This window comes from Romboutsia lituseburensis DSM 797 (assembly GCF_900103615.1).
Classification (GTDB): domain Bacteria; phylum Bacillota; class Clostridia; order Peptostreptococcales; family Peptostreptococcaceae; genus Romboutsia_F; species Romboutsia_F lituseburensis.
Genome location: NZ_FNGW01000002.1, coordinates 1 through 115,343, shown reverse-complemented (window position 1 = coordinate 115,343; position 115,343 = coordinate 1). Strand labels below are relative to the sequence as shown.

The 115,343-nt window shown below is 26.4% G+C and carries 105 protein-coding genes, 1 pseudogene and 2 riboswitches (1 of these 108 running past the window's edge); of the genes and pseudogenes, 90 read left to right on the top strand and 16 right to left on the bottom strand.

The window, feature by feature from the left end; translation table 11 throughout:
* The 14 genes from BLP75_RS03730 to BLP75_RS03665 all read left to right on the top strand — a co-directional run.
* A protein-coding gene (locus tag BLP75_RS03730; RefSeq protein ID WP_170139147.1) for a sulfurtransferase crosses the window boundary here: on the top strand, positions 1-730 show its 3' portion. 116 nt of this gene lie to the left of the window's left edge; only the last 730 of its 846 coding nucleotides appear in the window; its start codon lies off the left edge, out of view; it ends in the stop codon at positions 728-730.
* 141 nt (positions 731-871) lie between these two features.
* Positions 872-2,248 carry an aldehyde dehydrogenase gene (locus tag BLP75_RS03725; RefSeq protein WP_092723041.1) on the top strand — a complete coding sequence of 459 codons (1,377 nt, stop codon included), beginning with the start codon at positions 872-874 and terminating at the stop codon, positions 2,246-2,248.
* Between the two features lie 234 nt (positions 2,249-2,482).
* The gene (locus BLP75_RS03720) at positions 2,483-3,130 is read left to right on the top strand and encodes an FMN-dependent NADH-azoreductase (RefSeq protein WP_092723039.1); all 648 of its coding nucleotides are present in this window, start codon (positions 2,483-2,485) and stop codon (positions 3,128-3,130) included.
* A 505-nt stretch (positions 3,131-3,635) separates the two neighbouring features.
* A complete protein-coding gene (locus BLP75_RS03715) occupies positions 3,636-4,988 on the top strand; it encodes an APC family permease (protein WP_092723037.1) in 1,353 nt (450 codons plus the stop codon).
* A gap of 219 nt (positions 4,989-5,207) precedes the next feature.
* Complete coding sequence (locus BLP75_RS03710) at positions 5,208-5,972, top strand: polysaccharide deacetylase family protein (RefSeq protein ID WP_092723035.1); 765 nt, start codon at positions 5,208-5,210, stop codon at positions 5,970-5,972.
* Positions 5,973-6,187: 215 nt separating this feature from the next.
* Entirely contained in the window at positions 6,188-6,499 is a 312-nt protein-coding gene (locus BLP75_RS03705; RefSeq protein WP_092723033.1) for a YhdT family protein, read from the top strand.
* Positions 6,499-8,001: a sodium/pantothenate symporter gene (gene panF / locus BLP75_RS03700; protein ID WP_092723031.1), complete on the top strand. Its 1,503-nt coding sequence runs from the start codon at positions 6,499-6,501 to the stop codon at positions 7,999-8,001. The genes BLP75_RS03705 and panF overlap by 1 nt, the downstream gene beginning before the upstream one ends.
* A 134-nt stretch (positions 8,002-8,135) precedes the next feature.
* Positions 8,136-8,870 (top strand): M48 family metallopeptidase, encoded by a 735-nt coding sequence (locus tag BLP75_RS03695; RefSeq protein ID WP_242872376.1) that lies wholly within the window; start codon positions 8,136-8,138, stop codon positions 8,868-8,870.
* 65 nt (positions 8,871-8,935) lie between these two features.
* Complete coding sequence (locus BLP75_RS03690) at positions 8,936-9,433, top strand: hypothetical protein (RefSeq protein ID WP_092723029.1); 498 nt, start codon at positions 8,936-8,938, stop codon at positions 9,431-9,433.
* Positions 9,434-9,560: 127 nt separating this feature from the next.
* Positions 9,561-10,514 carry an alpha/beta hydrolase gene (locus BLP75_RS03685; protein WP_092723027.1) on the top strand — a complete coding sequence of 318 codons (954 nt, stop codon included), beginning with the start codon at positions 9,561-9,563 and terminating at the stop codon, positions 10,512-10,514.
* A gap of 167 nt (positions 10,515-10,681) precedes the next feature.
* On the top strand, positions 10,682-11,446 hold the full coding sequence (locus BLP75_RS03680) for an ABC transporter ATP-binding protein (protein WP_092723025.1): 765 nt from the start codon (positions 10,682-10,684) through the stop codon (positions 11,444-11,446).
* Positions 11,433-13,355 carry an ABC transporter permease gene (locus BLP75_RS03675; protein ID WP_170139146.1) on the top strand — a complete coding sequence of 641 codons (1,923 nt, stop codon included), beginning with the start codon at positions 11,433-11,435 and terminating at the stop codon, positions 13,353-13,355. The genes BLP75_RS03680 and BLP75_RS03675 overlap by 14 nt, the downstream gene beginning before the upstream one ends.
* Positions 13,356-13,365: 10 nt before the next feature.
* Positions 13,366-13,866, top strand: a complete 501-nt coding sequence (locus tag BLP75_RS03670; protein WP_092723021.1) for a transglycosylase SLT domain-containing protein — start codon at positions 13,366-13,368, stop codon at positions 13,864-13,866.
* A 562-nt stretch (positions 13,867-14,428) separates the two neighbouring features.
* Positions 14,429-15,841: a cation:dicarboxylate symporter family transporter gene (locus BLP75_RS03665; protein ID WP_242872375.1), complete on the top strand. Its 1,413-nt coding sequence runs from the start codon at positions 14,429-14,431 to the stop codon at positions 15,839-15,841.
* Between the two features lie 49 nt (positions 15,842-15,890).
* Here BLP75_RS03665 and BLP75_RS03660 read toward each other — a convergent pair whose 3' ends face one another.
* Together BLP75_RS03660 and BLP75_RS03655 are read right to left on the bottom strand one after the other, a co-directional pair.
* Positions 15,891-16,595, bottom strand: coding sequence for a glycosyltransferase family 2 protein (locus BLP75_RS03660; protein ID WP_092723019.1), 705 nt, complete (start codon positions 16,593-16,595; stop codon positions 15,891-15,893).
* An 81-nt stretch (positions 16,596-16,676) separates the two neighbouring features.
* Positions 16,677-18,971, bottom strand: a complete 2,295-nt coding sequence (locus BLP75_RS03655; RefSeq protein WP_092723017.1) for a leucine-rich repeat domain-containing protein — start codon at positions 18,969-18,971, stop codon at positions 16,677-16,679.
* Positions 18,972-19,146: 175 nt separating this feature from the next.
* Between BLP75_RS03655 and BLP75_RS03650 the strand changes: the two genes are divergently transcribed.
* From BLP75_RS03650 to BLP75_RS03635, 4 genes are all read left to right on the top strand, one after another.
* Positions 19,147-20,409, top strand: a complete 1,263-nt coding sequence (locus tag BLP75_RS03650) for a nucleotide sugar dehydrogenase (protein WP_092723015.1) — start codon at positions 19,147-19,149, stop codon at positions 20,407-20,409.
* Positions 20,410-20,423: 14 nt separating this feature from the next.
* Positions 20,424-22,505 (top strand): CgeB family protein, encoded by a 2,082-nt coding sequence (locus BLP75_RS03645; protein ID WP_092723013.1) that lies wholly within the window; start codon positions 20,424-20,426, stop codon positions 22,503-22,505.
* Positions 22,506-22,551: 46 nt separating this feature from the next.
* Positions 22,552-24,297: a heparinase II/III domain-containing protein gene (locus BLP75_RS03640; RefSeq protein WP_092723011.1), complete on the top strand. Its 1,746-nt coding sequence runs from the start codon at positions 22,552-22,554 to the stop codon at positions 24,295-24,297.
* A 118-nt stretch (positions 24,298-24,415) separates the two neighbouring features.
* Positions 24,416-26,128: a heparinase II/III domain-containing protein gene (locus tag BLP75_RS03635; RefSeq protein ID WP_092723009.1), complete on the top strand. Its 1,713-nt coding sequence runs from the start codon at positions 24,416-24,418 to the stop codon at positions 26,126-26,128.
* 104 nt (positions 26,129-26,232) lie between these two features.
* Here BLP75_RS03635 and BLP75_RS03630 read toward each other — a convergent pair whose 3' ends face one another.
* Complete coding sequence (locus tag BLP75_RS03630) at positions 26,233-26,943, bottom strand: glycosyltransferase (protein WP_092723007.1); 711 nt, start codon at positions 26,941-26,943, stop codon at positions 26,233-26,235.
* Between the two features lie 157 nt (positions 26,944-27,100).
* Between BLP75_RS03630 and BLP75_RS03625 the strand changes: the two genes are divergently transcribed.
* Complete coding sequence (locus tag BLP75_RS03625; protein WP_092723005.1) at positions 27,101-28,786, top strand: heparinase II/III domain-containing protein; 1,686 nt, start codon at positions 27,101-27,103, stop codon at positions 28,784-28,786.
* Between the two features lie 75 nt (positions 28,787-28,861).
* Here BLP75_RS03625 and BLP75_RS03620 read toward each other — a convergent pair whose 3' ends face one another.
* The gene (locus tag BLP75_RS03620) at positions 28,862-29,560 is read right to left on the bottom strand and encodes a hypothetical protein (RefSeq protein WP_092723003.1); all 699 of its coding nucleotides are present in this window, start codon (positions 29,558-29,560) and stop codon (positions 28,862-28,864) included.
* A gap of 234 nt (positions 29,561-29,794) precedes the next feature.
* Between BLP75_RS03620 and BLP75_RS03615 the strand changes: the two genes are divergently transcribed.
* The 6 genes from BLP75_RS03615 to BLP75_RS03590 all read left to right on the top strand — a co-directional run bounded on the left by BLP75_RS03615 (position 29,795) and on the right by BLP75_RS03590 (position 35,848).
* A complete protein-coding gene (locus BLP75_RS03615; RefSeq protein ID WP_092723001.1) occupies positions 29,795-30,520 on the top strand; it encodes a galactosyltransferase-related protein in 726 nt (241 codons plus the stop codon).
* Between the two features lie 53 nt (positions 30,521-30,573).
* Positions 30,574-31,203, top strand: a complete 630-nt coding sequence (locus BLP75_RS03610) for a glycosyltransferase family 32 protein (protein WP_170139145.1) — start codon at positions 30,574-30,576, stop codon at positions 31,201-31,203.
* A gap of 344 nt (positions 31,204-31,547) precedes the next feature.
* Positions 31,548-32,336, top strand: coding sequence for a 3D domain-containing protein (locus BLP75_RS03605; RefSeq protein ID WP_092722997.1), 789 nt, complete (start codon positions 31,548-31,550; stop codon positions 32,334-32,336).
* Between the two features lie 231 nt (positions 32,337-32,567).
* Complete coding sequence (locus BLP75_RS03600; RefSeq protein ID WP_092722995.1) at positions 32,568-34,265, top strand: phospho-sugar mutase; 1,698 nt, start codon at positions 32,568-32,570, stop codon at positions 34,263-34,265.
* Positions 34,266-34,446: 181 nt separating this feature from the next.
* Entirely contained in the window at positions 34,447-35,286 is an 840-nt protein-coding gene (locus BLP75_RS03595; RefSeq protein ID WP_092722993.1) for a YihY/virulence factor BrkB family protein, read from the top strand.
* Between the two features lie 145 nt (positions 35,287-35,431).
* Positions 35,432-35,848: a hypothetical protein gene (locus BLP75_RS03590; protein ID WP_092722991.1), complete on the top strand. Its 417-nt coding sequence runs from the start codon at positions 35,432-35,434 to the stop codon at positions 35,846-35,848.
* A 48-nt stretch (positions 35,849-35,896) separates the two neighbouring features.
* On the opposite strand, the gene BLP75_RS03585 is transcribed toward BLP75_RS03590, so the two are convergent.
* Positions 35,897-36,820 carry a DUF5692 family protein gene (locus BLP75_RS03585; RefSeq protein WP_092722990.1) on the bottom strand — a complete coding sequence of 308 codons (924 nt, stop codon included), beginning with the start codon at positions 36,818-36,820 and terminating at the stop codon, positions 35,897-35,899.
* A 179-nt stretch (positions 36,821-36,999) separates the two neighbouring features.
* Positions 37,000-37,602 carry a TetR/AcrR family transcriptional regulator gene (locus BLP75_RS03580; RefSeq protein ID WP_092722988.1) on the bottom strand — a complete coding sequence of 201 codons (603 nt, stop codon included), beginning with the start codon at positions 37,600-37,602 and terminating at the stop codon, positions 37,000-37,002.
* Positions 37,603-37,914: 312 nt separating this feature from the next.
* Between BLP75_RS03580 and hypB the strand changes: the two genes are divergently transcribed.
* The 24 genes and pseudogenes from hypB to BLP75_RS03465 all read left to right on the top strand — a co-directional run bounded on the left by hypB (position 37,915) and on the right by BLP75_RS03465 (position 66,315).
* Positions 37,915-38,583, top strand: a complete 669-nt coding sequence (gene hypB / locus BLP75_RS03575) for a hydrogenase nickel incorporation protein HypB (protein ID WP_092722987.1) — start codon at positions 37,915-37,917, stop codon at positions 38,581-38,583.
* A gap of 37 nt (positions 38,584-38,620) precedes the next feature.
* Entirely contained in the window at positions 38,621-41,305 is a 2,685-nt protein-coding gene (locus BLP75_RS03570) for an FAD-dependent oxidoreductase (protein ID WP_092722985.1), read from the top strand.
* A 19-nt stretch (positions 41,306-41,324) separates the two neighbouring features.
* Positions 41,325-42,260, top strand: coding sequence for a DUF5692 family protein (locus BLP75_RS03565; protein WP_092722983.1), 936 nt, complete (start codon positions 41,325-41,327; stop codon positions 42,258-42,260).
* A gap of 26 nt (positions 42,261-42,286) precedes the next feature.
* Positions 42,287-42,628, top strand: coding sequence for a hydrogenase maturation nickel metallochaperone HypA/HybF (locus BLP75_RS03560; protein ID WP_092722981.1), 342 nt, complete (start codon positions 42,287-42,289; stop codon positions 42,626-42,628).
* Positions 42,629-42,996: 368 nt separating this feature from the next.
* On the top strand, positions 42,997-43,866 hold the full coding sequence (locus BLP75_RS03555) for a methionyl aminopeptidase (RefSeq protein ID WP_092722979.1): 870 nt from the start codon (positions 42,997-42,999) through the stop codon (positions 43,864-43,866).
* A gap of 128 nt (positions 43,867-43,994) precedes the next feature.
* Positions 43,995-45,329: a DUF4830 domain-containing protein gene (locus BLP75_RS03550; RefSeq protein ID WP_092722977.1), complete on the top strand. Its 1,335-nt coding sequence runs from the start codon at positions 43,995-43,997 to the stop codon at positions 45,327-45,329.
* 171 nt (positions 45,330-45,500) lie between these two features.
* Positions 45,501-45,758, top strand: coding sequence for a hypothetical protein (locus BLP75_RS03545; protein WP_092722975.1), 258 nt, complete (start codon positions 45,501-45,503; stop codon positions 45,756-45,758).
* A gap of 459 nt (positions 45,759-46,217) precedes the next feature.
* Positions 46,218-47,810, top strand: coding sequence for a glucosyltransferase domain-containing protein (locus BLP75_RS03540; protein ID WP_092722973.1), 1,593 nt, complete (start codon positions 46,218-46,220; stop codon positions 47,808-47,810).
* Positions 47,810-48,220: a GtrA family protein gene (locus BLP75_RS03535; protein ID WP_092722971.1), complete on the top strand. Its 411-nt coding sequence runs from the start codon at positions 47,810-47,812 to the stop codon at positions 48,218-48,220. The genes BLP75_RS03540 and BLP75_RS03535 overlap by 1 nt, the downstream gene beginning before the upstream one ends.
* An 11-nt stretch (positions 48,221-48,231) precedes the next feature.
* On the top strand, positions 48,232-49,158 hold the full coding sequence (locus BLP75_RS03530) for a glycosyltransferase family 2 protein (RefSeq protein WP_092722969.1): 927 nt from the start codon (positions 48,232-48,234) through the stop codon (positions 49,156-49,158).
* Positions 49,159-49,207: 49 nt separating this feature from the next.
* On the top strand, positions 49,208-50,095 hold the full coding sequence (locus tag BLP75_RS03525) for a DUF368 domain-containing protein (RefSeq protein ID WP_092722967.1): 888 nt from the start codon (positions 49,208-49,210) through the stop codon (positions 50,093-50,095).
* Positions 50,096-50,310: 215 nt separating this feature from the next.
* Positions 50,311-51,024, top strand: coding sequence for a LytR/AlgR family response regulator transcription factor (locus tag BLP75_RS03520; protein WP_092722965.1), 714 nt, complete (start codon positions 50,311-50,313; stop codon positions 51,022-51,024).
* The gene (locus tag BLP75_RS03515) at positions 51,024-52,382 is read left to right on the top strand and encodes a sensor histidine kinase (protein ID WP_092722963.1); all 1,359 of its coding nucleotides are present in this window, start codon (positions 51,024-51,026) and stop codon (positions 52,380-52,382) included. The genes BLP75_RS03520 and BLP75_RS03515 overlap by 1 nt, the downstream gene beginning before the upstream one ends.
* A gap of 128 nt (positions 52,383-52,510) precedes the next feature.
* Positions 52,511-55,075 carry an ABC transporter permease gene (locus tag BLP75_RS03510; RefSeq protein WP_170139143.1) on the top strand — a complete coding sequence of 855 codons (2,565 nt, stop codon included), beginning with the start codon at positions 52,511-52,513 and terminating at the stop codon, positions 55,073-55,075.
* Positions 55,076-55,112: 37 nt separating this feature from the next.
* Positions 55,113-55,784 carry an ABC transporter ATP-binding protein gene (locus BLP75_RS03505; protein WP_092722959.1) on the top strand — a complete coding sequence of 224 codons (672 nt, stop codon included), beginning with the start codon at positions 55,113-55,115 and terminating at the stop codon, positions 55,782-55,784.
* A gap of 73 nt (positions 55,785-55,857) precedes the next feature.
* Positions 55,858-58,431 carry an ABC transporter permease gene (locus tag BLP75_RS03500; protein WP_170827929.1) on the top strand — a complete coding sequence of 858 codons (2,574 nt, stop codon included), beginning with the start codon at positions 55,858-55,860 and terminating at the stop codon, positions 58,429-58,431.
* 5 nt (positions 58,432-58,436) lie between these two features.
* Positions 58,437-59,108, top strand: coding sequence for an ABC transporter ATP-binding protein (locus BLP75_RS03495; protein ID WP_092722955.1), 672 nt, complete (start codon positions 58,437-58,439; stop codon positions 59,106-59,108).
* A complete protein-coding gene (locus BLP75_RS18070; protein ID WP_170139142.1) occupies positions 59,101-59,241 on the top strand; it encodes a hypothetical protein in 141 nt (46 codons plus the stop codon). Before BLP75_RS03495 ends, BLP75_RS18070 begins: the two co-directional genes overlap by 8 nt.
* 124 nt (positions 59,242-59,365) lie before the next feature.
* Positions 59,366-59,842 (top strand): annotated as a pseudogene (locus BLP75_RS18585) (ABC transporter ATP-binding protein); the annotation flags it as partial.
* Between the two features lie 193 nt (positions 59,843-60,035).
* Positions 60,036-60,950: a DUF2935 domain-containing protein gene (locus tag BLP75_RS03485; RefSeq protein ID WP_092722953.1), complete on the top strand. Its 915-nt coding sequence runs from the start codon at positions 60,036-60,038 to the stop codon at positions 60,948-60,950.
* 283 nt (positions 60,951-61,233) lie between these two features.
* Positions 61,234-62,520, top strand: a complete 1,287-nt coding sequence (locus tag BLP75_RS03480; RefSeq protein ID WP_092722951.1) for a hemolysin family protein — start codon at positions 61,234-61,236, stop codon at positions 62,518-62,520.
* A 201-nt stretch (positions 62,521-62,721) separates the two neighbouring features.
* Positions 62,722-63,231, top strand: a complete 510-nt coding sequence (locus BLP75_RS03475) for a DUF3189 family protein (RefSeq protein ID WP_092722950.1) — start codon at positions 62,722-62,724, stop codon at positions 63,229-63,231.
* Between the two features lie 190 nt (positions 63,232-63,421).
* Positions 63,422-65,149 carry a methyl-accepting chemotaxis protein gene (locus BLP75_RS03470; protein ID WP_092722949.1) on the top strand — a complete coding sequence of 576 codons (1,728 nt, stop codon included), beginning with the start codon at positions 63,422-63,424 and terminating at the stop codon, positions 65,147-65,149.
* A 47-nt stretch (positions 65,150-65,196) separates the two neighbouring features.
* Complete coding sequence (locus BLP75_RS03465; protein ID WP_092722947.1) at positions 65,197-66,315, top strand: acyltransferase family protein; 1,119 nt, start codon at positions 65,197-65,199, stop codon at positions 66,313-66,315.
* A gap of 205 nt (positions 66,316-66,520) precedes the next feature.
* On the opposite strand, the gene BLP75_RS03460 is transcribed toward BLP75_RS03465, so the two are convergent.
* Positions 66,521-66,970: a staygreen family protein gene (locus BLP75_RS03460; RefSeq protein ID WP_092722945.1), complete on the bottom strand. Its 450-nt coding sequence runs from the start codon at positions 66,968-66,970 to the stop codon at positions 66,521-66,523.
* 570 nt (positions 66,971-67,540) lie between these two features.
* Between BLP75_RS03460 and BLP75_RS03455 the strand changes: the two genes are divergently transcribed.
* The 10 genes from BLP75_RS03455 (at position 67,541) to BLP75_RS03410 (ending at position 78,267) form a co-directional block, all read left to right on the top strand.
* Entirely contained in the window at positions 67,541-68,437 is an 897-nt protein-coding gene (locus BLP75_RS03455) for an SH3 domain-containing protein (RefSeq protein ID WP_092722943.1), read from the top strand.
* Between the two features lie 377 nt (positions 68,438-68,814).
* Positions 68,815-71,313, top strand: a complete 2,499-nt coding sequence (locus tag BLP75_RS03450; protein ID WP_092722941.1) for a heavy metal translocating P-type ATPase — start codon at positions 68,815-68,817, stop codon at positions 71,311-71,313.
* A gap of 281 nt (positions 71,314-71,594) precedes the next feature.
* The gene (locus BLP75_RS03445) at positions 71,595-71,963 is read left to right on the top strand and encodes a phage holin family protein (protein ID WP_092722939.1); all 369 of its coding nucleotides are present in this window, start codon (positions 71,595-71,597) and stop codon (positions 71,961-71,963) included.
* A 193-nt stretch (positions 71,964-72,156) separates the two neighbouring features.
* Positions 72,157-72,639, top strand: a complete 483-nt coding sequence (locus tag BLP75_RS03440; RefSeq protein ID WP_092722937.1) for a hypothetical protein — start codon at positions 72,157-72,159, stop codon at positions 72,637-72,639.
* Between the two features lie 150 nt (positions 72,640-72,789).
* The gene (locus BLP75_RS03435; RefSeq protein ID WP_092722935.1) at positions 72,790-73,707 is read left to right on the top strand and encodes a helix-turn-helix transcriptional regulator; all 918 of its coding nucleotides are present in this window, start codon (positions 72,790-72,792) and stop codon (positions 73,705-73,707) included.
* A 105-nt stretch (positions 73,708-73,812) separates the two neighbouring features.
* A complete protein-coding gene (locus tag BLP75_RS03430) occupies positions 73,813-74,274 on the top strand; it encodes a GyrI-like domain-containing protein (RefSeq protein ID WP_092722933.1) in 462 nt (153 codons plus the stop codon).
* Between the two features lie 169 nt (positions 74,275-74,443).
* Positions 74,444-74,773: a hypothetical protein gene (locus BLP75_RS03425; protein WP_242872374.1), complete on the top strand. Its 330-nt coding sequence runs from the start codon at positions 74,444-74,446 to the stop codon at positions 74,771-74,773.
* 259 nt (positions 74,774-75,032) lie between these two features.
* The gene (locus BLP75_RS03420; RefSeq protein WP_092722931.1) at positions 75,033-76,229 is read left to right on the top strand and encodes a S41 family peptidase; all 1,197 of its coding nucleotides are present in this window, start codon (positions 75,033-75,035) and stop codon (positions 76,227-76,229) included.
* A 167-nt stretch (positions 76,230-76,396) separates the two neighbouring features.
* A complete protein-coding gene (locus BLP75_RS03415) occupies positions 76,397-77,701 on the top strand; it encodes a D-alanyl-D-alanine carboxypeptidase family protein (protein ID WP_092722930.1) in 1,305 nt (434 codons plus the stop codon).
* A 179-nt stretch (positions 77,702-77,880) separates the two neighbouring features.
* Positions 77,881-78,267 carry a YmaF family protein gene (locus tag BLP75_RS03410; protein ID WP_092722929.1) on the top strand — a complete coding sequence of 129 codons (387 nt, stop codon included), beginning with the start codon at positions 77,881-77,883 and terminating at the stop codon, positions 78,265-78,267.
* Between the two features lie 56 nt (positions 78,268-78,323).
* Here the strand turns inward: BLP75_RS03410 and BLP75_RS03405 are convergent, their stop codons facing one another.
* Positions 78,324-78,974: a glycosyltransferase gene (locus BLP75_RS03405; RefSeq protein WP_092722927.1), complete on the bottom strand. Its 651-nt coding sequence runs from the start codon at positions 78,972-78,974 to the stop codon at positions 78,324-78,326.
* 270 nt (positions 78,975-79,244) lie between these two features.
* On the opposite strand from BLP75_RS03405, the gene BLP75_RS03400 reads away from it, so the two are divergent.
* The 4 genes from BLP75_RS03400 to BLP75_RS03385 all read left to right on the top strand — a co-directional run bounded on the left by BLP75_RS03400 (position 79,245) and on the right by BLP75_RS03385 (position 83,152).
* Positions 79,245-80,180, top strand: coding sequence for an alpha/beta hydrolase (locus BLP75_RS03400; RefSeq protein WP_092722925.1), 936 nt, complete (start codon positions 79,245-79,247; stop codon positions 80,178-80,180).
* Between the two features lie 74 nt (positions 80,181-80,254).
* On the top strand, positions 80,255-80,623 hold the full coding sequence (locus tag BLP75_RS03395) for a BlaI/MecI/CopY family transcriptional regulator (protein ID WP_092722923.1): 369 nt from the start codon (positions 80,255-80,257) through the stop codon (positions 80,621-80,623).
* Complete coding sequence (locus BLP75_RS03390; RefSeq protein WP_092722921.1) at positions 80,616-82,163, top strand: M56 family metallopeptidase; 1,548 nt, start codon at positions 80,616-80,618, stop codon at positions 82,161-82,163. The genes BLP75_RS03395 and BLP75_RS03390 overlap by 8 nt, the downstream gene beginning before the upstream one ends.
* Before the next feature lie 8 nt (positions 82,164-82,171).
* A complete protein-coding gene (locus tag BLP75_RS03385; protein WP_092722919.1) occupies positions 82,172-83,152 on the top strand; it encodes a glycerophosphodiester phosphodiesterase family protein in 981 nt (326 codons plus the stop codon).
* A 30-nt stretch (positions 83,153-83,182) separates the two neighbouring features.
* On the opposite strand, the gene BLP75_RS03380 is transcribed toward BLP75_RS03385, so the two are convergent.
* On the bottom strand, positions 83,183-84,025 hold the full coding sequence (locus BLP75_RS03380; protein ID WP_139149823.1) for an FUSC family protein: 843 nt from the start codon (positions 84,023-84,025) through the stop codon (positions 83,183-83,185).
* Positions 84,026-84,408: 383 nt separating this feature from the next.
* On the opposite strand from BLP75_RS03380, the gene BLP75_RS03375 reads away from it, so the two are divergent.
* Together BLP75_RS03375 and BLP75_RS03370 are read left to right on the top strand one after the other, a co-directional pair.
* Entirely contained in the window at positions 84,409-85,065 is a 657-nt protein-coding gene (locus BLP75_RS03375; RefSeq protein ID WP_330385772.1) for a pentapeptide repeat-containing protein, read from the top strand.
* Between the two features lie 147 nt (positions 85,066-85,212).
* Positions 85,213-85,929 (top strand): hypothetical protein, encoded by a 717-nt coding sequence (locus BLP75_RS03370; RefSeq protein WP_092722915.1) that lies wholly within the window; start codon positions 85,213-85,215, stop codon positions 85,927-85,929.
* A 59-nt stretch (positions 85,930-85,988) separates the two neighbouring features.
* On the opposite strand, the gene BLP75_RS03365 is transcribed toward BLP75_RS03370, so the two are convergent.
* Positions 85,989-86,777, bottom strand: a complete 789-nt coding sequence (locus BLP75_RS03365) for an EFR1 family ferrodoxin (protein ID WP_092722913.1) — start codon at positions 86,775-86,777, stop codon at positions 85,989-85,991.
* Positions 86,778-86,988: 211 nt separating this feature from the next.
* Here BLP75_RS03365 and BLP75_RS03360 point away from each other — a divergent pair, with 211 nt between their 5' ends.
* The 5 genes from BLP75_RS03360 (at position 86,989) to BLP75_RS03340 (ending at position 90,544) form a co-directional block, all read left to right on the top strand.
* Complete coding sequence (locus BLP75_RS03360) at positions 86,989-87,414, top strand: N-acetyltransferase (RefSeq protein WP_092722911.1); 426 nt, start codon at positions 86,989-86,991, stop codon at positions 87,412-87,414.
* Positions 87,415-87,453: 39 nt separating this feature from the next.
* Positions 87,454-88,308 (top strand): AAA family ATPase, encoded by an 855-nt coding sequence (locus BLP75_RS03355; RefSeq protein WP_092722909.1) that lies wholly within the window; start codon positions 87,454-87,456, stop codon positions 88,306-88,308.
* 184 nt (positions 88,309-88,492) lie between these two features.
* Positions 88,493-89,629 carry an MFS transporter gene (locus tag BLP75_RS03350; RefSeq protein WP_092722907.1) on the top strand — a complete coding sequence of 379 codons (1,137 nt, stop codon included), beginning with the start codon at positions 88,493-88,495 and terminating at the stop codon, positions 89,627-89,629.
* A gap of 183 nt (positions 89,630-89,812) precedes the next feature.
* The gene (locus BLP75_RS03345) at positions 89,813-90,268 is read left to right on the top strand and encodes a YdeI/OmpD-associated family protein (protein WP_092722905.1); all 456 of its coding nucleotides are present in this window, start codon (positions 89,813-89,815) and stop codon (positions 90,266-90,268) included.
* A gap of 54 nt (positions 90,269-90,322) precedes the next feature.
* Positions 90,323-90,544, top strand: coding sequence for a hypothetical protein (locus tag BLP75_RS03340; RefSeq protein WP_092722903.1), 222 nt, complete (start codon positions 90,323-90,325; stop codon positions 90,542-90,544).
* A 48-nt stretch (positions 90,545-90,592) separates the two neighbouring features.
* Here the strand turns inward: BLP75_RS03340 and BLP75_RS03335 are convergent, their stop codons facing one another.
* Entirely contained in the window at positions 90,593-90,787 is a 195-nt protein-coding gene (locus tag BLP75_RS03335; RefSeq protein ID WP_092722901.1) for a hypothetical protein, read from the bottom strand.
* Positions 90,788-91,055: 268 nt separating this feature from the next.
* Positions 91,056-91,157: riboswitch (guanidine-I (ykkC/yxkD leader) on the top strand.
* Positions 91,158-91,220: 63 nt separating this feature from the next.
* Between BLP75_RS03335 and sugE the strand changes: the two genes are divergently transcribed.
* Positions 91,221-91,541 carry a quaternary ammonium compound efflux SMR transporter SugE gene (sugE, locus tag BLP75_RS03330; RefSeq protein ID WP_092722899.1) on the top strand — a complete coding sequence of 107 codons (321 nt, stop codon included), beginning with the start codon at positions 91,221-91,223 and terminating at the stop codon, positions 91,539-91,541.
* 218 nt (positions 91,542-91,759) lie between these two features.
* A complete protein-coding gene (locus tag BLP75_RS03325) occupies positions 91,760-92,737 on the top strand; it encodes a BMP family lipoprotein (RefSeq protein ID WP_092722897.1) in 978 nt (325 codons plus the stop codon).
* A 35-nt stretch (positions 92,738-92,772) separates the two neighbouring features.
* Here the strand turns inward: BLP75_RS03325 and BLP75_RS03320 are convergent, their stop codons facing one another.
* Complete coding sequence (locus BLP75_RS03320; protein ID WP_092722895.1) at positions 92,773-93,732, bottom strand: alpha/beta hydrolase; 960 nt, start codon at positions 93,730-93,732, stop codon at positions 92,773-92,775.
* Between the two features lie 226 nt (positions 93,733-93,958).
* Here BLP75_RS03320 and BLP75_RS03315 point away from each other — a divergent pair, with 226 nt between their 5' ends.
* The gene (locus BLP75_RS03315; RefSeq protein WP_092722893.1) at positions 93,959-95,254 is read left to right on the top strand and encodes a DUF389 domain-containing protein; all 1,296 of its coding nucleotides are present in this window, start codon (positions 93,959-93,961) and stop codon (positions 95,252-95,254) included.
* A gap of 73 nt (positions 95,255-95,327) precedes the next feature.
* Here BLP75_RS03315 and yaaA read toward each other — a convergent pair whose 3' ends face one another.
* Complete coding sequence (gene yaaA, locus BLP75_RS03310; protein ID WP_092722891.1) at positions 95,328-96,095, bottom strand: peroxide stress protein YaaA; 768 nt, start codon at positions 96,093-96,095, stop codon at positions 95,328-95,330.
* A 220-nt stretch (positions 96,096-96,315) separates the two neighbouring features.
* Here yaaA and BLP75_RS03305 point away from each other — a divergent pair, with 220 nt between their 5' ends.
* On the top strand, positions 96,316-96,957 hold the full coding sequence (locus tag BLP75_RS03305) for a lactate utilization protein (protein ID WP_092722889.1): 642 nt from the start codon (positions 96,316-96,318) through the stop codon (positions 96,955-96,957).
* Between the two features lie 125 nt (positions 96,958-97,082).
* The gene (locus BLP75_RS03300) at positions 97,083-97,973 is read left to right on the top strand and encodes a YegS/Rv2252/BmrU family lipid kinase (protein ID WP_092722888.1); all 891 of its coding nucleotides are present in this window, start codon (positions 97,083-97,085) and stop codon (positions 97,971-97,973) included.
* 46 nt (positions 97,974-98,019) lie between these two features.
* On the opposite strand, the gene BLP75_RS03295 is transcribed toward BLP75_RS03300, so the two are convergent.
* A complete protein-coding gene (locus BLP75_RS03295) occupies positions 98,020-99,684 on the bottom strand; it encodes a glutamine--tRNA ligase/YqeY domain fusion protein (protein ID WP_092722886.1) in 1,665 nt (554 codons plus the stop codon).
* A 426-nt stretch (positions 99,685-100,110) separates the two neighbouring features.
* Between BLP75_RS03295 and BLP75_RS03290 the strand changes: the two genes are divergently transcribed.
* From BLP75_RS03290 to BLP75_RS03255, 8 genes are all read left to right on the top strand, one after another.
* Positions 100,111-100,758 (top strand): hypothetical protein, encoded by a 648-nt coding sequence (locus BLP75_RS03290; RefSeq protein ID WP_092722884.1) that lies wholly within the window; start codon positions 100,111-100,113, stop codon positions 100,756-100,758.
* Between the two features lie 42 nt (positions 100,759-100,800).
* Positions 100,801-101,367, top strand: a complete 567-nt coding sequence (locus BLP75_RS03285; protein WP_092722882.1) for a TVP38/TMEM64 family protein — start codon at positions 100,801-100,803, stop codon at positions 101,365-101,367.
* 78 nt (positions 101,368-101,445) lie between these two features.
* Positions 101,446-102,009 (top strand): hypothetical protein, encoded by a 564-nt coding sequence (locus tag BLP75_RS03280; RefSeq protein ID WP_092722880.1) that lies wholly within the window; start codon positions 101,446-101,448, stop codon positions 102,007-102,009.
* A gap of 126 nt (positions 102,010-102,135) precedes the next feature.
* The gene (locus BLP75_RS03275; protein WP_092722878.1) at positions 102,136-103,839 is read left to right on the top strand and encodes a hypothetical protein; all 1,704 of its coding nucleotides are present in this window, start codon (positions 102,136-102,138) and stop codon (positions 103,837-103,839) included.
* 180 nt (positions 103,840-104,019) lie between these two features.
* Positions 104,020-104,628 (top strand): hypothetical protein, encoded by a 609-nt coding sequence (locus BLP75_RS03270; protein WP_092722876.1) that lies wholly within the window; start codon positions 104,020-104,022, stop codon positions 104,626-104,628.
* 84 nt (positions 104,629-104,712) lie between these two features.
* Positions 104,713-105,951, top strand: coding sequence for a cation:proton antiporter (locus tag BLP75_RS03265; protein ID WP_092722874.1), 1,239 nt, complete (start codon positions 104,713-104,715; stop codon positions 105,949-105,951).
* A 56-nt stretch (positions 105,952-106,007) separates the two neighbouring features.
* Positions 106,008-106,177, top strand: a riboswitch (Lysine riboswitch).
* A gap of 115 nt (positions 106,178-106,292) precedes the next feature.
* Positions 106,293-107,585, top strand: a complete 1,293-nt coding sequence (gene lysA, locus BLP75_RS03260) for a diaminopimelate decarboxylase (RefSeq protein ID WP_092722872.1) — start codon at positions 106,293-106,295, stop codon at positions 107,583-107,585.
* 185 nt (positions 107,586-107,770) lie between these two features.
* Positions 107,771-108,391, top strand: coding sequence for a tetratricopeptide repeat protein (locus tag BLP75_RS03255; protein ID WP_092722870.1), 621 nt, complete (start codon positions 107,771-107,773; stop codon positions 108,389-108,391).
* 83 nt (positions 108,392-108,474) lie between these two features.
* Here BLP75_RS03255 and BLP75_RS03250 read toward each other — a convergent pair whose 3' ends face one another.
* Positions 108,475-109,569, bottom strand: coding sequence for an AI-2E family transporter (locus BLP75_RS03250; protein ID WP_092722868.1), 1,095 nt, complete (start codon positions 109,567-109,569; stop codon positions 108,475-108,477).
* Between the two features lie 367 nt (positions 109,570-109,936).
* Here BLP75_RS03250 and BLP75_RS03245 point away from each other — a divergent pair, with 367 nt between their 5' ends.
* The 7 genes from BLP75_RS03245 (at position 109,937) to BLP75_RS03215 (ending at position 115,001) form a co-directional block, all read left to right on the top strand.
* A complete protein-coding gene (locus BLP75_RS03245) occupies positions 109,937-110,653 on the top strand; it encodes a pseudouridine synthase (protein WP_092722866.1) in 717 nt (238 codons plus the stop codon).
* A 9-nt stretch (positions 110,654-110,662) separates the two neighbouring features.
* Positions 110,663-111,244 carry a tRNA 5-(aminomethyl)-2-thiouridylate-methyltransferase MnmM gene (mnmM, locus tag BLP75_RS03240; RefSeq protein ID WP_092722864.1) on the top strand — a complete coding sequence of 194 codons (582 nt, stop codon included), beginning with the start codon at positions 110,663-110,665 and terminating at the stop codon, positions 111,242-111,244.
* Between the two features lie 122 nt (positions 111,245-111,366).
* Entirely contained in the window at positions 111,367-111,558 is a 192-nt protein-coding gene (locus tag BLP75_RS03235; RefSeq protein WP_092722862.1) for a 4Fe-4S binding protein, read from the top strand.
* A gap of 21 nt (positions 111,559-111,579) precedes the next feature.
* Positions 111,580-112,722 (top strand): 2-oxoacid:acceptor oxidoreductase subunit alpha, encoded by a 1,143-nt coding sequence (locus tag BLP75_RS03230; protein WP_092722860.1) that lies wholly within the window; start codon positions 111,580-111,582, stop codon positions 112,720-112,722.
* Positions 112,715-113,530 carry a 2-oxoacid:ferredoxin oxidoreductase subunit beta gene (locus tag BLP75_RS03225; RefSeq protein WP_092722858.1) on the top strand — a complete coding sequence of 272 codons (816 nt, stop codon included), beginning with the start codon at positions 112,715-112,717 and terminating at the stop codon, positions 113,528-113,530. Before BLP75_RS03230 ends, BLP75_RS03225 begins: the two co-directional genes overlap by 8 nt.
* A gap of 41 nt (positions 113,531-113,571) precedes the next feature.
* Positions 113,572-114,117, top strand: a complete 546-nt coding sequence (locus BLP75_RS03220) for a 2-oxoacid:acceptor oxidoreductase family protein (RefSeq protein ID WP_092722856.1) — start codon at positions 113,572-113,574, stop codon at positions 114,115-114,117.
* An 11-nt stretch (positions 114,118-114,128) separates the two neighbouring features.
* Positions 114,129-115,001, top strand: a complete 873-nt coding sequence (locus BLP75_RS03215) for a MurR/RpiR family transcriptional regulator (protein ID WP_092722854.1) — start codon at positions 114,129-114,131, stop codon at positions 114,999-115,001.
* A 118-nt stretch (positions 115,002-115,119) separates the two neighbouring features.
* Here the strand turns inward: BLP75_RS03215 and BLP75_RS03210 are convergent.
* Positions 115,120-115,343: tyrosine-type recombinase/integrase (locus BLP75_RS03210; RefSeq protein ID WP_170827928.1), on the bottom strand; the 224-nt coding region annotated here is incomplete at its 5' end.

Genomic DNA, 115,343 nt, shown 5'->3' with positions numbered 1-115,343 from the left:
ACAAGGTCATATAAAGGGATCAGTAAGATTAGATATTGAAACTCAATTGTCAAACGAAGTAAAGAAGCATGGTGGAAGACATCCATTACCATCAATAGAAAGCTTAAAAGAAACTTTTGAAAATATAGGTATAAGCAATAATTCTATTATAGTTTGTTATGATGAAGGTGATTTAGCTGGACCATCTAGACTTTGGTGGACATTAAAGTACTTAGGTCATGACAATGTATATGTACTTAGGGATGGAATTGAAGCATTTAAAAAAATAGGTGGAGAAATAAACACTGTAGCAACTAAAAACGATAAAGGTTTATTTAATATTAAAATAAATGAAGAAATGAAAGTTGATATGAATTATATAAGAGAAAGACTTTACAACAAAGATATAGCTATTGTTGATTCAAGGGAAAATATAAGGTACATAGGAGAGTTTGAACCTGTTGATAAAAAAGCAGGGCATGTACCTAGTGCACTAAATTATTTTTGGATGGATATATTTAATAAAGTAGATGAAAAAATAGAACTAAAATCAGTAAAAGAATTAAAAGAACATTTCAAAGAACTGTATAATTATAAAGAAGTAATAGTGTATTGTGGTTCTGGAATAACTGCTTCTGTAAATAGCTTAGCACTTGATGAAGCTGATATAAATCACAAAGTATACGCAGGAAGCTTTAGTGATTGGATAAGTTACGATGATAATGAAGTTGAGACTAATTTGAAAAATTAATACTAATGTAAATTAATAAAATAGACCAAGTATTTAAATAATAGTATTAGGTCTATTTTATTTTTATGAAATAGTATTGTATAAAAATTATAGATGAAATAAAAAAATATTACATATATAATTTAAGAATGAGGTGATTTTATGAATACTTATGAAAAAATATTACAAAAGCAAAAATCCTATTTAGATAGTGTTGGAAATATAGACATAGATACACGTATCAAAAATTTAAAAAAATTAAAAGATATTATAAAAAAATATGAAAAAAAAATAATTGATGCTTTAGAAATAGATTTAGGAAAACATGAATTTGAATCATATTCAAATGAAGTGGGATTTGTATATAGTAGTATTGAACATGCATTAAAAAATATAAAAAAATGGTCTAAAGTACAAAAAGTTAAAAATGATATTGCGCAAATTCCAGGTAAATCAAGAATTTATAGTGCACCTTATGGAGCTGTGTTAATAATAGGTCCATATAACTATCCATTTCAACTTTTAATAGAGCCTTTAGTTGGCGCAATTGCAGGCGGAAATACTGTAGTTTTAAAGCCATCTGAGTATACTGTGAATACAGAAAAAATAATAGAAGAGATGATAAAAGAAGCTTTTAGAGATGAATATATAACAGTGATTACAGGTGATTATAAGGTAAATAGCAGCTTATTAGATTTAAAATTTGACTATATCTTTTTTACAGGAAGTGTTAATGTAGGTAAAATAGTAATGGAAAAGGCAAGTAAAAATTTAATACCAATAACATTAGAACTTGGTGGAAAATCACCTGTAATCGTAGATAATACAGCTTCTTTAGATATAAGTGCTAATAGAATTATGTGGGGGAAACTTTTAAATGCGGGTCAAACATGTGTAGCACCAGACTATGTTTTAGCACATGAAGATATATATGATGATTTGTGTATAGCTTTAGAAAAATCAATTAAATCATTTTATGGAAATGAAATTTCAAAAAATAATGAATTTGGAAGAATAGTAAATGACAGACACATGAATAGATTAGCTGAAATTTTAGAACATGATAAAGATAAAATAATCTTTGGAGGAGAAATTGATAAAGAAAATAAATTTATATCACCAACTATATTAAAAAATATAACACTAAAAGATAAAGTCATGGAAGATGAAATTTTTGGACCTATACTGCCCGTTATAAAATATAAAACTGTTGAAGATATAAAAATATATATAAATGCTCATCCTAAGCCATTAGCACTATATGTTTTCTCAGAAGATAACAGATTTTCAGAAGATATTATAAATAGATTTGCATTTGGAGGCGGTTGCATAAATGACACAATAAGTCATGTAGCATCAAACTATTTGCCTTTTGGAGGCGTTGGAACTTCTGGTATAGGAAAATATCATGGTAAAAGTAGTTTTGAAACATTCACTTATAAAAAATCAATAGTTAAAAAATCAACTAAAATAGATATAAAAATAGTGCTACCTCCATATAAGAAAAAATTAAATATGGTAAAAAAAATTATGAAATAATAAAAAAGACAGGTTATGCACCTGTCTTTTTTATTTAATTGAAAAACGAGAAGATTTATAAATCTTTTATTTTTAGGATTCTATTAAGTATATACCCCATCAATTAAATACTAAACATATTGATTGAATTATTTAAAAAAAATTAATTTACTTAATTCATTGAAACTATACATAGAGAATAAATTAAATTTTAGTACAAATAATAATATAACTAATAATTTAAGGAGGATATGTATGAAGAAGTTATTGTATATTAGTGTAAATTCAAAACCAGAAGAACTATCAGCAAGTAAAACAGTAGCAAAAGAACTTATAAATAGATTTTTAGAAAAAAATAAGGATTTTGAAGTAGAAGAAATAGATCTATACAAAGAACATATTCCAAGATTAGAATACCAATACTTTGAAAAAAGAAACTGTATAGTTGATGAAAATGACACAAAAAAATTAGATGATAAAAATCAAAGAGAAATAAAAAAAATAAGAAGTTTATGTGATCAATTTATAAGTTCAAATGTGTATGTAATAGCTGCACCAATGTGGAGCTTATCGTTTCCAGCGCCATTAAAAGAATATATAGACTGCATAATGCAAGATCAAAAAACAATAAGCTTTGATAACGGTAAACCAGAAGGATTATTAAATGATAAACCTAGAACAGTTGTATATGTACAGTCATCAGGAGCACATATACCATGGTTATTAAAACCAGCAATTAATAAAGGTTTAAGTTATGTAGAAGATATAATGAAATTTATGGGAATTAAGAAATTCGAAGAATTTTTAGTAGATGGAACTGGATTTACAGAAAAAGAAAAAAAAGAAGCTATAAATAAAGCATATGAAAAGATTGATGATATTATAGATTCTATAAAATTTTAAATGTTATTATAAATATCCTTATAGATTAATAATAATTAAAAATTAAGGATATTTATAATATTTAGAAAAAAATAAATATGAACTACAATTTACAATTTGAGTTTAGTATTTATTAAATACTATGAAAAATAAGACAAAAATCATAAAAATATGGCAAAAAATAAAGTAAAAACTATGATTTTATAATTTTTTTATATTTAAAAAAATAATAGGAAAACATTTCTCCGAAGCAAAAAATCTAAAATTGTTTATATTTCAAATATATTTATTGTATCAAACATTTAAATATCAATATATCCAACAAATACTAAATATTTTTAATTAATAGAAAATTAAAAAAAATAACGTTTTATAAAATAAAATTTCTAAAAAAACATAATTTCAAAATTAAGTGTCGAAAAATAGTAAAAAATGTATTGAAATGACTGAAAAAAACATTATAATTATAGATGTAAGATGAACTGATAAAAAAATAAATTATATGTTTTTAAGGAGATGCACAGACATGGAAAACAAGGGACTTCAAAAAAATCTTGGTATGGCTGCTGCTTTATCAACAGTTGTTGGTATGGTTATAGGTGGGGGAGTATTCTTTAAGCCACAAGCGGTTTATTCAGCAACAGGAGGAGCACCAGGACTTGGAATTTTAGCATGGGTATTAGCTGGAATAATGACTATAACAGCTGGACTTACAGCTGCGGAGGTTTCAGCAGCGATACCTAAAACAGGCGGAATGATGACTTATATAAGTGAGATTTATGGTAAAAAATTAGGATTTTTAACAGGTTGGATGCAAACGGTATTATTCTTCCCGGCAACTATAGCAGCGTTAGCAGTTATATTTGCAGAACAAGCAACTGGATTAATGGGAAATCCAGCATTAAAACTTCCTTTAGCAGTAGGAATAATATTATTAGTAGCAGCTCTTAATACATTAGGATCTAAAACAGGTGGAGCAATACAAACTGTATCTACTGTATGTAAATTAATACCTCTTGTATTAATAATGGTATTTGGATTTATAAAAGGATCAGGACAAAATGAAATACTAACTCCATTAGTAGGAGAAGGTATAAGCATAGGTGGGGTATTAGGACAGTTATTAATAGCAGTACTATTTGCCTATGATGGATGGATAAATGTTGGAGCTTTAGCTGGAGAAATGAAAAACCCAGGTAAAGATTTACCTAAAGCAATAGTTGGTGGATTATCATTAGTTATGGCTGTTTACTTAACTATAAACTTAGCTTACCTTTGGGTAGCACCAGCTCATGAATTAGCATCAGTAGCAGCACCAGCAGCATTAGTTGCAGAAAAGATATTTGGACCAGTTGGTGGTAAAATAATAACTGTAGGTATATTAATATCAGTATTCGGTGCATTAAACGGATATATATTAACAGGACCAAGAATAGCTTATACACTAGCTTCTCAAAAAACTTTACCAGGATATAATTTCCTATCAAAGTTAAACAATGCTCAATCACCAGCTAATGCAACAATAGCTATGGCAATATTATCAGCATTATATGCTTTATCTGGACAATTTAACTTATTAACAGATTTATCAATATTTGCAATATGGATATTCTATGTATTAACATTTATAGGGGTAATAAAGTTAAGAAAAGATCAACCAAACTTACACAGACCATATAAAGTACCTTTATATCCTGTGATACCAATGATAGCTATATTAAGTGGACTATTTGTTATAGTAAATCAATTATTCCTAGCAGGAATGCAAACAACTATGATATCAGTAGGTGGCCTTGTAATAACAGCTATAGGATTACCAGTTTATAACTATATGTCAAATAAAAATGGATTAGAAACTAAATCAAATAAAGTAGCATAATAAAGAGACTCAAAGCTTTGCTTTGGGTTTTTTTTTATGTTTATATATTTTTTGGAATTTAAAAGAATGGTGATAAAACAAAATTTTTGACTAATAATATAATAGAAGCCAAAATTCAAAAGGTTTATTTGTCGCAATAAACGTCTAATCGAAAATTAAATAAAAGATGTTCCTAAAAACGACATTATATAAATATAAAGCTAATAGGAGGAACAAAACATGCATAAAAATTTAAGAAAAACACTCGCCATAATATTAAGTACAAGTGTGATTACAATAGGAACTTGTATATCAAATATAAAAGATATATACGCAAACTCAAATAGCACCATTAATATATGCTATGATAATTCTTATGATAATGTAGTAGAAAGTGAAGAGAGAAAAATAGCGTATATAACTATCGATGATGGTCCAAGTAAATACACAGATACTATAATAAATACTTTAAATAAATATAATGCTAAAGCAACATTTTTTATGATAGATAGAAATATGAAAACTTATCCAGAACAAGTTAAAAATATAATAAATAATGGAAACACAGCTGGATTTCATAGTGTAAGTCATGATATACACGAATTATATAAAAGTAATGTATCTGCAAAAGAAGAATTTGATAAAAATAAAGAAACATTTCATGAAATCACCAACTTAGAATCAAATATAATAAGGTTACCATATGGAAGTAAACCTTATACTCCAACAAAATCTTATGAGATGCTAGTTGAAGCAGGATACAAGTTATGGGATTGGGATTTAGATACACAAGATTGGAAATCTAATTCAACGCAAATAGTAGAAAACGTTAAAAGATATACTCAAAACAAAAAAGAGGTAGTTATATTAATTCATGAGAAAAAGCAAACAGTGGAGGCCTTAGATGGAATTTTAAAACATTTAACTGAACAAGGCTATGATATTATTCCGATAGAACAAAATCAACAACCTCAGAATTTCTGGATTGGAAATTTATATAATTAAGAACAAAAGTGAATCACTTAAGCTAAGTGATTCATTTTTATTTTTTAATTAAAAATTTATATTTTGCATGTTAAATTATTTTGTATACAAAATAATAGTAGACAAATTTAGACAAAAAATAATACAATAAGATTTAGATAAAATAATAAAAATAGATTACAAAATCAAAATAAAGGAAATCTTAAGTATAAGCTAGTCTGAAAGGAGCAAATTCAATGAAAGATAATAAAAAAATAACAGAAGATCCTAGATTTAAACAGTGCAATAAAGAGGCACTTATGGGATTAGGACTTGGAATTGTAAATCTTATATGGTGGTTTGGATTTGGATATGGACTTGGAAAAAAAGATATATCTGAATATACATATATATTAGGATTACCTACATGGTTTTTCATGAGCTGTATAGTAGGTGGCGTTTTATTTTCTATATTAACAGTAGTAATGATAAATAAATTTTTTAAAGATATGTCGTTAGATGGTTTAAGTGAAGAAGAAGTAGAAAAATATAGAAAGGAGTTTAAATAATGCAAAATGTTAATTTAGGAGTTTTAGTTCCTATAATAATATACTTCATAGCAATATTTGGTGTTGGTTTTTACTCTATGAAGTTTGTTAATAAAGCCAGAAAATCAAATAATAAAGAGAATGAATTTATGGATGAGTATATGACTGGAGGAAGAGGATTAGGCGGATTTGTACTTGCTATGACTTTAGTCACAACTTATTTAAGCGCAGGAAGCTTTATAGGTGGACCGGGAACGGCTTATACAGAAGGATTAGGATGGGTATTTTTAGCTATGGCACAAATGCCAACAGGATACTTTACATTAGCAGTGCTTGGAAAAAAGTTTGCTATTATATCTAGGAAAATAAATGCAGTTACTATAACAGATTTTTTGAGAGAAAGATATAAGTCTGATATTGTAGTCGTGATAACCTCAATATCTATAGTAGTATTTTTTATATCAGCAATGGCAGCTCAATGGGTAGGGGCAGCTAGACTTTTACAAGGCTCAGTAGGTCTTGATTACAATATAGCATTAACTGCTTTTGGAGTTACAGTTATAGTACATACAGTAATAGGTGGATTTAGAGCAGTAACAATATCAGATACAATACAAGGTATAATAATGACGATAGCAACAATAACTATATTTGTAGGAACAGTTATTGCAGGTGGTGGAGTTTCAAATATTGTACAAAACATGGCAAGTATTGATCCAGGTATGATAACTCCTTTTGGTGTAACAGAAGGTAATATGACTATATTATGGGTAACATCATTTTGGATATTAGTTGGGTTTGCTGTTGTAGGAATACCATCAGTATCACAAAGGGCAATGAGTTACAAAGATACTAAAAGTTTGCACCAAGGTATAAAGTATGGGACTATAGTATCTATGATACTACTTTTAGGGATGCACATGGTAGGTGCTTTTGGATCAACTTTAGTGATGGGTATAGAATCAGGTGATTTAGTTGTACCAACGCTTACTACTCAGTTGTTCCCATCTGTTATAGCGGGAATATTGTTAGCAGGGCCATTGGCTTCTATAATGTCTACAGTAGATTCTCAATTGTTAGTTGCTTCAGGTGCTATAGTAAATGATATAGTAGTTAACTATATAAAACCAAGTTTAAAATCAGATTCTAAGAAAATAGGTAAGATAAGTATTATATCAACAGCTGTTTTAGGAATAGCAATATATTTAGTGGCAATTAATCCACCTGATTTAATTGTATGGTTAAATTTATATGCTAATGCAGGTATAATTGCTACATTTTTATGGCCTATAATACTAGGTCTTTATTGGAAAAGAGCAAATTATCAAGGTGCTATAGCATCTATAATAAGTGGTATAGGTACATATGTGTTATTTAGTAAAATATGGGTTAGACCTTTTGGTACTCATACTATTGTATTACCACTATTAATATCTTTAGTAATGTTTATTATAGTATCTAAGTTAACAAAAGCACCAGATGATGATGTAATAGAAACATTTTGGGGAGTTTACTATAAGTAGAAGATATAAGAATAAAAAATAACCTTAATGTTAATTTTACATTAAGGTGTTTTTATTTTTACTAAAGAATAACTTATGATATAATTTTTTACGTGCAAGGAAAGCATGATTACACCATAAGGGAAGATAAGTAGGTGATTAAAATAAATAAACAAATAATAATGTTTAATAAGGGTAGTGAAATAAAGGTAGACGTTATATATAGAAACCGTAAAAATGTAACAATAACTGTAAAACCTAAAAATCAGGTAGCAATTATAAGTCCTCCGGGGATTAATATTAAAAACTTAGAAAAACTTTTAAAAAGTAAGTCTGACTGGATATTAAAGAAGTTAGAAAAATATAAAGACATTGATTTAAATGAAGAAATTATATTTGAAGATGGAACAAAACTTTATTATTTAGGCGATATATATTATTTGAATATTATAAAATCCACTAAATGTAATAGTAATGTATATATAAGTAAAAATAAAATTATAATAGAAAGTAATGATTTAAGTCAAAGTAATTTGAAAGACATACTTAAGAAATGGTATAAAAGTGAAAGTGAAAAAATTGTTATAGAAAAATTACAAAAACTTAAAAATAAATCAGAAATAATGAATAGCTTAGCCCCTACTTGTATAAAAGTAAAAGAGCAAAATAAGAGATGGGGATCTTGTACTTCAAAAGGAAATATATATATAAACTCTAAAATATCAATGGCAAGACCAAAATCAATAGAATATATACTAGTTCATGAGTTTAGTCATTTAGTACATATGAATCACTCTAAAGAATTTTATAGATTTGTTGGTAGAATAATGCCATCATATAAAGATGAAGAAGTATGGTTAAAGAACAATAGTTATAAATTAAAATTATAATAAATTCTATGTATAATGAATAAAATTTAAAGAATATTATTTATTATACATAAGGGGTAAAGCTTATGAGTAAAAAGGTTAGAAAGAAAAAAGTAAAAGTTCGATCTAGACAATCAACACAAGAATCAACTACAATTGCTAACAATGGAAATTCTAATAATAACTCTTTGAAAAGTTCTTCTAACTGTGATTCAAATAAAACTACAAGTAACTCTAATAATAATCTTAATATAGGTTTAGAAAATTTATCTTATGCAGATTATGTTTTGTTAGCTTCATTAGCTGCATTTTCTATAGGTGATGATTTAAATGATAATGATTTAGATTTACTGATTGTATTTTTTAGTATGATGTCTTCTGATTTAGCTTTAATAAGAACTAAAAGAGGAGTAGCACAAAGAAATCTAGCAGCTAAAAAGGCTTTAGAACAAGCAAATCAAAATGGAGCCGAAGAGGCAGCTGTAAATTCAACTATAGCAGGGGCAGAGGAAAGCTTAGTTGGAGATTTAAGTAGAACAAAAAAAGTTAGAACTAAGAAATATATAAAGAAAAAAAGAAAATAGTTTACAATCGTATAAATTATTTTCTTTTTTGTTTTCAAAAAAAAATAAATAGAAAAGTAACTATTAAAAAATAGATTGATTTGATATAATTATAGAAATTATAACATTAGTCGGGAGAGTAGATAAAATGAAATGTGAGGAATTTTATTTTAAAGGCAGTGATAACCTAGATATACATGTATATAAGTGGGAACCTAAAAATATAAATCCTATAGGATGTATACAAATAGCTCATGGTATGTCTGAAACTGCAATAAGATATGAATATTTTGCTAAAATATTAACTGAAAATGGATATATAGTTTACATAAATGATCATAGAGGGCATGGAAAAACTGCAAAAGTTATAGAAAATGTAGGGTATTTAGCTGATAAAAATGGATTTACCTATTTAGTAGATGATATTAAAATTCTTACAGACATAATAAAACAAGAAAATAAACATTTACCAATATATTTATTTGGACATAGTATGGGATCTTTTGCAAGTCAAAGATACATAATGAAATATTCTGAAAAAATAAATGGTCTTATATTATCTGGCTCTAATGGAAAGCATGGATTTATATTAGATATAGCTCAAAAGGTAATCAAATATGAAATAAAGAAAAATGGAAGAAACCATAGAAGTAAAATATTAGATAATTTAATTTTTGGAGGAAACAATAAAGGATTTAAATCTCCTAGAACTGATTTTGACTGGTTAAGTAGAGATGAAAAAGAAGTTGATAAATATATAGAAGATCCTTTCTGTGGAGTTTTATTTACATGCGGATTCTTTGAAGACTTTATAAATGGTCTAAAAGAATTAGAAGATAAGGAAAATATAAAGAAAATACCACTAGATTTGCCTATACATATAATGTCAGGAGATAAAGACCCTGTAGGTAAAAATGGGAAAGGTGTATTAAGGCTAGAACGTCAGTATAAAAATTTAGGGGTTAAAGATGTAAGTTGTAAATTATATAAAGATGGAAGACATGAAATGTTAAATGAAATAAATAAAGATGAAGTAATAAAAGATATAATAGATTGGTTAAATGAATCAAATAAATTAAAGTTAGAAGCTATCTCTAAATAAAAGAGATAGCTTTTATTTTTTATGTAGCGTCCATGCAGTGATTTAAGCGAAGGAAATTTTTTATAAATCTTACAAAGATGTAATTTTAATGACAGCTAAATCGATACTAAGAAATTATAAAAAAATATATACTAAATCCTGTAATAAATAAAAGGAGGTTAGTATATATGGCAAAGATACTAGAAGTTAGAAATTTAAAAAAATTATATGGAACACAAAAAAATACACAAACTGTGTTAAATGGAATAGACCTTGATATAAACAAAGGAGAGTTTGTAGGTGTGATGGGGCCTTCTGGGGCTGGTAAAAGTACACTTTTAAATATAGTTTCAACTATAGATACGGCAACCAGTGGAGATATAAAAATAGAAGGAAAGAATATAACAAACCTAGATAATAAACAAATATCAAAGTTTAGAAGAGAAAGCTTAGGATTTATATTCCAAGACTTTAACTTACTAGATACATTATCGGTAAAGGATAATATTGCATTGCCTTTAGCACTTGCTCGTGCAAATGAAAAAACAATAAATAATACTGTAGGATCAATTGCTAAGACACTAGGAATTGAAAATTTGCTTGAAAAGTATCCTTATGAAATTTCAGGCGGACAAAAACAAAGAACTGCTTGTGCAAGGGCTATAATTACAAATCCTTCACTAATATTAGCAGATGAACCGACTGGAGCACTTGATTCTAAATCATCTACAGATCTTTTAAATGCAATGACAAAGCTAAATGAAGAACAAGATGCAACAATAATGATGGTTACACATGATGCATTTGCAGCTAGTTATTGTAAAAGAGTTTTATTTATTAAAGATGGATTAATATTTAAAGAAATTATAAAAAATGGATCAAGAAAAGAGTTCTTTAAAGAAATTTTAGATGTATTATCATTGATAGGTGGTGGAGACAGTGATCTTATTTAATATAGCTAAAAAGAATATACAAAAAAACTTAAAGGGCTATTTTTTATATTTCTTTTCTATAGTTTTTACAGTTGCAATATATTATTCATTTAAAAATTTACAATACAATCCAAGTATTGATGCTGCTTTATCATCAAGTTCTAAGGCATCAACAGCATTTAAATCAGCATCAGTTATAATAGCGCTATTTTCAGCTTTATTTATATGGTACTCAAATAGCTTCTTTATAAAGAAGAGAAAAAAAGAAATAGGATTGTATGCATTATTAGGTATTGAAAACAAAGAGATAGGATTTCTTTTATTCTTTGAAACATTAATGATAGGTGTTGTTGCACTTGCCATAGGAATAATTACAGGAATAGTATTTTCAAAGTTTATGCTAATGATACTTATAAAACTAATTACTTTAGATTTAAATATAAGTTTTGCAGTATCGTTTAAAGGAGTTTTTGACACTTTTATATTATTTATATTAATATTTTTAGCTATTGCTTATCAAAGCAATACTATAATATACAAGTTTAAATTGATAGAACTATTTAAAGCATCAAGTATGTCTGAAAAGTCTAAAAAAGAATCTAAATTGCTAGCTGTATTATCAATAATATGTATATTTACTGGATATGTAATATATATATCTACATTGAATGGAATGGATTTAATTCTTGCAGCACTTGTTACACTATTTATGGTAGTAGTAGGAACTTTTTTATTCTTTAGTTCATTTATGTATTTTATAATTAAAAGGCAAAAAAAGAATGGATCAAAGTACTATAAAGGACTAAATATGATATCTACATCTCAATTACTTTATAGAATAAGAAGTAATGCAAAAATGTTAGCTATAATAGCTATATTAAGTGCTACAACTTTAACAGCTATAGGCACATCAATATCAGTTTATTTTATGAGTTCTCAAATAGTAGATGAAAGAAGTCCATATTCTTATACTTTAACAATTGATAATAAAGATTATATAAATGAATTTGAACAAGCATTACATGAATCAAAAAAACATGAGCTAATTGATAAATTTATATATAGCTATATAATGCTAAACTCATCTCAAAAAAATCAATTTGGATTTGAGGAAAATTATCAATTAATATCATTATCGAATTTAAATAAGATATTAAAAACAAATGGAGAAAAACAATTAAAAAATATAAATGATGATGAGTTTATCCATGTATACTCTAAACAATCAATATCTAATGAAAATAAATCTATAAGTTTAAATAATAATGGTAAAGACGTTAAATTAAAATTTAAATCATATGTAGATGAGAAGCTATATAACTCATATACTTCAGCAGATACAATTGTTGTATCAGATAATATGTTTGAAGATTTAAAAGAAAATAATGAATCACAAAATTATTACTCATACAATATAACAAACCAAAAAGATGGTGAAGAATTTAATAAAATAGTTTTAAAATTAACAGAAAAATATTATGATGCTAGTAATAATAAAAGATCAGCGTCAAGTTATGTATATTCTTATTATAAAATTTTTAAGGATGAATTCACATCTTCAGGAATAATGGTATTTATAGGTGTGTTTGTTGGACTAGTATTCTTAGTTTGTACAGGTAGTGTAATATTCTTTAAATTACTATCTGAAGCTCAAGATGAAGCCCCTAGATACACTGTATTAAAAAAAGTGGGAGTAGATGAAGATGATATAAAATCATCTGTATATAAACAAGTTGGATTTAATTTCTTCTTACCATTAATTTTAGGAAGTTTACACAGTATAGTAGCAAATTATGTTATTTGTAATATGTTTGGTCAAAATTTAGCGATAGTAATGATATGGACATTAATACCATATTCAATAATATATATAGTTTATTATTTAATTACTTCTAAGTTTTATTTTAATATAGTAACTAAGCAAAATTAGGAGGGACGTTATGAAAAAATCATTATCAATAGTAATAACATTGCTATTAGTAGTAATAGGAGGCTCACTTCTTGCTAGAGAAATTGTATATCCAGTAAAAGATATATCAGATATAAAAACTGTTTCTAAGGAATATAATGTTGACCCGTATATTTTAGCGGCAATGGGTAATTTTGAATCAAGATTTGAAGATAAAGATTATGAGAAAAATACTAATAATGGGATATTAAGATTTAGTGATGAATCTTCAATTAAATTAGCAAATGAATTAAAAATAAATAATTTTAAACCTAGTGACCTAACAAATAATAAAACTAGCTTAAAGTTAGGAGCATATTATTTATCTAAATTTAAAGATCAAGGTTTAAGCAAAATGGTACAAGAATGGAATGTACGAAACAAAGTAGAAGATAGTATTGATAGAAGAGCTTATGCCAAAGAATACTATGTTCCAAAGATTGAAAAAAATATAAAAATATTTAAAATCTTATATCCAGAATTAAATATGTAAATTAAATATGTATAAATAAAAAGTATTGGTTGAAAAATCAATACTTTTTTTATTTATAAATATTTAAAGTTCGAATTTAATTAAATATATAATTTACAAAATTAAAAAAGATAGTTAATTTTAAAAATAAATTAAATATTAATTGTATACAATATAAAACTTAATAAATAAAGTTATCAAAATTTACTAAATGATTAGTTTATTAACTAAAATAAAGTAAGAAAACGAATTTTCATCCTAAAAAACAAGTTAAAAGGTTCAATAACCTTATAAAATATAGAAAAAACTTTAAAAAGTTAAAAAAACTTTAAAATATTATTGACATTAAAATGTTAATAATATATCATAATAACTGTAAATAAAGTAAAACTTGAAAAAATAATGAAATAATTAACTGAAAAGGATGTTTTAATAAAAAATATATACTATATAGAAAATTTAAGCTAAAAATAAAAATATCTTAAATGGTTAAAAAATTATTTAACAAAGTTGTTTTTGAGAGTTTACTTGAGGGTAATTATATTAAGGATAAAATATTTTACATCATGGAGGAGAGTAAAGGATGGGAGAAAGTTCGTTTTTATCACAGTTTCTTATGATTACAGACATTAAAACAATATTGTTTATAGCTGTATTAATAGGAACATTTTTTATTGTTAAGCAATTTGAAAAGAAAAAAGTTGCATTCTCAACAAGGACAATATATGCAACAATAATAGGTCTTATATTAGGAGTTATAATACAATTTGTAGCTGGACTTCCAGAAAATCCAGCAGAGGTTACTTGGTTAAATGAAGTAAGTAAGTGGTATGGTTTATTTGGATATGGATTTATGGATCTATTGAAAATGTTAGTTGTGCCAATGGTATTTGTATCTATAATAAGAGTTATAATAAATATGAAAGAAGGAGATAATTTACAAGCTTTAACTTTCAGAACTCTTGGGATGCTACTTGGGACTACTGCATTAGCTGCTATAATAGGGATAGTAGTTGGTAATGTAATGAAATTAGGGGTTGGATTTGATGTAAGTGGGATAGAAGCTCCAGAGATGAAGGAAATAGTACCTTTAGTTGATACTATAAGAGGATTATTGCCTGCAAATCCAGTTTTATCTATGGCTGATGGTAACATAGTTGCAATAATAATATTTGCATCTTTCATAGGTATAGCTACGAATAGAATGAAGAAGAAATATATGGATGTTGTAAAGCCTTTCGTAGATTTAGTAGAAGCGTTTTATAAGATAATAGTGAGCGTTGCTATGACAGTTATAAAGTTTATGCCATATGCAGTTGTTGCTTTACTTGCAAATACGATAACAGCTAGAGGATTATCTTCAATGTTAGCAGTTGTACAATTTGTTGCTGCACTTTATATAGCTACAGCTTTACTATTTGTTGTTCACTTAATAATAATAACATTAAATGGATTAAATCCAATAACATATATAAAAAATGCTGCAGAACCTTTATTACTTGCATTCACATCTCGTTCAAGTTTAGGTACGTTACCTGTAACTATAGATAAACTTGTTAAAAACCAAGGTGTTGATGAAGGTGTAGCAAGCTTTAGTGCTAGTTTAGGTGCTAATATGGGGATGAATGGATGTGCTGGTATATATCCGGCATTAATGGCTATAACAATAGCTAACATGGCTGGTGTAGATAAAGATATAAGCTTCTATGTTATGTTACTAGTTGTTATAACTATAAGTTCATTAGGTATAGCTGGTCTTCCTGGTACTGCTACAATGGCAGTCTCAGTAGTTGTATCTGGTGTTGGTCTTGGGGCTTATTTCCCATTAGCTGGTGGAATACTTGCAATAGATCCAATACTAGATATGGGTAGAACTATGATAAATGTAAATGGTGCTACTACAACAGCTATAACTGTTGGTAATTCACTTGGAAAGTTAGATAAAGAAGCTTTCGCTAAAGAAAATGTTGTGGTTAATGAAGAAAAAACTGCTTAAATAAGATTTTAAATAAAAAATGAGCTATCTCAGTAGAGTTAGCTCATTTTTATTTGAAATCTACAATTTTAAAACAATCAGATAATGAAATATTAGAAAGTACAATCTCGCACCTATCAATTAATATATCCATATTAGATAAAAATGTATGTTTATTATTATCAGAGTGTTTAAAAACAATATGGTTATAAGAAGAGGAGGCAAATATTTTATAACCGTTCTTTATACAATCTTTGTTAAAATAATAATCTTCTCTAGATGAGATATTTTTAAACTTTACATTATTAAAAATATCTTTTTTAAAACAAATTGTAGAACCCATTATATATGGAGAAAAGTCATTTTCAATTCCATTTTTTTTTATCATTAATCTACGGAATTTTTCAAAATAATAATAAGTTTTATTTTTACCAACTATGTCACAATTAATAGATAAAAATGTATTATATACTTCATTTAAGTAATTTGGTCCGTAATAATCATCATCATCAAATTTAGCAATATGACTATATATAGATTTGGAAATTGCAAAGTTTAGGCATTGACCAAGTGAAATAGATTCATCTAGCTTAAATAATTTAATATTTGGAATCTGTTCATAAATTTTAAAAGCCTCAATTGATACTAAATTAGAATTTATAACGATGATTAGTTCTTTAGATTTGAAGTTTTGGTTAATATAATTTTGTATTAAATTTTTTATGCAATAACTACGGTTAGTAACAGTGATTATAGAAAAACCCTCTTTATACATAAACCCTCCTTATTAATATATAAAAAAATCTTCTTTAAAATTTATAAAGAAGATTTTTTTAATGTATGTTTAAAATAAATATTAACTTGGATTTAATTGTATAAATACTCTACCTGAGAATGTTTCTATTGCATTTGAAAAATCAAAATAAACTTCTGTTGGTTCTATTATACCAACCCAAGTGATACTTAGACAATCGCAACTCTCAATAGGACCACATACACCACCATTTGAAATATAATCTATACAAGGAGGCTCTCCATCTAAGTCTTTTAAGAATGTTTGTAAGTCAATAGTAAAGATTCCTTCTATTGGAGTAAGAGCTGGAGTATAATAGTAAGTTTGATCAAGTGCAAATACATTTATATTATACACTGATAAAGGTGATATATCAGAAATATTATTTTTAGAAATAATTAAAGTTTCTAGTTTTTGAGAGATTCTAATATCAATTATATATTGATTATCTAAGCTACTATTTGATAAATCTAGTATAGTTACAGGAAGATTTTCAATAGAGCCTGGGTCAATAGGATTTCCTTCAATGCTTAAAAACTCTAAGTTAGGTAAATCAAATAAAGGAGATAAATCTTGTATGCTATTTCCATTTAAATTCAAAGATACTAAGCTTGAAAGATTACTAAATTCAGCTGGTAAAGTAGTTAAATTATTTTCAGAAAGATCTAAATAAGCTAAACTTAATAAATTACCAATCTCATCAGGTATATTAGTTAAGTTATTGTTACTTAAATTTAAAGAACTTAAATTTAAAAGGTTTCCAATTTCAGTAGGGATACTAGTTAATTGATTAAAACTTAAGTCAAAATCAGTTAAGTTTAAAAGCTGATGAATATCAGGTGGTAATGTTGTCAATTGATTAAAACTTAAGTCTAGATTAGTTAAGTGTAACATACTGAAAATTGGATCTGGGAAAATCTTAATTATATTATGACTTAAGTTTAAGTGTTGTAACTTAGAAAGTGATGCGAATCCATTATCTAAATAAGTTAGACCGTTATTTACAGCACTCAATGAAGTTAAATTTTTAAACATGTCAAGATATAAAAGACCTTTACTAATAGCTAAAACTGAAGTATCTTCAGATGTACTTGAAAGACTAATAAATTTAGTGAAGTCATTGTCTATACTTATAGTAGTAAGAGTAGGAACTAGATTAATAAGTAATGAGAATGCTGAATAGTCTAAGAAATTATTATTTTTAGCTATTAATGTTGTCAATCTAATTAAATTATTTAAATGAGCAAATTTACTGTCTGAATCAATGTTAGCACCTGTACTAGATATATTTAATATTCTTAAATTAAGAAGATAATCAAATATAGCATAGTCTAAATTAGCTACACCAGTATAATCAATATTAATTACATAATCAAGTTCACCTTGAGTATATAAAGTATTATCTTCTGGTTTACCTAATATTAAATTTAAAACTCTTAAGGTATCTAAATTTATGAAACTTAAATCAATTAAAGGAGACAACTGCAATTCAATCTCAACTTCAAGTTCATATAAATAGTAAGTATCAAACTCGCAAACTGGAGATACAGTACCACCAAGTGGATCAGTAACTGTAACGTTAACTGAAAAATCAGATGGAACAAAGTTTTTTGATACATCAGAAAAGCACATTGTAAATGGAATTAAAAATAAAGAATCATTTTCAAGTGTATATATATCTAAATTTTCTATATCAGTAGGTGGTTTATTATTATTAAATAAACCAGGAGGCTTTTGATTATAGAGTGCTACAGAAAATGATACATATGGTTTAAATGTTATTTCCTCATATTCATATTGAATAGGAATTATTACACTTTGACCACCACATGTTATAGTTGTTGTATCCGAATTTTTCTTAGGATTAGTAGTAACTTCTAAACTTTGTATTATGGGTAGATTTGGATAATAGTAGAGTGTTGTACTTTTAGGTACAGGATAGTTAAATTTGTATTTTTCTACCTTGAATAATAATTTCCTTTTTCCTGTAGTATAATAGTTATTTCCATGAGTATCTAATGAAATCAAACAATCACTGCTTGAATCCTTAATAGACATACAAGGTGAACTTTTTAAGCTTTGAATACTCTCATATTTAGAATTTAAATCATAAGTATTATTAGGTGAATTTGCAGTATCATTAGGCGTTTTAATATCATCACCTACAATAGGTTTGTCAAAATCTTCACTTATGGCATCTTTAGAAATGCTTATATCATTTAAAATATTATCTGATGATACATCCTCTTTAGTAATGGGAATTGCGTCCCCACTAGTAAATCTCTTCTTAAATTTTGAAAAAAATCCGGAAGAATTAGAAATTTTAATCACCTTCTTTTTTATAGTATAGTTAATCACAATATTATTAACCTATTATAATATATGGAGATGTATTATAAATGTTACGTATGCGAGTATACAATACTAAATTTTTTTAGACAAAAGCTAAAAGAAACTTTTTTCATATCACAAAACAATTAGTTATTTAATAGTATATTTTAATAATAAATTTAATGACATAGGTGATGAAAAAATGCGTAAAAAAGTTTGTATATTGGGATTAGGATATATAGGTTTGCCAACTGCGGCATTATTTGCAAATAATGGATATGATGTAACTGGTGTTGATATAAATCAAGATGTTATAGAAAATTTAAATGAAGGAAAAATAATCATAAAAGAGCCGAATCTTGATGAATTAGTAAAAAAAGTCGTAGGTCAAAATATGCTTAAGGGATCTCTTACTCCATCAGAATCAGATATATTTATAATATGTGTTCCAACACCAATAACGAAAGATAAAAATGCGGATTTGAAATATATAGTAAAAGCAGTTAATGATATATTACCATATCTAAAAGTAGGAGATATAGTAGTGCTTGAGTCGACATCACCAGTTGGAACTACAAAAAATATTGTTAAATCTATTTTAGAAAAAACAAATCTAGATATAGGTAATGATATTTATTTAGGATATAGTCCTGAAAGAGTTTTACCTGGGCAAATAATAAAAGAATTAGTAAGTAATCATAGGGTCATAGGCGGAATAAATGAAATATCTGCAGAAAAAATAAAAAATGTATATGAAAGTTTTGTTGAAGGTGAAATATATACAACAGATACTGACACTGCAGAAATGGTAAAACTTATTGAAAACACTTTCAGAGATATAAATATAGCATTTGCAAATGAACTATCTTTAATATGTGATAAATTAGGTATGAGTGCGTGGGATGTTATAGAATATGCCAATAAACATCCAAGAGTAAATATACTAAATCCAGGTCCGGGTGTAGGAGGACATTGTTTAGCGGTGGATCCTTGGTTTATAGTAGAAAGTAGCAAAGATTTAGCTAATATAGTAAAACTAGCTAGAAATACTAATGACTATATGCCTACTTATGTGTTTAATAAAATACAAAAGCTTACAGATAAGACTAAGAAAAACATTAAAGTATGCATACTAGGTGCAACATATAAAAAAGATATAGATGATATGAGAGAAAGTCCTATTGTACATTTGATAGATATATTAAGAAAAAATAATTATGAGGTGGAGCTTTACGATCCTTATGTAAAAAATTATGAAGTTCTAAATAATAATATATATGAATGTGCTAAAAATAGTGATTTTTTAGTATTAGGTGTAGATCACACCGTATTTAAAGATCTAGATTATAAAGCCATATTAGAGGTTATGGATAATAATATATTTATAGATACAAGAAATTTTTTTAATAAAGATAACATAGAGTCAATAGGCTATAAATACTATCTAATAGGATCTAGTATATAGAAAGCGGTGATACTGTGTACGATTATGACTTATATGAAGAAATTAATTTATCACAAAAACATTGTATGAATTGTAAAAAAGATAGTGATGTGTATATTAGTCACTATGATAATTTAGATATAAACAGTCAAAATTTAGATAAAGCAGTATATATATACTGGGATGAGGTAGATGAAAAAATACAAAAAACAACTCACAAAAAATTTTATTTAGAAAAAGATTATGATTATAAAATAGCGTTTAATGGAAAAAAAGACAAAAATGTAGATATATTGTTGTATGTAATTACATACGACAAAGATAACAATAAAATATATCATGAGAATATGACTATAAATAGTATAAAAAATATAAGCAATATAAATGAAGGACAGTATATAAATATAGCACTTAGAATCCTTGGGAAAGGAACTGCAAGTGTAAATGGTATAAAAATATTTAGAAGAAAAAAAATAGAAAATTTATCTAAAGATGAACTAATAAATTCGAAATACTTTACTCCTAAAAATATAAAAAAACTAAAAATAGCCTGTATATTTGATCCATTTACTATGAATTGTTATGAAGATATGTGCGAACTTATAAAAGTAGATATAAATACTTATAAGGTTGATTTAGAATATAATAGACCTAATATGCTAATAGTTGAATCAGCGTGGAAAGGAAACGATGGTCAATGGGCAAAAAAAATTCAGCATGTAAATAAGTACAATATAAGAAACTTAGAAGAATTAATAAACTGGAGTAAAGAAAGAAAAATACCAACTATATTTTGGAATAAAGAAGATCCAGTCCACTATGAAAATTTTATAGAGGCGGCGAAATTATTTGACTATGTATTTACAACAGACGCAAACAGTGTAGATAGATATAAAACAGATTTAAATCATGAAAATGTGTATACATTACCTTTTGCAGCTCAACCTAAGATTCACAATCCTATAAAAATTAGTGAAAAAAGAGAAGATAAAGCATGCTTTGCAGGAAGCTTTTATAGACATAAATATGAAGAGAGAGGAAAAAATTTAAAAAATATATTAGATATAGCTATAAATCAAATAGGTGTTGATATATATGATAGAAATTATAACTTAGGAAATCCATTATATAGCTTTCCAGAACGATTTAACAAATATATAAAAGGATATATACCACCTGGTGAATTAGATAAAGTAAACAAGGGATACAAGGTAATGATAAATATAAATACAGTAGTAGATTCACCGACTATGTTTTCTAGAAGGGTGTTTGAATCATTAGCTTGCGGGACTCCTATTGTTAGTTCTTACTCACTTGGTATAAATAAAATATTTAATGGACTTGTAGTATCAACAGACAATACTAATGAATTAGAGAAAGAGTTTATAAACTTAAAGAATAAAAACTACTACGAAATGAAAGTAGTAAAAGGAATAAGAGAAGTATTGTCTAAGCATACTTACTATCATAGATTAAAGTATATATTAGATAAAGTAGGTATATATATAGAAAAAACTGAAACTACTGTAGGCATTGTAGGCATTGTGGAAAGTATTATAGATTTTAATAAATTACAATATCTATATTCTAATCAAGAGTATAGATATAAAAAATTATACGTAATAGTTAAAAATGAAAACTTATACAAAGTAATTAAAAAACAAGATAATGACTCAAATGTTATTTTATTAGATAAGGTTACTCAAAATGATTTTATTAAATTTGAAGAAAACTATATAAGTTTTATAAACTTAAATAATCATTATGGACCTTATTATATAACAGATTTAGTTAATGCTACTTCATATACAGATGCAGAATTTATAGGTAAGAAGTCTTTCTTTGCAGTAAGTAATAATAAGTTTAAATTAATTAATAATAATTTAAGCTTAAAAAATGAAAATTCAGAGTTTACTTATACCGATTCCCTAGATTTAGACAAATCTATAGTTAAAAACAGCGTAATATTGCAATATAATTTAGAGCAACTTCTAGAGTGTATTCATAAAAATAGTATAAATAAATTTAAATTTGGGTATAGATATTTTTCTATAGATAAATTTAATTTTGTTGAAAATATAAACAAAGATATAAATTTAAGTAGTATTGATATATAAAATAGCGGGATTTAATAAGCTATTTTTTTAATAGAGGTTGATCTTAATGTATGAAATAAATAATCCAGATATTATATATAATAAAATAGTAAATTTATTAAGAGACAAAATGAGTTTTTATATAAATGGGCTAGAAGATAACGACCCAGTACAAATGGCAAATGAAATTATATATAGTAATACTTTCTATATAAATAGTCATGAAAAAGTAACATATAAAGATAGTATAAATTGGGTAGATACTAGCAAAGGAAGAACATACCTTAGATACTTAAATTCTCAATTTTTTATATGGAAAATAATAAAGGCATATCAAGTAACAAAAGATACAACTTATTTAGAAAAAGGTTTAGATATAATATATGATTGGATAGAAAAATATAATAATCAATATGACAATAAAATAGCTTATCACAAAGAAACCACATCACTTAGAATGAATGTTTGGATTGGATTTATTTTAATTTCAGTAAATATATTAGGTAATGAAAAATTAGAGTTATTAGCTGAAGTAATGAAAGATACAGCTAAGTTACTTGCTAATAATGAGTTTTATTTAACTAATACAAATCAAGGTATGTTTCAAGATATAGCTCTTATTTTATACTCACAAGTTTTTACTACAGATGAAAATGTAGATTACTATATTAAATTAGCTTACAACAGAACAAAAAATTATTTAGATTATATTTATACAAAAGAAGGAATTCATAAAGAGCACACTCCACATTATCATTATTTAGTAACTGACATTATTCATAATATGTATGAGATATTCAAAGATGACAACTACGAACGAGTATCATATATGGATGATTTATATAAAAAATCACTTAAGTTTTCATATCAAATAGTAAAGCCAGATGGAACTATTCCACAAATAGGAGATAATCAACCATCTAAAATAATAGAAAATGAAATAATTTCAAATTTATATAAGGATGACTATTTTTTGTATGCTATAACTAGCGGAGAAAAAGGCAAAACTCCTAAAGAAGATATAGTTGTGTTTAAAGAAAGTGGATATGCAATATTAAGAGATAGTTGGCAAAAGAAAAAAGAGGCACTTTATATATTATTTTTAGCAGCACAAAATAGCAAAACTCATAAGCACAGTGATGATTTATCTTTTTTAATTTATAAAGGAGAAGATATAGTTATAGAAGCTGGATTTATAGGGTACGACTATGATGATATGTATACTCAATACGCGTACTCTGCATATGCTCATAACACTCTTGTAGTAGATGATGAATCTTCTCTTTACAGATTTGATTATAACAAAAAAGAAAAAGAAGTATATATAAGTGACTATGATACAAAATTTGACAAACCATATGTAGTTGGAGTAAATAAAAGATATGAAGATGTAGTTCATAAAAGAACTATAACCTATGAAAAAAATAATACTACTATACATATAAAGGATGAAATCATTTCTAAAAATAAACATAACTATAAATTATTATTTAATTTTGGTAAAAATATAAAATTTAATAATGAAGAAATAATTAAACTGTCAAATACTAATAAAGAAATAGGATTGGTTAGTATAGAGTCAAGTTGTGAATATAAAAAAAACATATACTGGGGAGAACTAGCTTTAGATCTTAATGAAAATCAAATTATTTATCCTATAATATCATCTCAGTTAGAAAAAGAAATTGTCAAAAATGAAAACTTTAAAGGATGGAATTTTCCAACAAGATATGAAAAAGAAAAAAATATGGTTTTGGAAATTGAAGTAAATATAGATAGTTTTATTTTAAGCACAAAAATTATTTTGTACTAAGTACTTAAAAGATCGATAAGTAGATTAAGAAATTAAAAATATTAAAAATAAATAATAAGAATTGCTGTAAAATTTAAAAATTATTTTTTACGTTAACTTATATTGGGAGTAGATTAGTATGGATTTTTACACAGATAAAAATATAGAAGGTTTGTATATTAAATTAAAACAAGTGATAAATGTTAATGTCAATAAAAATTATTTGGATGCTAGTGATGACCTAGTAAATAATAATAAATTAAGAATATCAGGTTATGAATATATAGACTTAAATGAAAAGCTAGATTGGGAAAATATTGAAGTTGGAAGAAGCTATTTAAGACGATTAAATGGGCATATTTTTTTAGGTGATTTGTTAAGCTCATATGAAGAAACTAACAATACAATTTTTATAAAAAAGGGAATAGAAATAATAAATAATTGGATGGATAACTTTGAGTTAGATTATGAGCTTAAAAATAAAAGTAAATATGCATTTCATGATGAAACAACAGCCCTTCGATTAAACAATTGGATAGGATTTTTATTAGTAGCTCATGATTTATTTCCTGCTGAACAGTTAAAAAGATTTGAAACTAATATTGAAAAAACTGCTAAATTATTATCTGATGATAATTTTCATAATAAAAACACAAATCATGGTATGTATCAAGATTTATCATTATTACTTTATTGTATAGTCTTTAACAAGGATTTAAATTCTAATATATACAAAGAAATATCAATAAAAAGATTAAAGGATTATTTTGAATTTGTATATACTGAAGATGGAGTTCATAAAGAGCATACCCCTATGTACCACTATGAAGTTAGTAAATGTGTTTATTTATATTCTAAGATATTAAAGGATATAGAATTAGAGTTTTCAAATTATTTGAATGATTTATATACAAAAACTCTACGATTTTCTTATCAAATATTAAAACCAGATGGAAGGTTTCCAGAAATTGGAGACAATGCACCTTCTAAAGTTATATCAAAATATAAAGATTTATACGATGATAAAAAATATTTATATGCAATTACTTGTGGAAAATATGGAAGTAAACCACTTGAAAATAGTGTGGTTTTTAAGGATGCAGGATATGCAATACTTAGAGATGATTGGGGTAAAAAAGAGAGTGCACTATATATATTATTTAGTGCAGCTTATAATAGCCGATACCATAAACATTGTGATGAATTGTCGGTATTAATATATAAAGGAGAAAATTTATTTGTAGAATCAGGTTGCAATGGATTTGAATATTCGGATATATTTACTCAATATGGATATTCATCATATGCACATAATTCATTAATTGTAGATAATAAATCTATGAAATTAGATATGAACTTAGCTAATAACTTGCAAAAACTAAATGATGCAAGCTTAAACTATGAAGATGTATATATAAAAGATTATAAGATAAGTGAAAATTACTCATATGTTTTAGGTGTTAATAAAAGGTATAAAGATATTATTCATAAGAGAAGTGTTGAATATGAAAAAGATAATAACTATATAAAAATCATAGATAATATAGGTTCCAAAAACAAACATAATTATAAAATACTTTGGAACTTAGCAGTTGGAATAAATATAAAGTATGAAGGTGACAAAACATATTTAGTTAAAGAAAGAACTGAAGAAAAAATAGGTGAAATAAGCTTTGAATCATCTGAAAAATTTGTTATTAATAAATACTTTGGTGAAACTGAAGATATTCCAAAGGGATGGTATTTTCCTAAACCAAAGGAAAAAGAGAAAAGATATACAATAGAATTAGAGTGTGATTGTATAACAGCTGAAATTAAAACAAAGATAATTTTATATGATAAATTAAAATAAAAAAGTATAATCTTTAATTGTGAAGATTATTTATAAATGTATAAAAAGTGTATATTATTTCCAAAATGTTTTTAGAAATATATACACTTTTATTTAATTAATAATTATTTGTTTTTATCAACTATATTAAATTCTTTTAATATAGACGACTTAATACTTTTGTCAGTTATAACTTCTTTTGTATGGCTTTTATCAAAAGCAGTTGAAGTATTATTAGCATGAGCAGTAACTACAAAGTTTCTTTTATTTATTATAGCATGATTTAAATTTATTACAGCTTTATGCCCCTGAGATAATTTATAAAATTTTTTAGCTAAATAATCTTCACTTTTATATATTAATGTATAAAAAGGTGGAGAGAAATGATACCATACACCTAATTTATCGTTAACATAGTCATATATATATCCTTCTTGATTTATTATACATTGCAAGCCTTCATAAAATGGAAAATCAATTAGTTGTTGAATAAATGTAGGATGATATATATCATCACAATCTATCCTAGCAATATATAAATAATCACAGGTTCTAGCAATTTTATTTATAACTTTATTAGGATTAGTAGTAAATATAACATTATCAGGTAACTTAGGATGATTAGATAACCCTTCTTGTATAAGGTCATGAGATAATTCATCATAGTGAACGATACCTATAAAATTTTGATTTGACTGATTCAAAAGACTTTTACAAGTGAATCTCATAAAAATATCTAATCTATAATCAATCCACTCTTTACTTAGTCTTGGAACTTCTGGATGAGTAGACATAAATGTATTAAATCTCATATTAACTATTATAGTTTTATCCATGATTAATTCCTCGCTTTATTTTATATTAAATAACACTTAAAACATTAGATTATAAGTATTATTTATAACTTAATATATTCTAAAAAATAGAAAAGTGTTAAAAATATCCTAAACCTATAATTCAATTATATATATTAAACTTTATGGAGGGCGAAATATGAGTTACGATATAGAAAATAGTGAAAAAATCTATAAAAAAATCAAACCATTATTAAGAATAAAATACAGCAAAAACTATATAGAAAATGCAAATGAAGTAATAAATAAATATGATTCATGTTCAAGTGAATGGAAAGTCATAGATGAAAATAGATCCAATAATAGATACTGGCATGGGCATGTTTTTATAGGGGATATAATAAAGTCATATAGATTTACAAAAGATAATAGTTATTTGATTAAAGGTATAGAAATAATAAATAGTTGGATAAATGAGTTTAATTATAAATATGAAAATGAAATAGCATATCATGATGAAACAATAGCACTGAGAATAAATAATTGGATTGAATTTATTTTGTGTAGTGAAAATATCTTGGATAAAAATAGTACAATATTATTAAAAAAATGTATAAAAGAAACTGTTAATTTGATTGCGAAGGGGAAATTTTATAGAGAAAATACAAATCACGCAATGTTTCAAGATATAACATTATTAATATATAGTGAGGTTTTTAAAAATAATTCAGATGTTAATAAAATCTCAAAAATAGCACATAAGCGATTATATAATTATTTTAAGAATATATATACATTAGATGGAGTTCATAAAGAACATACTCCACAGTATCATTATATTGTAACAAGAAATATGTATCAGATTTACAATGTTTTTAAAGATGATACGTTAACTTGTGATTACTTATACAATTTGTATTTAAATACATTAAAGTTTTCTTATAATATATTAAAACCAGATGGAACATTCCCACAAATTGGAGATAATGAATGTATAAAAGTAATAGATAATATATCTTTATATAAGTTATATAGTGATCCTAGATATGAGTATTCTATAAGTTGTGGTGAAAAAGGTATCAAGCCACAAGAAAATATTGTGGTATTTAAAGATGCTGGATATGCAATATTTAGGAATAGTTGGGATAAAAAGAATAAGGCACTTTATATATTATTTACAGCAGCATATCATGGATCATATCATAAACATAGCGATGATTTATCTATTTTAATATACAAAGATGGAGATGTTTTTATAGATGCAGGGTGCAGAGGATACGATTATTACAATAAATATACACAATATGGATACTCAGGATTTGCACACAATTCACTAATTGTAGATGATAGCTCTAAACTATACACTAAAGACTGTAAATACGAAAAAGTAAGGATAAAAGACTACGATATAGAGGGAGACGTACCTTATGTAATAGGTGTAAATGAAAGATATGAGGATGTAGTACATGAAAGAAAAGTTCAATACAATAAATCAAACGAATTAATAACTATAATAGATAATATAAAGTCAATAAATAAACATAATTATAAGATGTTATTTAATTTGGCTAAAAATATAGAGTTTGTAGTTAAGGATAAAATAATACTACTTGAAAAAGACGGAGCAAATATAGGGGAGTTAAGATTTAAATGTACAAGTGAATATAAAATCAACAAGTACTTTGGAAAAGATGAAAATGGTTTAAAAGAAGATGAAATTATTTATCCAGTATTAAAGAGACAAATAATCAACCATACAAAAGATAAATGTCTAAAAGGATGGCATTTTCCAAGTAAGTTAATGCAAGATAAAAATATTGTATTAGAAATTGAATGTGAGTGTGAAAGTTTCAAGCTAGAAACAGAAATTTTATTATATAACTAATTATGTAATATAAATTCAAGTAGCATCCCTTATATATTATGAATTAGTGTTAACATATAAGGGATGCTATATAATCTAGATTATTTTAAATTCTTTTAAAATAGAGGTTTTTAAATTTTCATCTAATATAACTTCTTTTGTATGGCTTTTTTCAAATTTTGTCATAGTATTTTTTTCATGAACATTTACAATGAAATTTTTATTATTAATAATTTCATGATTTAATAATATAGCACCTGTATGTCCTCTATTCAATTTATAGTATTTTTTATTTAAATAATCTTCAGATTTATAGATAAGTGTATAAAATGGAGGTGATTTATGAAACCATGTTCCCAATCTATTATTGACAGAATCATATATATATCCGTGCTGATTTAATATACATTCCAAACCTTCATAAAATGGGAAATCTATTAATTGCTGTACAAATGTAGGATGATACATATCATCACAATCAATCCTATTTAAATATAAATAATCATAATTTTTTAAAGCTTTATTTATAATTCTATTAGGAGATGGTGTAAAAACAATATTATCTGGCAATTTAGGATATCTAGATAATGCTTCCTCAATAAGGTTATGAGATAACTCATCATAACGAACAATTCCTATAAAGGATTGGTTTGTTTGATTAATAAGACTTTTGCAGGTATAATTCATAAAAATATCCATTCTATAATCAATCCATTCTTTAGTTAACCTAGGAACTTCAACATAAGTATTCATAGGGGTATTAAACCTCATATTTATAATTACAAGTTTTCTCATAGACTATCTCCTTTAAATATATTACACATACTTACAAAATAAAAGTATATATAATGTATATTATTAAAGAAATACAAAAAATGTTAAAGTTATTTAGAATTGATTTAAATATAAATTAATCACAGAAATAAATGAAATTGAATAAAATAACTAAGAAGAGTATGTCATAATTTGATGCTGTAAAGATATTAAATTATGACACTGTTTCTTGTAAATAAAAATGAGGTGACTTAATTGAAATTTGACAATATATCATTACTAGTTCCTTATAAGCCTGATGGATCTTATAGACAAAAAAATTGGGAATGGATAAAAAAAAGACATGAAATATTAATGCCTGGAGTTGAGATTTGTATAGGAGATTCAACAACACAACCATACTCAAGAGCACAATCAATTAATAGTGCAGCTAAAAAAGCTACTAGAGAAATATTTATAATAGCGGATGCAGATTTAGTATTTGATATAAAAGAATTAGAAAAAGCAATAGAGCTGTTGGATAAATATTATTTTGTATTACCATTTAGCAAGCTAGTAAAAATGACTGAAGGAAAAACTGAAAAACTATTAACTGATAACTTTGCAATAAAAACAGATGATATAGATATTGAAGGATGTAAAATAGCTGATAAAACTGGATGTATGTCTCCTGGTGCTATGACAGGTGGTATGTGTATTATAAAAAGAGAAACCTTTGAAAATATAGGAGGATATGATGAAAGGATTAAAGGATGGGGAGGAGAAGATAATATATTTTTTATAAGTATAAGATATATGTATGGACTAGAAAATATGGTTAGAACAGAATCTACAATATGGCATTTATTTCATAGATATTCAACTAACTATAAATCAGAAGAATTAAGAAATAAAAATATAGATTTAATTAAGTCTATGTATGGAAGTGAAGAATCTATATTAAACAGTATAATAGAAAATAAAAAAAATAATTTTTATTAAAGAAATATAAAATAAAGTTAAGTTTGAAAATTAAAGGGAGATGAAATATTATTGTGATACCTAAAAAAATACATTATTGTTGGTTTGGTAATAAAGATAAACCAACATTAGTTTTAGATTGCATAAATAGTTGGAATCAATATTTAAGTGACTATACAATAATTGAATGGAATGAAAGTAACTTTGATATCAATAGTAATATTTATGTAAGACAAGCATATGAAAGTAAAAAATATGCATTTGTAAGTGATTATGTTAGATTATATGCTTTATATAAAGAAGGAGGAATATACTTTGATACAGATGTAGAAGTAGTTAAAAATATGGATAAATTTTTAAATCTAGATGGATTCACAGGATTTGAAAGTACAAATTGGGCTGTTACAGCTACGATGGGAAGCGTACCACAAAGTAAAATAATTAAGCTGTTATTGGACTATTATACTAATAAACAATTTATCGTTAATAATAGATATGATTTAACAACAAATACTAAAATAATAACAAATATATTTAAGAAATACTACGATATTTCTTTAGATGGAGAAAAACAAAATTTATTAGGTACAAATTTTATTATATATCCTGTAGAATATTTTTGTCCTATAGATTATAGTAGCAAAAAAGCTACAATTACAGAAAACACACATACCATTCACCATTTCAATAAATCTTGGCATTAAAACTATCTATAAATTTCACATTATTTTAGAGAATAATAATATATTAAACTGGGTAAAAATAGCCACTGTTAAAAATATGATATTGGCTATTTTTACATTTTACTTGTATTTAAAGAGGTTTATAAATAGAAGTAAAATATGTATAGTATGGCATAATTTTATATAAATAATTAGGAAAGCTTAATTTCTAGAAATATATATAATTAAGTATTAAATATAAGAGTAAAAATAAAAGTTACAAAAAAGTTAATTAGAAGTTACAAAAAAGTTACATAAATTAGTAACAACCTTAATATATATACATATAAGCAACTTTAAGAAAACTTATAAAAAGGAGGACTATTATGAAAGAAAGGCGATCAATAATAGTTAGTGTAATAAGTATATGTATATTAATAGGGATGTTAGTTGGATATTTCACTTTACAAAAAGATAAAATATGTTTAGTAGTTAAAGGAAAAGAAACAACAGTATCAACTTTCAAGAAAACTGTGAAAGACTTGTTAGAGGAAGAAGAAATAACTTATGATAAAGATGATGAGATAACGCCTAGTTTAGATACTAAGCTAAAAGATAAAATGAATATAAAAGTAGTTGAAGTAAAGAAGCTAAAACAAACAGAATATAAAGATATACCATTTGAAGTTAAGCTAGTAGAAGATAAAGAGTTAAAAAAGGGGACAACCAAGGTTACACAAAAAGGTGAAAAAGGTGAAAAAGAATTAGTATATGAGCTTACATATAAAGATGGTAAACTTGATGAAAAAAAATTAACTAAAGAATCAGTATCAAAAGAGCCGTTAGAACAAATAGTTAAAAAGGGCACTAAAAAACAAGAAGTAGCAGTGTCAAGAGGAGGATCAAGCTCAAGACAAATGAGAGTTGTTGCAACAGCTTATGCAGGTGATGGAATAACATCAACAGGAACAGTTCCAAGATGGGGAACAATAGCAGTAGATCCTAGTGTAATACCATATGGTTCAAAAGTTTATATACCTCAATTTGGTATGACATTTAGAGCGGAAGACTGTGGAGGCGCTATCAAAGGAAATAGAATAGATATATTTATGGGAAGTGAAAGTCAAGCATATAGTTGGGGGAGGAAACCAATAGATATATATGTAAGTAGATAGAAAAGTTAAATACATATGCATATAAAAAAAGAGAATAAAACAATATTCTCTTTTTTTTGCTATGAGCATGTCGTAATATGTATACACATTTTTATTGAACGAAATGTTTAATTATGTTATCTTTACATACATAGAAAAACAATATAAAATAAAGAATAATAAAGTTTTAGTAAAAAAATCGTTTTATACTATTCGTTATTAAAAACAGTGAGGATGAAAGGGAGATAATTTATGGAGTACATGAAAAAGTATGAAGAGTGGATAAATAAGCCTTATTTCGATGAAAAAACAAAACAAGAACTTGAAGGATTAAAAGATGATAAAAAAGAGATAGAAGATAGATTTTATAAGGACTTAGAGTTTGGAACAGCTGGTCTTAGAGGAGTTATAGCTGCTGGAACAAATAGAATAAATATATACACAGTAAGAAGAGCGACTTTTGGACTTGCAAATTACATAATAAAAAACACAACAGAAGAAGAGAAAAATAGAGGGGTAGTAATAGCACATGATAATAGACATATGTCTAGAGAGTTTTGTATGGAGGCTGCAAATACGTTAGCAGCATGTGGCATAAAAGCATACATATTTGATAGCTTAAGAACTACACCAGAATTATCTTTTGCAGTTAGAAATTTACATGCAATAGCTGGTATTGTAATAACAGCAAGTCACAACCCAACAGAATATAACGGATATAAAGTATACTGGGAAGATGGCGCACAAGTGATGCCTCATATAGCAAATGCTATAACAGATGAAATAAATGAAATACATGATTATAGCACAATACCAACATTAACTGAAGAAAATAAAGAATTAGTTATAATGTTAGACCAAAAACAAGACACAGAATTTATAGAAGCTGTTAAATCGCAAGTAATAAGAAAAGAATTAATAAAAGAAGTTGGAAAAGATTTTAAAATAGTATTTACTCCACTTTGTGGAACTGGAAATGTTCCAATAAAAAGAGCGTTAAAAGAAGTGGGATTTGAAAATGTTGTTGTAGTTAAAGAAGAAGAAATGCCAGATCCAAACTTTGCGGGCATAGATTATCCAAACCCAGAAGATAAAAAAGCTTTAATTAGAGGGATAGGTCTTGCTAAAGAAGTAGGAGCAGACTTAGTTATAGCAACTGATCCAGACTGTGATAGAGTTGGAGTAGCAGTTAAAACTACAAGTGGAGAATATGCATTATTAACAGGAAATCAAATAGGTGGAATGTTAACTAATTATATAATAGAGGGACTTAAAGAAAATAATAAACTTAAAGAAAATTCTACATTAATAAAAACTATAGTTACATCTGAATTTGGTGCAGATATAGCTAAAAGTAATAATGTAGACGTATTAAATGTACTTACAGGATTTAAGTTTATCGGAGAAAAAATAAAATCATTTGAACAAAACAATGAAAAAACATATATGTTTGGATATGAAGAAAGTTATGGATACTTAGTAGGAACTCATGCAAGAGATAAAGATGGAGTTGTTGCAGCAGTTTTAATAAGTGAAATGGCAGCTTATTACTACTCTAAAGGGCTTAGCTTATATGAAGGCTTAGTAGAATTATACAAAAAATATGGATTCTTTAAAGAGGAAACTATATCTTTAACATTAAAAGGAATAGAGGGTATCGCGAAAATAAAGGATATAATAGCTTACTTTAGAGAAAATGGTATAGATAATGTAAATAAAGTAAAAGTTGTAGACACAAAAGATTATGCTAAAGGAATTGATGATCTTCCTAAAGCTGAAGTATTAAAATATTTCTTAGAAGATGGATCATGGATAGCAGTAAGACCTTCAGGTACAGAACCAAAGCTAAAGTTTTATGTAGCAGTTAAAGGTGAAACTGAAGAAATGGCAAATGAAAAAATCACAGCAATAAAAACTTATATAAATAATACAATAGATAAGTTAATGTAGTTAATATAAAGGGTGCAATAAAATTTTGCATCCTTTTTAAATTATAATAGCTTAATAAACTTAAAAAATATACACAAATAGTATAGAAAAGGTATAATTAAAACTATGTTTAAATAAATATAATAGAAGTTATAAGTCCATATAACCAATAAAATGGAATAAAGGAGAGGAGGTAAAATCTATGAAAGCAGACAGGTACAGCATCATAAATTATTTTAAAGAATCCAATTATAGTGACATAAATTCAAAAGCAGCAGAAATGTCTTTTTATTTGCTATTATCCTTTTTTCCTTTTTTAATGTTTACTATAAGTAGTATAGTATATATTCCCATACTTCATCTTAATAGATATATAGAGATTTTAAAAAATATGATGCCAGAAAGTGCATTTGACCTAGCTTATTCTATAATTAACTCTGCAATTGCAAACAAAAGCTCAAGCTTTATAATAATGAGTTTTTTTCTAACGGTATGGACGTCTTCTAGAGCTGTTAGAGCAATTATAAGAGGTGCAAATAAGTCTTATAATGTAAAAGAAACAAGATCTTATATAAAAGTATTTATAATAGCATTTTTATTTACAATAGGACTTTTATTATTAATTTTTTCATCAATGATATTTTTAGTATATGGAGAGAAAATAGGTTATTTTATATTTGGGTTTATAGGATTAGATAAAATATTTATGGATGTTTGGAATATTTGTAGATATACCATCGGGGTATCTACTATCGTTATCATATTAATAAGTTTATACAAGTACACACCAAATAAAAAAATAAGTCTAAAAGAAGCAACACCTGGAGCAATAGTTGCAACACTAGGGTGGATAATTGTGTCATTTTCTTATTCTTATTATTCTAATTATTATGCAAACTATGAAATAATATATGGGAGTATAGGGGGAATAATTGTTTTAATGACATGGCTTTATCTAAGTAGTTGGGCTATATTAATAGGGTGTGAAGTTAATGCTAGACTTTATTTCTACAAGAACAAGAAAAAAGTAGTAAATATATAATTAAGTTATGCAAAATGCACACAAGATTAAAATACGACAAAAAAATACGAAATATTACAAAATTATACACGGAAAAATTATATTTACATAATATGATATTATGAGGATAATCCTCATAATATCATATTAAGGAGATATAAATAGTATGAAAAATTGTTGTAATTATGAAAATCAAAGTAACCGAAACTGCAACTGGGAATGTAAAGAAGATAAACATTGTGGTTGGGATAATATAGATGATTGCCAAAAGTATAAAATGAGAGCTATAAAACAAAGAAAAGAAGCTGAAGAATTCAAAGAAGTAGCGAAAGGTATAGAATATAAAGCTAAATGTTTAGAAGAAGAAGCTATGGTATTAGAAAGAAAAGTTAGAGAATTATGGCAAAAGTCAGAACTATTATGGAAAGAATATGGTCAAGTGAATGATGAAATTCTCAGCTTATTAGAATTAGCAAATAAAAATCTAGAAAAATATATAGAATGTAAAAATCATGAACTAAAACCATGTCCACCAAAACCATGTCATCAAGATAATTGTTGTTGGGACTGTGATTGTGATTAGTAAATTATAGATATATTTAAAGGAGTAGAAGATTCTACTCCTTTTTTATTATTCAGCAAGTGCTTTTACATCTTCATAGCACTTTAGGTCTGTATAAAGCTCACCTTTATATGGATTGAGCTTTGTTTTTCTTACTTTGTAAATCATATAAACAAATAAAACTACATTAGCAAGAAGTGCAATTAAACTTACAATAAATAGGGCAGTTGGATTTTGTGTTGATTTAACAGCAAATTGTGATTTATCAATGAATGAAGGATATGTCATTGCAAACATACACCAAAGAGCAAGTGTTTGTGCTCTATGTTGTAACCAAGCTCCTTTCTTAAGCGTAAAGGCAGTTACAGTTGGTGCAACTAGCAATGCAATACCGCAGTACCAAGCATGATCACCTAAACAGTTATAAGTATATGCAAAATTCCAAAGATCATAGGCAATAATCCAGAACCAGCACATATCTGGCCATAACATATCTTTGCTTTTATCTTTACTAATACATATTCCTACCCAACCTGTGATTGTAATTATGTTTAAGATGCCTGCAATACCATTTAAGTAGTTCCAAGAACCACTGTACAACATTATTCCTTCAAATACTTCTTTTGTAAGGCCTAAGGAACCAATTTGAAAATCACGAGAAACGGCCTCTAAGATATTAATTGCAAGAATTAGTGGTGGAAAATATAAGACCCATTTATGACTAGTAGCATCTTTTAAATGGCGTATTAGCCAAAAACCGATACACCCTGCTAAAGCAGAATAAACCTTTGCATAGTGAAACCAGTCATTTACACTAGTATCTTTAGTTGTATTAGGCCATACAAATAATGTAAGAATTATTGGTAATATTATAAAAAGTGTAATCCCACCCCATTTATAACGACGGCCAATTTCGTTTAGTATAATTAATAAAATGAATACTAAAAATAGCATAAGCCAATTTGTAACTGGTTGTGATTCAAATAAAAACATAATTTTACCCCCAATTAAATATATAAAGTGATAAATCAGGATTATTGTAGCACCTTTAGTTAGAAAGCGAAACATGTTAGAGAGAATTTAGCATTTATTGAAAAGTATTAATATTCAGATAATTATTATTAATAGATAAATATTTTAAAATTAAAAAAGTCGCATTATAAGCGACTTTTTTAATCTGATTTTTCAGCTTTAAAATTGGAAAGGACTAAGTTTAATTCAAATTCCATTGTAGATTTAAGATTATAACTTCCCTCATTAAGACACCAGTCAAATATAGTACCTCTAGATATTCTCATAATTATCATAGTTAAATCTAGCGAAGAAATACAACTATTCAACTCACCACTTTTTAGTGAATCTTCTACAATGGATTTAACTTCTAATGATATATAACGGTCAGGCTTAGTAGAATACTTTCCTTCTATTGAAAGTAAATTTTTATATATTTCACTTACAAATACCCAACCAAGTTCCTCCATCATATTAGCACCTTCACCTAATAAAAATAATAATTTATCAAGATTTGAACAAAAACTTTTTGCTTCAAGTCTATCTATTACTAGAATATCAACTTGTTCATAAGCTGTATTAATTATTTCTGATTTTGATTTAAAGTGATGATAAAAAGCTCCTGTTGAAATTTCTGCAGCTTGGCAGATATCTTGAACTTTTACTCTATCAAAACCCTTTAACTTAAAAAGTTTAGTGGCTACTTGTGTAATTCTAAGTTTAGTTGCAATAGCTTGTTTTTGTCTACTAGTTAATTTTTTCATTACAAATACCTTTCTATAGCACTGCAATGTCAATACAGTAAATTATATAATTATTTAGTATAGCATAAAAAAGTAAATATATAATTAAAATTTGAAAAAGAAAATAAATGAAAAGTATAAGTATATATTTACAAAATATGTTAAAAATGCTACATTTTAATTACAGAATAAGATTCGGTGAAATTGAATCTGTACAAAGTGATGTTATAAAATTAACAAAAAGGAAGTGTAAAAATAAGTTAAATCAAATAGTTGATTAAAAATATACTAAGTACTTTTGGCAATACCAAGAAATATTAATGGGGGGATTTTATGGAGAAATATAAAGTTATTGAGATAAAGGAAAATGTTTTTAAAAACAATGATAAACAAGCAAAATTGCTTAGATCAGATTTAAAGAAAGATAATACTTTTTTATTAAATTTAATGTCTTCTCCAGGTTCAGGTAAAACTACAACAGTTTTAAGAACCATAGAGGCATTAAAAGATGAAATGAAAATAGGGATTATGGAGGCTGATATAGACTCAGATGTTGATGCTAATACTGTTTCAAAAACAGGAGCAAAAGTAATACAGCTACATACAGGAGGAATGTGCCATTTAGATGCAGATATGACTAAGCAAGGTTTAGTAGAACTTGGAACATATGATTTAGACTTTATAATATTAGAAAATGTGGGGAATTTAGTATGTCCAGCAGAATTTGATACAGGCTCTTCAAAAAACGCTATGATACTTAGTATACCTGAGGGACATGATAAACCTCTTAAATATCCATTAATGTTTTCCATAGTGGATGTAGTTTTAATAAATAAAATTGATGCTATAGAGTATTTTGATTTTGATTTAGACTTAGTTAAACAATATATAAAAAATCTAAATCCAAATATAAAAGTTATACCGATATCAGCTAAAACTGGGGAAGGTATAGATGAATGGGCTAATTGGATAAGACAAGAAATAAGAGTATGGAATCAGTAATATAATATAAAAATTCAAATTTTTAGGGGAGATTATTATGGCAATTAAAGAAAAGGTTCTTCAATTTGCAAATCAAGTTAGTGGGAAAAAAACAGGGTCTAGAGGTTACTTTGATGAAAATGATGCACGTTATAAAATTTTAGAGCCAGTTGTAACAGATGAAATGGCAGAAGTTTTACTTTGTATGAAGATTAGAGAAAAAATAACGGCTGAAAAAGTCGCACCTTTGTGTAAAAAAAGTGTTGAGAAGTGTACAGAGTTATTACTAGAATTATCAGAAATAGGGGTAGTTTTTGTTAATGAAATAGATGGTGTAGATACTTTTTGGTATGAAACTTGGGTACCAGGAATTATGGAAATGATGGTTAATAATAAGGAGCAGGCTAAAAAATATCCGCAAATTCCTAAAGCATTTCATGATTATGGTGTGGAAAATGGGCCAAGATCTACAGGAAGTTTTCCTCCAGGCGTAGGACTGATGCGTGTTATTCCAATAGAAACTGCGATAGATGGGGAAACAAGAAGAGCTTCATATGAGGAAATATCAAAATATTTAAATAATAGTGATAAATTTTCTGTATCAGATTGTTCATGCCGTACAGCAAGAGAAAGTATGGGAGAAGGATGTGGACATTTAAAAGAAGATATGTGTATTCAATTAGGCCATGCAGCTGAGTACTACATAAGAACAGGTAGAGGTAGAGAAATAACTAGAGAAGAGGCTTTTAAAATAATAAAAAGAGCAGAAGAAAATGGATTAATGCACCAAATACCAAACTTAGATGGTTCAGGGAAGACTCATGCCATATGTAATTGCTGTGGATGCTCTTGTTTAGCACTTAAGGGTGGAAATATGTTTGCAAATACTGATATGGTACGTTCTAATTATGTATCTAAAGTAGATAAAGATAGGTGTGTTGCTTGCGGGGAGTGTGTAGTAAACTGTCCAACTAATGCTTTGAAATTAGGTCAAAAACTATGTTCTAGCAAACCTATCATAGATAAAATAGAAAGAAAAGAAACTCCAAGAAATACTAATTGGGGACCAGAGAGATGGAATGAAGATTATAGAATTAATAGAGAAGATGTAGTAGAAAGTGGAACAAGTCCGTGTAAGACTGCATGCCCTGCACATATAGCTGTTCAAGGATACATTAAACTTGCTTCACAAGGAAGATACAAAGAAGCTTTAGAACTTATAAAACAAGAAAATCCATTTCCAGCTATATGTGGTCGTATTTGTCCTAGAAAGTGTGAATCAGCATGTACAAGAGGAGACATAGATTCACCAATTGCCATAGATGAAATTAAAAAGTTTATAGCTGAACAAGATTTAAAAGAAGAGCATAGATTTATTCCTAAGAAAAGACATGATTATGGCAAAAAGATTGCAATAATAGGTGGAGGACCTGCTGGACTTTCATGTGCTTATTATTTATCAATAGATGGATACAAGGTAACCGTGTTTGAAAAGCAAAAAGCTCTTGGAGGTATGTTAACTTTAGGAATTCCTTCTTTCAGATTGGAAAAAGAAGTAGTTAATGCTGAAATAGAAATATTAAGACAAATGGGAGTGGAATTTAAAACAGGTGTAGATGTAGGTAATGATATTACCTTAGATGAATTAAGAAAAGATGGATATAAAGCTTTCTATTTAGCAATCGGTGCACAAGCTGGTAGAAGATTAAACATAGAAGGTGAAGATGCAAAAGGTGTTATACCAGGAGTAGAATTTGTACGTGATGTTAACTTAGGAGAAGATGTAAAATTAAATGGAAAAGTAGTTGTTATTGGTGGAGGAAATGTTGCTATAGATGTTGCAAGAAATGCAACAAGAGTAGGAGCAGATAGTGTAGACATGTTCTGTTTAGAAAATCGTGAACAAATGCCTGCTTTAGAAGAAGAGATAGAAGAAGCTTTAGAGGAGAATATAGTAATAAATAACTCTTGGGGACCTAATAGAATAATTGTAGAAGATGAAAAAGTAGTAGGCGTTGAATTTAAAAAATGTATTTCTACATTTGATAAAAATGGAAAATTCGCACCAGTATTTGATGAAAATAATTTAAAAGTAATTGATGCTGATTACGTTCTAATTTCAGTAGGCCAAAGTATTTATTGGGGAGATTTACTTAAAGGAAGCAAAGCAGAGTTAAATCCTAATAATACAATAAAAGCTGATGAATTTACTTATCAAACAAATGAACCTGATATATTTGTAGGAGGAGATTCATATACGGGTCCTAGATTTGCAATAGATGCAATAGCAGCAGGTAAACAAGGAGCTATATCAATTCATCGTTTTGTTCAACCAGGACAAAGTTTAGTAAATGGACGTGATAGAAGATATTATCATGAATTTGATAAGAAAAGTTTGAAATTAGAAGGATATGATAATATGCCAAGACAAAGAGCAAATCATAAATCTGATGTAGATGAAAAAGGATCTTTCAAAGATATGCGTCTTACTTTTACAGAAGAACAAATGAAAAAAGAAACAGAAAGATGTTTAGGTTGTGGGGCTACTGTTGTAGATGAATATATGTGTGTAGGTTGTGGCCAATGTACTACAAAATGTAAGTTTGATGCTATATCATTAGTAAGAAAATATGATGCAGAAGGTGTAGCTTATGAAGATTTAAAACCAGCAGTAGTTAAAAATGTTATAAGACGAAAAGGTAGAATAATAGGAAAAAAAGTTAAGGATGTGTTTACAAAATAAAATAGAGAAGAGGTGCATTATGGGGATTTTATATGAAAAAATAACCTTTGAAGGATGGGGAATTTTCCTATTTGTATTACTTGCATTGATGGCATTCAATGAACTTGGAAGATCAACAAAATGGACGGGAATATTATTGTTTATAATAGTACCTACATTTTTAACTATTTATGTTTGGCCAACTACAGCAGCGCCAGGCAATAAATATGGAACGGGAACTTGGTTTAACTGGGTGAAAACTTATTCAGCACTAGCTGGATGTATTTGGTTTATGGCTCTTAGATATATGCCATCATTACAAAAGAAAAAATGGGCACTAGCTCTTCCAGCAGTGATTTTAGCATTAAATATATTTGAAGCTTCTATTAGAGATTTTCAAATTTTCACTTATGGATTAACTAATGGTGGAGTTGTAGATAATCTTTGGACAATATCTGGACCTTGGAATATTATGAATGGTATAGCAGGTCTACTAAATATAATTACAATTTGTGGATGTTATGGAATATTTATATCTAAAGATAAAACAAAGGATATGATATGGCCAGATATGATATGGACTTGGATTATAGCTTATGATGTATGGAACTTTGCTTACACTTATAACTGTATATCAGACCATTCGATTTATTGTGGAGCAGCTTTATTACTTTCATGCACTATACCAACTTTCTTTATAAAAAGAGGAGCTTGGCTACAACATCGTGCTCAAACTTTAGCTCTTTGGATTATGTTTGTTATGACTGTTCCTCAATTTGCTGATAGAATAGCACCAGTTCCTACAACACATAACAAGACAGCATTTTTTATAGTAAGTTTAATATCTTTAATTGCAAATGCAGCTTTAGCAATTTATCAATATAGTAAAATAAGAAGAAATAAACTTAATCCAATAAAGGATGAAATTTATAAAGATACTAATGCTTATAAAAATGTGCTTGTTGAGAATAAATAGATATAAAACAAGAGTAGGTGAAAATAGTGCACGAACTAGGGGTAGTTATAGAAGTTGTAAAAACAGTTGAAAAAGTAGCATTAGAAAATAATTTAACAAAAATAGACAGCGTGGTATTACAGATAGGAGAATTATCTTCTATGATACCTAAATATATAGAAAGTTGTTTTCCAGTGGCTGTAGACAATACAAGTTTGCAAAATACTAAGCTTAAAATACAAGTTATACCTGCAAATGGTATTTGTAAAAGTTGCAACAAAGTATTTAATGTAAAAGAAAATAATGGTCAATGTATTTATTGTAGCAGTAAAAGATGGGATTTACTTAGTGGAAAAGAATTTATTATTAAAGAAATAGTAGCATATTAAAGAAAATGTAGTTATTAAGTATTAAAACTTAGTAGCTACATTTTTTAATAGGCGTATATAAAGTAGATATTGAAATTTAAGAAAGTAATGCTCATAAAATAATCAAAAAGGTGTTTATTTGTTTTTATATTAAATTCATATAGTAAAATATATGGTTTTAAAAATATTAATAATTATTTGTGAATAAATGATATACTAAATATGGGTGAATATAAAAAATGTCTAGTCAATGATTGTACGCTTTACAATAACTTTAATGTACTTACTTTTAATTAAAAAAGATTAAAAAAATAATAATTAATAAGTAGTCAAATAAAATTTAAAATATATATTTAATAGAGATAGGCAAGATATAAGGAGGTAAGTTAATGAAATTAAACAGAAATGATGAATGTTGGTGTAAAAGTAAAATTAAATATAAAAAATGCCACATGCAATTCGATGAAAAATTAAATGAATTAAAACAAAAAGGGCATGTAGTTCCATCACATGAAATTATAAAAAATAAAGAACAAATAGAAAAAATAAAGGAAAGTGCTAAAATAAATGATGCTGTACTAGATGAGGTATCGAAGCAGATAAAAGAAGGCATGACTACTGAAGATATAAATAAAATAGTACATGAGTTCACCATAGCTCAAGGGGCAGTACCAGCTCCACTTAACTATGGAGGATTCCCAAAAAGTGTATGTACTTCAATAAATGATGAAATATGCCATGGAATACCTAGTGAAAATAGAGTTTTGAAGGATGGAGATATAGTAAATGTAGATGTTTCAACTATATATAATGGTTATTACTCAGACGCATCTAGAATGTTTATGATAGGAAATGTTAGTGAAGAAGCTAAGAGATTAGTGGAAGTAACTAAGGAATGTTTATACAAAGGAATAGAAGCTGTTAAACCATGGGGAAAATTGGGAGATATAGGTTATGCAATACAACAACATGCAGAGAAAAATGGATATTCAGTAGTTGAAGAATTCGGAGGACATGGAATAGGATTACAGTTCCATGAAGATCCTTTTGTTTGCCACTATGGAAATGCCAATGAAGGAATGGTTTTAGTTCCAGGCATGATATTTACCATAGAGCCTATGATTAATCAAGGAACAAGTGATTTATACATTGATGCACACAATGAATGGACTTCATATACTGATGATGGAAAATTATCTGCTCAATGGGAGCATATGATTTTAGTTACTGAAGATGGAGTTGAAATTTTAGCTAAGTAATTAAAAGCATTAGATCAAATAATAAAAAGTTATGTTACTAAGGATTTATGCATCTTTAGAAATATAACTTTTTATATAAAAAATAAATACATAAGAATTATAGCAGTATTAAGGGGATCATAAAAAATATGAAAAATTTAAAAAATAAAAAAACTACAACAACAATTATTATTGGTTTTGTAGTTTTAATAATAGGGATAATTTATTTAATCAATCAAAAAATACCAAAATCATATAAAGAGAAATCTTCAAATTCCATCCAAAATCAAGTTTCTTCAAATCAAAATAATAATCATAAAGATTTAATAGAAAAACTTAAAAGTACTAATAAAATAAGTGTTTATCATGATTATCATGCTGAAAGTTTAGATAAAATAAAGCCTATTTATATTAAAGATAAAAATATTATAAATGACTATTTAAATTTAATGAGTAAGAATGTGAAAAAAAGTAGCGAAGAAATGAGCGGAGGTAGTGTTAAAAATCAAAAGCTGGTATTTTATACAGACAACGAAACTATAGAAGTAAATTATAGCTATGATGATTTAGATAACTTTGGTTTTATAACTTATAAAGGAGAGGACATATATTTAGATTATGATTTCTTTAGACTTATATCAAGTACGTACAGATATTCTCCTAAAGAATCAAGTATAGATGAAGATGCTAGAAAATTATTAAAAAAATACAATTGGACACCTAGTTTTTTAATAGCTAATCATAAAATAAAAATATCTGATGATTTAAAGTATGCACCTGAAAAAGGAATAGATGAAGTATATTGGGCTTATAATTTACAATTTTCAAAGTCTATAGGGTTAGATTTTTCAAACTTATTAGGAGAAGAAGTAAATGCTGAAGTATATTATTTATTAGATCCACTTCCCGATTTAGATACTCCTATTGTTGATGCAAAGGCAGTTGTACTTAAACATAATAAAAAAATAGTAGGAGCATATATTGATTCTGGAATTTTAAACAGAGCACTTTGTAGCTTAGATAGAAAGTCATTTAAAGAAATTACAGGTTTAACTATAGAAGATTACTTAATACAAAATCATATAGACAAAAACAGTAAGTTAAATGAATCAGTACAAAATTTAAGTACTGAAGAATTGATAAAGTCTTACTATAAATCTCAAAGTGACAAGGATGTTAATAGATACTTATCAACTTTAGATATGGGAGCAATAGTTTCTTTATTAGATCCTGATGAATTTGATATACAAGCTGAGTTATTTAATAAATTGGATGAAAATAATACAATATTCAAGCATGCTAATGAAACAGAGGTTTTAGAAGTTAAGGATAATGGGGAATCTAGCGGCATAAAAGATGTTAGCGTAAAGATAAATATTTTAAAATGTAACCAAATAATTATTGATAAAGGTATATATGACATGGGAGTTAATATGAGAAAAAATGAGAATGGAGTATACAAAATTAACTCAGTAGGATTTTAATATATTTACTAAATAACTAAAGCTTAATAATAAAGTATCATGCATTGAAATTATTAAAGAAAATAAGATAATAGTTAGTTTAGGAGATTGATTTTAAATATATTATAACTATTATAAAGCTAAATGATGTAAAATAGATATTATACAAGACATAAATTTTAAGGAGAACAAATGATAAAAAGAGAATTTGAAATAAATGATATAGCATACCTTGCTAAAGATAGAAGAATAAAGGTACATGTAGATGGAAGTGACACTTATACTAAAAATATATCTTTAAAGGCAGGAGATGCTGTTAAGATATTAGACTTTTATGAAATAGATAAGTATGGTTATTCATATGAAGCTGAATTCAAAAAAGATGGAACATCATATATTATAAAAAAACATTTAAGTCAATCAGATCTAAGACCTAAAAATGAAATTTAATATAATAGTTATATAAAAAAAAATGCAAAGTGCTAATCTCATTAGGGGAGGTACTTTGCATTTTTATTTTTAATTAATAAAATTCAGTAATATACAATCTATGTATTATTTTATATCTAAAATATAAAGATAGTTAGATGATATTATAATAAAGAAAAAATATTGAAAAAGTTTGATTTTTTAGGGATAAATAAGCAACACCTTTATTTAAACTAGTATATTTTATGATGATACTTTTTTATTTTATATAAAAAATAGCAGGATTATACAAAAAACGACACTATCTTTAGTGTATAATGCTTTACGAAGAGAATTTATTTGGAGGTATATATGAAATTTTTCACATAAAATATTAGGGGTAGTGAATTAGAACTATACAAAATTAAATACAGTAAAAATTAATAGAACAAATACAAATTATAGAAGGGAGAAAATACATAATTGTATTTATAAGATAAAATGACAAAAGAATTTATGTATGAAGTTAAGAATTTTATTAAAAGTAAAAATACAATATACTGTTTTATTTCATCATTATTTTTCGGATTGTTATCATATTTATACTTTTTTACAAATAATTTAAATAATTATGATAATATAACATCTACACCAGATGGATATGGAGCGGGAACTATTAGTGGGAGATGGTTTTTAAGTAAATTTGGAGATTTTATAGAAAAAATATGGGGAAATTATAATATACCTATATTTAATGGAATGATAGCTATACTTATATTAGCAGTTACATCTTGTATAATAGTTAAGATATTTAAAATAAAAAATAAATGGTTATGTGCTTTAATAGGAGGTATAACAGTGGCTTTTCCACCTATAGCAAGTGCCATGTTTTTCTCATATACTGTTGGATATTATGCATTGGCAATACTCTTTGTTGTTTTTGGGAGTTTATTAGTAAAAGAATATAAAATTTTCGGATTTATAATTGGATCGCTTTTATTTTCTTTTTCTTTAGGTATATATCAGGCATATTATCCATTATGTGCATCTATATTTGTACTAATATTAATAAAGATGTGTATTGATTCAAAAACTACATGGAAAGAAATAATACTAACTGGATTTAAATTTTTATTTTCTTTAGCTGCTGGATATGTATTATACCGTATATTCTTAAAATATATTTTATATATAGATAATATAGAGTTGGGTTCATATCAAGGGATAAATGAAATGGGAAAAATAGATATTAATTTAATTCCACAACAAATAAAGGAAATATTTAAGTCAATATTAAGAATAACATTTATGGATTATAAGTCAATAAGTGCAACAAAAACAATACAATTTTCATTTATAGGTTTATATATAATAAATTTCATTTCACTAATATTACTAATAAAAAATAATATATTAAATAATAAATCAATACTTAAATCTATATTACTATTATTATTTATATTATTATTGCCAATAGCAATTAATTTTATAGTAGTAATGGCTCCAGATGGGTATGTATACACTTTAATGCAAATGGCATTCGTTTGTATTTTTTATCTAACAATTATTTTGGTAGAAAATTTAGATAATGACAATACATTAAAAGTCAAAAATATAGTACCTAATAAATTTAAATTAAGTAAAGTTTTAACAATTTTCACAACAGCTATAGTGTTGATATCTACATTAAACTACACGTGGCAAACTAATGGAAATTATCGTTTACTATATTATAGTAACAGGCAGTTAGAAAATTATTATCAAACTTTATTAACTAGAGTTAAATCTACACAAGGGTATAAACAAGATATGAATATTTACTTTGCAGGAAGTGATATTAATGATAAAACATTTAACAACTCAATATGGGAAAATACACCTTTTAAGTATGGTGGAAATAATGCACCATTAAATATATATTTTAAATCTAGGTACGCAACTGTACAAAATTATTTTGGATATTCATTTACTCAAATAGAGAAAGACAGTGAAGAATACAAAAAATATCAAAAATATATAGAACAAATGGATAAATATCCAAATGATGGATCAATAAAAATTATAAATAATAAGATATTTGTGAGATTTGAATAATGAATAAAATAAAATTAATGATAAAAAAATATAGAGAAATTATAATGTACATATTCATCGGAGGATGTACAACATTAGTAAATCTAGTAACTTATACAGCTATGTATAAGTTACTAGATTTCAGTATAAATATAAGCAATATTACTTCAATAGTAGTTGCAATAATATTTGCATATTTTACTAATAAAATATTTGTATTTGATTCTAAAGACAATACATTTAAAACATTGTTTTCAGAAGGTATAAAATTTATAAGTGCAAGACTATTTACGATGTTAATAGAAGTTTATGGAGTATACTTATTAGTTGTTATTAATGGAGAAAATGAATTTTTAGGTAAAATAAAAGTACAAGTTATTATTTTAGTATTAAATTATGTAATGAGTAAGTTTATAGTTTTTAAGAAATAAGGGGGGAGAATATGTATATATCTTTAGTAGTACCATGCTTTAACGAAGAGAATAACATAGAGCCGTTCTATAATGCTGTAGAGGGAGTATTTGGTAAAAATTTTGATAATACAGAACTAATATTTATAAATGATGGAAGTCATGATAATACTATGCAGGAATTAAAAAAAATTTATAATAAAAATAAAAATAATGTTAAGATAATCAATTTTTCAAGAAACTTTGGAAAAGAGGCAGCATTATTAGCAGGTCTGAAGAAAAGTACTGGAGAGTATGTAAGTATAATAGATGCAGACTTACAGCAAGATCCTAAATACTTAATACAAATGATTAAATTTTTAGATAATAATCCTCAGTATGATGCCGTTGCAGCATATCAACAAATACGTAAAGAAGATAAGATGTTAACATTCTTTAAAAATATTTTCTACAATCTAATTAATCGTATCTCAGAAGTGGAATTTGTAAAATCAGCAAGTGATTTTAGGACTTTAAGAAGAAGTGTGGTTGATGCGATTATTCAATTACCAGAGAAATGTAGATTCTCAAAAGGGATATTTTCTTGGGTAGGATTTGACACTTATTATATGGAATATCAAGTCCAAAGCAGAAATAGTGGGGAGTCTAAATGGAACTTTATGAAACTATTCAAGTATGCAATAAATGGAATAATTTCATTCTCAAATATACCACTTATAACATCATCTATCATGGGAATATTATTCTGTTTACTATCATTTCTATATATGATATTTGTAATAATAAAAACAATTATGTTTGGTGAACCAGTTGCAGGTTTTCCAACAATAGTATGTATTCTATTATTTATTTCTGGATTACAATTACTTTTTATAGGGATATTAGGTCAATATATAGCTAAAACATTCACAGAAACAAAAAATAGACCAGTATATATAATTAAAGAATATTTAGAATAATGTATAGTGAAAAATAAAGTATATAAAAATGAACTAACGGGAGAAAACAGTGATTAGATTAAATTACATTAGAGGATTTTGTATGGCAATAGCTGATAGTGTACCAGGTGTATCAGGCGGTACAATAGCATTTATATTAGGCTTTTATGATGATTTTGTGAATGCACTACACAATTTAACATCTGGAAAAAATGAAGGAAGAAAAAGTGCATTAAAATTTATATCTAATATAGGTATAGGATGGATGATAGGGTTTATAATATCAGTATTATTTATAACATCTATATTTGAAAAAAATATATATGATATAAGTTCATTGTTTTTAGGATTTATAATAGCATCTATACCGTTAATAATTAAATCAGAAATAAATACACTAGGAAATAATAAAAGGAATATTATATTCTTAATAATTGGAATAATTATAGTTGTAACTATAACTTATATGAACCCAATTACTAGTGGTGGTCAAAGTTTTTCTATTAAGTATGATAAGTTGAGTTTTATTCTTATGATATATATATTTATATCAGGGATGATAGCTATATCAGCAATGGTATTACCAGGAATATCAGGTTCTACTATACTATTAATATTTGGAATGTACGTACCAATCCTTAATGCTGTAAAACAAGTACTTAAACTAAATTTAGAATATTTGCCAGCTATAATTATATTTTCAAGTGGAATTCTAATTGGAATTATAATAGCAATTAGAATAGTAAGACACTTATTAAGGAAGTTTAGATCTCAAACAATATATTGCATTATAGGTTTAATGACAGGTTCTATATATGCAGTTATAATGGGTCCTACATCCCTAGAAGTATATAATCCACCTATGACAATAACAACATTTAACATAATATTTTTTACTATAGGATGTATATTAATTCCAGCATTAGAAAAACTTAAAGAAGTGCTTAAAAATAGCTAAAAATAGCTATTAGAATAATTAAAACTGATTAGTATTATATAATTAAAAAACAAGCATAAAAGCTTGTTTTTTTATGTTTACAAAATTATGTATTTAAAATATAAAAGAAATTGACTAAGTAGATTGACTTGAGGCAAGAAACATTATTAAATTAAATCTACACAATATGGTATAATATGGATAAAAATGTAACGATAAACTAAATGGAGATTAATATGTTAAAAATAGCAATATGTGAAGATGAGATAGAACAACAAAAAATATTAAAACAATATTTAGAGCAAATATTAAATCAAATAAGCAACAAATATGAAATATTATTTTTTAATTCAGGGGAAGCACTTTTTAAAAATTATCCACAAAATATAGATATATTTTTACTAGATATACACATGGATGAGTTAAATGGAATGGAAGTAGCCAAAAGAATTAGGCAAATAGATAAAAAAGAAGTAGAAATCATATTTACGACATCACTAATAGAATATATTCAAGAGGGGTACGAAGTGAGGGCATATAGATACCTTTTAAAACCTATAAAGTTAGAAAATCTTAAAAAACATATTATTTCATGTGTTAAAGAAGTAAATAGAAATAAGAGTAGTTATATAGCTATAAATGAAAAAAATGATGCTTATAAACTTAAAATTTCTGATATTACTTATATAGAAATTCAAAAGAGAGAAATGACAATACACACTATAAATAAAGACTATATTATAAATTCTAGTATGTCAAAAATGGAAAATGAACTTAGTAAATACAATTTTTATAGATGTCACAAGAGCTTCATGGTCAATATAGATTTTATTAAAAATATAAAACAATACGTAGCTATTTTAGAAAACAAAGAAGAAGTGCCTATAAGCCGATATAAATTTAAAGACACTAAAGCTAGATTTTTAAGTCATCTTGGGAGTGTTTTATAATGAATGAACGTTTAATATTAGAAACAATTTATAAAATAAATATTATTATTTATATAATTGTATCTTGTTTAATGATTAATAAAATACATGATAGAAAAAATAGCACTAAAAAATTAGACTATATATTGATATTTATTTTAGCTATATTTATAGTCATAACTCCATCTTTTGATTATGCCCAAGAATACCTTATTTATAGAGGGATATTACTTATATTACTAATCAAAAAAATATTTGAAATTTCATCAAAAGATGCTTTTATTTTGGGAATGTGTTTTACATTTGGATATTGGATACTAAAAGATACAATACAGTATTTGTATTATTGTGGACTAATGAATGGTATTATAAAGAATTATACTCCCATAAGTGGTGTACTTTATAACTCTATACCTTTAACTATTATATTAATTTTACTATTTAAATATTTTGACAAAATTGTAAAATCTAATTTAAATGTTAAGTACTATATTTATATTGGATTTACAGTAGTTACAAATATAGTGTGTATATTATGCTTAATAAAATCAAATAGACATATAGAAGAAATATATAATTTTATAATAAAAAATAAAATAAATACTTATATAGATAAGAATACTTATATAAATTTAAATTTTGGATCCTTTATAGGATTTACAAAAAATTCAGTTATAATAGCTATAGTATTTTGTAATATATTTTTGATTTTTATAATAAATAATATAATTAAAAAGATGAAAGATGAATCTGAAATGAAATCTTTAAATGATAAATTAGACATGCAGTATAATCACTACTTAAGTATTCAAGAATCTCAAATGAAAGTAAGACAATTATATCATGATATAAACAATCACATGGCATGTATTAAAGAACTTCAAAATGAAGATGTAAATAAATATATAGATAGTATTAATGACCAATTAAAAGAGTATAAAAATACTTTCACCACTAACAATATGATACTGGATATAATTTTAAATGAAAAAAACTCTGTGTGTAAAAAAGAAAATATAGAACTAACTTGTGATATAAATTTTTCAAAATGCAGTTTTATAGAAATGATAGATATATCATCTATTTTCTCTAATATTATAGATAATGCTATAGAAGCTTGTAAAAAAGTTGAAAATAATAGATATATAAGTATTAGAGGAACAGTAGTTAAATCTTATTATGTTATAAAGTGTGAAAATAGTAAAAATAGTAAACTTGAAATGAAAGATAAAAAAATAGTTACAACTAAAAAAGATAAATTTTTACATGGAATAGGATTAAAAAGTGCCAAATCTTCTTTAGATAAATACAATTCAGAGTTAGAAATTATAAGTGATAAAAATAAATTTATAATAAATATCTATATTCCAATAGATTAAAAATATGCTAGTTGGAACAAAAAAAATACCACTTGTGCTGGTTATATTGATTCAAAAAAATGAGAGTGTTATCTTTTAAATACAAGAGGGCGCTCTCATTTTTTGGCATAAGGAGGAATAAAAAAAATATGTTTGAGTTTAAATTAGCATTAAAGTATTTAATGAAAAATAAAAAACAATCTGTTTCAATAATAGCTTGTATAGTTGTTGCAATAGCCCTTATTTTAGGAGTTGATATTGGTTCAAATAGCATACAACTAAATCAAATAGACATGGCTAGAGATATAGCGGGGTACTACGATGGAACATTAAGAACTAATAGTAAAGAAAATATTGAAAAACTTAAAAAAATAGATGGAGTCTACAACGTAAACCCAGTTGAAGACTTGGGTCAGATTATTCCAAAAGATGGACTAACATCTAAGCTTTATACATACAATGAAAATTACTTAAAAGCATTTAACTATAAACTTGTATCGGGAAGACTTCCAAAAAACAATGGTGAAATAGTTGTAGATAAAACAATATTTGAAAAATCTAGTGAAAAAAATATATTAAATAAAAGTATTGATTCTATAAATAAAATAGAATACAAAGTAAATGGGGAAGAAAAAATTTATAGCAAAAAAAATAAATATAAAGTAGTTGGAACTATAGCAAAAGAAGAAAAATACTATACAACTGGAAATGTGGAAGCAATTGGAGGAGCAGACCTTTTTACATTTGTTAAAACTGATGAAGGCTCAATACCTAAAGATTTACAAAAATATAATATAGTATTTAATTTAAAAGGAGTTAATCCAGAGAATTTAGATGCAAAATTTTCAAAGCTAAGAGAAGATTATAATCCAAAACTAGATAGTAGTGTAGATATTAGACAAGATACTAGAAGCGGTATATCTAGTAATGAATACCTAGATGCAACTCTGAGACTATTTAAAGACCAGCAAAATAACAATGAAGTACAATCAAAAATATTTATTATAATTATAGCAGCATTTACAATAGTTAATTTCTTTAACATAATTCTTACAAAACTTACAACACAAATAGGTAGTTTAAGAGTTATTGGAATGTCTAATAAAAAAGTAATTAAGTTTTATTTAATTCAAATAGCTATATTATTTGCAATAGGTTCAATTATAGGGTTTATAAGTTCTATTATATTTGCAAGATATGCTATGTGTACAATTATAACCTTAAATATGTTTGATATAAGTGATTTTAGTAAAGTTAAATTAAATATTCCATACTTTATTGTACTTAAAGCTTTAATTATAGTTTTATTTATACTATTAATTACAGTACTTATTCCTGTTTTAAAATCACTAAGAAAATACCCAATAGATATTATAAATGCTACAGATAAAATAAAATACAAAATAAAATATAATAGTAAAATTACTAAAGCTCTTTTAAAAAATAATTTATTTAGGAAAAAAACAAAAACGTTAATATCTGTAATAGTGATAGCTTTTAGTGGGATTATGGTTATACAAAGGATTGCTACTAATTTAGATTATATTAATGAGCAAGTAGATAAACAATCATTTTACTCACCTAGTAAATACAACTATATTATAAGACCATATTTTAATACTAACGAAAGTATAAAAAAGGTAAGTGATAAAGATATTTCAAATATTAAAAATATAGATGGAGTAACAGATTTAAGAATAGATAGTTATGCTAGACAAAATTTAATAGTAAATAATGATAGATTAAGTAAAATTTATATGGATGAGTTTGGAGATAAAGAGAATAGCTTAAATACACAAGATGTTAATTCACCAATTGAGGGTATGAAAGATGTAAATAAATTAAGTGAGTTTGTAAAAGAAGGGGATATTAAAAGTTTAAATAATTCAAATAATGACTATATAAATGTTGCTATATCTAATAATTTTTATTATATGAAGGATTCATGTTATAAGCCTGTTATAAAAGATTTGAAGTTAGGAGATATACTTAGTTTTAAAGTAATAACTACAGGTGATGATGGCAACTATTATCATAAAGATTATAAATGTAGAGTTAGTGCTATTTTAGGTCATGACTATAATCTGAATTATGAAACAAATCTTTTTGGACCTAGAGTAGTTATGACTTTTGATAATTTTAGCAAAATAACTAATGGATTTTACAATCAAAAAGTATTTTTTAATGCTAAAAAAGAAAGTTACAAAAGTGTAGATAAACTTTTAGATAATGTAAAGGAAAATAATAAATATTTACATGTTTATAATGGACAAGAACATAAGAGGGAATTTAAAATTGACTATACTATGATAATATCCTTATTGGTGTTTATTTCAGCGTTATTTAACATGTATATTACTATTAGTTTAAATATAAATAATAATATAAAAGAGTTCTCTATATTAAGAGCAATAGGGTTAAATAAAAAGTCTCTTAAAAAATTAGTAGTTTTGGAGTCTATAACATATGCATTACTAGGAAGTTTAGTTGCTATTATTGTTATTGCAATAAAGGATTTTAAATATATTAAATACATTAAAGAAACAATGATAGACCATTTTGGGATGGATATAAAAATAAAATCAATATATATGCCTCCAAAAGAATCAATTATATTTACAGCAATAATAGTTTTATTTGCTTTTTTAGTAGGGTATATGAAAGCAAAATCAATAGACAAGATAAATATAATTGATGGAATAAATGAAAATTAGCATATATTGTAAATAAAATATAGAGGAGAATTGTAAAATGAAAAAAATTTTAAAAGTTGATAATATAAAAAAGATATATGGAAAAGGAGAAAGCGCAGTTAAAGCTATTGATGGAATAACTTTAGAAATAGAGAGTGAAAAATTTAGTGCAATAGTAGGTGAAAGTGGTAGTGGAAAAAGTACACTACTACATTGTATGGCAGGGCTTGATAAGCCTACTGAAGGAAATGTGTATTTAGACGACAAAGACATATATAAATTAAGTGATGACAAACTATCTAAAATTAGAGTTAAAGAGTTTGGATTTGTTTTTCAAAGTTTTAATTTAATACCAGTAGTAAATGTGTATGAAAATATAGTTTTACCTGTATCAATAGCTAATGATAAAATAGATAAAAATTATATTGATGATATTATAAAAAAATTAGGCCTAGAATCTCAAATAAAAAAATTTCCTAATGAATTATCAGGTGGGCAACAGCAAAGGGTAGCAATTGCTAGAGCATTAGCAAATAAACCCTCAATAATATTTGCAGATGAGCCAACAGGAAACTTAGATAGTAAAACGACTAAAGAAGTTATGGATATATTAAAATTTTGTGTAGATGAGTACAAACAGACTTTGGTTATGATAACTCACAATGATGAAATAGCTAAGAGTGCAGATAATATTATAACTATTAGTGATGGTAAAATTTTATTAAAATAATTAAACTAAAAGATTGATATTAATTATTTAAAATTTAATTGAAATGCATATTTTTACACAAGGAGAGTTAAATATGAAACAATCTTTAATATTAGCAATAGCATACTTAAAAAAGCAAAAAAGTAGAACTACTGCACTAATAATAGGAATTACTCTGGCTGTTATGTTAGTATTTGGGTTTAATGTAATAAGGGAAAGTCAAAGTAAAAACCAACTTGAAAGTATATATAAAACACACGGATCATATGATATAACATTTAACAACGTAAATAAAGACGTTGCAAGTAAATTAGAAAATGATAAAGCATTTAAAAATTCATCAGAATCAGCAGACCTAGGTGAAATACTAGATGAAAATGGAGCTTTGATAGAGTTGAATGCTTCAAATGAAAATTATTTAAATCAAAATATGTATAGCTTAAAAAAAGGAAGATTACCTCAGAAAGAAGGGGAAATAGCTTTAGAAGAAAAATCTATAGAAAGAATGGGGTTATCTACAGATTTAAATCAAGATTTAAAATTTAAAATCAAAAAAGAATATAAAGATAAAAATAATATAAATCAAGTTTTTATGAAAGAACATAAATTTAAATTAGTTGGTATTGTTGAGAGACCGAGTAAAGTGTATGATGAACCGTATAATTTAAGGGCATTTACTTATTTTGAAGAAGGAAAATCAAATTTAATTCCAGATAATCTTATAACTTATGATGGAGTTTTAACTTTAAAATCAGATCATAGCGGGGCTACCAATAAAGCAAATGAGTTCGATAAAATGTATAAATCAACCTATACAACAGATGAATCTTTTATTTCTGAAAATTCTCTTTTAGTTATTGCACTAGACCAATACAATAGTAGTACACAAAGTGTAGACCATACAGAAATTCTTGTTATTATAACAGCTATTTTTTTAATATATAATATTTTTAATATATCATTAACCGAAATGATAAATCAGATAGGAATGCTAAAAACAATAGGCGCTTCAAAAAAACATATACGAATGATTATAGCTTTTCAAAGTTTTATTGTGTTAATAATCGGAACTGTATTAGGGATTTTATTAGGAATAGTATTTTCATATATAGGAATTAAAATTTATAACTATCTGTTTATGGACTTTAATAAAGTAATATTATACATAAGCTTTAATAATATATTATTAGCTATAAAGGTAGGGGTATTTACCGTATTTATATCAAGTGCTATACAAATATATTCAGCAGGAAAAATTTCTCCAATAAATGCATTACGAAAAGTAGATAAATCCAGTGGAAAACAAAAAAATAGATTTTATCATAAGTGGATTAGAAAAATTTTTGGAATTAGTGGAGAGATGGCATATAAAAATGTATGGAGAAATAAAGTAAAAGCTATAGTCTCTATTTTAGCAATAAGTATGGGGGGGATATTATTTATTAATGATATGTCTAAAGCTAGAAATAATCCATTTAAATATATGGATCCTAAAATTGTTAGCATTCCTCAAGATAGTTTAAATCTAAAATATGATATATACAATACTGATGAAAACTTTGTAGGGTACACAGATAAAGATATAGAACAAATATTAAAAATAGATGGTGTTAAAGATATTAATACTAAAGTTTACTCTAACGGATTTATTAACATGAATCCAGAAAGCTTACAAAAAGCATACAAGGAGAAATATGGATTTTCAGATAAATATAAAGTTATAGAATGTTCTATGAAAATTAAGGGTTATGATGATAAACAACTTAATTCATTTAAAGAATTTATCGATAAAGGGACTATCCCATTGTCAAGCAATAAAGTAGGACAATATCCTAATGCTATGGTTTTTAACTACTACTATTGTCCGAAAGAGTATAGATATAAAGAAGCTATAAAAGGATTAAAAATAGGTGATATCATTGAAGTTAAAGTACCTGTTTTAAATGAGAAAAATATTATAGAGTACAAAAATTCTAAAATAAGAGTATCTGCTTTTTTGAATACAACATGGAGTCTAAAAGGATCTGATGTAGTAGAAGATAATTTAGACGTTATAGTTCCACAAAAAGAAGTAACGAATTATACAGGGAAAAATACATATAATGAAATATTTGTAAAATCACAAACTGATAAAAGTTCTAATATAAATAAAAAACTAAGTAATATGTTCAACGAAAAAGACTCTTTTAAAACAATTGATAGTAGATTTGCAAGAGAGAAAAAAGTAGAAGACGGAATGAAAGAACTTATGCAAACAACACTTATAGAAGTTTCATTTTTATTGTTAATAGCAGGATTAAACATATTTATAACAATTAAAACTAATTTCTTAATAAGAATGAATGAATTTGCAACTCTTAGAGCTTTAGGAATGGGTATAAAACAAATAAAAATTATGATACTTAAAGAATCACTTATTTATGCATTAACAAGTAGTGTAATTGCGATTGTAATAGGCGGGTATAACAATTTTAACTTTTTAATTATAGCAAACGAGATGTATAAGCATGGTTTTGGATCTAATAATACAATTCCAATAAAGCTTCCTATTTTAGAAGCAATTGAATTTACTATAATTGCTATAGTCATGTGTATATTAGCGACATATGTATCTAAGAAAAAAATAGAAAAACTTAATATAGTAGAAGGTTTAAAAATAAAGGAGTAAAAATAATGAATATATTAAATGTAACATGTTTAACAAAAACATATGGAAAGAGTGAAAATAAATGTGAGGCTTTAAAAGAAGTAACATTATCTATAGAGAAGGGGAAATTTACATCTATAGTTGGTCCAAGTGGTTCCGGAAAGAGTACTTTACTTCATTGCATGGCTGGATTAGATACTCCAACATCAGGAAAAGTACTATTGGATGGTCAAGATATATTTAGTTTAAGTGAAGAGAAACTTTCTGCTTTAAGAAGACAAAAACTAGGATTTATATTTCAAAGTTTTAATTTGATACCTGTAATAAATGTGTATGAAAATATAGTATTGCCTATAACTTTAGATAATAGAAAAGTAGATAGAGAATATATAGAAGGAATAGTAAGTATTTTAGGTATTAATGATAAAATGAATAAGTTTCCAAATGAATTATCAGGAGGACAACAACAAAGAGTTGCAATTGCAAGGGCCTTATCAAATAAACCAGAAATAATATTTGCAGATGAACCAACGGGTAATTTAGACAGTAAAAGTACTGAGGATGTTGTAATGCTTTTAAAGATGTGTGTAGACAAATTTGGACAAACATTAGTTATGATAACACATAATAATGATATAGCTAAATTATCAGATGTATGTATAACTATAAAAGATGGGGAGGTTTTAAAGAATGGATAAAAAATATATAATTAATGGAATTTATGATATTAGTATTAGCGATAAAAAAATCATTTTTAGCAACAATATGAATGGAATATGGATTAAAGTGCCTATAGAGTGTTATCAAGCAATTAAGCTATATATATTATAAAAAATGTTCACAATAGGTTCAGTTATAGTATTTATAAGTTCTATTAGATTTGCAAGATACGCGATGTGTACAATTATAACCTTAAATATTTTTGATATAAGTGATTTTAGTAAAGTTAAATTAAATATTCTTAGACTATAAAGACATATACAAATTAAGTGATGACAAACTATCTAAAATTAGAGTTAAAGAGTTTTGATTTGTTTTTCAAAGTTTTAACTTAATACCAGTAGTAAATGTGTATGAAAATATAATTTTACCTGTATCAATAGCTAATGATAGAATAGATAAAAATTATATTAATGATATTATAAAAAAATTAGGACTATAATCTCAAATAAAAAAGTTTCCTAATGAATTATCAGGTGGACAACAGCAAAGAGTGGCAATTGCTAGAGCACTAGCAAATAAACCTTCAATAATATTTGCAGATGAGCCAACGGGAAACTTAGATAGTAAAACGACTAAAGAAGTTATGGATACATTAAAGTTTTGCGTAGATGAGTACAAACAGACTTTGGTTATGATAACTCACAATGATGAAATAGCTAAAAGTGCAGATAGTATTATAACTATTAGTGATGGAGAAATTGTATTTTAATTATTAAAATAAATAACAATGAACTTTATAACAAGTATTCAATCTAAATTTTGGTAAATTCGGAATAGATAATAGAAAATATATCGATTTGTAATTATGGCATTCTCCCTTATATTAGAACCTTTATTGTTTTGTAACTAATAAATATTTTAATGCATACAATGTAGTAAAATATTTATTTTTAGGAGGAACTATGATAAACGATCAAAGATATGTTATTTTATCACTTGAACTACATTTATTTTTTTCAAGAATAATGAAGGAACACTCTTTCTTTTTAGAAGCTGGGTTTACACCTAAAGATTCAAGTCTTGCTAATGAGGCAGAATATTATAAAAATGAGTTTGAAAAACTACTATCATATGCAGTAAGTGCTAGCAACGGGATAATAAGATCGAGTGTATTAAACTCTGGGGAATTTATAACTGATTTTACATTAGGAGCAGAGATAAAGACTCAAAATTTCACAGGTATAGAGATAAATCAAAATATAACTAAGATGGAGTCAGAACTACATAGTGGAAACAATCCTAAGGTTAGCTTTAATCGAGTAAACTATGTAAGCAAACTTAATGTAAATGCACAGAGACTTCTTGGAGGACTTATTAATTTTAAGCAGAAAATACTAAATGGTATTTTGTCATGCAATTTATTTACAGTTAACTATCCATTACTTATTGAACATATACTCCGTGAAGCAAAATTATATCTTTCATTAGTAAATGATCTTGAAAATAGAGTTGACATTGATACTAAGAATATTAGAGAAACAGAGTTATTTTGGGATCAAATTATGATGGAACACTCACAATTTATAAGAGGATTACTTGATCCTACTGAAGAGAACTTGATTGATACTGCAGACGAGTTTGCTCATGAATTTAAAGATTTAATGGAAGAAGCACAGGCTATTACAGATGCTACAATAAATAGTATTACAGGCGAGACTTTAGATAAAACTATCCAACTTAAAAACTTTAAGCAAGCAGGTACAGAAGGAATCTCTAGTTGTAAAATAAGATCTATAATACTTCCACTTCTTGCAGATCATGTACTAAGGGAGTCTAATCATTATATTAGATTGTTAGAAACTTATAAAGAAATATAATTTAATTCAATAATTTTAAAAAATATATACAAGATGTGGTCTTCAACTTAATAAGTCTCCTACCCTGATATAATTAAAAATTAATCATAGCAGAGTGGGAGATTTAAGTTTATATATAAGTAATTTAACTGAAAATATGAAAGATGTATTTTATATTTATGAAATAAATAGAAGTTAAATATCTTTATAAATATATTTAACTTTTATTTTATTGTAAAAGGTTAATAATAAATCATATAGTAATTTGTCTTTATACTAATTTGAGAGGTGAAAAAATATATATATGATTATTTTTATAAATATACTTTTAGTATTTTTTTTAGTATTTTTAAATGGATTCTTTGTTGCGACAGAGTTTGCTATGGTAAAAGTTCGAAAGTCTAGAATAGAAACCTTAGATCTTCAAGGTAATAAACGTGCTAAGAAAACTTTAATAGTTATTAAAGATTTAAATTCATACTTATCTGCTTGCCAACTTGGAATAACTTTAGCATCTTTAGGATTAGGATGGATAGGAGAGCCTGCTGTTTTAAAGCTGTTAATGCCAATATTTAATCTATTCAATTTGCCAGCAAGTGCTGAACACTCAGTTGCATTTATTATTGCATTTTCAATTATAACTGGTTGTCATATTGTATTTGGAGAATTGGTTCCTAAATCACTAGCAATTATAAGTTCCGAAAAAATAGCTTTAAGTACAGCATATCCACTTATACTTTTTTATAAATTGACGTATCCTGTTATGTGGGTATTTAATCATAGTACTAATTGGATATTAAAGATATTTGGACTTTCTCAGGTTGATGAACATGAAGCAGTTCATACTGATGAAGAAATAAAACTATTAGTTGAAGAAAGCTATAATCATGGTTTAGTAGACAAAACTGAATTGATTCTTGTAGATAATATATTTGATTTTTCTAACAAAACAGTTAAAGAAATAATGGTACCACGTACTGATATTACAAATATTTTTATAGAAGATTCTTTTGAGGATATTATATCTTATACATTAAATGAACATCTTACTAGATATCCAGTATGTAGAGGAAATAAAGATAATGTTATTGGATTTATACATATTAAAGATTTATATAGGCAAAAGATTGAGGGTAATAATCAAGATATAAAAAATATAATTCGTGAGATTAAATTTATTCCAGGATCTGTACCAATAAGTGAACTTCTTAAAATATTTAAAAAAGAAAAAGTACAAGTAGCCTTAGTTATTGATGAATATGGAGGAACCGCTGGTCTAGTAACGATAGAAGATATTCTAGAAGAAATTGTGGGCGAAATTCAAGATGAGTTTGACAACGAAGAAGATTCGATTATTAAAACTGAAGATAACTCATATATTGTAGATGGAAAAGTGAGCATTGAAGATATTAGCCAACTTTTATATATAGATATCAATGATGAAAATATAGATACTATCGGAGGATGGGCTTATAGTCAATTAGATTCATATCCAAAAGTTAATGATAAGTTTATTTATAAAAATTATGAGTTTATTATACTAAAATGTAATAGAAAAAGGATAAATAAATTATTCATTAAGAATATATAATAGGAAAATAATTTGTTTAAAATATATATATGCGACTAAAATATAAAAAAGTAATTCAGGGAGGATCCAATTGATATATATTTACTTATAAATATTAGATATACTTGCTAAACTTTATTTAAATATTGTTTAGTTCCAATATTTAATGTATATACTAGAAATATTAAATAAAAGTAAAAAATAAGAAATTAGGTGATTTTATTGATATACATATATAATTGTTATGGAGGTACTCACTCATCTATATTAGCAATTGCTTATCACTTAGAAATATTGGATGAAACCAGAGAGCCAACTAAGGACGAAATATTGAACTTGCCGAACTTTAATAAGTTAGTATATGGAAACCGTGGAGAACTTTTTTATTATGGAACCGATAAATGTGGAAATAAAGTTTATGCTGTAGGAAGAGGGGGTTCAAAGGTTTTGATTCCAGGGTTATACAATTTAGCTTCGATGCTTCATAAGCAAAATCTATTAAATGAAAAAATTATATTTTCAAATACATCTGCTACAGTTCCATTACCAATGACCTTTGGAGGAGTATTTTCTAGATGGTTAAAACTTGACTTTATAGGAGTTCCATTGCTTATAAAAGGAGCAAAACAATCATATAAAAATATTATAAAACTTGTAAATCAAACAAAGAAAATCTCCAATGAAAATAAGTCCAATGTTATTATTTTAGATAATAATGAATTTAAGTCATGAAAAAACCGTATCACAGGTAAGTGATACGGTTTTTTCATGACTTAAAAAAATTTATTAATTAGAATAAATGAAGATTTATGAAAATTAATATTATATTATAATAATAGTTATAACATGGAAAAATATGTAAAAAAATGATACAATAAAACTTGGACTAAATAGTTAAAACAACATATATGGAGGGTAAAATATGAATACAACAAAAAAGGCATTTTTAAATATAGCAGTACTATTTGTAGTGCTATTTATATTTTCATCATTTTTAGGGTGGAAAATTATAAAAGAAGAATCTATTAGCACTAGCTCTGAAGAAGGTATAAGAATGCTTAAATCAATAGAAGAGATGATTGATAAAAATAAGTTACAGCAAGTATTAAAAACAAAAAGCATTGATGATAATTATTATAAAGAACTAGAGGGTAAGTTAACGCAAATTGTAGATAAAAATAAATTACTTTATCTTTATACATATAATATGGATGATTCTAGAAATGGCTTAGAATATGGGGTAGTAGCTAACTCATTTAAGGATGGTACTTTAGATACATTAGGAATGGATATAGCATCGACTGATGTAACGAATGAAATGAAAGGAGCTTTAGAAGGCACTTATTCTACTTCAGGTATAATTGATAGTGAAGAATGGGGAAAACTTATGTCATGTTATATACCTATTAAAGATGATTCAGGAAAAATAATAGGCGGTATAGCAGCAGATATTCCACAACAAGAAATTTTTAATAAAGCTTTTAAAATGTTATCTAAGATTCAAATTACTTTATTATTAGTTTGTGCTATGCTAGCAATTGCTGCATATAGCTTTATTCGTAAGAATATAACTAAACCTGTAGTTGAATTACAAAAAGATCTAGAATTAATTTCAGAAGGTGATTTTACAAAACAGGTTAATCAGAAACTTTTAAATAAAAAAGACGAAATAGGACTTATAGCTAACTCTATAGAAAATACTAGAACATCTATACAAAATATTACTTCTAATATAAAAGAAGAGAGTATTTTAATTAATAAATTAGTAGATGAAATATATACAAATGTTAATATGCTAACAGAAGAAGTAAATGATATAGCAAATGTATCTGAGAATGTATCTCAGGGAATGGAAGAAACAACAGCATGTATGGAACAAATAAAGTTTGATTCAACAGTTTTAGGCAATGCAATTGTTGAGATAGAAGAAGATGCTAAGAGTGGAGTAGACAAAAGTAATTGTATAAATGAAAGTTTTAGTGAATTTAAAAATATAGTAAGTGAGTCTAAAGAAAATCTTGATAATGTTTATTCAGAAGTAGAGGTTAATTTAAATGAATCTATAGAAAAAACATCTAGAATTCAAGAAATAATAAAGTGCGCTGAAATGATTTCTAGAATTAGTGATCAAACAAAAGTACTTGCAATTAATGCATCAATAGAAGCAGTAAGGGCTGGAGAGCATGGAAAGGGATTCTCTGTAGTAGCAGAAGAAGTAAAAGAATTGGCAGAAGAATCTAAAAAGGTAAGTTCTTTAATTCAAGAGAGAACTAATTCAATTGTTGCATCTGTTAAAGGCTTAGCAAATGAATCTAGTAATATTTTAGAATTTTTAGATAAGAAAATACTTAAAGATTATGAAATGTTTTTAGAAATGGGTAATCAATATTCTCATGATTGTAATACTATGAAAGAATTATTTGATAATTTCTTCAAAATGACTAATGATTTAAATGAAAGTATTAATTCAATAGGAAACTCAATAAATGACGTTGTTTTAGTAACAAATACAACAACAGAAGGATCAGTAGGTATAAGTGTGAATGTAAACAATATAAATGTTAAATTTAAGGATATTTTTGAACAAATAGAAAATACAAAATCAAAAAGTGATATGCTAAAATCTTTAGTTGCAGATTTAAAAATATAAAGACTTAGAGGACATATTAGAAAACATAAAAGAAGGGAAAATTAAGTATGGATATTTTTAATAAAGAAAAAATTAATTCTTCATATCAGAAGGATTTAGATTTAGCTAAAGCATTAGCAATTTTATTTATGATATGGGTACATGTTAATGAATACTATCAAACTTCAGCTATAGAGGGTGGTGTTTATAATAGAGTAGTTGAATTTTTAGGAAGTCCATTCTCAGCACCGATATTTATAATTTTACTTGGAGTAGGTATTGTATATTCAAGAAGAAGTACTGCTAAATATTTATTTAATAGAGGGATAACTTTATTATTATTAGGTTATGGATTAAATATAGTTATGGATTTAATCCCAAATACTATAGTAGCAATTAGAACTAACGATATGAGCTATATTCAATCAGGATTAGAATCTATATGGGGAATTGATATATTAGCATTTTCAGGTTTGGCATTTTTATTTTTCTCTTTAATTAAGAAATTTAATATTTCAAACAAAGGATTATTTGGAATTTGGTGTGCATTAATGACCTTAAATATATTTTTAAGAGGAACTACTGTTGAAAACAAAATTATTAATATAATTTGCAGAGGAATATGGGGAACTGATGAATTCTCTTGGTTTCCATTCTTATCATGGATTACATTTGCTATATTAGGATACTATTTTGGTCAAATCTTAATAAGATGTACAAATAAAACTGTTTTATATAGGAACATATTATTTATAACTACACCACTTTCAATAATGCTATGGATTTATTCCTATGTAAACAATGTGAAATTTGGAGCTTTTGGAGCATTATACCAAACAGAGTATTATCACCAAGATGTTATGGGTAATATTGTATTATGTGTTTTTGCATTATTTTGGATAAGCTTTTTACATTTTGTATATCAGTATATTCCGGAGATAATAAAAATAACTATCAATAGATGGAGCAAAAATACTAATTTAATGTATTGTATACATTATACTATCATAGGGTTTTCTGTTTTAGTATTAAAAACAGAATCATATATGCCGTTACAAATTATTGTACTAGCATTAAGTATATTTATTTTCACAGATGTACTTTGCATATTTATTAATAATATAAAGTCAAAAAAAGTTTCTAAAGATTACACGAAAAGTGAATGTGGAGTTTTACAAAATCTATAAAGCTAAATTTATTAATAGAAAAAACATCTTAAGAAATTAAGAATAAATGCTAAAAACACCTATAATTATATAATTATAGGTGTTTTTTAGGCTACATAAAAAATTTATAACATATGATGTAAATATTAAAATTTACCTGTATAAAATATATTTTACAGGGTTAAGTAAATATCTTTATACTAAAAATATACTTTTATTATTAAAATTAGATTATATAATCTTTTACATATCCATAAAATTCGTAATTATTAAATATTGGAAAAAGAGAATCAAATTTGACATAAATAGGAGAATTAATAAGTTTAGGATATTCCTTTATTAAGTCCTTATCACCATAAATTATAGCTTGTAATGCTAAATTCATATGATATTTAAAAGCACTGTACTTCATCAAAGCAGAAAAATAGTCTAAATCTCCAATATAGGCATATAAAAATAATCCGTAATCATTATCATATATTATTCTCCATGTACCTAAAAGTTCATCTCTTAAATCTTGATTTATAACTTTATAATTATATTCATCGGCTATGTCTAAAAACATCATACCAGTCTCATCAGAATGTGTAAGTGTATATTTCCTACCTTCAATAGGGCCATAAGGGGTCATAGGTTCTATAAAAGTTGTTTCTAGTTTATCAGGATTAAATTTCATATTATCACCAACCTAATACTTTAATTTATGTATAATATTAGTATTAATATTGATGTGTTACATAAGGCATTACTAAGGTAAAGTCTTAATGTTAATTATACTTACACCTTATTTATATAACTTAATATTTTACTGTGAAACATGTAAAAATACGTAACTGATATATTTAGATAAAAAATCATAAATAGAGAAATAAAGAAAATAAGTACAACAACTTGTCTTTTTTACGTTTAATAAAAGTATCCAAGAATACAAAAATATATAAAATTAAGTAATAAATTTAAGTATTTTAAACAAAAAAATAAAATTTTTTTTACAAACAAAAACAAATTTTAAAAAATACATTTGAACCCTTAGAATTCTAAGGAATAATAACTGTCAAAAAAAGTTATTATTTGTAAAAAAGTGTAACTATTTTGTCACTTTTTGCAGAATGAGGTGTTTACAAAGAAGTAAAATTATATTAGACTAATAATCAAGTTACAAAACAGTAACAAAATTTTAAAAAACGAATTTTATAACAAGATAGTTAATCATATATAAATTTTATAAATTAAATGGAGGAATTTTATGAGGAAAAATAAAAATATCAAAAAATCATTAATATTAACCATAGGTTTAGCCGTTGGAGGGTTATATACTTCAACACATACTGTACACGCTGTAGAAAGACAAGTAGTAAGAACAGAAACATTAAACGTAAGAAAAGCACCATCTGTAGAAGAATCTAAAGTAGAAATTTTAGATAAAGGTACTGTTGTTGAGATATTAGAAAAAAACAAGGAATGGAATAAAATTAAAATTGATGGAAATGAAGGATGGATACATTCAGATTATACTAGCAACGAAAAAGCTAAAGCAACTGTAGATAAATTAAATGTAAGAAAAGGACCATCAATAAAAGATTCTAAAATAGAATTTTTAAGTAAAGGAACGGATGTTGAAATTTTAGAAGTAGAAGATGATTGGTACAAAATTAAATATGATGACAAAAAAACTGGTTGGGTAAATGAAGAGTATATATTAACAGAAACTCAAGTCAGACAATTACAAAAAGAAGCTTCAGTTGCTAAAAAATCTGTTGCTAAAAATAATAATGCAGTAGTATCAAATAATAATGTAAACAGCAATGAAGTAGCATCAAATAATTCTCAAAATAATAATGAAGAAGATAAAACTACTTCTTCTAACAATAATACAGGACGCTCAATGACTGTAAATGCAAGTGCATATTCAGGACATACTATAACAGCTACAGGAACTACTCCTAAATGGGGAACTATAGCAGTAGACCCTTCAGTAATTCCATACGGAACTAGAGTATATATACCTAAATTTAATATGGTATTTATAGCAGAAGACTGTGGTGGAGCTATAAAAGGTAATAAAATAGATATATTTATGAATAGCGAATCAGATTGCAATAGCTTTGGAAGACAAAATATAGAAATACAAATATTAGGATAAATATATACTACTAATTTGAAGTTATAAATAATAATTTAATAAAATAGAAAAATTAAAAGGATGAATTACCTATATTTTAGGTGATTCATCCTTTTAATGCTTCTATTAAGTTTATAAATTGATATAAGTTATTATAAAATGCATCTTAGAGAAAAATATTTACTTAATTAGACTTAAAATAAGTGTTAGTATAAATAACTATTATTAATTAAATTTTTTTATAAAGTTTATTGACAAATAAAAAATAAGATATATAATTATATTAAAGATATACCCTGTGGGGGTATATTAGATTTGTAAAGCGGCTGAATTAAATACACAAATATTTATTAATATACAAATCAAATATAAATTAAAAATATGAAGGGAGTGCTAATATGAGCAAAGTAATAAAAAGAAATTATAAAGTAACAGGAATGACATGTTCAGCTTGTGGTAAAGCAGTAGAACGAGCTGTAAAGAAAATAGATGGAGTAACTAGCCAAAGTGTAAATATGGCTACGGAAAAAATTAATATAGAATACAATAGTGATAAAGTTAAATTTGAGGATTTAGAATCGGTGGTAAAAAAAGCAGGATACAACCTATTAGAAGATATTAAATATAGTAAGATAGACTTTAAAATAGGGGGGATGACTTGTGCATCTTGTGCAAAAGCGATAGAAAGAGTAGTAGATAAATTAGATGGAATAGATAGTATAAATGTAAATATAGCTACTGAAAAAGCTACCATAAACTATGATTCATCCAAGCTAAAGCTAACACAAATAAGGAATGCTATTGAAAAAGCAGGTTATAAAGTATTAGAAAAGAGTGAAAGTAAGATTCCAAATATAGATGAAGACAAGATAAGAAAAGAGAAAGAAATAAAATCTTTATTTACTAAATTTATAATTGCAGTAGGATTTTCAATACCACTATTTTATATAGCTATGGGTCCGATGATATCAAAACCATTTGGACCATGGCCAGTCCCAAGCATCATAGATCCTATGTTAAATCCATTAAATTATGCATTAATTCAGTTGTTGCTAGTTGTTCCAGTTATGATTGCTGGTAATAAGTTTTATACTAATGGATTTAAAGCATTAATAAATAAAAGTCCTAATATGGACTCATTAGTAGCGATAGGAACTTTAGCAGCATTTTTATATAGTGCATACACTACATTTAAAATGGCAACTACAGACATGATGGTAGGTCATGGACACCATCAATTATATTATGAAAGTGCTGGAATAATAATAGCTCTAATATTACTGGGTAAATATTTAGAGTCAAAATCAAAAGGTAAAACAAGCGAAGCAATAAAGAAACTTATGGGACTTCAGCCTAAGACAGCGATTGTAATAAAAGATGAAAAAGAGATAGAAATATCAATAGAAGAAGTAGAAGTAGGAGATATAATAATAGTTAAGCCAGGAAGTAAGATACCTGTAGATGGTATAGTTATAGAAGGTCATACTTCAGTTGATGAATCTATGCTTACAGGAGAAAGTATACCTGTAGAAAAAAATGTAGGAGATAAAGTAACTGGAGCAAGTATAAATAAAAATGGAAGTATAAAATTTAGAGCAGAAAAGATAGGGTCAGATACTGTTTTATCTCAAATCATAAAGTTAGTTGAAGATGCACAAGGTAAAAAAGCGCCAATAGCAAAACTTGCAGATACCGTATCAGGGTACTTTGTACCAGCTGTAATAACAATATCTTTAGTATCTGCATTACTTTGGTTTATATTTGGAAGCAAAGATTTAGAGTTTGTGTTAACTATATTTATATCAGTTCTTGTAATAGCTTGCCCATGTGCACTAGGTTTAGCAACACCTACAGCAATAATGGTAGGTACAGGAAAAGGTGCAGAAAATGGTATATTAATAAAAGGTGGAGAAGCATTAGAGTTATCACATAAGATAGATACAATAATATTTGATAAGACAGGAACAATTACAGAAGGTAAACCTCAGGTTACAGACATAGTAGTAAGTAAAGATATAGACAAAAACTATCTATTAAAGATAGCAACTAGTGCAGAAAAAGGATCAGAGCATCCACTAGGAGAGGCTATAGTAAGATATGGTGAAGAAAAAAATGTAGAAGCTTTTAAAGTAGAAGAATTCAAGGCTATACCAGGACATGGTATAGAAGTAACTATAGATAATAAGACTGTAATACTTGGTAATAAAAAGCTTATGGATGATAAAAAAATAGGGCTAGGAAACTTAAAAGAAAAGTCAGATAAACTTGCAACACAGGGAAAAACACCTATGTATATAGCTATAGAAAATGAGCTAGCAGGTATAATAGCTGTAGCTGACGTTGTTAAAGACAGTAGCAAAAAAGCCATAGAAAAACTTCATAGTATGGGAATAAAAGTCGCTATGGTTACAGGTGATAATAAAAAAACAGCAGATGCAATAGCAAAAGAAGTTGGAATAGATATAATACTTGCAGAAGTTTTACCACAAGATAAATCAAACGAAGTTAAAAAACTTCAAAAACAAGGTAAGTTTGTGGCAATGGTAGGAGATGGAATAAATGATGCTCCGGCATTAGCACAAGCTAATATAGGTATAGCAATAGGAAATGGAACAGACGTAGCTATGGAATCTGCAGATATAGTATTAATGAGAAGTGATCTAATGGATGTTCCAACAGCAATAAAATTAAGCAAAGAAACAATGAAAAATATTAAACAAAATCTATTCTGGGCATTTGGATACAATACAATAGGTATACCAATAGCAGCAGGTGTTTTATATATATTTGGAGGACCATTATTAAATCCAATGTTTGCAGCAGCAGCTATGAGTTTAAGTTCAGTGTCTGTAATAGGTAATGCACTTAGACTTAAAAAATTTAAAGCATATAAATAAAATTTACTTTTAAACTATAATAAAAAAAGATATTAGTATAATTTGCTAATATCTTTTTTATGAGTATTTATTTTATAGCAATTGAATTATTTCATGCTTAATATATTTTAATCAATATAGCTAATGGGAAATTCACACAAAAAATTAAAATTAAAATTTTTATAATGTTATAGGGAATATTATTTAATATAGTGGTAAATATAATTAAAAGCAGTTAAACAACAAGTTCAATGATTTTGCTAAAACATATAAAATATTAATCTATTAAAGGAGTGAATTCTATGGCATACAATAATGACAACAAGGGAGAAAATGGTAGTAGCTTTTTAAGATGGATAGGAAGATTTTTATTAGTAGCTGTTATTTTAATGATAACATCATTTTTTACTCCAGGTTTTACAATCTATGGAACATGGTCATTTTTACTAGCAGCTGTTGTAATATCAGGATTAGATTACTTGATAGAGTTAGTTATGGGAGTTGATGCATCTCCTTTTGGAAAAGGTATAAAAGGATTTGTAGTTGCAGCAATAATAATATATTTTGCACAATTTTTAGTTCCTAATATGGGCGTATCTATTATAGGTGCAATATTAGCAGCAGTAGTTATTGGAATTTTAGATGCAATATTCCCTGTTAGAGCTATGTAACTTAAAATTGAAATATTATATGATATTATATAAATATGAAATAAATTTAAAAATAAAAAGTACTGATCATTTAATGATTAGTACTTTTTATTTTGTTTAAAAGTTGTCATTAAACTATTGTTAAATATATTTGTATAGTGTATTATATAAAATTATTTACATAAATTATAAGCGTAGAGAAGGAGAATTATCATTGGAAGGAGCAATTTTATATAAAGGTGAAGAATTTTATACAGATTTAAACAGGATATTTAGATCAATTAACAATAAACAAAATGAATACAATTGGCTTATAACGGATTGTACGTGTTATCCTGAAAATCCAGAGTATGATTTAAGAATGAATCAAAAATATTATTGGATTAAAGGTGAAGATTTAACATCTATGATTAAAAATGAAAATTTTCAAATTATATGGGGAGTTTTTTCAGGATTTAAAAAAGATGTTGAATTTGAAGATGTAATGAAATTTAACTTACCTTATGCACAGGAGTATAGCGGCTTTTGGGAAAAAGAGTTATCAATACAACATCCTTTAGCAGAATTAGAGATTGTTGCTTGGGATAGTTCAATTACAATTTTTATAAGCAAAAGAGAAAGTTTAGTTAGAAATTTTAGATATAAATTTTCTAAATCAGAAGATTTAAAATTATATAATAAATTATGTTCAGTATAGCAAATTATAAAGTACTAATCATTTAATGACTAGTACTTTTGTTTTTAATTCAAATAAATAATAGATTAGTACTTGGAGTCAATTAAATATTAATAGTATAATTTAGATTAAGATTTAGTTTATATAAAATATAGGGGTTTATGAATAATTATGAAGATAAATAGATTAACTGAGATAATAGTAACACTTTTAAATAAAGATACTGTAACGGCTAAAGAGTTAGCTGATAAATTTAGTGTATCGACAAGAACTATCTATAGAGATATTGAGGAACTATCATTGTCAAATATACCTGTATATATGACTAAAGGCAAAAATGGTGGAATATCATTATTAGAAGAATACTCAGTAAATAAAGCCATATTATCGGCTAAAGATAAACAAAGTTTAATAGTAGCTTTAAAAATGTTAGAAGCAACAAACTATCCTGAAATCAATTCAGTTATAAATAAAATAGGATTTATGTTAAATAAAGAGGAACTTTCAAATTGGATAGATATAGATTTTTCTAGATGGGGAAGTGATTTTAATGAAAATGACAAGTTTAATCAAATAAAAATGGCAATATTAAATAATAAAGCGATTGAGTTTAGTTATATAAACAGTTATGGAAATTATTCAGCAAGAATTATTGAACCGATGAAGCTTATGTATAAGGGTCAAACCTGGTATTTACATGGATTTTGTAGATTAAAGAAAGAAGCAAGGATTTTTAGAATAACTAGAATAAAGAATTTAGTTATAAAGAATGAAAATTTTATTAGAAGAAATATCAAAGATATAAACACGATCCCATCAAAACAAATGATAGAAAATATGGTTAATTTAAAATTAAAGCTTAGAAAAGATGTTTTGTATAGAATCTTTGATGATTTTGATCAAGATAAAGTAATTGATAATAAAGATGGTACATATGATGTGAGTATAAAATTTCCAGAAAATGAATGGTTGTATGGATACATTCTTTCATTTGGGAATAGTGTAGAAGTTATAGAACCTAAATATATAAGAGATATTATTTTAAATAAAATGAAAGAAACTATAAAACTGTATGAATTAAAATTATAGGCTAAAAAAACTATAAATATATTAAACAATATTTAAAAATATGACATACTTATGTCATATTATCTGAGTTATACTTTAAGAAAAAGTAGATAAGGAGAATTGTTTATGAATTATGAAATAGTTAATTTAAATGAAAAGCAGGTAGTAGGTTTAATAAAGGAAACTACTAACAGTAATAATAAGTCAATAAGAGACATTGGCATGCTATGGGAAGAGTTTTTAGGCAAAGAACACTGGAAAAAGATAGAGAATAGAAAGAACAATAAATCTATAGGATTATATACAGACTATCAGGGGGATTTTACTCAACCGTTTAACTTTATCTGTGGTTGTGAAGTGGACAAAAACATACAATTTAAATTACCATTAGTAAGTAGAACAATACAAGGAGGAAGATATGCTAAGTTTATAATAAATGGAGATATTAAAGAGTCTGTAGGAGAATTTTGGTTGAAGTTATGGCAAATGGATTTAAATAGAAAATATTCTTGTGACTTTGAAGAATATCAAAATAATACTCAAGATATGCAAAAACAAGAAATTCATATTTATATATCTATAAAGTAAGTATATATAAACCGAAAACGGTTTTAATATATATGGGTGAATATATATAACAAATGTATGAAAAGACTATATACTCAGGTTTTGTAGAAATTTTGATGTTTATTTATGTTCATAAGGTGTTCCACTATTCATGAAAGTTAATATCATGGTATAGAGGGGGTTGATAAAATTGAATTCATATAGAGATATGTGCAATAATGAAATAAATAAACTTTATAACAAATGTGAAGAATTAATGAACTATCATGTTATTTTGAAAATGAAAGATGGTAGTATGCTTGATGGGATTATTGAAGATATGGATGGAGATAATGTTATTGTATTAGTTGGAGAAGATATAGTAGATAACAATTGTGAAAAACAAAAAAATAAAAGACAGCATGGATTTCCTAGCAGATATAGAATGTATAGAAGAAGACCGATACCTCTTGTGAGTTTGATTGGATTATCACTGTTAGCGTATCCGTATATAGCTCCACCTTATCCATACCCATATTAAAAAAGAGTATTTTTATAAAAAATTTAAAAAGTAGTTAAAATAAAAAGAGATTATATTTATTAATATAGTCTTTTTTATTTGTATGATGATTGACAAAATATAAAAATAGCTTTTTTTCTAAATATCTGAGTATTATTTCATTTATATCATAAAATATATGTGCAACGTTAAACACATACAGAATTTAGTTAATCTAGATTTTATTGTAAAGTAGTGTTAAAATGTTTAAGATTATTGGAATAATAAGGACGTGAAGCGGATGAAAAAGAAAGCAATATTTTTAGTGATTATATTTATATTTACAATAGCATTAGGACGTTATACCTATTCTAATACTAATCAGCTATCTAATACAGAAAAAGTAGAAGATTTTAATTATATGTATAATACTATAAAAAATGGATATCCTTATCTTGATGTAAATAATAGACGTAATAATATAGGGTGGCTAGAAAATAAGGATAAATATATAAAGAGAATTGAAAATACTAAAAGTGATCAAGAATTTATAGAAGCAATGTCATCTATATTATCAGATTTGAATAATAGACATACTGAAATAATAGACAATAAAAAGAGGTATGAACTTTTTAAAAGGGCATATTCAAATAATAATTTATATGATTTTCTTAACAATAATAAAGTAGTAGATAGATATAATTCTATAAAGCCTAAAATAGAAATATCAAAGGAAACTTTTTCAAAAAAAGAGTTGATTTTAAAAGATGCAATTAAAGACAAGGTAGGATACATATATTTGCCATCGATGGCATCGAAGAATGGATCTATAGAAAAAGACTTAGATATGATTGGAGATTATATTAATACTTTAGGAAATCATAAAGCTTTAATTATTGATATAAGAGAAAATTTAGGAGGAAGCGATAGATATTGGCAAGGAATAGCGTCAAAGCTCATAAAAGATGATATTAGAGTAAATGGATATAGAATTTATAGAAATGATAGTGAAATAATTAAAAAATATACTGATGCAAAAAATATAAAGCTACAACCTATAAAAAAGCTGCCTATTAACGTAAAGAATAATGCACCACAGGAAACTTTAGAAAAATTTAGTGATTTTGAAAATACACTGTATGATCTAAAGTCAAATCCTAATTTAAAGTTTAAAGGTAATATTTATTTAATTGTAGATGAAAAGGTATACTCTTCCTCAGAGGCATTTGCTATATTTTGTAAGGAAACTAAATTCGCAACATTAATAGGACAAACTACAGGAGGAGATGGAGGCGTTATAGATCCTGTGTTGTTTAATTTGAAAAATAGTGGATTAATAGTTAGGATGTCAAGTTGTATGTATTTAAATAAAGATGGAATATGTGATGAAGAATTCAAAACTATTCCTGATTTTAAGATAGAAGATTGTAAAAGAACTTCAGATTTTAAAGATGATAATTGTATCAAAAAAGTATTAGATATTGAAAATATAGTATAAAAACTATTTATTATAAAGAGGTATTGATTTAATAATCAATACCTCTTTTAATATTGACCCCAAATGATAATAATCATAAATCTTGACGACAAAATAAGCTAAATATTGTTGAACAATATTTAGTATGATATACTTTAAAAGAATATACGATAGAAATGAGGTTCAAAATGAAAAAAATGAAGTTTTTTAAGGCGTTAATTCTTACACTTCTGATAACGATATCAACATCTGTTACTAGTGTAGCAAATGCACAAAATAATATAGGGCAAATTCAAGGAATAATTGCAGAATCAGCAATAGTTATGGATATGGATACTGGTGAAGTTATTGCATCAAAAAATGCTGATAAACAGAGACCTGTAGCTAGTACAATTAAATTGTTAACATCATTAATTTTTGCTGAAAATACTTCAAAATCAGAAGATATTTCATTTACTGAAGATTCACTTAAAACTACTCAAACAGCATTAAATAACTTTAAAAAAATTAATGTGGGTGATAAAATTTCAAGTAATGATCTTATGAAAGCGGTTATGATTTTTTCTGCTAATGATGCTGCATACCTGATGGCAGACTCTGTAGCTGGAAATACTAAGGATTTTGTAAAAATGATGAATGATAAAGCTAAATCTCTTGGATTAGAAAATACACATGTAGTAAATCCTTGTGGATTAGAAAAAGATGCTTTAAATCCACAAAGTACAGAAGTTAACTTATCAAGTGCATATGATATAGCAATAATTGCAAGTGAAGCTTATAAGAATGAATGGATAAGAGATATAATTTCAGAAAAATATAAAAAAACATCAGTTAATTTATCAGGATCACCTGTTCTTATTGAAACAAGGAATAAAATTCTTGGTCAAGACGGTAATATTGGTGGAAAGACAGGAAATGAAATTCAAGCAGGGCGTTGCTTTGTAGGATTCTTTGAAAGAGATGGTAGAAAATTAGTTACTGTAGCTCTTAAGTCTGAGTATGGGGCAGATGATACAAATGTATTTAATGATACAAAAAAGATTGCAGATTACGGTTATGATGCTAAAAAACAAGTATTCAAAAAAGCAGGAGAAAAGGTTGGTACAGTAGACTTAGAATACAAAACATTTGGATTTTTTGGACCTAAAAAGAGTATAGAAGCTCCTATTGTAGCGTCAAACGATATAATGTATTATAAAAATGATATTAACGATAAAAATGCACAAGTAGAATACGATAATAAAGATAAGAGTGCATGGAAGTTAGCAAATAAAAAAGTAGACTTAACATTTTCATTGCCAAATTATAAATCAAAAATACCTGGAAAGATAGATTTATCAGTGTTTGATTTAATCAAAGATAATATAGGCGTTTATGCTACTACTATTGTAGGAACTATTTTATCATTGGGAGTAATAGCTTATAGTATTAAATTTATTAATAGAAATAAAAGATATAAGAGAAGAAATAAAAATATATATAAAAGAAGATAATATAAAACAAAAATTATATATTATAAATAAGTATAAATTAGTTTAAGTAAGTTGTGTAATTTTGACAGGAAAGATAAAAATAAGACAAAATATAACACTGAATTTATATTATATGCATAGCATATATCAAGGAGTTCTTTTAATAGAGCTCCTAATATAATATATAAAAGAGGGTTGTTATGAGAAATCAAAATTACAAGTGCGCAAAATATGATTGTAACAAAACTATGGACTGTAATGATGAAAAAATGATGACGCATGTTCATGAATTTTCAGAAAGTGTTAAATTGGCTGAAGAATGCGATGATAGACATAACCATCGTGTTGCAGGTGTTACAGGTGAAGTTATACCAATTGATTGTGGAAGAAATCATGTTCACAAAATTAAGAATGAAAATACAGATTTTCTTGACCATTTTCATCAAATATGTGTTATAACAGGTCCTGCAATTCCAATACCAGGTACTGATAAACACGTTCATTTAGTGGCTGGAGAAACTACTATTGTTGATGGGCATTTTCATGAATTTTTGTTTACTACTCAGATTCAAGCACCTTTAGTATAAAATTAATTTAATTAATATTATAAGAACCGTATTACAATAAGTAATACGGTTCATTTTTATTTGAATTTTTGAGGGAATTGTTTTATTATACCATCAGTAATAATATCAGCAAACATAATCATATGATCTTCGCCTTTATCATATGCTTGTATATCTGCATTCCAATCCTTATTTAATCTAGCAACAACTTGATCAGTAACAAATTGTAAATGATTATATAGCATGTCTTTTAGAGTATCATATGAGTAGTTAGGATTAGCAGAACTTAAAAATTTAGCTATACTATCTGCATTTTCATACCATAACTTATTGTATTTTTTTAGATCTTCTTTATTTCCATTTTTAGCAGCATCAGTTACTTGAACAGCAAGGTTTATATGATCTCTTAACAATAAAGCAAGTTTATTCCCAGCTTCTTCTCCGTAATATGATTTAATTGAATTTCCTATATCATCTTGATTTTTAAGCAATCTTTCTAACACAAGTCCCTTATCTTCAAGTGAAGATAAATCGCTTACAATCGTATTTCTAGTCCATGAAACATGATCTATCCATAACCTTCTTTGTAGCATTCTTAAATCACAACAAGATTTACTATACTGTAGGTCTTTAGACGTGAAATTTTCTAACGCTTGACCTTTAATCGGAGTTAAAATAAGGGTTAGCACAAATAATAATGCTAATGAACTTCTTAAAAAATTTTTCATTGTTATATACTCCTTTAATTATTAAATTTTGCTTTAGTTTGTCCAAAATTAAATTTATTTATAAATGTAGTATTAGACAAATAATTAGTCAACTAAGAAATATTATATAGATAAAAAATACTTATATTCATAATGTATATGAGTATTTTTAGTTTATAACTTGATACAATAAACAATATATTAAGTGATAGAAAAAACAAAAAGATTAAAGCTATTATATAAATTATAAATATTATAAGTAAATTATATGATTAGAAAAAGGAGATTAATATGACGAGTTTAAGAGGTAAATTAGTTAGAATATTAATAGCAAATAAGCACCTTCTTAAAGGAAAATTAAAAAGAGAAGTAATAGATTCATCTACATCTATAGAAAAGCTAAGAAATGATATAAAAACAGTTGCAGAGAAAATATCAAAATTACCTAGAGGAGTAAAAGTGACTACTTCAGAGTTTGATAAATTCTATAGTGAATGGATAATACCAGAAAACTGTGATGAAAATAAAGTTATATTGTATTTTCATGGGGGAGGATTTATTGCAGGATCAAGTGAAGACCATAGAACGATAGTAGCTAATTTTGCTAAAAGATGTCAGGTAAAATGTTTGGTTTTTAATTATAGCCTTGCACCAGAAAAACCATTCCCAGCGGCAATAATGGACTCTATAGACATTTATAGTTGGCTATTGGAGATTGGATATTGTCCTAAAAATATAATGTTTGCAGGAGAGTCAGCGGGTGGAGGTCTAGAAATAAGCACAGTATTAATGTTAAAAGAAATGAAAATTAGACTCCCAAAAGCTATAGTTGCAATATCACCTTGTGCAGATATGACTTGCTCAGGAAAATCCAATACAACAAAAAAGTATATAGATCCTTGTATACCAATAGGAGCAAATGAAATATATACTGATTATTACACAGGAAATCATGATCCAAAAGACCCTATAATCTCACCTATATTTGCTGATTTTACAGGAATATGCCCTATAATGATTCAAGTAGGAACCGATGAGATTTTACTAGACGATTCTATAAGGCTAGCAAAAAAAGCAGAGGAAGATGGAGTAGATATAAGTATTCATGTGTGGGAGCGTATGTTTCATTGTTTCACTTTATTATCATCAATACTTCCAGAGGCAGATGATTCAATGGAAGAAATTTGTCAATTCATAAGCAAACATTTATTATATAATATAAATTAAAAAACTTGACAATATGAGGTTTACTATTGTAGACTAATGAAAAAGGTCTACAAATATAAATCAAAGGAGAAAAAATGAGAGATATAAAATTATCAGATTCAGAAATGAAATTTATGAATTTAATATGGGATAATGCACCGATTAATTCTACAGAGTTAGTAAAGCTAGTAGAAGCTAGTTTAGGATGGAAGAAATCAACTACATACACTGTACTAAAAAGATTATCACAAAGAGATATTCTAAAGAATGAAAATGCTATAGTTTCCTATTTAGTACAAAGAGAAGAGGTACAACAAATTAAGGGAGATGAAATTTTAGGTAAAATGTATAATGGATCAATAAAATTGTTTTTAGCTTCATTTTTAAATAAAGAAAAAATATCAAAAGAAGAAGCTAAAGAACTTGCAAATATGATTGAAGAGTATATCGAAAAAGATGAATAAAGGAATAAGTATTATATTTTACATAGTGCTTTATATGAGTGTTATATCTACTTTTATTGCGTTATCAATTATGATGATAAGATGGATAGTAGGTAGACGAGTACCTGCTTTTTTTAATTATGCTTTATGGAGTATATTATTAGTTAGACTTATAGTACCAATGACATTTGCTAGTGAATCTAGCATATTTAATTACTTACCAACAACTAATAAGATACAAGTTGTTTACAGTAATATAAGTAAAAGTGAAGAAGTAAAAGAAATTTCTGATATTAAAGAGGATGTAAAAAAACAAGAAAGTCATATAAATATTAATGCAGTTTCAAATATTTGGATAATAGTAACTGCTGGATTATTTATAGCGTTTACTACTAACTATATACTAAGTATGAATAAATTTAGAGAAGGGATTTTATATAAATCATATGAAGTAGATAGCATTATAAAATCATTAACAAGAATGAATATCAGAGTTTATACTGTTGAGTGGGTGGACACACCTATGGTGTGTGGTATATTAAAGCCTAAAATTATAGTACCGACTCATATTACACAAGAAAAAAATAAAGATATACTTAAAGCTGTAATTTTGCATGAACTTGTACACATAAAAAGAAGAGATAATATTATTAAATTAATTTCAATATTTACAGCTTGTGTTCACTGGTTTAATCCAGTAGTTTGGAGAGCACTTGTATTATCTCATATTGATATGGAAAAAGCTTGTGATGAAAAGGTAATGCAAATTACTGCAGGTAAGTTTAAAAAGAAATATGCTGAGTCATTGTTAAGTTTTGCTATTGATAAAAGTAATATTACAAATACAGCAACCGTATCATTTGGAGAAAGTAATATTAAAAAGAGGATTGATGGAGTATTAAAATATAATAAAACCAAACTTACAGTTAAAATAATTACAATTACTATGTTTGTATGTGCTACATTATTGCTTATAACGGATGAAAGTAAAAGTATAGTACAAGCAAATTTAAATACGTTAAAAGATGAAAGACAAGAAAGTTGGGTTAATTTAAATGATATATCACCCTTTGTAGAACAAGCTATTCTTGCAAGTCAGGATCAAAATTTTTATTATCATAATGGCATAGATTTAATTGCTATTGTAAGAGCTAGTGTAAATAGTTTAACATTGAAAAATGAAATTCAAGGAGCCTCTACAGTTACTATGCAATTAATAAAAAATGTATGTGAATATAATAAAATCAATGTATTAGAAAAAAAGCGTACGCAGATATATTCAGCAATTAATTTAGAGAAAAACTTTAGTAAAGAAGAGATAATAGAAGCTTATATTAATGTAACATATTATGGAAGAGATATAAGAGGACTAAAAAATGCGGCTCAGTATTATTTTAATAAAAGTCCTTTAGAATTAACTAAAGAAGAATCTGCTAAATTAATAGCTATTTTAGATAATCCAAAAGAATATGACATACTAAGTGAAAAAGAAAATAATGAAAGTAAAGCCAAATTAATAATAAGTAAAATTAACAAAATGAATAAAGATATTGGAGATTAACTTAAATTATGAAAAAAAATAAAACAATTAGATACATAATATTATTTATAGTGCTATTAGTAGTTTTTATATGGGCAAATAACACTTCATTATTTCTTAGAAATAATGAAGTCAATCCTAAATTATTAGCTCACCGTGGTTTAGCACAGACATTTGACTTAGATAATGTTGAGTGGGATACTAATACAGCTGAAATAATACACAAACCAGAACATGAATACTTAGAAAATACTATAGAATCAATGAAAGCAGCATTCTCACATGATGCAGATATAGTAGAATTAGATATAAAATTAACTAAAGATAATAAGTTAGCAGTTTTTCATGATTATTTGCTAGAATATAGAACTGATGGTAAAGGTGAAATAGCTGATTTCACTATGAAAGAGTTGAAAAAACTAGATGTTGGATATGGATATACAGCAGATGGCGGTAAAACATACCCTTTTAGAGGTAAAGGAATAGGTATGATGCCTTCAATTGATGAAGTTTTTAAAGCTTTTCCAGATAAAGAATTGTTAATACATGTAAAAGCTAATGATGAGGAAATAGGTAAAGTTCTATGGAATTACTTAAAAGTTATGAATAAAGAAAGATTATCTCAAATTACTATTTACGGAGATGATATACCGATTGAGTATTTAAAAAATCAAAATAAAGATATAAGAGCAATGTCTAAAAAATCACTTAAGCAAGCATTAATAAGTTATGAATTATTAGGTTGGACAGGATACATACCTGAATCACTTAAGAATACATATGTAGGATTACCTGTTAAATATGCTAAGTTTTTATGGGGATGGCCTAATAAGTTTGGAGATAGGATGGAAAGTGTTAATACAAAAGTTGTTATAGTGGAAGGGAATGGTAAATGGTCTGAAGGGTTTGATAATAAAGATTCTTTAAAAAATATACCAAAAAATTATTCTGGTTATATTTGGACAAATCGAATAGATAAGATAAGCCCAATAATAAAAGACCATAAATAGATTTAAAAAGAGGAGCTAGTAAATTTAATCTTAACTAGCTTCTCTTAACTGTATAATTTTTAAAATTTCACTCATATGATATTCTAAAATCAAATTACTGTTATCAGATATAATATAATTATCCACTACATTGATACCATAAGCGTATAACTCTTTAGCTAAGCGCTTAGATACTATCAAGTTTTGCTTTTGGATACTTAAACCATACATATGATAATATAATTCTTCACATTCTTTTAGTATCGCTTCAAGCTTTTCCTTGTCAAATGTATAAATAGAATACTTTCCCTCATCGATATAGTTTTCATGAGTTGATTGTAAACTGGTTAAAATATCTGAGAGCTCCTTTAATCTACTATATTGTATACTAGAAATTATATCTTTCACTAAATTTATATAAAGATCTTCCAACTCATGGAAGTTAAATTGTATTTTCTCGATATATCTTTTTCTCCTAAGGCTGTAATTTACAACTAAGGCTATAATTACGCCAACTAGTGTATCGAAGGTTCTTCCAACTGAATAAGCAAGAGGATCAGATGCACCTGAGCCAACTACTATGGATGCAAAGGTCAATGTAGCTATTGCAACTGAATCTTGTATTCTTAATAATATACATAAATATATTATGAATATTACTCCTAGGCCAATAAGTATAGAGGATTTACCCAAATACATTATCATTAAATATCCACATAGTCCACCTAAAATTGTACCTGCGATTCTCATTAAACCTTCTAAAAATGAACTTTTTACAGTATTTTTCATTGACACAACACTTGCAGAAACTGTAAAGATAGAATCATTCACTATCCCTAGTTCTCCAAATAGAACAGATAACATAACTCCTATACCTGTTTTAACGGTCCTCATTCCTATTTTTGGAAAAATGTTTTTATCATTAAATTTTAAATTCAACACCACCTTTTATTTAGTTATTACTTTATATATTCTAATGTATAACATAATTTGTCAATAATATTTTAGATATACCATTTAATAAAAATAAATTTTATATTAGATTTAATTATTATGTGATATAAAATTAATAAAAATTCATATGATAAGCAAGTAGATGTGTCTTTACATACTAAAAAAATTAGGTGAAAAATATATTTGTACCATTATAAATAATTTATAATAAGCTTGTTATGACTAAATTTATGTGTTACCATTAGGAAGAATTATATAAAAAACAATTAATATAAAGCTCTTATACTTTTAGTATACGAGCTTTTAAATTATACGGAGGCAAAATGAACAATAAATCAAGTAAAGAAATAGGACTAAAATACAATAAAGCAAAAAAAATGGATAAAAATTTTATGTATCAAGACTTAAAAAGAAGTAACTGCTACAACACTGATTTCTCGAACTCAAATTTTAATTTTACAAGTTTAAGAGGTGCTCATTTTAAATCGTGTAACTTTTATGGATGTACTTTTAAATCATCCGAAATAATAGGAGCTAACTTAAAAAGAAGTAAATTTAAAAATGCAAAACTTGAAAACACTATATTTGAAGGTGTTAATTTAGAAGAAGTAGATTTTACTGGTGCTAAATTTAAAAATGTAATATTTTTAAATACAGATATAACTAAATCTAAGAATCTTGATATAAACTCGCCTCAAATAAAAGTATTTGAAGAAATGCCTGCTATAGAGATAAGCGAAAGATTAGAAAATGCTATAAAATCAGCAATGGAAAATAAATATGTTAAAAAATCAAGAACATTAGATACTAAAGATGGTGGAATTAACTCTGTGAGCATAATGATACTTTTAGAAAGTTTTAAAGAAAAGCAATTAATAGATGGATTGATGTTAATAGGAGAAAGAATAGACAAGGAATTTTGTACGCTAAGCTATATAATAAAAAATTTAGAAGTATATAAATCTCAAGGTCTTTTATAAATTCTAAATAACTATACAAATAACCCCTATGACATGGTGAACTATGGGGGTTATTTGTATTAGGTAAATACATCTCTATTTATAATTTTACTTGTTACATAATAGTATGGTATTATAATAAAATACAGAAATTTAAGGAGATATACAATGAATTATATACAACCAAACAGTAAACATGAAGTATTTGTTAAGAATATAGGAGTAAAGCAAAGGTTTGATAAATTGATAACAAAATCAGTGAATGTAACGCCAGAGCAAGTAAGAAAATCATTAGAATTTGCAAAAAAATGCGTTGAAGAATCTAATGATTATATAAATTTAGTACCAGATGATATAAAAGACAAAGAACTTAAAAAGGAAGTAGGAACCCAAAGAATATTTGTAGAAAAAATTGCTGAATGTGCAGTTATAAATTATTTAGTTAGCAAAGGCAAAGATGCATCTTCAATTGAAAAAAATAAAATAGGAATAAAAACAGCAATTGCTAAAGGAATGCATACAAGACTTATTATAGATAAAAGCGAATTCTCAAATAAGAAAAATAAAAAGAATTACTATGTTGGGGTTCATCTTAATTTAGAAATGAAAGATAAAAAAGATAAAATTAAAAGACATGTAATAAAAGACTTATATAATATTGAAAAGGTTCAGATTTTCGGATACTTAGATAATAAGTTTATAAATGAACTTAAATATGAAACTGTAAAAAATAAAGAAGGTAAAAAAGAATATAAATTTTTCAATAAAAAATCGCAAGGATATGAATCTAAGTCAGAGTATGCTAAGCTTTTAGATACTGAGTGTAAATGGTATTACTTAGATAGAATGTTACCAATAGATAACCTTGTTAAGAATTTAAAGTAATAAAAATTTTAAAACCACACTTATAATAAATTTGTTATAAGTGTGGTTTTATTTAAATATTATAAATAAGTTTCTGGGTTATTTGAAACATTACTAAAGTTATTAATTAACATGTTTTTTATATTATCAAATTCAGGATGATTGAAATTTTTAGCTTTTACAGGACATTGATTTATACATCTACAGCACTTTATACATTTAGTAGCATCTGTATTTCTACAATCATATAAATCAATAGCTTCAGTAGGACAGTTTTCATAACATATTTTACATTGAAGACAATTATCATTGGCTTCAGGAGCCATAGGAGGCAGAGATTTTTTCTTAATGACATAAGGTAAATTACCTGGAACTTTAAGTTTATTAATATTATTTATATCATCTATAGATGCTAATTTAGTTTTTATTTTAAAACCAAATTCTTCGGCTATTTTTAAATCATTTGCATTAGGGCGATTTTCTGCTAATAGTGAAGTATAAGAATGTTCTCCAATAAATACTGCGCCAGCTATTCCAATAAATCCATTTTTTTCAAAAGTATCTTTTAATTCCAAAAGAGCATCTTCATAATCTCTATTTCCATATGTAACAACAAATACTGCGGCAGTGTTCATACCTTTTATTTTATTAAAGTATTCAACTAAAAATTTAGGAACTCTACCTGCATATACAGGAACTCCAATTATTACTAGATCATTTTCTGTGAAGTTTAAACTTTCTACTCTATTTCTTTCCAATGTAATATTATATTCATTGACTTTATCACTAATGCTGCTTGCGATTGACTTAACTACACACGATGTATTATCTGTTGCACTAAAATATAATAAATTTACTTTTTTATTCATAATATATCTCCTTTTATTAAAACGTCTTAATAAGATATATAGTATATTATTTACACAATACAAACAAGAAAGAACTCTTTAAATTCATATTTTATATTATAAACTATCCCTTGCAACGACTTATTTTAGTAAAATATACTTATATAGTATTATCTAAGAGTTAATGATAAAATAAAGACTAAATAAAACAGTTAGGAGATATTTAATTAATATGATAAGAAAATTGGGAGATAAAGACATAAATAAAATAATGGATATATGGTTAAATAGTGCAATGAAAGCACATGAATTTATAGATAAAAATTATTGGGAAAATAGCTATAATACTGTTAAAAACATATATATACCAATGTCTGAGACATTTGTATATGAAGAAGATAATTGTATAAAAGGATTTATAAGTATTATAAATAATGAATTTATAGGAGCATTGTTTGTTGATATTAATGAACAAGGGGTAGGAATTGGCAAAAAATTAATAAATTACGTTATAAATAAATATAAAAAATTAAATTTAGCAGTGTATAAGGAAAACAAAAACTCAGTTAACTTTTATTTAAATAGAGGATTTAAAATAATTAAAGAACAAATTAATGAGGACTCTGGATATAGTGAATATCTAATGGAAATTAAGTAAATATAAAAAGTTATATTACAAATGAAAGGAAATTAAGTAATGATATATTTAGAAAGTTTTATATTTCCTAGTGAATACATGGAGTTTAAATTTATAGAAAATGAGAAACGAACTTGTTATGACTCATTTTATCCATTTAAAGTATTATCAAAAAATCTATTTGAAAGAATTGATTTTGAGTCAATTACTATTTTGTATGGAGGAAATGGATCAGGAAAATCAACAGCACTAAATGTAATAGCAGAAAAGTTAGAGTTAAGTAGAGATTCTATATATAATAAAACTAATTTTTATTCTGATTATGTTAATTTATGTGAAATGTATGTTGAACAAGGAGTTCCCCAAAATAGTAGAATTATAACAAGTGATGACGTATTTGATTATATGCTAGATGTTCGTAATATCAATGATGGGATTGATAAAAAAAGAGAGGATATTTTTGAAGAATACTTAAATACTAAGGGCTCTAGTTTTCAAATGAGCTCGTTAGATGATTACGATGAATTAAAAAAAATAAATTATGCTAGAAGAGTAACTCAATCTAAATTTGTTCGTAAGAAATTAACGGATAATATAAGGGAGTATTCAAATGGAGAAAGTGCTTTTAAATATTTTATTGAAAAGATAGAAGAAAATGGAGTATATATATTAGATGAACCTGAAAATAGCCTTTCACCAAAGCGTCAAGTAGAGCTAGTTAAATTTATTGAAGATGCAGCAAGATTTTTAGGTTGTCAATTTATTATATCAACACATTCACCTTTTATGCTAGCTATGAAAGGTGCTAAAATATATGATCTTGATGAAAGTCCAGTGGATGTTAAAAGATGGACAGAATTAGAGAATGTTCGTACATACTATGAATTTTTTAAAGAACATGAACATGAGTTTTAAAAATAGGAGCTAATTTTCCTATTTTTTTATTTTTAATAGATCACTCTTAGATCGAATAAACATACATTAAAGTTAAAGTTTGATATAATTATATATATAGGTACTGTGAAAATGGAGGGATAAAAATGTATCTGCATGCATAAGCCCCTATTAGTTAAAATTAATATAACTAGGGGGCAACTCAATGAAACTAAATTTAAAATTAATGTATATAATATCATTTTTACAAGGGCTAGTATTTTATGCACCTGTAAGTTTAATTTATAGAAAACAAAGAGGATTATCAGTAAGTGAATTTTTCTTCTTAGAATTTATTTTGTTACTTATAGTAGTATTAACAGAAATTCCATGGGGATATTTTGCAGATAGATATGGATATAAAAAGACATTGATAATATCTTATTTGTTATTCTTCTTAGGAAGACTGAGTTTACTATTTTGTAATAGCTTTATGGGATTTTTAGGTCAGACTGTATTAACAGCCTTGGGTGTATCTGGAACTTCTGGATGTGATATAGCATTTCTATACAAATCATGTAATTTAAACGAAAGTGAAAAAGTTTTTGGACGATATAGTGCATTCAATAGTTTAGCATTTTTTATTTCATCAATATCATCATTTTTTTTTATATCTATATCAATAGAATTGGCTGTAATAGCAACAGTTATTGCTTATGGAATAAGTATTGTTATGATTTGTATTACAAAGGATGTGCAAATAGAAAGATCTAATCATAAGCCAAGACTCATAATAAAAGAAAGCTTTAAGGATATAACAAATATAAAATGGACTTTTATATTTGTTATATCAACTGCTATAATAGCTGAAATATCCTATGGAATAAGTATAAATTTAGGTCAATTACATTTTGAAAGGATAGGAATTGATATAAGATTTTTAGGATATATAAGTGCATTTTCAGAGCTTTTAGCGATGTTATCATGTAAAACTCATGTGCTTAGTAAAAAAATTGGTCAAGATAAAACCTTAAAGACTATGATAAATATAATGTTATTATGTGTATTAGTACTTATATTTACGAATAGCATTGTAATAAGTATTATTGTGATATGTTCTTTAAGTGGTATAGTATCTATGATATCTCCTATTGTGTTAGATATAAAAAACAAATCTATAAGTAAAAATAGAGCCACTGTTTTATCTATTTATTCAATGATAGGAAGTATATTTTCAGCGTTTATAAATATGGCAGTAGGATTTTGTGCGGATATCTATTTGAAATATGCATTTGTAACTTGCTTTGTGATAATGGGTTTAGGTGTATTTGGAGTTTATTTGTGTATGAAAAACTTTAACTAATATAGAGGGAATAAGGTAGGGATTTCGATGAATTTATACCTAATTACTATACCACATAGTGTGATTTTGCTATAATAGGAGGATCAATATTATTTTTTAAGAAAAGAAAAAAATGATGAATAATTCCAGATTATTATTTGGAAAAATAAATAATAAAAATATGACTAGCGGAGGTTAGGTATAATGCATAAATTTGAAGCTATTATAAAAAAGATGCCTGATAAAGATGCTACTTTTATTGAAATTCCTTTTGATGTAGAAAAAGAGTTTGGGGAGAAGAGAGTTAAGGTAAAAGCTAAATTTGATGGTGTAGAGTATAGAGGATCTATTGTAAATATGGGATTAGAGTGTCATATTATAGGTATTACTAAATCCATAAGAAATCAAATTGGAAAATGTGATGGAGATAGAATACTTGTTGAGGTAGAAAAAGATGTGGAAGTTCGTGAGGTTGAATTACCTATAGATTTTAGATGTGAATTAGAAAAAAATGAATTAGCTTTAAAGTTTTATAATAGCATATCTTATTCAGCAAAAAGAAAATATTATCAATGGATAACAAGTGCTAAAAAAGAAGAAACAAGAAATAAAAGAATTTTTGAAGCAGTTTCAAAGCTAGAATCAAATATAAAGCTATAAATAATTTTTAAATTAAAATATCATTATAGTATATAATCAAAGGAGATAAATACAATGAATAGTGGACAAGAGAAGTTTTTAAATTTTATAATAGAGAGAGTTGAACTAGAAAATCAGAATAAAGCGAAAGAGCTGCTAAATGAAAGTTTTGCAAAACAAGAAGATGGAACTTTTAATAAAGAGTATATGATGAGTTTTATTCCAAGAATGTTAGAGTTAATAAAGCCTGAGTTTATAGAGGAAGTTAAAAATATAATGATTAGCCATAAAGCATAATACAAAAAACTAGATATAAATTATATCTAGTTTTTTATTATAAATAAGTTATTTGAAATTTCTTTCTCCATCTAATCTATTGTGAGTTTCAGGACCTGCGCCTGCTCTAGTTACACATTTTTTATGCCCATCACCATCGATTTCAACGATTGTTTCTCTATCAGTATTTGTATTTTCTGCCTCTGAATAAAGTATTTGTCTCCCTAGATCTTTTAATTCTTCCATAAGTGATTTATCTTTCATTTGTTTTTCTCCTTTATTTTTTATTCTGCTCTTTAATTAATATCAAATACCTTGCAATATTTTCAATTAAATTTAGTATAGATGATACTTTATTATTTTTATAAATTATATAATGAGTTTTTTTATTCTATGGAGTATAAAATTGCAAAATAATAGAGTTTTTGCCTTATTACTTTAATCAATCACCTAATCAATCGTTTAATAATTAATAACCATTGATTAACTATATGTTTTTTGATAAGATGTAAATAAGAATAAAATTTGATAAATAAAAGTTTTATAGGGTTCCGTAGTTGAAATTTTAACTGGTCTGGTCCGAGATAAAACGCACAGTATTCTGTGTTCACGGAAGGACAAAAGCCTGGGAGATATTTTTTATATCGACTAGGCTTTTTTTAATTCTAAAATTAAATAATAAAGGGAGTGAAAAAATATGAAATGGTTAACGTTAGTAATTGCAGGTGCTTTTGAAGTATGGTGGGCTGTAGGTTTAAAGTATTCCGAAGGATTTACAAAATTATTTCCAAGTATATTAACAGTAATAGGCATGATAGCGAGTTTCTATTTTTTATCATTAGCATTAAAAGAGTTACCATTAGGAACAGCTTACGCTATTTGGACAGGAATTGGAACTATTGGAACTGTTATTTTAGGAATAGCATTGTTTAAAGAACCAATAGATCCTATTAGATTAGTTTGTATTGGTTTTATAGTAATAGGAATAATTGGTTTAAAATTAGTATCACAACATTAGTAAATTATTTAAATTATATTTATAATAGTCTATAAAAAATTTACTATAGACAACAATTTACTATAAAGATTATGGTGATAGTTAAAATACTTCTATATAGATATAAGTATGTTTATGACAATATTTTCAAATGTCAACTTATTTTTATAACTAAAAATTAAATATTAATTAATAATATGTGATATAATATTAAAAGTTTTATAATTGGAGGTCAAAAAATGAAAAAAAATAAAATCGTACTTATATTATTTTTAGTATTAATATTATTACTTGGATTATTTGTAACTAAACAAAATAAAAATAAGTCTAGTAATACTAATGAGGATAAAAAGTTATTGGTTACTCTAGTACTAGATAAGGGTGGAGTAAATGATGAATCTTTTAATCAATTAGCTTGGGAAGGCGCGAAAAAGGCTAAAGAGGAATATGGAGTAGAAGTAAAATACTTAGAGTCTAAACAAGAAAGTGATTATACAACAAACATAGAAACAGCAGTAGATTTAAATTCAGACTTAATAATAGGTATAGGGTTTAATTTAAGTAAAGCTATAGAAGATGCAGCTTTAAGTTATCCTGATCAAAAATTTGCTATAATTGATGGATCATTTAAAACTGTACCTAAAAATGTAAGCAATATATCATTTAGTGAATCTGAGGCTGGATATTTAACTGGATTAGTTGCTGGAAAGACTAGTAAAACTAATAAGTTTGGATTTATTGGAGGAATGCAAGTACCAGCTGTACTTCATTTTAAAGAAGGCTTTGAAAAAGGTATCAAGGAATCAAATCCAAATGCAGACTTAGTAGTTCAATATGCTAATTCATTTGTTGATGCATCTAAAGGTAAAGCTATAGCTCAGCAAATGTACAACAATGGTATAGATATAATAATGACTGCAGGTGGCGGTGTTAATAATGGAGTATACGAAACAGGATTAGAAAATGGAAAGTATGCTGTTGCAGTTGATATGGCTCAAAATCATATTTCTCCTAATGTAATATTAACATCAGCTCTTAAGAATGTAGATGTAGGTGTTAAATTAACAATAAAAGAATTAAAAGATGGAAACTTCAAAGGCGGAAATACAACTGAATACAATATAAAAAATGATGGAGTTGGTTATGAAAAAACTAAACTAATACCTGATGATATAATTAAATTTGTTGATTCCAAAAAAGAATCTATGAAAAAATAATAAAAAAAGAAAAGATGATATCGAAATTAATGATATCATCTTTTTATTTTTTCAATAAAGTTACTTGATAATTTCGCTATTTTTTTATATTCAATATCATGTACATAGTGAGAACAGTTTAAGTATATTATTTGTGAGTTTTTTAATTCTTTAGCCATTATTTTCTGAATTTTTTTCCAATCATTCTCATTCCATCCAGTACCAATGCCATTTGATACAAACATTAATACAGGAATATTTGGAATAGTATTTTGAGACACCTTTTTAGCGTTATTTTTAACTTCAAGAACTTCATTTAACATTGTAGAAGTTGCCGTTCTTCTATAAAAAATTGTTTTATATAAATCTTTTTCATCATCAGTTAAAGTTCCATATTTTATAGCATCACTTTCAGATAAACTTGGAATTAATCTTGTTATTCCAAGTTTTGAAGCTACTGAGCTAATCTTTATTAATGGAGTGTTTATTTTATAATTTTCATAAGCTTTAGGAAATGCCATATCAAGTCCTACAATTCCCTTTACCTCTTTTGGATATAATTGTGACCAATATAATGCTTCTAGTCCAGACATTGAATGTGGAAATAGTATATAAGGGCCTTTTATATTTGCAAGCGAAAGTGCTTGTCTTGTATCATTTAATATTGAGTCTATATCTCTTGGAGTATCAACAATATCACTAAAACCATATCCAAATTTTTCGATTACAACAATTTTGTAATTATCACTCAACAACGAGTACAAAGATTTAAAATCTAAAGTAGGTGAACTAGTACCCCCACCAGACATGAATACCAAAGGAACTTCCCCTTTACCTTCAGTATATATGTGCATAGAATGACCATTAACATTTATAATTTGTCCCATTGGTATAAATTTTTTATCTTCTTTTGATAAATTAATTTTGTGATTAATGTATATAAGTGCTATAAGCAAACCAATGATTATTGATATAGCAAATATTAAAGCAATAATTACTGTAGTTATTCTTTTCATAGATTTCCCCCATAAAAGTTTTTGTATAATAATCTATATCCATGGTATATCCTTTTTTATACTTATAAATAATTATACCAAAGTTTAATAACTAGTATAAGAGCAACAGTAAACATAAGTGATTATAAATACTGCTTATTAAGAAATAAGTAAAATAGCATGGATAAATATAATTAACTTATATTGTAAATATTAATATTAATATTTGTATATAGGAGGATAAAATATGAAGTTTGATATAGATAAATTTAGATATCAATTTACTAGAAATCAAGCTAGTTATGAAGAAATACATGAAAATATTTTAGAAGGAATGAATGTACATGGAGCAAACTTCATAATTTTGATGTGTGCAATAATTATTGCATCTATAGGTCTTAATATGAATTCTGTAGCAGTTATAATAGGTGCAATGCTAATATCACCGTTAATGGGATCTATCATAGGTATAGGGTATGGTGTAGGAACGTACAATGCAGAACTTTTAAAAAGTGCTTTTAAAATATTAGGTATTTCAATTGTGATAAGTATAATTACATCAACTATTTATTTTAAATTAACACCAATAACTACTGCTGGAAGTGAGATATTGGCAAGGACAAGTCCCACTATATGGGATGTTATTATTGCTTTTGTAGGTGGTATAGCAGGAATGATTGGGTTGACACGTAATAAATCAAGTAATGTAATACCAGGAGTTGCTATAGCAACAGCTTTAATGCCCCCGTTATGCACTTCAGGGTATGGAATAGCAACAAAGCAAATTGAAATATTTTTAGGTGCAGGATACTTATTTTTTATAAATGGGTTTTTTATATCTATATCAACATTTATAGTGACAAAGGCACTAGGTGTGCCAACTAAAACTAGTGTAGATACTGAAAAACAAAAAAAATTTAAAAGATTTATAATTACATTATCTATTATAGTTATGATACCAAGTATGATATCTGCTATTGCAATGATTAGAGAAACTATAAATGATAAGAATTTAAATGATTTTATAAATAAAGAACTACAACAACAATATGTGCTAAATAAAATAATAGATGAAAAGAATAATACTATAACACTAGTTACTATGGGAGATAGAATAACAACTAATGATTTGAATGAGTTAAACAAAAAACTTTCTTATTATGGATTAGGTGATAAAAAGTTAATAATAAATCAAGATAAAAGTGATCTATCTATCATAGAAAAATACATGAATAATATAAAAAATGATGAAAATAGTTTGAAAAATAATATGGAAGGCATTATAAAAAATAAACACATTGAGATTAATAATGAAGCAATATCTAAAGAAATAAAGGCTATCTATCCTGAAATTAAAAAATTATATATAGGATATTTAGATGGAGAAACACAAAAAGATAGTGGTATACCTATAATTGTTATATATAGTGAGAATGAAGATCTTAAAAATAGTTTAGTAAATATTGAAAATTGGTTTAAAATGAGAATAAATACTGAAAATGTAATGGTTTATATAGAGAATTTTAATGGAACTCAGAAGTAATATACCGTTATTAAATAAAACATTAAATAGGTAAAATAAAAAGAGAGTGCAAATGCACTCTCTAAAGATATAACTATCTAGTAAACACAAATGAGTTATTATTAGATAAATCTTTATTAAATTTATAACCCTCTAAATCAAATTTCATCAAATCATTAGCATTATCAATTTTATTTTTAACAATATAAGAAACCATATACCCACGAGCTTTCTTAGCATAAAGGCCTTTGACTTTATACATATCTTTTGAAGCATCATATTCTTTGAATACAATATCAATAAACTTAAAATCACCAAGCTTTTTTAAATCAACACATTTTAAGTATTCAGAAGAAGCTAAGTTAACTAAAATTTTATTTTTTTGCTTATCAAGTTCATTTATGAGAAATTCTGTTATTTTACACTTCCAAAACTTATAAAGATCTTTGCCATATTTATTGTTAAGCTTTGCTTTCATTTCAAGTCTATAAGGCTCTATTAAGTCAAGTGGAGAAAGTACTCCATAAAGACCCGATATAATTTTAAAATGCTTATTTGCAAATTCTATTTCATCATCATTAAAATCATTAGCATTCATACAACTAAAAACTTCACCATCAAATGCAAATAGGCTTTGGCACTTTTTATTATTTTGATTTCCAAAGTTTTTATATCTATTAAAATTTAAGTTAGATAAATCATCACTTAAATTCATTAAACCGGAGACTTCCTCAATAGATAATGTTTTTAATATGCTCATAAGATAATTAGCATCATTTGCAAAAAAAGGAGTACTGTGTTTATTTAAATTTATATTTTTATCGAAATTCATTGTTGTAGTTGGGGAAATTATTGTTATCATATGTATCACCTCATAAATATTAATAGTTTTATTATATACCCTGTGGCAATTAAATTAAAACATCTGTTATAAAATGTATTTTGAATTATATGGAAAAAATATGTACATATGATAATATATAATTAAGAAGAAATTATATATTAAGTAAATAAGATATTATGCTTAAAGTTTATATAAAACTTTAGTTAAATGCTTTTAATTGGAGAGGAGAATATTAATTATGGATAACAATGTTGTTTGGGTAAATGAACAAAAAATAAAGAGGACTATATTAGCTTTAGAAAAAAATAATATGAAAGGCTATTTTGTAAATAATAAAGAAGAATTATTAAATAAAATACAAGAGTTAGTTGATAAAGATTCAGTAGTAAGTTGTGGTGGATCAATGTCTTTATTTGAGACAGGGGTAATAGATTTCTTAAAAAATGGTACTTATAAGTTTTTAGATAGATACAAAGAAAACCTTACACCACAAGATATGAAACAAATATACAGAGACACATTTAGTGCGGATGCATACTTTACAAGTACAAATGCTATAACAGAAAATGGAGAACTTTATAATGTAGATGGGAATGGAAATAGAGTAGCAGCTATGTTATATGGACCAGATAAAGTAATTGTTATAACAGGTGTAAATAAAATAGTAAAGGATGTTGATGAAGCTATAAATAGAAATAAATCTATTTGTGCCCCTGCAAATGCTAAAAGAATAGGAACTAAAACTCCTTGTAAAACAACTGGATATTGCATGGATTGTCAAAGTCCAGATAGAATATGTTGTGAATACACATTAATAAAAAGACAAAGAACATCAAATAGAATACATGTAATATTTATAAATGAAAATTTTGGGTATTAATATATTCAAATTATATAAATTAAAACTAATGGATTTATTGATAAATAAGATTTTACAATTAATCATATAATATATTAATAATATATTTTTAGAGAATAAGTCACCAAGGTTAGTTAGGAGGAAATATGAAAAAAGTAAAACTTATATATAATCCAAATTCAGGTGAAAAGAGAATAGTTAATCATTTAGATGACATAATTAAAATATATCAAAAACATAATTATATGTTAGTACCATACAGATTAAATAAGGAAGAACATATAAGTAAGGCTTTTTTAGGAATTGATGAAACCTATGATCATTTATTGCTAGCTGGAGGAGATGGAACTTTAGATACAGTCATAAATTCAATGAAAGAGTTTGATATAGATTTGCCTATTGGAATATTGCCAACAGGAACTGCAAATGATTTTGCTAAGGCTTTAGATATTCCATGGGATATAAAAAAAGCTATAGAATGCATAATTAAATCTACCCCTGAGAGAATTGATATAGGAAAGATAAACGATAAATACTTTATAAATGTAGCTAGCGCAGGTATGTTTACAGATGTGTCTCAAAAGATTAATCCTGATTTAAAAAATTATATGGGAAAAGTATCTTATTACATAACAGGAATTGAAGAAGCTCTTCACATGAGGAAGTTTAATATACGAGTTACATCAGATGAGGTTAAGTATGAAGGTGATATGTATTTAATGTTAGTTTTTAATGGAAAAACTGCAGGAAACATAAACCTAGCATATAAGGCAGAAGTAAATGATGGGTATTTAGATGTTATAATATTTAAAGGAATGCCTATTCCAAAATCTATACCAGTACTAATTAGTGTATTAAGAGGAGATCACTTAGACCAATTTAATGAAAATGAACTCTTATATTTTAAAACAAAAAAAGTATTAATTGAGTGTAGTGATGATCTATCAACTGATATAGATGGAGAAAAGGGACCAGATTTTCCACTACAAATTGAATGTATTAAGGATGGTATACAAATACTTGGGTTTAATAAATAAAAGGATTAAAAAAGAGTCTTGAAAATTATTCAAGACTCTTTTTATTTTATTTACCAGGTTTGAAAGAACTCTTTAATGGAACAACTCTATTGAATACTAATTTTTCATCAGTTGTATATTTATTATCAACACTGAAGAATCCGTTTCTTACAAATTGGAACTTATCTAAAGTTTTAGCATTTTCAAGTTGAGTAGGTTCTCCAAATCCTTGAAGTATTTCTATAGAATTTGGATTTATTTGTTCTAAGAAATGCTTACCTTCATTTTCTGGAGCATCATCAAGGATTAATGGCTCATATAATCTAAACTCACAAGGCTTAGCAGAGTTTGCTTCAACCCAGTGTATAGTAGCTTTAACTTTACGACCAGTAAATCCTGAACCACTCTTAGTTTCAGGGTCATAAGTACAATGTATTTCAACAACATTTCCGTTTTCATCTTTTATAACTTCATTACATTTAACAAAGTATGCACCTTTTAAACGAACTTCATTTCCAGGGAACAATCTGAAGTATTTTTTAACAGGTTCTTCCATGAAGTCATCTTGCTCTATATATAATTCTCTACCAAATGGTACTAATCTAGTTCCTTTAGTTTCATCTTTGGCATTGTTTTCTATTTCAAGCATCTCTGTTTGACCTTCTGGGTAGTTAGTTATAACTAGTTTAAGTGGCTTTAAAACACCCATAGCAAGAGGAGCTTTAGGTTGTAAGTCTTCTCTTACGAAGAAGTCTAACATTTGGCTATCAACAGTAGAATCAGCTTTAGCCACACCTATTTCACGACAGAAGTTACGTATAGCTTCTGGAGTGTATCCTCTACGTCTAAGTCCAGATATAGTCGGCATACGAGGATCATCCCATCCATCAGTTACACCTTCATCAACAAGTTGCTTTAATTTTCTCTTACTCATAACAGTATTTGTAAGGTTAAGTCTTGCAAACTCTATTTGTCTTGGAACAGATTCCATTTCACATTCTCTAACGAACCAATCGTAAAGCGGTCTTTGATCAGCAAACTCTAAAGTACATATAGAGTGAGTTATACCTTCGATAGCATCTTCTAATGGATGAGCAAATGCATACATTGGATATATACACCATTTGTCACCAGTATTATGATGATGAGAATGAGCTATTCTATATATTATAGGATCTCTAAAGTTTATGTTAGGAGAACTCATATCTATTTTTGCTCTTAAAACTTTTTCTCCATCTTTAAATTCACCATTTTTCATTCTTTCGAATAAATCTAAGTTTTCCTCTACAGATCTATTTCTGTATGGACTTTCTTTACCAGGTTCAGTTAAAGTTCCACGATATTCTCTTATTTCGTCTTGAGTTAAATCACATACGTAAGCTTTTCCTTTTTTTATTAAAACAAGGGCTCTTTTGTACATTTCATCGAAGTAATCAGATGCAAAGTATAGGTTGTTCCAATCAAATCCTAACCACTTAACGTCTTCTTTTATAGAATTAACATATTCTACATCTTCTTTTATTGGGTTTGTATCATCAAATCTTAAGTTTACTTTTCCTTTAAACTCGTCAGCTAAACCGAAGTTTAAGCATATACTTTTTGCATGTCCTATATGTAAGTATCCGTTTGGTTCAGGTGGAAAACGAGTTATGATACTGTCATGTTTTCCTGTATCTAAGTCATTTATAATAATGTTTTTTATAAAGTTAGATGAATTATTTTCATTTGACATATATAATACCTCTCTATTAATTAAATTTTCTATATAGTAAATAAAGATACTATAATCCATACTATTCATTTTAATCTAATATTGGAAAAAAATAAAGATATAATTACTTAAAAATCAAATCTTATAAGAATATATATTTAACATTATTATACAAAAACGTATATTTTATAAGTGAAAAACAAGGTAATAATTGGTATAACTTATAAAATTCATATAAAATAAATTGATTTATATAAATTAATATTAAATTTAACTTTAATAAATATAAAGTATAGTATATATTTCATAGTAGGCATAATATTATTAATAAATAGTTTTAATTCTAAAAAATATAAAATATAACTACAAATTAATAATATTTAACAAGCACAATACGAATAATAAGTATATAATTATTTTATGGAAATTTAGAAGAGGTGATGAAATTTGAATAAAGGAATGAAAATAATAATTTCTATTATAATTATTGTTTTAATATTACTAGGTGGTACATATTATGCATTAATGCCAGAGGAAAAAGTATCTGTAGAAGAAGGAAAAATTATAACTATTGAGCAGTTAATAAAAGAGTCGTCTATAGACAACTTTGAAATATCAAAAAAACCGCTAGGTTTACAAGGAAAAATATCTATAACTTCACAAGAATTTAAAGATATAGTTTATTCAGTAATGAAAACAAATAATATAACTGAATTAGAAGATGCTAGTATAATTCTTGAAAATGATAAGGTTAAAATAGTATCTCCATATAAGGCATTTGGAATTATAGATAGTCAAATAGAAGCATATTTAACACCAAATATATCTGATAACAACTTAAATATAGAAGTAAGCAATTTGAAACTTGGAAAAATTAATTTAAGTGACAAGACTTTAATTAACCATTTAAATTCATATAAAGATAAAATACCATTTACATTAAATGGGAAAGCTATAACTATAGATAAAAGTTATACATATCCAATAGTTTTAAACAATATAGAAATAAAAGAAAATAAAATAATACTAGATTTGAACTTACAAGTTAATAATATTATAGATGCTATATCTAAGTATAAAATTAATATTAAATAAAAATAGAGCAAAATAAACGACAGAAATTAGGTGCATATATTTATGGAACAAATATTATACTCAATAGCAGATCATAAATTGTTAGCTGCTGTAATAGGACTTTTGTTAGTAGCTGTAGAAACATTTGCTCCAGTATTACCACTTTTAGCGATAGTTTTAGCAAATGCTTTTGTTCTTGGAATGTGGAAAGGTTTTTTAGTATCATGGGTAGGTTCAAGTATTGCATCCATAGCGTTATATTATGTTGCTAAAAAATTTTCTACAATTAAATTCTTTACAAAGTATGAAAAAAATATTAAAATAATTAAAATTAAATCTTGGATAAAAAAACAAGGGTTTAATAGTATATTTATATCATATGTATGCCCTTTTATTCCTGATTTTTTAATAACTATTACGTCTGGATTTGTTGGATTTGATATAAAGACATTTATATCCGGCATGGTATGTGGTAAATTTGTTATGTTTTTACTTTTAAGTTATATTGGAGAAGATATTGGTGATTTATTTTATAATCCTAAAAAGATAGTTATATTTACTTTTGCTATTTTAATATCTTGGATAGTCGGAAAACGAGTTAATAATAAAATTCATAAAGAAAGTAAATAAAAAATATATTTACAAATATATATAGAATATGATATAGTTTTATAGTTGTATTAATTTAAAAAATTAAGGGGGAGAAATATGAAGAAGATATATATCGTAACAACTTATACTGGTACATTATTATCTTATCTTATAAGAAATATAAGTAAAACCCCATATGCACACGTATCTATAGCTTTAAATAAAGAGTTAAGACCTATGTATTCCTTTGGAAGATTAAATCCTAAAACTCCTATATTTGCAGGGTTTGTGGAAGAAAATATAAATGAAGGATTATATGCTATTAAGACAAATACTATGTGTAGGGTGTACTCATTAGATGTTACAGACTTACAATATGAAGAATTATATAAGAATATAATGAATGTTAGTGAAAATAGAGAAGAATATGATTATGATGTTAAAGCACTTGTATGTTTATCGATAGATAGACCAAGAGAAAAAGAATACAAGTATGTATGTTCACACTTTGTAGCTGACATGCTACAAAAAAGTGATATACATATACTAGATAAACCAGCATATGAAACTAGACCTAATGATTTCTATAATTTAGAAGGATTAGAGCTAGAGTACGAAGGATTATTATCTAAGTATTCAACAAGAGAGCCTGTATATATAACTAGAGTTGCTGAAGCATAAGCTATTATATTTAAAATTAATAAAACGACTAAGAAAATACCTCATATTTTATGTGAGGTATTTATTTTTTTGAAAATTATGGATATAATGTAATTAATAAGGATATAGTTTTGAAAGGAGTATTAAATGAAAAAATTTATACAAACATATGGTGTAGCTTTTTTAATAGTAGCTATTTACGCATTTGTTAAATTACCAGTATTAAGGTTTGACTTCATATCATGTATTTCAGTGCTTATAATTTTCTTTGGTATAGCAGGAATATTAGATATGATGCTTGATAGGGGAGAAAAAACTTCAAAAATAGCAAAATATAATTTTTCTATAGCTATAATACTAATAATATACAGTATAGCAGCACCATTTGTTGCATCTTCTCCAATACTTCATGCTAAGTCATATAGAAACTTAATAGGAGAAGTAAAAGAAAGTGAATTTTCAAAGGATGTAAGTCCCGTAAATACTAATAACATAAGAGTTGTAGATGAAGATATGGCTATGAAATTAGGTGATAAAAAGCTAGGAGAAGTTCCGGCACTTGGAAGTGTATCTAAGCTTGGAAAATTTCATATACAAAGTGTAAAAGGTGAATTATATTGGGTAGCACCATTAGTACATAGGGATATAATAAAATGGATAACATCATTAGATGGAACAAACGGATACGTAATGGTATCTGCAAGTAATCCTCAAGATGTTAGATTAGTTCAAGAAATAGATAATAAACCTGTAAAAATAGTTTATCAACCAGAAGCATACTTCCTTCAAGATCTACATAGACATATGTACTTAAAGGGAATAACAAATGTAGGTATGACAGACTTTACATTAGAAATAAATGACGAAGGAAGACCATATTGGGTAGCGAGTTTATATGAGCATAAGATAGGATATAGTGGAGCAAATGCAGTTGGAGTTGCAACTGTGGATGCAGAAACTGGAGAAACTAAAAGATATTCTATAAAAGATGCTCCGAAATGGATAGATAGAATACAACCTCAAGAGTTTGTTACAAATCAAATAAATGATTGGGGATTATATGTAAAAGGATTCTTAAATTCAGTTATATCTGAAGAAGGTGTATTAGTCCCAACTGAAGGAACTTCATTAGTATATGGAAATGATAATAAAGCATATTGGTATACAGGAATAACTTCATCAGGTGGGGATGAGTCTACTATAGGGTTTATGTTAGTAGATACTAGAACAAAAGAAGCTAAATTATATAAACAACCAGGAGCTACAGAAACTGCTGCGATGAGATCTGCAGAAGGTAAGGTTCAAGAAAAAAACTATGAAGCTACATTCCCTGTAATGTACAATATACTAGGCAAACCAACATATGTATCATCTTTAAAAGATAAGGCAGGACTTGTTAAGATGGTATCATTTGTATCAGTTGAAGACTTTAGTGTATTAGGATTAGGAGAAACTAAAGAAGAAGCTTTAAGAAATTACAGAGAAGCATTAGCATCAAAAGGGAACAATATAAAAATAGAAAATGATACAACAACAGATAAGTTAGAAGGAAATATAACAAGAATTAGTCCAGATGTTAAATCTGGAAATACATTCTATTATATGACACTAGATTCGAATGAAAGTATAATATTTAATGCTACATCTAAGGTATCAACAGAAATACCTTTGACAGTGGTAGGAGATAAAGTAAAAATAGCTTATCAAAAAGGTGAAAAAGGATTTGTTGATATAGTTGAGTTTGATAACTTAACTTTAGGGAATAAGCCTGAAGCTAATAACAAACAAACTACAGAAGAAAAAACTGTAGAAGAAAAAATAACCAATGAATCAGAAAATGTTAATCAGTAATAAAAAAGTAGCTATCTAAATTTAGATAGCTACTTTTTTCATGCTAGTAGAGTGAAATGATTTATAATTTATAATTTAAAATAAAATAAATTGCTTAAAATTTGTAAATTTTATTGTCCCAAATTAATATAATGGTAATATAACTTGCCAAAATAATAACTTCAAGGGAGAATAGACGTAATGATAGGAATAGAAAGAGATATATTAATACTAATTAGCAGAGTTAGATGTATGACAGAAACTCAGGTGGGAAAAGTTTTTGGATCAAGAAAACGATATGGACGAAAGCCTTTTAAAAAAACGCTAAGAAAAATGTGTAATGAATATACTCTTAGAAAATATCCATGCAATATAAATTACTCTGGCTACAAAGACAATACTTATGTATATTATTTAAATGGAAGCAAAATGTATAAAGGACAAGAATTGGTTAAAGCAGTTATAGGTTCAGAAGTTGCTATAAAGCTTAGTTCAGCTGGCTATGAAATTAAAAGATTTTATAGAAACGTATCTGTAGCAGATTCAAAGTTTGATTTATTTGTAGAATATATAGATAAATATAATGAACCTAAGCAATTATTGGTAGATATAAATCTAGATGATAATTTTAGATCATCAAAATATGAGGATATGGAATATAAAATAAATAAGTCAACAATACCGTTTTATGAAATTCCTAAAATATTGGTTGTAACATCAGAAAATATAGATGGATTACATGAAATTAGAGGAAAGTATGAAGTTAATTTTTTAGATTTAAATTTAAGTAAATTATTTAGATATATATAAACCTATTTTAACAAATAGGTTTTTTTTTGATGTTTTGCAAATAATAAATAGAGACACTTAAAATTTAGCAAAAGAGGTGATTATATGGGAGAAATGAATACATCAGCAATTAGCGCAAATGAATTAGTGCTAATAATGGCTTCAGTTGCAACGATAGGTGTTATAGGAGGTTGGGTTGCTCAAAAGCTAAAGCTTCCTGATGTAGTAATTTATTTAATATTAGGTGTAGCATTTGGTCCTACATTTTTAAACTTAGTGAATATGGAAGCGTTTCCAACTGCGAATGAAATAATATTAACTTTTGGATCAGCATTTATACTTTATGAAGGTGGAAGAGAAGTTAAATTAAAAATATTAAATGAAGTAAAAGTAAGTGTAGGCCTTTTAGCATCATTAGGTGTTTTTATAACAGCAGGTATAGTAGGGCTTACTGCGCATTATGTATTTAATCTATCAATAGGGCCAAGTTTTTTATTAGGAGCAACTATAGCATCAACAGATCCAGCAGCACTTATACCTGTATTTAAAACAGTTCCTATAAAAAATAAATTAAAGCAAACTGTAATAAGTGAATCTGCATTCAATGATGCATTTGGTGCAATTTTATTTACGTCAATACTTACAGGATTAACTATGACACAGCGAGTAGGAATATTAGCAACATCATTAGAACTAGTATTTATGATATTGATAGGTTTATTAGTTGGAATTGGTGTAGCATTAATAGCTGTAGGCATTTCATCAGATAAAAAATATGGAATATTTCATGGTTATGCACCTATCATATCAATTACTGTAGTTGTTTTTGCTTATGAAATATCAGAAAGATTTGGTGGAAGTGGATATATGGCAGTGTTTATTGCAGGTCTTGTATATGGAAATAAAAAAAGATTTGGACTATGGGTTCCCGATGAAGATTATATATCAGGGGTGCATTTTAGAGAAAATTTAGCCACTATAGCAAGGATGTCAATATTTATAGTACTTGGAACACATCTCAACTTAAATTCATTAGTAGAGTATGGCATTGGAGCAATAATTGTAGTGTTAGTTTTAATGTTTATAGCTAGACCAATAGTAGTTTTAATTTGTACTACATTTGATAAAAAAGCTAATTGGAGCAAAAATGAAAAATTATTTATGATGTGGGTAAGAGAAACGGGCGTTATACCAGCAGCTTTATCAGGAATAATAGTATCAACAAAAGTAGAAGGATATGAAATTATATCATCAGTTGTATTTATGACTATTATAATAACTTTATTGGTACAAGCAAGTACTACGAACATAGTAGCTAAAAAATTAGATGTTTTGGAAAAATAAAAAATAGTTGCAAAATTAAGAAAAAAGTGTTAAAACTATATTAATTAAATAAAAAAGCCTAGGGTAGAGGTGCTTAGATTAAGAGTACTTAGTAGTAGCTGGCAAGTGTTGATAACTAAGGAAAGGAATCGTAGCCGAAGAGAGTTAATTGGCAAATAAATTCTCTGGATTTGCACAAAATATGTGCAAGGCTGTCACTTGCTAAAAGTGTTGAGCTACAAGGTTTACTTTGAGTGAAATAGAACGTCCAAAGTATTCCTTTGGACGTTTTTGATTATAGTAAATTATTGTTAAAAACCTCAAAATGGCTGTATATTTTATACTAATACAGGAGGATGTTTATGAAATTACATGGAACTATGTCAGTAAAAAATAAAAACTTATATATAGGTGGTGTTAAATGTGAAAATGTAGCAAAAAAATATGAAACACCACTTTATATATTTGATGAAAAGCTTATAAGAAAAAATTGTAGAGAATATGTAAATTATTTTAAAGTTAAAGAAAATAACAATAAAGTAGCATATGCAGGTAAAGCTTTTTTACCTAGATATATGTGTCAATTAATAAAAGAGGAAAATTTATATTTAGATGTAGTTTCAGGTGGAGAATTATATACAGCATATAAGTCACAGTTTCCTATGGAAAAAATATTATTTCATGGAAATAACAAAACTATAGATGAGATAGAAATGGGAATAAAATTAGGTGTAGGAATTTTTGTTGTTGACAATTTTTATGAGCTAGACTTAATAGAAGAAATATGTGAAAGATATAATACAATACAAGATATTTATTTTAGAATAACACCTAGTATAGAAGCGCATACACATGAATATATAAAAACAGGCCAGATTGATTCAAAATTTGGTTTTGCACTTACAAATGGAGATTTATATGAAGCTTTAGAAAAAGTAAAGGAATATAAAAATATAAATTTAATAGGTCTACATGCACACATAGGATCTCAAATATTTGAGGTTGATCCATACATGGATGCAGTTGATATAATGATGAATTTAATAAAAAAAATAAAAGAAAATTATAATATAGAAATAAAAGAAATAGATTTAGGTGGAGGTATTGGTGTTTATTATACAAAGCACGACACCCCAAAAACTATAAAAGAATTTTGTGAATCTATAATAAATCGAGTAGAAAAAACTTGTGAAAAACTTAAAATAAATAAGCCTGTATTAATTATAGAGCCTGGGAGATCTATTGTAGCAAATGCAGGAAGTACATTATATACAATAGGATCTATAAAAGATATAAAGGACATAAGAACATATGTAAGTGTAGATGGAGGTATGACTGATAATATAAGACCTTCATTGTATCAAGCAGGATATGAATGTGCAGTTATAAATAAAATAGGTTTAGATAAAATAAATCAAGTAACAGTAGCGGGAAAATGTTGCGAAAGTGGAGATATATTAATAACAGATACAGACATAATGGAAATACAAAGTGGAGATATATTAATAACTACATCTACGGGTGCATATGGATATTCTATGTCATCTAACTATAACAAAATACCTAAGCCAGCAGTTGTATTTGTGAAAGATGGAAAATCAAAACTAATTTGTAAAAGACAAAGTTATAAAGATTTAATTTCATTAGAGCTTTAAACTATATAAATAAAAAGGAAACTTTAAAATAAGTTTCCTTTTTTGTTTATTTTTAGCTGGATAATCGATAAAAAAATACAAAAAATATTAAGAAATGATAAAAAATAAATAAACTAAATTCGATAATTTTACCTAAATAAACCATATTTATGATAAAATTATCTTAAATAATAAGGAGGGATTTGATGAAATTAAAAATAGTCTTATTGGTATCATTATTATCTATAGTAATGGTTGGATGTTCTGGATTAAAAGAAAATACAACTGTTCATGATGGAAAAGAAGCATTAGAAGCACACGATTATGAAAAAGCAAGAAATTTTTTATCGGATGCCTTAGAAATGGATAGTTCAGATGAACATGCAAGAGCAATGTATATGCAGGCTACTAAAATGGAAAATGCATTAGAGTACGAAAAAGAAGGAAATTATAATAAAGCTATAAAAGAACTTGAATCAATAGAAGAGATAAAAAACGGGTCGGCAACTATAAAAACTGAAGCAGCTGCTAAGAAAAAAGAGCTAGTTAAAGCGAATGAAGAATATTTGAAGGCAAGAGAAGAAAGAAAACAAAATGCCAAAGAAGTATCTCATAAAGATCAAGATAGAATAGAAGCACAAGCTTCAATAGAAAAAGAAAAACACTTAGCATACTTAGCTCAAAAGAAAAAGCAAGAAGATGAAGAAGCTAAAAAGAAAGTGGAAGAAGAGGCTAATAAACCGCAAGAACCAAATCAAGGTACCAATGAATTGGAAAATCCAGGTGTAGTAGTTTCTCCACCTATTGAACAAACAGTTGCTCAATAATTTAAATAAAAATGCCTATATTTTTATATAGGCATTTTAAGCAACGGACAAAGTCGTTGGCGATATGAAGTGTAGCGAATTTTTTACTTAGAACCCTTTATATATAATCTATTTTGAATATATTTATCAATACAGGATTTTAAAACAGCAGCTATAGGTACTGATAAAAATACTCCTATTATACCAAACAATGATCCTCCAAGTAGCACAGCGGATATTATCCAAAGTGGACTAAGTCCAACCTGATCTCCCATAACTTTAGGTCCAATAAAGTTACCATCTAATTGTTGAAGAATAAATATAAATATTATTACCCAAAATGCCTTTACAGGTCCTTGAGTAAGAGCCATAGCAACAGGAGGAACAGCTCCTATAAAAGGTCCAAAGTAAGGAATTATATTAGTTAAAAAAACTATAAAAGATAAAAATAATACATTATCTATCCTTAAAAAAAACTTAAATCCAATAAAAGCAAGTACTCCTATAATTGCAGAATCTAATATTCTTCCTATTATATAATGGTAAAAAATATCATGGCACATTATAAAAAAATTAACTGTCTTATCAGCTTTATTTTTTGTAGTAATACAATATAGTAAATTTTTAAATCCTTTCGCTACATTTTCTTTATCGTACAGCATGTATATAGATAATATAACACCCATAGAAATATTAAAAATTAAGGATGTTAAACTAAATAAATAAACAATTATATCTGAAGATGTCTTAGAAAAAATATTAATCATTTCTTGAAGTATTAAGTTAATGTTATTTTGTATATGAGGTATTAAAACTTCTAGTATATCAGTCTGTTTAATGTGATTATTTAAAAAATCTTCTATCATACTTATATAATGAGGAATTTCTTTAATTAAAGTATTTAAGGTATTAATAATAGAGGGAATAAAAATTTTACCCATTAATAATAAAGAAATAAAAATAATTACATAAGATATAAGTATATTTAAAATTCTATGTAATTGAAATTTTTTTTCAATATATTTAACTAAAGGATCAATCAAAAGAGCAAGTAAAATTCCTATTAAAAAAGGACTTAAAAGTTTAACCAAGCCTCCTATATTAGAAAGTAGCCTAGAAGGAGAATCTATTACTTTATAAATTATTATAGATATAAAGCCTATAAGTACATAATATTTAATATTTTCTTTGGAAACCATAAAATTCTCCTTTACTAACTTATTAAAATTTCTTCAATAATATATCCAAATATATATTTAAAAATTCCTATAAAATCAAATCTTAACATCATAAAAAATTAACCAATTAAAATTTTAGTAAAATAAAGAATATTGAAATATTATTATATGTAAATTTTAAGTATTTTATTTAGTTAGATATATTTAATATAAATAATTAAAGAATAATATAGAAACTTAAATAAATAATTAGTAACTACAAAACCTAAGTATATTAAAATTTATTCAAATACTATAGATATATTAAAAAATTTAGTGTTTTGTTTTTAGTATATATGTATTATGATATAATAATGTAATAAAAATAAGAAAATAGAGAAGGTGCAGTATGAGAATTAACAAATACATAGCTTCTTGTGGAGTGGCATCAAGAAGAAAAGCAGAAGAAATAATATTACAAGGAAGAGTAAAAGTTAATGGTAAAACTGTAGAAGAGTTATCATTTAGCGTAGATGAAGATAATGATATCGTAGAAATAGATAATGAACAAATAGGACTTGATGAAAATAAAGTTTATATAGTTTTAAATAAACCAGAAGGTTATATAACAACTGTAAAAGATCAATTTGATAGACCTAGTGTACTTGACTTGGTAAAAGATATAAAAGAAAGAATATATCCAATAGGAAGACTAGATTATGAAACTAGTGGATTATTAATACTTACTAACGATGGAGATTTAACATATACTTTAACTCACCCTAAACATGAAGTGGACAAGACTTATATGGCGATAGTAAAAGGAATACCAACACCAGAACAAATGAAAGAGTTTGAATCTGGACTTTATATAGAAGACTATAAAACAGCTCCAGCTAAAATAAAAATAGTTAAAAAAGATGAAGAAAAAAATTATGCTATATGCCAAATAAAAATACATGAAGGTAGAAATAGACAAGTTAGAAAAATGTGTAGAGCTATAAATCATCCAGTTATGAGACTTAGAAGAGTAGCTATGGGTAAGATTACTTTAAAAGAAACTGAAATTGGAAAATACAGATATTTAACTGATGAAGAAATACAATACCTAAAGGGTCTTAAATAGAGGTGTTTTATGAAAAAAGCAAAATATTTAACAAAAGTTACGGATCTAAATAAACTTTATTTAGATCAAGTTATAACAGAAGGTGATATTGTAGTAGATGCTACAATGGGAAATGGATATGATACAAAGTATCTAGCTGAAAAAGTTGGAGATAGTGGATATGTATATAGTTTTGATGTACAGGAAGAAGCCTTAAAATCAACTAAGAAAAAACTTGAAAAAGAAAACTTGCAAGATCGTGTAAAGTTAATATTAGATGGTCATGAAAATATGGACAAGTACGTTGAAAAAAAAATTTCATGTGTTGTGTTTAACTTGGGATATTTGCCAAGAGCAAAGCATATGATTATAACAAAACCAAATACAACGATAAAAGCTATAGAGCATAGCTTAAAACTATTAAAACCTCATGGTGTAGTAAGTATTGCTATTTACACTGGACATGAAGGTGGGCCAGAGGAAAAAAATAGTGTATATGATTTTGTTAAAACGCTAGATCAAAACGAATTTAATGTACTTGAATGTGGATTTATTAACCAAATAAATAATCCGCCGCAATTAGTTTTGATAGAGAAGAAGAAAGAATATTAAACCATGCTTTATAGCATGGTTTTTTTTATTTAAATAAGAATATTTATATAACTAATAAATAAGCTTAATATAGGGAGAATTAATTAAGTTAAAAAAACTCTATAGAGTTAAGGGGGGAGTTTATGAAAAAGACACTGGTAGTAAAAAAATCATGGTGCAAAAAATGTGGTATTTGTGTTGAATTTTGTCCAGTAAAAATATTAGAGTTAAAAGAAGATTCAATAGGTGTAACAAATCCTAATAAATGTATAGGATGTGGTCAATGTGAACAAAGATGTCCAGACTATGCAATATATTTAAAAAAAAGTGAATAAAACCTTAAGGAGAGATTTGGTATGACTGATAGAATAAAGTTATTACAAGGAAATGAAGCTTGTGTACAAGGAGCAATTTATGCAGGCATGAGATTTTTTGCGGGGTATCCAATAACACCATCTACAGAAATAGCAGAAATATCATCATTATTACTTCCAAAAATAAATGGGAAGTTTATACAAATGGAAGATGAAATAGGTTCTATAGCAGCTACGATAGGTGCATCTTTAACTGGATATAAATCAATGACAGCGACAAGTGGTCCAGGATTTTCTTTAAAACAAGAGTGTATAGGATATGCATCATTAGTTGAATCACCATGTGTAATTGTAAATGTACAAAGATGTGGGCCTAGTACAGGATTACCAACAAGCCCATCGCAAGGTGATTTGATGCAGGCTAAGTGGGGAACTCATGGAGATCATCCAATAATAGCATTGTCACCATCAACAGTAGAAGAAACATTTAATTTAACTGTAAAAGCATTTAATTTTGCAGAAAAGTATAGAGTACCAGTAATACTGCTTTTAGATGAAGTGGTAGGTCATTTAAGAGAAAAAATGAGAATACCTATGGCAGGGGAGTTAGAGGTATTAAATAGAAAAAAACCAAGTTGTGGTTATAACGAATATAAAGCATATGAATGTAGTAAAGATTTTGTACCAGCTATGGCAAGTATAGGGGAAGGATATAGATATAATGTAACAGGTCTTATGCATGATGAAACAGGATTCCCAACAAATAGCACAAGCGAAACTGAAAAATTAATGAACAGGTTGTTCAGTAAAATAGAAAAAAATCTAGATGACATATTAATTTATGATGAATATAAAACAGAGGATGCAGATATTTTATTTGTTTCATTTGGAGGGTCATCGCGTTCTTGTAAAGATGCAGTTAAAATGTTAAGAAAGGAAAACATAAAGGCTGGATTATTTAGTATAAAAACAGTATGGCCATTCCCAGAAGATAAATTAATAGAGGTTAGTAAAAATGCAAAACAAATAGCAGTTGTTGAAATGAATAAAGGACAAATGATCTTAGAGGTACAAAGAGTATTAGGAAAAGAAAAAGACATATTTGGTATTAATAAAATAAATGGTGAAGTAATAACTCCTAATGATATAATAGCTAAAATTAAGGAGGAATGTATCAATGCCTAGTGAAGTAATTAAAAATAATTTAAGAACAAATAGACTTCCTCATATTTGGTGTCCTGGGTGTGGACATGGAATACTAATGAGAGCTATAGCAGTTGCAATAGAAGAATCTAATATAGATAAGGATAAGGTTTGTATAGTTTCAGGAATAGGGTGCTCATCAAGAGCAGCAGGATATATGGACTTTAATACCGTGCATACAACTCATGGTAGGGCATTGGCATTTGCAACAGGAATAAAACTTGCAAAACCAGATCTTCATGTAATAGTAATTAGTGGAGATGGTGATTTAACAGCTATAGGTGGAAATCATTTTATACACGCATGCAGAAGAAATATAGATATAACAACAATAGTATTTAACAACAATATATATGGTATGACAGGTGGACAATACTCTCCAACTACACCAAATGGAGATTTTGCAACTACAGCTCCGTTTGGTAACATAGACAAACCGTTTGACATATGTGAATTAGCTTGTGGAGCTGGGGCTAGCTTTGTAGCACGTTCAACAGTATATCATGTTCCAAATACAATTCAATATATTAAAAAAGCACTTAATCATAAGGGATTTTCATTGGTAGAGGGATTAAGTATATGTCCAACGTACTATGGAAGAAAAAATAAAAAAGGCTCACCAGTTGTTTTAATGAATGAGCTAAAAGATAGAAGTATTAACTTAACTAAAAAAGATACTTTAACAGAAGAGCAGTTAAAAGAAAAAATTTTAATAGGTATATTTAAAGATACTATCACGCCTGAATACACAGATGAATATAAAAAAGTATTAGATAAGTTCAATAAATAGATAGATTTAATAAAAAATACCTAAGGAGAGATATAAAAGATATGAAAGTAGAAGTAAGACTTAGCGGTTCAGGAGGGCAAGGATTAATATTAGCCGGAATAATATTAGCAGAGGGTGCTATAAGCACCGACCTAAATGCAGTTCAAACACAATCATACGGTCCGGAAGCTAGAGGTGGAGCTAGCAAATGTGAAGTTGTTATAAGTGAAAATGAAATAAATTTTCCTAAAATTTCAAAACCAAACATATTATTATCTTTAACACAAAAATCTTTAAATCAGTACTTAAAAGATATGGACAATAGTGGTATAATAGTTATTGATAGTTCAATAGAAGTAAAATGTACAGAAAATTTGAATATTTACAAGTTTCCGATAATAAATTCTTCAAAGGAAGTGACTGGAAGCTACGTTTCAGCGAATATGGTTGCATTGGGAGTTATTAGTCAGTTAGTAAAAGATGTAGATATAGAAAATATTAAAAAATCAATAATAAAGAGGGTTCCAAAGGGAACTCAAGAGTCAAACATAAAAGCATTTGAAAAAGGAATTGAACTTTTCAGAAATAATATTGATGTAAACCACTAAAGGAGAAAGATATGGACGATACAAAGGATTTAAAAGATAGCAAAAAGCTTATATCAGACATCCAAGCTCAATACCCAAGATTTAGTAAAGGACAAAAACTAATAGCACAGTATATTTTGTCAAATTACGATAAAGTAGCATTTATGACTGCATGCAAACTAGGAGATACAGTAGGGGTAAGTGAATCTACTGTTGTAAGATTTGCAAATGCCTTAGGATACTCAGGATATCCAAAGTTACAAGCAGCACTTCAAGAGTTGATAAAAAATAAATTAACTACAGTGCAAAGAGTAGAAATGGCAAAAGAGTATAGCGATGATTATACCATACTTAATAAAGTTTTAAAAAGTGATATGGATAACATAAAAACTACTTTAGAAGAAATAGACCATAAAGCCTTTGAAGATTCAGCGAATAGATTATTAAAAGCAAGAAAAATATATATATTAGGTATGAGAAGTTCATTTACTATAGCTCAATACTTAGGATTTTATTTAGATATAATACTTGATAATGTCCATATAATTAGAATGGATATGGGGGATGCGTTTGAACAAATAGTAAGAATAGATGAAAATGACGTTATAATAGCTATAAGTTTCCCAAGATATTCTAAAAAATCATATCAAATAGTAAATTACGCAAAAGAAAAAGGAGCACATATAATATCTTTAACAGATAGTTTATTTGCGCCAGTAGCATCTCTTGCAGATAATACACTTTTAGTAAAAAGTAATATGGCATCATTTGTTGACTCGTTAGTTCCTGCTTTAAGTATAGTTAATGCACTTATAGTTGCAGTAGGTATGAAAGAAAAGGACGACATAAAAGAGTACTTTGATGATCTAGAAACAATATGGGATAGATACTCAGTATACGAGTAAGATTTAACTAGTAAGTAATATACTAAAGTTTTATAACGTAGTATATTACTTACTTTTATTTTATTGGAATCGTATAAAATTAACTGACAATGTTAACTGACATTTTATTGACTGACAATTAAACTGACTTTGAATCAAATAAAATTTGACTTAAATTATTAGATGCATCTTTATCCATTTCCTCTAAAACATGGCTATATGTATTCATAGAAATTTTAATATCTGTGTGACCTAATCTACTACTAACAGTTTTCATATTAGTTCCAGATAATAACATTAAAGTTGCATTTGTGTGCCTTAAATCATGTAACCTTATTTGCTTTAGATTATTAGCTTTCAATA

Excerpts from the sequence above, each read along its gene's own strand:
- BLP75_RS03245 (WP_092722866.1), top strand. The coding sequence starts at position 109,937 with ATGAGAATTAACAAATACATAGCTTCTTGTGGAGTGGCATCAAGAAGA.
- sugE (WP_092722899.1), top strand. The coding sequence starts at position 91,221 with ATGAAATGGTTAACGTTAGTAATTGCAGGTGCTTTTGAAGTATGGTGG.
- BLP75_RS03445 (WP_092722939.1), top strand. The coding sequence starts at position 71,595 with ATGGCATACAATAATGACAACAAGGGAGAAAATGGTAGTAGCTTTTTA.
- BLP75_RS03570 (WP_092722985.1), top strand. The coding sequence starts at position 38,621 with ATGGCAATTAAAGAAAAGGTTCTTCAATTTGCAAATCAAGTTAGTGGG.
- BLP75_RS03250 (WP_092722868.1), bottom strand. The coding sequence starts at position 109,569 with ATGGTTTCCAAAGAAAATATTAAATATTATGTACTTATAGGCTTTATA.
- BLP75_RS03635 (WP_092723009.1), top strand. The coding sequence starts at position 24,416 with ATGGATTTTTACACAGATAAAAATATAGAAGGTTTGTATATTAAATTA.
- BLP75_RS03415 (WP_092722930.1), top strand. The coding sequence starts at position 76,397 with ATGAAAAAAATGAAGTTTTTTAAGGCGTTAATTCTTACACTTCTGATA.
- BLP75_RS03380 (WP_139149823.1), bottom strand. The coding sequence starts at position 84,025 with ATGAGGACCGTTAAAACAGGTATAGGAGTTATGTTATCTGTTCTATTT.
- BLP75_RS03385 (WP_092722919.1), top strand. The coding sequence starts at position 82,172 with ATGAAAAAAAATAAAACAATTAGATACATAATATTATTTATAGTGCTA.
- BLP75_RS03480 (WP_092722951.1), top strand. The coding sequence starts at position 61,234 with ATGATTATTTTTATAAATATACTTTTAGTATTTTTTTTAGTATTTTTA.
- BLP75_RS03605 (WP_092722997.1), top strand. The coding sequence starts at position 31,548 with ATGAAAGAAAGGCGATCAATAATAGTTAGTGTAATAAGTATATGTATA.
- BLP75_RS03715 (WP_092723037.1), top strand. The coding sequence starts at position 3,636 with ATGGAAAACAAGGGACTTCAAAAAAATCTTGGTATGGCTGCTGCTTTA.
- BLP75_RS03350 (WP_092722907.1), top strand. The coding sequence starts at position 88,493 with ATGAAACTAAATTTAAAATTAATGTATATAATATCATTTTTACAAGGG.
- BLP75_RS03305 (WP_092722889.1), top strand. The coding sequence starts at position 96,316 with ATGGATAACAATGTTGTTTGGGTAAATGAACAAAAAATAAAGAGGACT.
- BLP75_RS03690 (WP_092723029.1), top strand. The coding sequence starts at position 8,936 with ATGAGTAAAAAGGTTAGAAAGAAAAAAGTAAAAGTTCGATCTAGACAA.
- BLP75_RS03585 (WP_092722990.1), bottom strand. The coding sequence starts at position 36,820 with ATGTTTTTATTTGAATCACAACCAGTTACAAATTGGCTTATGCTATTT.
- BLP75_RS03725 (WP_092723041.1), top strand. The coding sequence starts at position 872 with ATGAATACTTATGAAAAAATATTACAAAAGCAAAAATCCTATTTAGAT.
- BLP75_RS03410 (WP_092722929.1), top strand. The coding sequence starts at position 77,881 with ATGAGAAATCAAAATTACAAGTGCGCAAAATATGATTGTAACAAAACT.
- BLP75_RS03685 (WP_092723027.1), top strand. The coding sequence starts at position 9,561 with ATGAAATGTGAGGAATTTTATTTTAAAGGCAGTGATAACCTAGATATA.
- BLP75_RS03580 (WP_092722988.1), bottom strand. The coding sequence starts at position 37,602 with ATGAAAAAATTAACTAGTAGACAAAAACAAGCTATTGCAACTAAACTT.
- BLP75_RS03565 (WP_092722983.1), top strand. The coding sequence starts at position 41,325 with ATGGGGATTTTATATGAAAAAATAACCTTTGAAGGATGGGGAATTTTC.
- BLP75_RS03395 (WP_092722923.1), top strand. The coding sequence starts at position 80,255 with ATGAGAGATATAAAATTATCAGATTCAGAAATGAAATTTATGAATTTA.
- BLP75_RS03230 (WP_092722860.1), top strand. The coding sequence starts at position 111,580 with ATGACTGATAGAATAAAGTTATTACAAGGAAATGAAGCTTGTGTACAA.
- BLP75_RS03530 (WP_092722969.1), top strand. The coding sequence starts at position 48,232 with ATGTATATATCTTTAGTAGTACCATGCTTTAACGAAGAGAATAACATA.
- BLP75_RS03405 (WP_092722927.1), bottom strand. The coding sequence starts at position 78,974 with ATGAAAAATTTTTTAAGAAGTTCATTAGCATTATTATTTGTGCTAACC.
- BLP75_RS03235 (WP_092722862.1), top strand. The coding sequence starts at position 111,367 with ATGAAAAAGACACTGGTAGTAAAAAAATCATGGTGCAAAAAATGTGGT.
- BLP75_RS03590 (WP_092722991.1), top strand. The coding sequence starts at position 35,432 with ATGAAAAATTGTTGTAATTATGAAAATCAAAGTAACCGAAACTGCAAC.
- BLP75_RS03520 (WP_092722965.1), top strand. The coding sequence starts at position 50,311 with ATGTTAAAAATAGCAATATGTGAAGATGAGATAGAACAACAAAAAATA.
- BLP75_RS03595 (WP_092722993.1), top strand. The coding sequence starts at position 34,447 with ATGAAAGCAGACAGGTACAGCATCATAAATTATTTTAAAGAATCCAAT.
- BLP75_RS03535 (WP_092722971.1), top strand. The coding sequence starts at position 47,810 with ATGAATAAAATAAAATTAATGATAAAAAAATATAGAGAAATTATAATG.
- BLP75_RS03365 (WP_092722913.1), bottom strand. The coding sequence starts at position 86,777 with ATGAATAAAAAAGTAAATTTATTATATTTTAGTGCAACAGATAATACA.
- BLP75_RS03650 (WP_092723015.1), top strand. The coding sequence starts at position 19,147 with ATGCGTAAAAAAGTTTGTATATTGGGATTAGGATATATAGGTTTGCCA.
- BLP75_RS03515 (WP_092722963.1), top strand. The coding sequence starts at position 51,024 with ATGAATGAACGTTTAATATTAGAAACAATTTATAAAATAAATATTATT.
- BLP75_RS03285 (WP_092722882.1), top strand. The coding sequence starts at position 100,801 with ATGGAACAAATATTATACTCAATAGCAGATCATAAATTGTTAGCTGCT.
- BLP75_RS03220 (WP_092722856.1), top strand. The coding sequence starts at position 113,572 with ATGAAAGTAGAAGTAAGACTTAGCGGTTCAGGAGGGCAAGGATTAATA.
- BLP75_RS03370 (WP_092722915.1), top strand. The coding sequence starts at position 85,213 with ATGAATTATATACAACCAAACAGTAAACATGAAGTATTTGTTAAGAAT.
- BLP75_RS03485 (WP_092722953.1), top strand. The coding sequence starts at position 60,036 with ATGATAAACGATCAAAGATATGTTATTTTATCACTTGAACTACATTTA.
- BLP75_RS03265 (WP_092722874.1), top strand. The coding sequence starts at position 104,713 with ATGGGAGAAATGAATACATCAGCAATTAGCGCAAATGAATTAGTGCTA.
- panF (WP_092723031.1), top strand. The coding sequence starts at position 6,499 with ATGCAAAATGTTAATTTAGGAGTTTTAGTTCCTATAATAATATACTTC.
- BLP75_RS03420 (WP_092722931.1), top strand. The coding sequence starts at position 75,033 with ATGAAAAAGAAAGCAATATTTTTAGTGATTATATTTATATTTACAATA.
- BLP75_RS03320 (WP_092722895.1), bottom strand. The coding sequence starts at position 93,732 with ATGAAAAGAATAACTACAGTAATTATTGCTTTAATATTTGCTATATCA.
- BLP75_RS03640 (WP_092723011.1), top strand. The coding sequence starts at position 22,552 with ATGTATGAAATAAATAATCCAGATATTATATATAATAAAATAGTAAAT.
- BLP75_RS03315 (WP_092722893.1), top strand. The coding sequence starts at position 93,959 with ATGAAGTTTGATATAGATAAATTTAGATATCAATTTACTAGAAATCAA.
- BLP75_RS03345 (WP_092722905.1), top strand. The coding sequence starts at position 89,813 with ATGCATAAATTTGAAGCTATTATAAAAAAGATGCCTGATAAAGATGCT.
- BLP75_RS03630 (WP_092723007.1), bottom strand. The coding sequence starts at position 26,943 with ATGGATAAAACTATAATAGTTAATATGAGATTTAATACATTTATGTCT.
- BLP75_RS03450 (WP_092722941.1), top strand. The coding sequence starts at position 68,815 with ATGAGCAAAGTAATAAAAAGAAATTATAAAGTAACAGGAATGACATGT.
- BLP75_RS03665 (WP_242872375.1), top strand. The coding sequence starts at position 14,429 with ATGGGAGAAAGTTCGTTTTTATCACAGTTTCTTATGATTACAGACATT.
- yaaA (WP_092722891.1), bottom strand. The coding sequence starts at position 96,095 with ATGATAACAATAATTTCCCCAACTACAACAATGAATTTCGATAAAAAT.
- BLP75_RS03465 (WP_092722947.1), top strand. The coding sequence starts at position 65,197 with ATGGATATTTTTAATAAAGAAAAAATTAATTCTTCATATCAGAAGGAT.
- BLP75_RS03620 (WP_092723003.1), bottom strand. The coding sequence starts at position 29,560 with ATGAGAAAACTTGTAATTATAAATATGAGGTTTAATACCCCTATGAAT.
- BLP75_RS03280 (WP_092722880.1), top strand. The coding sequence starts at position 101,446 with ATGAAGAAGATATATATCGTAACAACTTATACTGGTACATTATTATCT.
- BLP75_RS18070 (WP_170139142.1), top strand. The coding sequence starts at position 59,101 with ATGGATAAAAAATATATAATTAATGGAATTTATGATATTAGTATTAGC.
- BLP75_RS03430 (WP_092722933.1), top strand. The coding sequence starts at position 73,813 with ATGAATTATGAAATAGTTAATTTAAATGAAAAGCAGGTAGTAGGTTTA.
- BLP75_RS03680 (WP_092723025.1), top strand. The coding sequence starts at position 10,682 with ATGGCAAAGATACTAGAAGTTAGAAATTTAAAAAAATTATATGGAACA.
- BLP75_RS03470 (WP_092722949.1), top strand. The coding sequence starts at position 63,422 with ATGAATACAACAAAAAAGGCATTTTTAAATATAGCAGTACTATTTGTA.
- BLP75_RS03225 (WP_092722858.1), top strand. The coding sequence starts at position 112,715 with ATGCCTAGTGAAGTAATTAAAAATAATTTAAGAACAAATAGACTTCCT.
- BLP75_RS03300 (WP_092722888.1), top strand. The coding sequence starts at position 97,083 with ATGAAAAAAGTAAAACTTATATATAATCCAAATTCAGGTGAAAAGAGA.
- BLP75_RS03400 (WP_092722925.1), top strand. The coding sequence starts at position 79,245 with ATGACGAGTTTAAGAGGTAAATTAGTTAGAATATTAATAGCAAATAAG.
- BLP75_RS03355 (WP_092722909.1), top strand. The coding sequence starts at position 87,454 with ATGATATATTTAGAAAGTTTTATATTTCCTAGTGAATACATGGAGTTT.
- BLP75_RS03275 (WP_092722878.1), top strand. The coding sequence starts at position 102,136 with ATGAAAAAATTTATACAAACATATGGTGTAGCTTTTTTAATAGTAGCT.
- BLP75_RS03335 (WP_092722901.1), bottom strand. The coding sequence starts at position 90,787 with ATGAAAGATAAATCACTTATGGAAGAATTAAAAGATCTAGGGAGACAA.
- BLP75_RS03435 (WP_092722935.1), top strand. The coding sequence starts at position 72,790 with ATGAAGATAAATAGATTAACTGAGATAATAGTAACACTTTTAAATAAA.
- lysA (WP_092722872.1), top strand. The coding sequence starts at position 106,293 with ATGAAATTACATGGAACTATGTCAGTAAAAAATAAAAACTTATATATA.
- BLP75_RS03670 (WP_092723021.1), top strand. The coding sequence starts at position 13,366 with ATGAAAAAATCATTATCAATAGTAATAACATTGCTATTAGTAGTAATA.
- BLP75_RS03295 (WP_092722886.1), bottom strand. The coding sequence starts at position 99,684 with ATGTCAAATGAAAATAATTCATCTAACTTTATAAAAAACATTATTATA.
- BLP75_RS03625 (WP_092723005.1), top strand. The coding sequence starts at position 27,101 with ATGAGTTACGATATAGAAAATAGTGAAAAAATCTATAAAAAAATCAAA.
- BLP75_RS03255 (WP_092722870.1), top strand. The coding sequence starts at position 107,771 with ATGAAATTAAAAATAGTCTTATTGGTATCATTATTATCTATAGTAATG.
- BLP75_RS03705 (WP_092723033.1), top strand. The coding sequence starts at position 6,188 with ATGAAAGATAATAAAAAAATAACAGAAGATCCTAGATTTAAACAGTGC.
- BLP75_RS03505 (WP_092722959.1), top strand. The coding sequence starts at position 55,113 with ATGAAAAAAATTTTAAAAGTTGATAATATAAAAAAGATATATGGAAAA.
- BLP75_RS03710 (WP_092723035.1), top strand. The coding sequence starts at position 5,208 with ATGCATAAAAATTTAAGAAAAACACTCGCCATAATATTAAGTACAAGT.
- BLP75_RS03720 (WP_092723039.1), top strand. The coding sequence starts at position 2,483 with ATGAAGAAGTTATTGTATATTAGTGTAAATTCAAAACCAGAAGAACTA.
- BLP75_RS03500 (WP_170827929.1), top strand. The coding sequence starts at position 55,858 with ATGAAACAATCTTTAATATTAGCAATAGCATACTTAAAAAAGCAAAAA.
- BLP75_RS03540 (WP_092722973.1), top strand. The coding sequence starts at position 46,218 with ATGACAAAAGAATTTATGTATGAAGTTAAGAATTTTATTAAAAGTAAA.
- BLP75_RS03270 (WP_092722876.1), top strand. The coding sequence starts at position 104,020 with ATGATAGGAATAGAAAGAGATATATTAATACTAATTAGCAGAGTTAGA.
- BLP75_RS03375 (WP_330385772.1), top strand. The coding sequence starts at position 84,409 with ATGAACAATAAATCAAGTAAAGAAATAGGACTAAAATACAATAAAGCA.
- BLP75_RS03215 (WP_092722854.1), top strand. The coding sequence starts at position 114,129 with ATGGACGATACAAAGGATTTAAAAGATAGCAAAAAGCTTATATCAGAC.
- BLP75_RS03550 (WP_092722977.1), top strand. The coding sequence starts at position 43,995 with ATGAAAAATTTAAAAAATAAAAAAACTACAACAACAATTATTATTGGT.
- BLP75_RS03340 (WP_092722903.1), top strand. The coding sequence starts at position 90,323 with ATGAATAGTGGACAAGAGAAGTTTTTAAATTTTATAATAGAGAGAGTT.
- BLP75_RS03600 (WP_092722995.1), top strand. The coding sequence starts at position 32,568 with ATGGAGTACATGAAAAAGTATGAAGAGTGGATAAATAAGCCTTATTTC.
- mnmM (WP_092722864.1), top strand. The coding sequence starts at position 110,663 with ATGAAAAAAGCAAAATATTTAACAAAAGTTACGGATCTAAATAAACTT.
- BLP75_RS03660 (WP_092723019.1), bottom strand. The coding sequence starts at position 16,595 with ATGTATAAAGAGGGTTTTTCTATAATCACTGTTACTAACCGTAGTTAT.
- BLP75_RS03325 (WP_092722897.1), top strand. The coding sequence starts at position 91,760 with ATGAAAAAAAATAAAATCGTACTTATATTATTTTTAGTATTAATATTA.
- BLP75_RS03545 (WP_092722975.1), top strand. The coding sequence starts at position 45,501 with ATGATAAAAAGAGAATTTGAAATAAATGATATAGCATACCTTGCTAAA.
- BLP75_RS03495 (WP_092722955.1), top strand. The coding sequence starts at position 58,437 with ATGAATATATTAAATGTAACATGTTTAACAAAAACATATGGAAAGAGT.
- BLP75_RS03555 (WP_092722979.1), top strand. The coding sequence starts at position 42,997 with ATGAAATTAAACAGAAATGATGAATGTTGGTGTAAAAGTAAAATTAAA.
- hypB (WP_092722987.1), top strand. The coding sequence starts at position 37,915 with ATGGAGAAATATAAAGTTATTGAGATAAAGGAAAATGTTTTTAAAAAC.
- BLP75_RS03510 (WP_170139143.1), top strand. The coding sequence starts at position 52,511 with ATGTTTGAGTTTAAATTAGCATTAAAGTATTTAATGAAAAATAAAAAA.
- BLP75_RS03455 (WP_092722943.1), top strand. The coding sequence starts at position 67,541 with ATGAGGAAAAATAAAAATATCAAAAAATCATTAATATTAACCATAGGT.
- BLP75_RS03390 (WP_092722921.1), top strand. The coding sequence starts at position 80,616 with ATGAATAAAGGAATAAGTATTATATTTTACATAGTGCTTTATATGAGT.
- BLP75_RS03360 (WP_092722911.1), top strand. The coding sequence starts at position 86,989 with ATGATAAGAAAATTGGGAGATAAAGACATAAATAAAATAATGGATATA.
- BLP75_RS03460 (WP_092722945.1), bottom strand. The coding sequence starts at position 66,970 with ATGAAATTTAATCCTGATAAACTAGAAACAACTTTTATAGAACCTATG.